The organism is Burkholderia sp. AU27893 (genome assembly GCF_002223205.1).
Lineage (GTDB): Bacteria > Pseudomonadota > Gammaproteobacteria > Burkholderiales > Burkholderiaceae > Burkholderia.
Genome location: NZ_NKFD01000005.1, coordinates 57,504 through 169,438, shown reverse-complemented (window position 1 = coordinate 169,438; position 111,935 = coordinate 57,504). Strand labels below are relative to the sequence as shown.

108 protein-coding genes, 7 pseudogenes and 1 other annotated feature (2 of these 116 cut by a window edge) are annotated in these 111,935 nt (G+C 68.3%); of the genes and pseudogenes, 36 read left to right on the top strand and 79 right to left on the bottom strand.

Annotated features, from left to right (window positions below; translation table 11 throughout):
- The 6 genes from CFB47_RS33070 to CFB47_RS33045 form a co-directional block, all read right to left on the bottom strand.
- A protein-coding gene (locus CFB47_RS33070; protein WP_089463722.1) for an arsenic transporter crosses the window boundary here: on the bottom strand, positions 1–207 show its start. It extends 1,047 nt beyond the left edge of the window; 207 of the gene's 1,254 nt are visible here — the first part of the coding sequence; the start codon lies at positions 205–207; the stop codon falls past the left edge of the window.
- Between the two features lie 37 nt (positions 208–244).
- Positions 245–1,546, bottom strand: a complete 1,302-nt coding sequence (locus tag CFB47_RS33065) for an MFS transporter (RefSeq protein ID WP_089463721.1) — start codon at positions 1,544–1,546, stop codon at positions 245–247.
- Between the two features lie 21 nt (positions 1,547–1,567).
- Positions 1,568–2,116 (bottom strand): hypothetical protein, encoded by a 549-nt coding sequence (locus tag CFB47_RS33060; RefSeq protein ID WP_089463720.1) that lies wholly within the window; start codon positions 2,114–2,116, stop codon positions 1,568–1,570.
- Positions 2,117–2,156: 40 nt separating this feature from the next.
- Positions 2,157–2,729 carry a hypothetical protein gene (locus CFB47_RS33055; protein WP_256946811.1) on the bottom strand — a complete coding sequence of 191 codons (573 nt, stop codon included), beginning with the start codon at positions 2,727–2,729 and terminating at the stop codon, positions 2,157–2,159.
- A gap of 377 nt (positions 2,730–3,106) precedes the next feature.
- Positions 3,107–4,483 (bottom strand): sigma-54 dependent transcriptional regulator, encoded by a 1,377-nt coding sequence (locus CFB47_RS33050; protein WP_089463718.1) that lies wholly within the window; start codon positions 4,481–4,483, stop codon positions 3,107–3,109.
- Positions 4,465–5,955, bottom strand: coding sequence for a PAS domain-containing sensor histidine kinase (locus tag CFB47_RS33045; protein ID WP_089459883.1), 1,491 nt, complete (start codon positions 5,953–5,955; stop codon positions 4,465–4,467). The genes CFB47_RS33050 and CFB47_RS33045 overlap by 19 nt, the downstream gene beginning before the upstream one ends.
- Positions 5,956–6,148: 193 nt before the next feature.
- Here CFB47_RS33045 and CFB47_RS41905 point away from each other — a divergent pair, with 193 nt between their 5' ends.
- The gene (locus CFB47_RS41905; protein WP_256946810.1) at positions 6,149–6,469 is read left to right on the top strand and encodes an alginate lyase family protein; all 321 of its coding nucleotides are present in this window, start codon (positions 6,149–6,151) and stop codon (positions 6,467–6,469) included.
- Here CFB47_RS41905 and CFB47_RS33035 read toward each other — a convergent pair.
- The 15 genes from CFB47_RS33035 to xylA all read right to left on the bottom strand — a co-directional run bounded on the left by CFB47_RS33035 (position 6,457) and on the right by xylA (position 23,159).
- Positions 6,457–7,578 (bottom strand): porin, encoded by a 1,122-nt coding sequence (locus tag CFB47_RS33035; RefSeq protein WP_089463717.1) that lies wholly within the window; start codon positions 7,576–7,578, stop codon positions 6,457–6,459. The two genes, CFB47_RS41905 and CFB47_RS33035, sit on opposite strands and share 13 nt — an antisense overlap.
- Before the next feature lie 124 nt (positions 7,579–7,702).
- Entirely contained in the window at positions 7,703–8,677 is a 975-nt protein-coding gene (gene speB, locus CFB47_RS33030) for an agmatinase (protein ID WP_089463716.1), read from the bottom strand.
- A 45-nt stretch (positions 8,678–8,722) separates the two neighbouring features.
- On the bottom strand, positions 8,723–10,312 hold the full coding sequence (locus tag CFB47_RS33025; RefSeq protein WP_089464269.1) for a gamma-glutamyltransferase family protein: 1,590 nt from the start codon (positions 10,310–10,312) through the stop codon (positions 8,723–8,725).
- A 14-nt stretch (positions 10,313–10,326) separates the two neighbouring features.
- Entirely contained in the window at positions 10,327–11,697 is a 1,371-nt protein-coding gene (locus CFB47_RS33020) for an aspartate aminotransferase family protein (RefSeq protein ID WP_039371201.1), read from the bottom strand.
- 79 nt (positions 11,698–11,776) lie between these two features.
- Complete coding sequence (locus tag CFB47_RS33015) at positions 11,777–12,541, bottom strand: ABC transporter ATP-binding protein (RefSeq protein WP_089463715.1); 765 nt, start codon at positions 12,539–12,541, stop codon at positions 11,777–11,779.
- Positions 12,538–13,278, bottom strand: a complete 741-nt coding sequence (locus tag CFB47_RS33010; protein WP_089463714.1) for an ABC transporter permease — start codon at positions 13,276–13,278, stop codon at positions 12,538–12,540. Before CFB47_RS33010 ends, CFB47_RS33015 begins: the two co-directional genes overlap by 4 nt.
- A complete protein-coding gene (locus tag CFB47_RS33005) occupies positions 13,275–13,973 on the bottom strand; it encodes an ABC transporter permease (RefSeq protein WP_089463713.1) in 699 nt (232 codons plus the stop codon). Before CFB47_RS33005 ends, CFB47_RS33010 begins: the two co-directional genes overlap by 4 nt.
- An 85-nt stretch (positions 13,974–14,058) precedes the next feature.
- Positions 14,059–14,844: an ABC transporter substrate-binding protein gene (locus CFB47_RS33000; protein WP_256946809.1), complete on the bottom strand. Its 786-nt coding sequence runs from the start codon at positions 14,842–14,844 to the stop codon at positions 14,059–14,061.
- Between the two features lie 141 nt (positions 14,845–14,985).
- Positions 14,986–15,663 (bottom strand): GntR family transcriptional regulator, encoded by a 678-nt coding sequence (locus CFB47_RS32995; protein ID WP_089459877.1) that lies wholly within the window; start codon positions 15,661–15,663, stop codon positions 14,986–14,988.
- A 352-nt stretch (positions 15,664–16,015) separates the two neighbouring features.
- Complete coding sequence (locus CFB47_RS32990) at positions 16,016–16,333, bottom strand: hypothetical protein (protein ID WP_089459876.1); 318 nt, start codon at positions 16,331–16,333, stop codon at positions 16,016–16,018.
- A 37-nt stretch (positions 16,334–16,370) separates the two neighbouring features.
- Complete coding sequence (locus CFB47_RS32985) at positions 16,371–17,582, bottom strand: sugar ABC transporter permease (protein WP_089463711.1); 1,212 nt, start codon at positions 17,580–17,582, stop codon at positions 16,371–16,373.
- Positions 17,579–19,138 carry a D-xylose ABC transporter ATP-binding protein gene (gene xylG / locus CFB47_RS32980; protein ID WP_089459874.1) on the bottom strand — a complete coding sequence of 520 codons (1,560 nt, stop codon included), beginning with the start codon at positions 19,136–19,138 and terminating at the stop codon, positions 17,579–17,581. Before xylG ends, CFB47_RS32985 begins: the two co-directional genes overlap by 4 nt.
- 61 nt (positions 19,139–19,199) lie before the next feature.
- On the bottom strand, positions 19,200–20,228 hold the full coding sequence (gene xylF, locus CFB47_RS32975) for a D-xylose ABC transporter substrate-binding protein (protein ID WP_089443869.1): 1,029 nt from the start codon (positions 20,226–20,228) through the stop codon (positions 19,200–19,202).
- 125 nt (positions 20,229–20,353) lie between these two features.
- Positions 20,354–21,832: a xylulokinase gene (gene xylB / locus CFB47_RS32970; protein WP_089463710.1), complete on the bottom strand. Its 1,479-nt coding sequence runs from the start codon at positions 21,830–21,832 to the stop codon at positions 20,354–20,356.
- Between the two features lie 4 nt (positions 21,833–21,836).
- On the bottom strand, positions 21,837–23,159 hold the full coding sequence (gene xylA, locus CFB47_RS32965) for a xylose isomerase (RefSeq protein WP_089443867.1): 1,323 nt from the start codon (positions 23,157–23,159) through the stop codon (positions 21,837–21,839).
- 266 nt (positions 23,160–23,425) lie between these two features.
- Between xylA and CFB47_RS32955 the strand changes: the two genes are divergently transcribed.
- The 3 genes from CFB47_RS32955 to CFB47_RS32945 all read left to right on the top strand — a co-directional run bounded on the left by CFB47_RS32955 (position 23,426) and on the right by CFB47_RS32945 (position 27,969).
- The gene (locus tag CFB47_RS32955) at positions 23,426–24,625 is read left to right on the top strand and encodes a DNA-binding transcriptional regulator (protein ID WP_089463709.1); all 1,200 of its coding nucleotides are present in this window, start codon (positions 23,426–23,428) and stop codon (positions 24,623–24,625) included.
- A 28-nt stretch (positions 24,626–24,653) separates the two neighbouring features.
- Positions 24,654–25,742, top strand: coding sequence for an aldose epimerase family protein (locus tag CFB47_RS32950; RefSeq protein ID WP_089463708.1), 1,089 nt, complete (start codon positions 24,654–24,656; stop codon positions 25,740–25,742).
- 211 nt (positions 25,743–25,953) lie between these two features.
- Positions 25,954–27,969, top strand: a complete 2,016-nt coding sequence (locus tag CFB47_RS32945) for a glycoside hydrolase family 3 N-terminal domain-containing protein (protein WP_089463707.1) — start codon at positions 25,954–25,956, stop codon at positions 27,967–27,969.
- A gap of 140 nt (positions 27,970–28,109) precedes the next feature.
- Here CFB47_RS32945 and CFB47_RS32940 read toward each other — a convergent pair whose 3' ends face one another.
- Positions 28,110–28,712 carry a TetR/AcrR family transcriptional regulator gene (locus tag CFB47_RS32940; protein ID WP_089463706.1) on the bottom strand — a complete coding sequence of 201 codons (603 nt, stop codon included), beginning with the start codon at positions 28,710–28,712 and terminating at the stop codon, positions 28,110–28,112.
- Positions 28,713–29,000: 288 nt separating this feature from the next.
- On the opposite strand from CFB47_RS32940, the gene CFB47_RS32935 reads away from it, so the two are divergent.
- Entirely contained in the window at positions 29,001–29,939 is a 939-nt protein-coding gene (locus CFB47_RS32935; protein WP_143330897.1) for a hypothetical protein, read from the top strand.
- Between the two features lie 117 nt (positions 29,940–30,056).
- Here CFB47_RS32935 and CFB47_RS32930 read toward each other — a convergent pair whose 3' ends face one another.
- The 6 genes from CFB47_RS32930 to CFB47_RS41385 all read right to left on the bottom strand — a co-directional run bounded on the left by CFB47_RS32930 (position 30,057) and on the right by CFB47_RS41385 (position 37,383).
- The gene (locus CFB47_RS32930; RefSeq protein ID WP_089463704.1) at positions 30,057–30,632 is read right to left on the bottom strand and encodes a YbhB/YbcL family Raf kinase inhibitor-like protein; all 576 of its coding nucleotides are present in this window, start codon (positions 30,630–30,632) and stop codon (positions 30,057–30,059) included.
- A gap of 346 nt (positions 30,633–30,978) precedes the next feature.
- Complete coding sequence (locus CFB47_RS32925; RefSeq protein WP_089463703.1) at positions 30,979–31,575, bottom strand: recombinase family protein; 597 nt, start codon at positions 31,573–31,575, stop codon at positions 30,979–30,981.
- Between the two features lie 50 nt (positions 31,576–31,625).
- The gene (locus CFB47_RS32920; protein ID WP_089463702.1) at positions 31,626–32,204 is read right to left on the bottom strand and encodes a hypothetical protein; all 579 of its coding nucleotides are present in this window, start codon (positions 32,202–32,204) and stop codon (positions 31,626–31,628) included.
- A 15-nt stretch (positions 32,205–32,219) separates the two neighbouring features.
- Positions 32,220–36,302 (bottom strand): CheR family methyltransferase, encoded by a 4,083-nt coding sequence (locus CFB47_RS32915; protein WP_089463701.1) that lies wholly within the window; start codon positions 36,300–36,302, stop codon positions 32,220–32,222.
- A gap of 223 nt (positions 36,303–36,525) precedes the next feature.
- On the bottom strand, positions 36,526–37,215 hold the full coding sequence (locus CFB47_RS32910) for a chemotaxis protein CheB (RefSeq protein ID WP_256946808.1): 690 nt from the start codon (positions 37,213–37,215) through the stop codon (positions 36,526–36,528).
- 24 nt (positions 37,216–37,239) lie between these two features.
- A complete protein-coding gene (locus tag CFB47_RS41385) occupies positions 37,240–37,383 on the bottom strand; it encodes a hypothetical protein (RefSeq protein WP_179259032.1) in 144 nt (47 codons plus the stop codon).
- 135 nt (positions 37,384–37,518) lie between these two features.
- On the opposite strand from CFB47_RS41385, the gene CFB47_RS32900 reads away from it, so the two are divergent.
- The 3 genes from CFB47_RS32900 (at position 37,519) to phaP (ending at position 38,845) form a co-directional block, all read left to right on the top strand.
- Positions 37,519–37,908 carry a hypothetical protein gene (locus CFB47_RS32900; RefSeq protein WP_089463699.1) on the top strand — a complete coding sequence of 130 codons (390 nt, stop codon included), beginning with the start codon at positions 37,519–37,521 and terminating at the stop codon, positions 37,906–37,908.
- Between the two features lie 100 nt (positions 37,909–38,008).
- Positions 38,009–38,206, top strand: coding sequence for a hypothetical protein (locus tag CFB47_RS32895; RefSeq protein WP_089463698.1), 198 nt, complete (start codon positions 38,009–38,011; stop codon positions 38,204–38,206).
- A gap of 84 nt (positions 38,207–38,290) precedes the next feature.
- Positions 38,291–38,845, top strand: a complete 555-nt coding sequence (phaP, locus tag CFB47_RS32890; protein WP_089463697.1) for a TIGR01841 family phasin — start codon at positions 38,291–38,293, stop codon at positions 38,843–38,845.
- Positions 38,846–38,899: 54 nt separating this feature from the next.
- Here phaP and CFB47_RS41900 read toward each other — a convergent pair.
- From CFB47_RS41900 to CFB47_RS32880, 3 genes and pseudogenes are all read right to left on the bottom strand, one after another.
- Positions 38,900–39,079 (bottom strand): annotated as a pseudogene (locus CFB47_RS41900) (TolC family protein); the annotation flags it as partial.
- Between the two features lie 5 nt (positions 39,080–39,084).
- Complete coding sequence (locus CFB47_RS32885; RefSeq protein WP_089463696.1) at positions 39,085–39,564, bottom strand: BON domain-containing protein; 480 nt, start codon at positions 39,562–39,564, stop codon at positions 39,085–39,087.
- 237 nt (positions 39,565–39,801) lie between these two features.
- On the bottom strand, positions 39,802–40,185 hold the full coding sequence (locus tag CFB47_RS32880; protein WP_089463695.1) for a DUF305 domain-containing protein: 384 nt from the start codon (positions 40,183–40,185) through the stop codon (positions 39,802–39,804).
- A 164-nt stretch (positions 40,186–40,349) separates the two neighbouring features.
- Between CFB47_RS32880 and CFB47_RS32875 the strand changes: the two genes are divergently transcribed.
- The 5 genes from CFB47_RS32875 (at position 40,350) to CFB47_RS32855 (ending at position 48,152) form a co-directional block, all read left to right on the top strand.
- Positions 40,350–42,176, top strand: coding sequence for a thiamine pyrophosphate-requiring protein (locus CFB47_RS32875; protein ID WP_089463694.1), 1,827 nt, complete (start codon positions 40,350–40,352; stop codon positions 42,174–42,176).
- Positions 42,177–42,462: 286 nt separating this feature from the next.
- Complete coding sequence (locus CFB47_RS32870) at positions 42,463–43,488, top strand: c-type cytochrome (protein WP_089463693.1); 1,026 nt, start codon at positions 42,463–42,465, stop codon at positions 43,486–43,488.
- A gap of 13 nt (positions 43,489–43,501) precedes the next feature.
- Complete coding sequence (gene ctaD / locus CFB47_RS32865; RefSeq protein WP_089464268.1) at positions 43,502–46,135, top strand: cytochrome c oxidase subunit I; 2,634 nt, start codon at positions 43,502–43,504, stop codon at positions 46,133–46,135.
- Complete coding sequence (locus CFB47_RS32860; protein ID WP_089463692.1) at positions 46,132–46,533, top strand: cytochrome C oxidase subunit I; 402 nt, start codon at positions 46,132–46,134, stop codon at positions 46,531–46,533. Before ctaD ends, CFB47_RS32860 begins: the two co-directional genes overlap by 4 nt.
- On the top strand, positions 46,524–48,152 hold the full coding sequence (locus CFB47_RS32855) for a cytochrome c (protein ID WP_089463691.1): 1,629 nt from the start codon (positions 46,524–46,526) through the stop codon (positions 48,150–48,152). Before CFB47_RS32860 ends, CFB47_RS32855 begins: the two co-directional genes overlap by 10 nt.
- Before the next feature lie 159 nt (positions 48,153–48,311).
- On the opposite strand, the gene CFB47_RS32850 is transcribed toward CFB47_RS32855, so the two are convergent.
- Positions 48,312–48,554 (bottom strand): DUF6566 family protein, encoded by a 243-nt coding sequence (locus CFB47_RS32850; RefSeq protein ID WP_089463690.1) that lies wholly within the window; start codon positions 48,552–48,554, stop codon positions 48,312–48,314.
- Between the two features lie 248 nt (positions 48,555–48,802).
- On the opposite strand from CFB47_RS32850, the pseudogene CFB47_RS32845 reads away from it, so the two are divergent.
- The 4 genes and pseudogenes from CFB47_RS32845 to CFB47_RS32830 form a co-directional block, all read left to right on the top strand.
- Positions 48,803–48,976, top strand: a pseudogene (locus tag CFB47_RS32845) (MgtC/SapB family protein); the annotation flags it as partial.
- Positions 48,973–49,314, top strand: coding sequence for a hypothetical protein (locus CFB47_RS32840; protein WP_089463689.1), 342 nt, complete (start codon positions 48,973–48,975; stop codon positions 49,312–49,314). The pseudogene CFB47_RS32845 and the gene CFB47_RS32840, both read left to right, overlap by 4 nt.
- Positions 49,311–51,506: a VTT domain-containing protein gene (locus CFB47_RS32835; RefSeq protein WP_089463688.1), complete on the top strand. Its 2,196-nt coding sequence runs from the start codon at positions 49,311–49,313 to the stop codon at positions 51,504–51,506. Before CFB47_RS32840 ends, CFB47_RS32835 begins: the two co-directional genes overlap by 4 nt.
- Entirely contained in the window at positions 51,497–52,306 is an 810-nt protein-coding gene (locus CFB47_RS32830; RefSeq protein WP_089463687.1) for an endonuclease/exonuclease/phosphatase family protein, read from the top strand. Before CFB47_RS32835 ends, CFB47_RS32830 begins: the two co-directional genes overlap by 10 nt.
- A 184-nt stretch (positions 52,307–52,490) precedes the next feature.
- Here the strand turns inward: CFB47_RS32830 and CFB47_RS32825 are convergent, their stop codons facing one another.
- Positions 52,491–52,736: a hypothetical protein gene (locus CFB47_RS32825; protein ID WP_089463686.1), complete on the bottom strand. Its 246-nt coding sequence runs from the start codon at positions 52,734–52,736 to the stop codon at positions 52,491–52,493.
- A 110-nt stretch (positions 52,737–52,846) separates the two neighbouring features.
- Between CFB47_RS32825 and CFB47_RS32820 the strand changes: the two genes are divergently transcribed.
- A complete protein-coding gene (locus CFB47_RS32820) occupies positions 52,847–54,097 on the top strand; it encodes a phosphatidylserine decarboxylase family protein (protein WP_089464267.1) in 1,251 nt (416 codons plus the stop codon).
- Between the two features lie 135 nt (positions 54,098–54,232).
- Here the strand turns inward: CFB47_RS32820 and CFB47_RS32815 are convergent, their stop codons facing one another.
- The 15 genes from CFB47_RS32815 to CFB47_RS32745 form a co-directional block, all read right to left on the bottom strand.
- Positions 54,233–54,781, bottom strand: coding sequence for a type 1 glutamine amidotransferase domain-containing protein (locus CFB47_RS32815; protein WP_089444024.1), 549 nt, complete (start codon positions 54,779–54,781; stop codon positions 54,233–54,235).
- 273 nt (positions 54,782–55,054) lie between these two features.
- Positions 55,055–55,438 (bottom strand): DUF3022 domain-containing protein, encoded by a 384-nt coding sequence (locus CFB47_RS32810; protein ID WP_089463685.1) that lies wholly within the window; start codon positions 55,436–55,438, stop codon positions 55,055–55,057.
- 69 nt (positions 55,439–55,507) lie between these two features.
- Entirely contained in the window at positions 55,508–55,930 is a 423-nt protein-coding gene (locus tag CFB47_RS32805) for a hypothetical protein (RefSeq protein ID WP_089463684.1), read from the bottom strand.
- A 180-nt stretch (positions 55,931–56,110) separates the two neighbouring features.
- Positions 56,111–58,876 carry a DNA ligase D gene (ligD, locus tag CFB47_RS32800; protein WP_089463683.1) on the bottom strand — a complete coding sequence of 922 codons (2,766 nt, stop codon included), beginning with the start codon at positions 58,874–58,876 and terminating at the stop codon, positions 56,111–56,113.
- Between the two features lie 24 nt (positions 58,877–58,900).
- Positions 58,901–59,914, bottom strand: a complete 1,014-nt coding sequence (locus CFB47_RS32795; protein WP_089463682.1) for a Ku protein — start codon at positions 59,912–59,914, stop codon at positions 58,901–58,903.
- 39 nt (positions 59,915–59,953) lie between these two features.
- Positions 59,954–60,457 (bottom strand): DUF421 domain-containing protein, encoded by a 504-nt coding sequence (locus CFB47_RS32790; protein WP_089443856.1) that lies wholly within the window; start codon positions 60,455–60,457, stop codon positions 59,954–59,956.
- Between the two features lie 12 nt (positions 60,458–60,469).
- Complete coding sequence (gene katE, locus CFB47_RS32785; protein WP_089463681.1) at positions 60,470–62,575, bottom strand: catalase HPII; 2,106 nt, start codon at positions 62,573–62,575, stop codon at positions 60,470–60,472.
- 133 nt (positions 62,576–62,708) lie between these two features.
- On the bottom strand, positions 62,709–63,095 hold the full coding sequence (locus CFB47_RS32780; RefSeq protein WP_089463680.1) for a DUF3022 domain-containing protein: 387 nt from the start codon (positions 63,093–63,095) through the stop codon (positions 62,709–62,711).
- Positions 63,092–63,253 carry a DUF1328 family protein gene (locus CFB47_RS32775; RefSeq protein WP_006767422.1) on the bottom strand — a complete coding sequence of 54 codons (162 nt, stop codon included), beginning with the start codon at positions 63,251–63,253 and terminating at the stop codon, positions 63,092–63,094. The genes CFB47_RS32780 and CFB47_RS32775 overlap by 4 nt, the downstream gene beginning before the upstream one ends.
- 46 nt (positions 63,254–63,299) lie before the next feature.
- Positions 63,300–63,488 (bottom strand): DUF3008 family protein, encoded by a 189-nt coding sequence (locus CFB47_RS32770; protein ID WP_089443853.1) that lies wholly within the window; start codon positions 63,486–63,488, stop codon positions 63,300–63,302.
- Between the two features lie 405 nt (positions 63,489–63,893).
- Positions 63,894–64,403, bottom strand: a complete 510-nt coding sequence (locus CFB47_RS32765) for a DUF892 family protein (RefSeq protein WP_089463679.1) — start codon at positions 64,401–64,403, stop codon at positions 63,894–63,896.
- A gap of 112 nt (positions 64,404–64,515) precedes the next feature.
- Entirely contained in the window at positions 64,516–64,773 is a 258-nt protein-coding gene (locus CFB47_RS32760; RefSeq protein ID WP_089443851.1) for a hypothetical protein, read from the bottom strand.
- A gap of 25 nt (positions 64,774–64,798) precedes the next feature.
- A complete protein-coding gene (locus CFB47_RS32755; RefSeq protein WP_089463678.1) occupies positions 64,799–65,110 on the bottom strand; it encodes a hypothetical protein in 312 nt (103 codons plus the stop codon).
- Complete coding sequence (locus CFB47_RS32750) at positions 65,107–65,334, bottom strand: hypothetical protein (RefSeq protein ID WP_089463677.1); 228 nt, start codon at positions 65,332–65,334, stop codon at positions 65,107–65,109. Before CFB47_RS32750 ends, CFB47_RS32755 begins: the two co-directional genes overlap by 4 nt.
- 184 nt (positions 65,335–65,518) lie before the next feature.
- Positions 65,519–65,824, bottom strand: coding sequence for a hypothetical protein (locus CFB47_RS32745; protein WP_089443848.1), 306 nt, complete (start codon positions 65,822–65,824; stop codon positions 65,519–65,521).
- A gap of 189 nt (positions 65,825–66,013) precedes the next feature.
- On the opposite strand from CFB47_RS32745, the gene CFB47_RS32740 reads away from it, so the two are divergent.
- The 3 genes from CFB47_RS32740 (at position 66,014) to CFB47_RS32730 (ending at position 67,353) form a co-directional block, all read left to right on the top strand.
- Positions 66,014–66,268 carry a hypothetical protein gene (locus CFB47_RS32740; protein ID WP_089443847.1) on the top strand — a complete coding sequence of 85 codons (255 nt, stop codon included), beginning with the start codon at positions 66,014–66,016 and terminating at the stop codon, positions 66,266–66,268.
- A 79-nt stretch (positions 66,269–66,347) separates the two neighbouring features.
- Positions 66,348–66,779 (top strand): CBS domain-containing protein, encoded by a 432-nt coding sequence (locus CFB47_RS32735; protein ID WP_089459853.1) that lies wholly within the window; start codon positions 66,348–66,350, stop codon positions 66,777–66,779.
- A gap of 91 nt (positions 66,780–66,870) precedes the next feature.
- A complete protein-coding gene (locus tag CFB47_RS32730; RefSeq protein WP_089463676.1) occupies positions 66,871–67,353 on the top strand; it encodes a PRC-barrel domain-containing protein in 483 nt (160 codons plus the stop codon).
- Between the two features lie 131 nt (positions 67,354–67,484).
- Here the strand turns inward: CFB47_RS32730 and CFB47_RS32725 are convergent, their stop codons facing one another.
- Entirely contained in the window at positions 67,485–68,378 is an 894-nt protein-coding gene (locus tag CFB47_RS32725; RefSeq protein ID WP_089463675.1) for a LysR family transcriptional regulator, read from the bottom strand.
- 194 nt (positions 68,379–68,572) lie between these two features.
- Between CFB47_RS32725 and CFB47_RS32720 the strand changes: the two genes are divergently transcribed.
- Together CFB47_RS32720 and CFB47_RS32715 are read left to right on the top strand one after the other, a co-directional pair.
- Positions 68,573–68,842: a DUF4148 domain-containing protein gene (locus CFB47_RS32720; RefSeq protein ID WP_089463674.1), complete on the top strand. Its 270-nt coding sequence runs from the start codon at positions 68,573–68,575 to the stop codon at positions 68,840–68,842.
- Positions 68,843–68,881: 39 nt separating this feature from the next.
- Positions 68,882–70,093 carry an MFS transporter gene (locus tag CFB47_RS32715; protein WP_089463673.1) on the top strand — a complete coding sequence of 404 codons (1,212 nt, stop codon included), beginning with the start codon at positions 68,882–68,884 and terminating at the stop codon, positions 70,091–70,093.
- 30 nt (positions 70,094–70,123) lie between these two features.
- On the opposite strand, the gene CFB47_RS32710 is transcribed toward CFB47_RS32715, so the two are convergent.
- Positions 70,124–70,600 (bottom strand): response regulator, encoded by a 477-nt coding sequence (locus CFB47_RS32710; protein WP_089443841.1) that lies wholly within the window; start codon positions 70,598–70,600, stop codon positions 70,124–70,126.
- Between the two features lie 195 nt (positions 70,601–70,795).
- Here CFB47_RS32710 and CFB47_RS32705 point away from each other — a divergent pair, with 195 nt between their 5' ends.
- Together CFB47_RS32705 and CFB47_RS32700 are read left to right on the top strand one after the other, a co-directional pair.
- Complete coding sequence (locus CFB47_RS32705; RefSeq protein WP_089463672.1) at positions 70,796–71,470, top strand: UdgX family uracil-DNA binding protein; 675 nt, start codon at positions 70,796–70,798, stop codon at positions 71,468–71,470.
- The gene (locus CFB47_RS32700) at positions 71,467–72,747 is read left to right on the top strand and encodes an NRAMP family divalent metal transporter (RefSeq protein ID WP_089463671.1); all 1,281 of its coding nucleotides are present in this window, start codon (positions 71,467–71,469) and stop codon (positions 72,745–72,747) included. Before CFB47_RS32705 ends, CFB47_RS32700 begins: the two co-directional genes overlap by 4 nt.
- An 86-nt stretch (positions 72,748–72,833) precedes the next feature.
- On the opposite strand, the gene CFB47_RS32695 is transcribed toward CFB47_RS32700, so the two are convergent.
- The 7 genes from CFB47_RS32695 to CFB47_RS32665 form a co-directional block, all read right to left on the bottom strand.
- Positions 72,834–73,442 carry a DUF892 family protein gene (locus CFB47_RS32695; protein WP_089459846.1) on the bottom strand — a complete coding sequence of 203 codons (609 nt, stop codon included), beginning with the start codon at positions 73,440–73,442 and terminating at the stop codon, positions 72,834–72,836.
- Positions 73,443–73,499: 57 nt separating this feature from the next.
- A complete protein-coding gene (locus tag CFB47_RS32690) occupies positions 73,500–74,105 on the bottom strand; it encodes a DUF4142 domain-containing protein (protein ID WP_089459845.1) in 606 nt (201 codons plus the stop codon).
- 34 nt (positions 74,106–74,139) lie between these two features.
- Entirely contained in the window at positions 74,140–74,997 is an 858-nt protein-coding gene (locus tag CFB47_RS32685; protein WP_089443837.1) for an SDR family oxidoreductase, read from the bottom strand.
- Positions 74,998–75,102: 105 nt separating this feature from the next.
- Positions 75,103–75,672 carry a hypothetical protein gene (locus CFB47_RS32680; protein WP_089459843.1) on the bottom strand — a complete coding sequence of 190 codons (570 nt, stop codon included), beginning with the start codon at positions 75,670–75,672 and terminating at the stop codon, positions 75,103–75,105.
- A gap of 64 nt (positions 75,673–75,736) precedes the next feature.
- Positions 75,737–76,036 (bottom strand): DUF2795 domain-containing protein, encoded by a 300-nt coding sequence (locus CFB47_RS32675; protein ID WP_089459842.1) that lies wholly within the window; start codon positions 76,034–76,036, stop codon positions 75,737–75,739.
- A gap of 26 nt (positions 76,037–76,062) precedes the next feature.
- Entirely contained in the window at positions 76,063–77,091 is a 1,029-nt protein-coding gene (locus tag CFB47_RS32670) for an SDR family oxidoreductase (RefSeq protein WP_089463670.1), read from the bottom strand.
- A gap of 30 nt (positions 77,092–77,121) precedes the next feature.
- The gene (locus tag CFB47_RS32665) at positions 77,122–77,535 is read right to left on the bottom strand and encodes a BON domain-containing protein (protein ID WP_089463669.1); all 414 of its coding nucleotides are present in this window, start codon (positions 77,533–77,535) and stop codon (positions 77,122–77,124) included.
- Positions 77,536–77,788: 253 nt separating this feature from the next.
- Between CFB47_RS32665 and CFB47_RS32660 the strand changes: the two genes are divergently transcribed.
- Complete coding sequence (locus CFB47_RS32660) at positions 77,789–79,108, top strand: glycosyltransferase family 1 protein (RefSeq protein WP_089463668.1); 1,320 nt, start codon at positions 77,789–77,791, stop codon at positions 79,106–79,108.
- Positions 79,108–80,154 carry a UDP-glucuronic acid decarboxylase family protein gene (locus tag CFB47_RS32655; protein WP_089460123.1) on the top strand — a complete coding sequence of 349 codons (1,047 nt, stop codon included), beginning with the start codon at positions 79,108–79,110 and terminating at the stop codon, positions 80,152–80,154. Before CFB47_RS32660 ends, CFB47_RS32655 begins: the two co-directional genes overlap by 1 nt.
- 31 nt (positions 80,155–80,185) lie before the next feature.
- Here CFB47_RS32655 and CFB47_RS32650 read toward each other — a convergent pair whose 3' ends face one another.
- Entirely contained in the window at positions 80,186–82,507 is a 2,322-nt protein-coding gene (locus CFB47_RS32650; protein ID WP_089463667.1) for an ATP-binding protein, read from the bottom strand.
- A 100-nt stretch (positions 82,508–82,607) separates the two neighbouring features.
- Between CFB47_RS32650 and CFB47_RS32645 the strand changes: the two genes are divergently transcribed.
- Both CFB47_RS32645 and CFB47_RS32640 read left to right on the top strand, forming a co-directional pair.
- A complete protein-coding gene (locus CFB47_RS32645) occupies positions 82,608–83,318 on the top strand; it encodes a PIG-L family deacetylase (RefSeq protein WP_089463666.1) in 711 nt (236 codons plus the stop codon).
- Positions 83,297–84,220, top strand: coding sequence for a glycosyltransferase family 2 protein (locus CFB47_RS32640; protein ID WP_089463665.1), 924 nt, complete (start codon positions 83,297–83,299; stop codon positions 84,218–84,220). Before CFB47_RS32645 ends, CFB47_RS32640 begins: the two co-directional genes overlap by 22 nt.
- 14 nt (positions 84,221–84,234) lie before the next feature.
- On the opposite strand, the gene CFB47_RS32635 is transcribed toward CFB47_RS32640, so the two are convergent.
- On the bottom strand, positions 84,235–85,602 hold the full coding sequence (locus tag CFB47_RS32635) for a sigma-54 dependent transcriptional regulator (RefSeq protein ID WP_089443828.1): 1,368 nt from the start codon (positions 85,600–85,602) through the stop codon (positions 84,235–84,237).
- 344 nt (positions 85,603–85,946) lie between these two features.
- Here CFB47_RS32635 and CFB47_RS32630 point away from each other — a divergent pair, with 344 nt between their 5' ends.
- Complete coding sequence (locus tag CFB47_RS32630; RefSeq protein ID WP_089463664.1) at positions 85,947–86,978, top strand: sigma-54-dependent Fis family transcriptional regulator; 1,032 nt, start codon at positions 85,947–85,949, stop codon at positions 86,976–86,978.
- A 22-nt stretch (positions 86,979–87,000) separates the two neighbouring features.
- On the opposite strand, the gene CFB47_RS32625 is transcribed toward CFB47_RS32630, so the two are convergent.
- The 11 genes and pseudogenes from CFB47_RS32625 to CFB47_RS32575 all read right to left on the bottom strand — a co-directional run bounded on the left by CFB47_RS32625 (position 87,001) and on the right by CFB47_RS32575 (position 96,858).
- The gene (locus CFB47_RS32625) at positions 87,001–87,951 is read right to left on the bottom strand and encodes a glycosyltransferase (RefSeq protein ID WP_089463663.1); all 951 of its coding nucleotides are present in this window, start codon (positions 87,949–87,951) and stop codon (positions 87,001–87,003) included.
- The gene (locus tag CFB47_RS32620; protein WP_089463662.1) at positions 87,941–89,026 is read right to left on the bottom strand and encodes a glycosyltransferase family 9 protein; all 1,086 of its coding nucleotides are present in this window, start codon (positions 89,024–89,026) and stop codon (positions 87,941–87,943) included. The genes CFB47_RS32625 and CFB47_RS32620 overlap by 11 nt, the downstream gene beginning before the upstream one ends.
- Positions 89,023–90,020: pseudogene (locus tag CFB47_RS32615) on the bottom strand (glycosyltransferase family 2 protein). The gene CFB47_RS32620 and the pseudogene CFB47_RS32615 overlap by 4 nt, the downstream one beginning before the upstream one ends.
- A complete protein-coding gene (locus CFB47_RS32610; protein WP_089463661.1) occupies positions 90,017–91,762 on the bottom strand; it encodes a carbamoyltransferase C-terminal domain-containing protein in 1,746 nt (581 codons plus the stop codon). Before CFB47_RS32610 ends, CFB47_RS32615 begins: the two are co-directional and overlap by 4 nt.
- Before the next feature lie 3 nt (positions 91,763–91,765).
- Positions 91,766–92,968 carry a glycosyltransferase family 9 protein gene (locus CFB47_RS32605; RefSeq protein ID WP_089463660.1) on the bottom strand — a complete coding sequence of 401 codons (1,203 nt, stop codon included), beginning with the start codon at positions 92,966–92,968 and terminating at the stop codon, positions 91,766–91,768.
- Positions 92,965–93,576 (bottom strand): HAD-IIIA family hydrolase, encoded by a 612-nt coding sequence (locus tag CFB47_RS32600; protein WP_089459830.1) that lies wholly within the window; start codon positions 93,574–93,576, stop codon positions 92,965–92,967. The genes CFB47_RS32605 and CFB47_RS32600 overlap by 4 nt, the downstream gene beginning before the upstream one ends.
- Positions 93,567–94,349, bottom strand: a complete 783-nt coding sequence (locus tag CFB47_RS32595; protein WP_256946807.1) for an SDR family oxidoreductase — start codon at positions 94,347–94,349, stop codon at positions 93,567–93,569. Before CFB47_RS32595 ends, CFB47_RS32600 begins: the two co-directional genes overlap by 10 nt.
- 157 nt (positions 94,350–94,506) lie before the next feature.
- On the bottom strand, positions 94,507–95,022 hold the full coding sequence (locus CFB47_RS32590; protein WP_089463659.1) for a hypothetical protein: 516 nt from the start codon (positions 95,020–95,022) through the stop codon (positions 94,507–94,509).
- Positions 94,976–95,227 (bottom strand): annotated as a pseudogene (locus CFB47_RS40835) (response regulator); the annotation flags it as partial. The gene CFB47_RS32590 and the pseudogene CFB47_RS40835, both read right to left, overlap by 47 nt.
- Positions 95,228–95,424: 197 nt before the next feature.
- Positions 95,425–96,303 (bottom strand): BON domain-containing protein, encoded by an 879-nt coding sequence (locus tag CFB47_RS32580; RefSeq protein WP_089463657.1) that lies wholly within the window; start codon positions 96,301–96,303, stop codon positions 95,425–95,427.
- 186 nt (positions 96,304–96,489) lie between these two features.
- Positions 96,490–96,858, bottom strand: a complete 369-nt coding sequence (locus tag CFB47_RS32575) for a chemotaxis protein (protein ID WP_089464265.1) — start codon at positions 96,856–96,858, stop codon at positions 96,490–96,492.
- A 292-nt stretch (positions 96,859–97,150) separates the two neighbouring features.
- Between CFB47_RS32575 and CFB47_RS32570 the strand changes: the two genes are divergently transcribed.
- Positions 97,151–98,743: an ATP-binding protein gene (locus CFB47_RS32570; RefSeq protein WP_089463656.1), complete on the top strand. Its 1,593-nt coding sequence runs from the start codon at positions 97,151–97,153 to the stop codon at positions 98,741–98,743.
- Between the two features lie 9 nt (positions 98,744–98,752).
- Here the strand turns inward: CFB47_RS32570 and CFB47_RS32565 are convergent, their stop codons facing one another.
- The gene (locus CFB47_RS32565) at positions 98,753–99,076 is read right to left on the bottom strand and encodes a four-helix bundle copper-binding protein (protein ID WP_179243805.1); all 324 of its coding nucleotides are present in this window, start codon (positions 99,074–99,076) and stop codon (positions 98,753–98,755) included.
- A 29-nt stretch (positions 99,077–99,105) separates the two neighbouring features.
- On the bottom strand, positions 99,106–100,311 hold the full coding sequence (locus CFB47_RS32560) for a zinc-dependent alcohol dehydrogenase (protein WP_089463655.1): 1,206 nt from the start codon (positions 100,309–100,311) through the stop codon (positions 99,106–99,108).
- Between the two features lie 191 nt (positions 100,312–100,502).
- On the opposite strand from CFB47_RS32560, the gene CFB47_RS32555 reads away from it, so the two are divergent.
- Positions 100,503–100,697, top strand: a complete 195-nt coding sequence (locus tag CFB47_RS32555; protein ID WP_089463654.1) for a hypothetical protein — start codon at positions 100,503–100,505, stop codon at positions 100,695–100,697.
- Between the two features lie 3 nt (positions 100,698–100,700).
- On the opposite strand, the gene CFB47_RS32550 is transcribed toward CFB47_RS32555, so the two are convergent.
- Positions 100,701–101,108: a RidA family protein gene (locus CFB47_RS32550; RefSeq protein ID WP_089463653.1), complete on the bottom strand. Its 408-nt coding sequence runs from the start codon at positions 101,106–101,108 to the stop codon at positions 100,701–100,703.
- An 87-nt stretch (positions 101,109–101,195) separates the two neighbouring features.
- A complete protein-coding gene (locus tag CFB47_RS32545) occupies positions 101,196–102,065 on the bottom strand; it encodes a LysR family transcriptional regulator (protein WP_089459824.1) in 870 nt (289 codons plus the stop codon).
- A gap of 137 nt (positions 102,066–102,202) precedes the next feature.
- Here CFB47_RS32545 and CFB47_RS32540 point away from each other — a divergent pair.
- The 4 genes and pseudogenes from CFB47_RS32540 to CFB47_RS32525 all read left to right on the top strand — a co-directional run.
- Positions 102,203–102,805 (top strand): annotated as a pseudogene (locus CFB47_RS32540) (SDR family NAD(P)-dependent oxidoreductase); the annotation flags it as partial.
- Between the two features lie 899 nt (positions 102,806–103,704).
- Positions 103,705–104,886 (top strand): annotated as a pseudogene (locus tag CFB47_RS32535) (AAA family ATPase).
- Between the two features lie 217 nt (positions 104,887–105,103).
- Positions 105,104–106,338, top strand: a protein-coding gene (locus CFB47_RS32530; RefSeq protein WP_256946805.1) for an IS3 family transposase whose coding sequence is annotated in 2 segments (ribosomal slippage) — positions 105,104–105,395 and positions 105,395–106,338 — 1,236 coding nt in all. Because the reading frame shifts where the segments join, the coding sequence is not laid out codon by codon here.
- Positions 105,385–105,501 (top strand) — a sequence feature (AL1L pseudoknot). Its footprint overlaps the gene before it by 117 nt.
- Positions 106,319–106,552: pseudogene (locus tag CFB47_RS32525) on the top strand (transposase); the annotation flags it as partial. The gene CFB47_RS32530 and the pseudogene CFB47_RS32525, both read left to right, overlap by 20 nt.
- Positions 106,553–106,574: 22 nt before the next feature.
- On the opposite strand, the gene CFB47_RS40830 reads toward CFB47_RS32525, so the two are convergent.
- The 5 genes from CFB47_RS40830 to CFB47_RS32505 form a co-directional block, all read right to left on the bottom strand.
- Positions 106,575–106,793, bottom strand: a complete 219-nt coding sequence (locus CFB47_RS40830) for a hypothetical protein (RefSeq protein ID WP_143060042.1) — start codon at positions 106,791–106,793, stop codon at positions 106,575–106,577.
- Between the two features lie 9 nt (positions 106,794–106,802).
- Positions 106,803–108,071, bottom strand: a complete 1,269-nt coding sequence (locus CFB47_RS32520; protein WP_089463650.1) for an NHL repeat-containing protein — start codon at positions 108,069–108,071, stop codon at positions 106,803–106,805.
- An 80-nt stretch (positions 108,072–108,151) separates the two neighbouring features.
- Positions 108,152–108,514: a Fis family transcriptional regulator gene (locus CFB47_RS32515; RefSeq protein ID WP_226205926.1), complete on the bottom strand. Its 363-nt coding sequence runs from the start codon at positions 108,512–108,514 to the stop codon at positions 108,152–108,154.
- A gap of 183 nt (positions 108,515–108,697) precedes the next feature.
- Positions 108,698–110,068, bottom strand: coding sequence for a metallopeptidase TldD-related protein (locus CFB47_RS32510; RefSeq protein WP_089463649.1), 1,371 nt, complete (start codon positions 110,066–110,068; stop codon positions 108,698–108,700).
- A 90-nt stretch (positions 110,069–110,158) separates the two neighbouring features.
- On the bottom strand, positions 110,159–111,935 hold the 3' portion of the coding sequence (locus tag CFB47_RS32505) for an aminopeptidase P family protein (RefSeq protein ID WP_089463648.1). It continues 38 nt past the right edge of the window; only the last 1,777 of its 1,815 coding nucleotides appear in the window; its start codon lies off the right edge, out of view; it ends in the stop codon at positions 110,159–110,161.

Below are 111,935 nucleotides of genomic sequence, written 5' to 3'. Positions count from 1 at the left end.
CAGCAGCATCATGCCCGTCAGGAACAGGTACACATCGCCGCCTTTCGCGACGGCATCCAGTGCCTGGGCAGCCGGCAACAGGTTCAACACGACCAGCAGCAGCGCGCCGCTCACGGCCCAGATGGCCTCGGGCCAGCCGAACGGACGCGTGATCACGCCCGCGGTGGCGAGCGCGGAAATCAGCCAGGCAAGCGAAACAGGATTCATGGGCAAGTGGATCGAGGCATGGAAATCGACATCGCCTTTACGACGATGTCGCCGATAGATCGGCGGGCTTGCCGCACACGCGGCCCAGCGAGCGCGCATGACCGAGCCACAGCGCGAGCGAGCCCGTCGACACGGCGCCCAGCACGACGAACGCGGCCGGATAGCCGAAGTGCTGCGCGAGCACGCCGCCCAGCACGGGACTGAGCGCCGCGCCGATGCCCTGCGCGGTCGCGACGGCGCCCTGCCCGGCATTCACGCGGCCGGAGCCATGCAGCAGGTGAACGACGAGCGCGGGCACGACCACGCTTTGCAGGCCGGCGCCGATGCCGTCGAGCACCTGCACCGGCCACACGCCCGCTTCGCTCAGCCACGCCGCGGCGACCAGCCCGCGCACCGGCAGCACGAGGTACGAGAACAGCAGCACCCGCCAGTAACCGTGCGCGCGAATCAGCCGGGGCGCGAGCCACGCCGCCGCGATCATCACGCACTGCGCGATGACGATCGTCTGGGCGGTGAACGCGCTCGCGTTGCTGCGATGCGTGACGACGACGCCCATCCCGTAGAGCGGCAGCATCGCCGCGTTGCCGAGATGAAACAGCGCGAGCGACGCGCCGAGCAGTACCAGCGGCCGGTTGTCGGCGAGCGTGCGCAGGCCGCCGACGCGCGATGGCGGTGCCGATGCCGGTGCCGGTGCCGGTGCCGGTGCCGACGCCGCATCCGACGCATGCGGATGCGCAGCATCCGTTCCCGGTGCGGCACCGGCGGGATCGAGACCCCGTGCGGACGCATGATCGATCGCGTGCCCGGGAATCGCCAGCGCGCTCACGATGGCGAGGACCGTGAACACGCCGACCAGCGCGAACACCGCGTCGAATCCGACATGCCAGCCGAGCCACCCGGCGAGCGCCGCACCGGCGACGTTGCCGGCGTGGTTCGCCATCTGGTTGCGCCCGAACTGCCGGTCGAAACCCTGCCGGCGCACGATGCCGAGCGTCACGCCCGCGGCGGCCGGCGCCAGCACCGCGCCGCTGACCGCCGCCACGACCTGCGACGCCGCCACCGCCGGATAGCCGTGGACGAACCTCATCGCCAGCGACGCCAGCGCCGTCACCGCGGTCGCCACGACGATCAGCGCCCGCTTCGCGCGCACCGTGTCGACGAGCGCGCCGGCCAACGGCGTCGCGGCCATCGCGGCGAGCCCGGCCAGCGTCATGACCGAGCCGATCGCATCGGCGCCCCAGCCGCGCGACAGCAGGATGACGCCGATGAACGGGCCGATGCCGGCCTGCACGTCGGCGAGGAAGAAGTTGAGCGCTTCGAGCGCGCGCGCCGCTCTCATGGCCGTCTCAGCGTCGCACGATCATTCGGCATCCGCATCGACGAGCTCGGCGATCTCGCTCACGTCGAGCGTCGTGCCGTGCGGCGTGACGACGCCGTGCCCCCACGCCTGCACATGGACACCGGGACGCAGATACTCGTGCAGCGCTTCAGCCGCATGCGGCGGCACCCGCAACGCGACGCCGCTCGTCAGCAACGCGCCGTTCAATTCGCCTTTCGGGCCGTGCAGCGCAAACGCGACTTCGCCGCTCGATTCCAGCGGTTGTCGAGCGGGGTGCGTCGGCTTCGCCGGCGCCGCATGCGCGGGCCCGTCGTCGACGATGTCGACGCCGTCGCGGCCGGTCAGTTGCACGGCCGCGATCATCTCGGCGCGACGCGGCTTGACGCCCCGCACGCGGATGCGGTCGCCGACCGCGACACGGCGTACCAGTTCGCGGCCCAGATGCGGCGGCACGTGAACCTGCAGGTCGCCGTTCAGGATCAGGCCGTCGATGTCTCCGTGCGGATTGAGCAGGAACTGTGTGACGCGGCCGCGCGTTTCGGGCAGGCAGGCGGGATCGATCCAATGCATGGCAGGACTCCTTTCGATGGGTTTCGGAATGGCGTCGCGCTCAGCGCGCGACATCGTCATAGAGATTCACGACATGGCCCGGCGCGCCGAACGCCGTCGCCTGCAGCGCTTCGCCGTACGCGTTGCGCGTGCCGTAGCCGACCGCGGCCACGCGCTCGCCGGGGACAAGCAGCGCGCCGAATTGCTGCGCGGCCGGAACGGTCAGCTTGACGATCGCGCCGCTGTCGAGCATCACGCCGTCCGGCTCGCCGCGCGGCGCCCGTGTCACGCGGCGCACGACGCCGGACACGCTCAGGCGGGCGAGGTTGACGCCGCGCAGCATGGGCGGCACCGGCGCGACGGGCGCGGGCGGCTGATCGGACAGCGACGCGCCGGTGCCGTCGTTGCGGACGACGCGGGCACGGATTTCATCGTCGACGCGTCGTTCGCCGGCGACCGTCACGCGGTCGCCCGTCTTCACGAGCGCCGTCAGTTGCGAACCGAGATGCGGCGGCAGGCGGACGAGCGTGCCGTCGGAGAGCACGAAGCCGTCGACGGTGCCTTCCGGGTTGATCGTCAGGCGCGACAGCGTGCCGGACACCAGCGCATGCCGTGCGGTGTCGTTTCCGGGCACGGCAGGCACCAGCGCGCGAGGCCGAGGAGGAGCAGGCGGCGGCATGGCGCCGGCCGGATCTTCCGCGCGCGGTGCGGGCGGCACTTGCGCCACGCTGACCGTTGCGACGGCAACGAGCGCGGCCGCGCAGAGCATGCGAGACGAGCGGCGGACGGCGGCACGGCGCCGCGGCCGCGATCGAACGACAGGCAGGTACGACTTCATGACGGGCTCCGGCGACGGGTTGCGATGCATCGATATCCGCAATACCCGTGCCAACCCGCGACGCCCCGCGTGGCCGTGCGCCGAACGACGACGCGCGCGAAACCTGTCGGATTTCCCGACACGTCGCTTCGCCGGATGTCGGCATTCCCGACAGTCGAAACGGCGAGACTAGCCTAGTCGCCGCGCTCGATCCCGAGATTCGCCATGCGCGCATAGAGCGACTGGCGGCCGATGCCGAGTTGCCTCGCGGCCTCCGCGCGGTTGCCGTTCGCGCGCTCGAGCGCGCGCAGGATCGCCGCGCGCTCGACCGTCGCCAGCGCATCGGGCAGCGGCATGTCGAGCAGGTGCGCCGGCACCGCATCGGCGTGCGGCTCGCGCGCCGGCCCGGCGGCCAGGCCGAGATCGGCCGCGCCAATGGCCGGCCCGGGCGCGAGCGCGGCCGCCCGCTCCATCACGTTGCGCAGTTCCCGCACATTGCCCGGCCAGCGGTGATCGAGCAGCGCGCGCTGGGCGTCGTTCGTCAGATGCAGCGCGCGCGTGCCCGCCGCGCTGCCGAGGAAATGCGCGGCGAGCGGAAGGATGTCGGCCACACGCTCCGCGAGCGGCGGCAGATGCAAAGGAATGACGTTCAGCCGATAGAAGAGGTCTTCGCGGAACGTGCCGTCCGCGACGGCCGCGGCGAGGTCGCGGTGCGTCGCGGCCACGACACGAATGTCGATCGCCGTCGCGCGATCCGCGCCGAGCGGCATCACCTGGCGCTCCTGCAGTGCGCGCAGCAGCTTCGCCTGCATCGCGGCGGGCATGTCGCCGATCTCGTCGAGAAAGAGCGTGCCGCCGTCGGCCTCCACGAGCCGCCCCGCGCGATCGGCATGCGCGCCCGTGAACGCGCCGCGACGATGCCCGAACAACTCGCTTTCGAGCAGGTCGGCCGGGATGGCCGCGCAGTTCACGGCGACGAACGGCCCCGCATGCCGGGCCGACGCCGCATGCAGCACGCGGGCGGCCACCTCCTTGCCCGTGCCCGTCTCGCCGGTCAGGAGCACGGTCGCGTCGCTCATCGCGGCGCGGCCCACTTGCTTCTGCACGTCGCGCATCGCGGCGCTCACGCCCAGCAGTCGCGGTCGGTCCGCCGACGGTTCGCCCGCGAAATCGCTGTCGCCCGGCGCGCGCGCGGGCGGCTGATTCGCCGACACGATGCGTTCGAGCAGTTGCGCGATGTCGCGACGCCCGATCGGCTTCGTCAGGTGATCGAACGCGCCGAGCCGCATCGCTTCGATCGTGTTGTCGCTGGTCGCATGGGCCGTCAGCATGACGACCGGAATCGCGGCCAGCGCGGGATCGTCGCGCAGTTGCGCGAGCACGGCCAATCCGTCCAGATCCGGCAGGCGGAAATCCAGAAAGATGCATTCGACGCCATCGCCGTCGCGCAGCGCGCTGAGCGCGGCGCGGCCGGAGGCGGCCTCGACGGCCCGATGACCGAGATCGGCGAGCGTTTCGGCGAGGCTGTCGCGAAAGGCCGCGTCGTCGTCGACTATGAGGATGTTTGCCATGGAATTTCAATCACGAATGCGGCGCCCCCGTCGAGGCGCGCGTGCCCGCCGTGCGCCGCCGCCACTTCGCGCACGACGGCCAGACCAAGGCCCGTGCCCTCCGCGCGGCCGGTCACGAACGGCTCGAAAATCCGCTCGCGCTGCGCGGCCGGCACGCCGGGGCCGCTGTCCGACACGGTGAGGCACAGCCAGTCGCGCCCGGCGAAGGTGCGCCGCTCGGCGGCGAGCGTGACCGCGCCGCCGTCGCCCGCGTGGTGCAGCGCGTTGAGCAGCAGGTTGTCGAGCGCCCGCCGCATCTGGTCGGGGTCGAAAGCAGGACGATCCGACGGCCATGCCAGCCGTTCGCCCTGCCCCGCGAGCGACAGCGTCAGGTCGATCGCTTGCCGCTGCGCCAGCTCGCGGTGCGCGTCGACGACCTGCGCGAGCCACGCGTCGACGTCGACCCGGGTCGCTTGCGGGCGCACCGGCTGCGTCAGCGCGAGCAGGCTCGACAATTGCGCATCGATGCGCTCGATCTGCGCGAGGATCACGCGCAGCGCGTCCTGCTGCCGCCGGCCATCGCCGGCCAGCGCGTTTTCCGCCTTCAGCCGCATTGCGCCCATCGGATTGCGAATCTCGTGCGCGACCTGCGCGGCCAGCTTGCCCAGCATGCCGAAGCGTTCGGCCTGCGCGAGGCGCGTGCGCAGTTCGTCAGCCTGCTGTTGCAGCCGGTCCGCGCGCCGCGCCCGCTCGTTGAACGCATCGATGACGCGGTCGAGATCCGGCTCGCCGACGTACGGCAGATGATGCTCGCGACCGTCGGGGCCCAGCCCGCTCTCGATCCGCGCGAGATTGCGCTTCCATCGGCGCAGCGCCACGGCCAGCGCCGCCGCGATCGCCAGAATCACGGCGAGGACGGCCGCGAGGCCCGTGGCCAGCAACTCGCCGTGCCGGCCCAGCGGCGGGCGCGCACGCGTCAGCATCCACACGTACAGCCCCGATCCGCCGCGTACCGGGCAGGCCGCCGCGATCACGGCATCCTGCGCGCCTTCGACGACGTTCGCCGTCGCGGCACGCGTCGCGGCCGCGGCGCGCAGCGTGCGGAGGATCAGCGGGGTTTCCGCCTCCGGTACGTCGTGTTTGACGCCACTGCCCTGGTAGGTGGGAAAGGAATACGCGAGAAACCCGTTCGCCGCAGGCGCGGCGCCGGGCATCCAGAACCCGCCTTCCATGTCGGGGGCGCGGGAAAGCACGATGTCGAGGATCGCATGCATCAGCTCCGGGGCGGGCCCGGCGCCCGGCGACGCGGAAGACGCGCTGTAACGCGACGCGACCGCTTCGCAGGCCGACGCGCCGGCGGCCTTCGCGCTGGCGACCTGCTGACTCTCGGCGGAACTCGCGGTGATCCAGACGACCGCGACCAGCGTCGCGCACAGCGCCGCGACGAGTGCCCAGAGCATGACGAGTTGGGTGGAAAACGACGGACGCTTCATCGGATCGGGCTGGCGGCTGAGGACGACAGCATAGCGTATCGCCTGTCGTGCGAAGCCGCCACGATCGTCATGCAGCGTACGGGTGTCTTGCCGGGCCGGCGGCTCCGGCTCGCACCGGAAAGCCGGGCGAAAGCCTCGGGCGCTGCACGGCCTTTGGTCCAGCGTCCTGCCCGGCGCTTCCCGTCGAGCCCCCATGCGCATCGCTTCCGTTCGCACCTTGTTCGCCGTCCTGTTCGCCGTCGGTACACTCGTCGGCACCGTCACCGATAATGCAAGCCTGATCGACCCCGGCTTGCCGCGGGTGCGCGAAGGCATTCGCGACATCCGCCCGGACGGTTCGCTCGAGCGCGAGGTCAAGCGCGGCGATCGCGCACTGCATGACCACACGTTCGCGCTGCCGCCGCGCGTGTTCGCGGCCGAACTCGTTCAGCGAAGGCCGGCTCGGGGCCGACGTGACGGCGGCGTGGCGCGTGCCGCTGCCATGATGCGCGGCGCATTCGATCAGAAGCGGTGACGAATGCCGACGATCGCAAGCTCCTGGGTCGCCTTGCCGCCATCGACGTAGGCGTCCGCAATCACCGCCTGCGCGGGGCCCGCGCCGTTGCTGCCCGATGCGTGCCCGTAGCTCATCGTCGCGTAGAGATCGGTGCGCTTGCTGAGCGCGTAGTCGGCCGCGAGCGTGACCTGCTGGTAGGTGGCCGACGAATCGCCGTGCGATTTCAGGTAGTTGTACCCTGTCTCGAACAGCAGCACGGGCGAAGCCTGCCACGCGACGAACACCGAGCCGTTGTTGTAGCGCTCGGCCGTCCCGAACGTCGAATTGCCGTCGCGCAGGTATTCGGCATAACTGTAGTGGCCGCCCATCGTGAATGCGCCGAGCACGTAGCTCACGCCGGCGCGCGCGATATTCACCGCACTCGCCGTCGCGTAAGCATTGTTGACCGGCGACAGGAAGATCGTATCGGCGCTGCTTGCCCCGCGCGTCGACAGCGCCGCGTTACCGTTGTCCAGATGCGCGTAACCGGCCGCGACGGTCAATGGCCCGGCCGTGTACGACATCGCCGCGTTGTACGCCTGCCCCGAACCGACCGAGCCGGCCACGCCGCCGAACCCGTACATCGCGGCCACCTGCAGGCCGCCCCACGACGGGCTCACCCATTTGACCGCATTGCTGTTGCGGACCGAACCGTCGGCATTGTCGACGTCGCCGGGCGCCGTGAAGTACTCGAGGAAATTGTTGCCCTGCACCGGCAACACCAGATCCTGCAACGTATCCTGCTGACGGCCGGCCGTCACCGTGCCGAATCCGCCCGCCAGCCCGACGAACGCCTTGCGCCCGAACAGCAGGCCGCCGCTCATCTTGCCGCTGTTCACGTTGAAGCCGTTCTGCAGGTTGAACAGCGCGCTCAGGCCGCCGCCGAGATCCTCGGTGCCTTTCAGCCCCCACTGGCTGACGGACATCTGCCCCGACTGCAGCTTGACCTGGTTGCTTGCGCCGCCGGTGTTGTGCGTGTACTGAATCGATTCGTCGATGACGCCGTAAAGCGTGACCGAGCTTTGCGCGAATGCGGTGCCGCACATGCCGGCCGCGCATGCGAGGGTGGTCGATGCGATCCATTTCATTGCCGTGCTCTCCTGTCGTTGCGTGATTGATCCATCCGATTGACGTGCTTCAGACGTCATTCGTCATTTAATTTGGATAACGAATTGATGAAGACGATACGAAGCGCCTGCGCGTCCCGCGGTTCTACCTATGCCGTGCCGCGCGAGCGCGGTGCCTGAACAGGCAGATCAGCTCGCTCGCCACGTGCGCGGCGACGAGCGCGGTCATGTCCGCATGATCGTAGGCGGGTGCGACCTCGACCACGTCCGCGCCGACCAGGTCGACCGACGTGAGCCCGCGGATGATCGACAGCGCCTGCGCGCTCGACAGGCCGCCCGGCACGGGCGTGCCGGTGCCGGGCGCGAACGCCGGATCGAGCCCGTCGACGTCGAAGGTGAAATAAGTCGGCCGCGCGCCGACGATCTCGACGATGCGTGCGATGGTCGCGTTCACGCCGTGCTCATGCACCCAGGCCGCATCGAGCACCGACACGCCCATGAAATCGTCGTTCCACGTCCGGATGCCGACCTGCACCGAGTGGGCGGGATCGATCAGCCCGTCCTTGATCGCCTTGTAGAACATCGACCCGTGATTGAGGCTGTCCGGCCGATCGTCGGGCCAGGTATCGCAGTGCGCATCGAAATGGATCAGCGACAGCGGCCGGCCGTACTTTTCCGCATGGGCCACGAGCAGCGGATAACTGATGTAGTGATCGCCGCCGAGCGTCAGCATCCGGGCACCGGCATCGAGAATCGTGCGCGCATGCGTGACGATCGTCTCCCTGACGGTCGACGGATTGTGCACGTCGAGCCAGCAGTCGCCGTAGTCGATCACTGCATAGTCGTCGAACGGATTGATCCCCCATGGATACGGCAGCAGCACGCCGAGCTGACTGCTCGCCGCACGGATCGCGCGCGGGCCGAGCCGTGCGCCCGGACGGTTGGTCGTCGCGATATCGAGCGGCACACCGGTCACCGCGAGATCGACGCCGGCCAGTTCCTTCGTATACAGGCGCCGCATGAACGACACCACGCCCGCATAGGTGTTCTCCTTCGACGAACCATAGGGCGATTCGCGGCGGATCGCGCCGTCTCCGCGCAGGACAGATTGCTTCTGCATGATGCGTCACCCCTTTTTCGTGTGCCGATAACGCGCACGCCGGTGTCAGATGCCCAGCGCGCAGCCGTCCTTGCGATGGTCGGACGCGCCGATCAGCGTGCCGGCCTCCCAGTCGATCCGGATCGCCTGCGCGCCGCCGATCGCCCAGCTCGGCGCGACGAGGTTGAAGCCGCGACGCGCGAGCGCTTCGCGCGCCGCCGCGGGCATCGTGCATTCGACTTCGACCTGATCGGTGCCCGGCCGCGGAAAGATGCGCGGCAGGTCGATCGCCGTTTGCAGGTCCAGGCCGTAGTCGAGCACCTTCGACAGGAAGTGCGCATGCCCCATCGCCTGATAGTGGCCGCCCATCACGCCGAACGTGATCTGCACCTTGCCGTCGCGGGTCACCATGCCGGGAATGATCGTGTGCATCGGCCTCGCGTGCGGTGCGATCGCGTTCGGGTGGCCTGCTTCGAGCGTGAAGCTCTGGCCGCGGTTGTGCAGCATCACGCCCGTTTGCGCGGACATGATGCCGCTGCCGAACGGATGAAACAGCGAGTTGATGAAGCTCGCGCAGTTGCGATCCTTGTCGACCACGCAGATGTAGACCGTGTCCTTGTGCTCCACCGGCGCCGCGACCGGCGCGCCGATCGCGTGCAGCGCCGCGATGCGCGTACGCAGCGATTCGACGGAGGCCTCCGACAACAGCGTATCGACGTCCATCGGCCGCCGGCGCGGATCCGCCAACAACACGTCGCGCAGCGCATACGCGACGCGCGCGGCATCGATCTCGCGGTGCAGGCGCTCGGCGCCGAGCGGATCGTCGTTCGCATCGAAGCCTTCGAGCAGCTTCAGCATCAGCAGCGCGATGACGCCCTGCCCGTTCGGCGGACACTCGTGCACGTCGTAGCCACGAAAGCGCGCGGTGATCGGCGTCACGTATTCGCCATGGAACGCCGCGAAGTCGTCCATCGTATGCAGGCCGCCCATGCTGCGCAGGCGCGCCACGATGTCCTCCGCGACCCCGCCTTCGTAGAACACGCGCGGGCCCGCTTGCGCGATCGCCTCGAGGGTGCGCGCAAGCAGCGGCTGCCGATGCACGCTGCCTGCCGGTGGTGCGTGGCCGGCGACCAGCATCTGCGCGCGGCTCGTGGCGTCCAGCGACAGCAGTTGCGCCTGATGCGCCCAGTCCGCCGCCGCGCGCGGCGCGACCGCATAGCCGTCGCGCGCGAACCGGATCGCCGGCGCAAGCAATGCGGAAAGCGGCAGCGAGCCGTGGTCGCGCGCGAGCGTTGCCCATGCGTCGACCGCGCCGGGCACCGTGACCGCGTGCGGCGAGTGGCGCTCGATCGACGTGACGCCGAGCGCGCTCAGCCGCTCGACGCTGGCGGCGGCCGGCGCCCAGCCCGACCCGTTGAAGCCGACGATGTCGTCGCCGCCGCCGCGCGAATAGAGCGCGAAGCAGTCGCCGCCGATGCCGGTCGAGCCGGGCTCGACGACGCATTGCACCGCGCACGCGGCAATCGCGGCGTCCATCGCGTTGCCGCCCGCTTCCAGGATCCGGACGGCAGCCAGCGTCGACGCGGGATGCGACGTCGCGGCCATCGCGCCGGTCGACATCACGAGCGAGCGGCCCGGTTGTTCGAAATTCCTCATGGTGCGCTCCCGATTCAGCGTGCGGCCAGCGACCGGCGCCACGCGAGCGTGTCGTCGAGCGCCCGTTTCGACGCATCGAACAACTGGTCGATTTCGTCGTGCGTGATGATCAACGGCGGGCAGAAATTGAACGCATCGCCGAGCGCGCGCGTGATCACGCCATACGCCAGCGCCCGCTCGCCGGCATGGGCGGCCACGCCTTCGGACGGCGGGAACGGCGTTTTCGTCGCCTTGTCGGCGACCAGTTCGACCGCCGCGAGCAACCCGGCCCCGCGCGCCTCGCCCACGAGCGGATGTTCGGCGAGATCGGCCACGCGCTGCTGGAAGTGCGGGATCACGCTGCGCACGTGGTCGAGCACGCCGTCTTCGTCGTAGATGCGCAGCGTCTCGAGCGCGACGGCCGCGCAAACCGGATGGCCGCTGTACGTGAAGCCGTGGCCGAAGGTGCCGATCTTTTCGCTTTCGGCTACGAGAGCGCGATAGATCGCATCGTTGACCATCAGCGCCGAGATCGGCAGGTAGCCGGCCGACAGCTGCTTGGCGACGACGATCATGTCGGGCTGCATGCCGAAGGTTTCCGAGCCGAACATGTTGCCGGTCCGGCCGAACCCGCAGATGACCTCGTCGGCCACGAGCAGGATGTCGTACCGCTTCAGCACGCGCTGGATCTTCTCCATATAGGTGGCCGGCGGGACGATCACGCCGCCCGACGCCATGATCGGCTCGGCAAAGAACGCGGCGATCGTGTCGGGCCCTTCACGCAGGATCAGTTGCTCGAGCGACTCGGCGCAGCGCGTCGCGAACTGCTCCTCCGATTCGCCCGGCAGCGCATGACGATAGTAGTGCGGGCAGTCCGTATGCAGGATGCGATCGATCGGCAGGTCGAAGTCGCGATGGTTGTTCGGCAGGCCGGTCAGGCTCGCGGACGCGATCGTCACGCCGTGGTACGCCCTCGTGCGTGCGATGATCTTTTTCTTCAGCGGCCGCCCGAGCGCGTTGTTGTAATACCAGATCAGCTTCATCGCCGTGTCGTTGGCTTCGGAACCCGAGTTCGCGAAGAACACCTTCGACATCGGCACGGGCGCCATCGCGATCAGTTTCTCGGCCAGCAGGATCGACGGTTCGGACGACTTATGACCGAACGCGTGATAAAACGGCAGCTTGCGCATTTGCCGGTCCGCCGCGTCGGCGAGCCGCGATTCGCTGAACCCCAGCGACGCGCAGAACAGGCCGCTCAGCGCTTCGATATAACGGTTGCCTTCCGTGTCGTACACGTAGACGCCCTCGCCGCGCTCGATCACCATCGGCCCGACATCGCGATGGCGGCTCAGGTTCGTGTACGGATGAAGGACATGATCGATGTCGTTCTGCTTCAGAGTGTGCATGAGTACCTTCCTGGTTTCGTCTCTTCCATGGTCGTGTCTTGCGTGTACGGCACCGGCCCGAACCGGCCGCCGGTCACCGCTACTTGAGCCCGCCGGACAGGAACTTCTGCAACCGTCCGCTTTTCGGCGTCTTCAACAGGTCGCGCGGATGGCCTTCCTCCTCCACGATGCCCTCGTGCAGGAACATCACGTGGTTCGACACTTCGCGCGCGAAGCCCATCTCGTGCGTGACGACGATCATCGTGCGGCCTTCGCGCGCGAGATCGCGCATCACCTTGAGCACGTCGCCGACCAGTTCCGGATCGAGCGCCGACGTCGGTTCGTCGAACAACAGCGCGTCGGGCTCCATCGCGAGCGCGCGGGCGATCGCGACACGCTGCTGCTGGCCGCCGGACAGGTGCGCCGGATACGCATCGGCGAAACGCGTCATGCCCACCTGCTCGAGATAGCGCTCCGCCCGCTCGTGCGCCTCCGCGCGGCCGAGCTTCAGTACGTGCAGCGGCGCCTCGACGACGTTCTGCAGCACCGTCATGTGCGCCCACAGATTGAAATGCTGGAACACCATCGCGAGCCGCGTGCGCATCCGGCGCAACTGGACGGGATCCGAGATCCTGATCCGGCCGCGGCGGTCGACCGACGTCCTGACCTCGCCGCCGCCAAGCGAGACGCGGCCCGACGAAGGCGATTCCAGAAAATTGATGCATCGAAGCAGCGTGCTCTTGCCCGATCCCGACGACCCGATCACGCTGATCACGTCGCCCGGATTGGCGGCCAGCGAGACGCCTTTCAGCACCTCGTTGTCGCCGTAGTGCTTGTGAAGATTTTCGACGGACAGTGCATTCATGTGGCGTGGCTCCGCGATGGGGCGAGCGTGGAAAGCGGCAGCGGCCGCAAGTGAACGAGCAGGCGGCGCTCGGTTGCGCGGATCAGCAGCGCGACGAGCCCGGTCAACGCGAAATAGACGGTGCCGACGGAAATGAACGCCTCGAACGGTGCGTAGTAGTTCGCGTAGAAGTCTCGCGCCGCGCCCGTCAGGTCGATCAGCGTGATCGCGCTGACGAGCGACGTACCGTGCAGCATCAGGATGACTTCGTTGCTGTAGGCGGGCAGGAAGCGGCGCAGCGCCGACGGCAACACGATGCGGCGCCAGGCGGTCGCACGCGACATCCCGTATGCCTGCGCCGCTTCGATTTCGCCGTACGCGGTCGCGCGGATCGCACCGGCCAGGATCTCGACGGTGTACGCACAGGTGTTCGCCGTCAGCGCGATCATCGCGCAGCCGAACGGGTCGCGCAGCAGCAACAGCAGCGGATTGCCGCGCTGCCACGCGTCCTGCACCCACTGGAACTGGCCGAAGCCGTAATAGACGATCATCAGTTGCGCGAGCAGAGGCGTGCCGCGCATGAACCACGTATAGACCGCCACCGGGCCGTGCACGAAACGGTTCGGCGACACGCGCAACACTGCCAGCGGAATCGCGAGCAGCAACCCGAGGGCGAGCGAACCCACGGTCAGCTGCACCGTGACCCACAGCCCGCCGGCGTACGCGCCCAGCAGCGAGATCCATTGTTCATGGCTCATCCGTGCAGCCTCCCCTCGCGCATGCCGCGGTTCAGCCGGACGCGGGCGCGCGCCATGCACGCCGTCGATCCCGACGTCACCAGCAGATACACCGCGCAGGCGGCAAGATAGAACGTCATCGGCGCCTGGGTCGTGCGGCCGGCCTGGTCCGAGATGAACATCACGTCGTGCAGGCCGATCAACGACGCGATCGCCGTGGTCTTGAGCAGCACCAGCCAGTTGTTCAGGGCGGCGGGCAACGCGAGCCGCGCCATCTGCGGCAACAGGATGCGGCGAAACGCGAGCCCGCCCGAGAATCCGTATGCGCGCGCCGCCTCCATCTGGCCGCGCGGCACACCGAGGATCGCGCCACGGAACGTCTCCGTGTAGTACGCGCCGAAGATGAAACCGATCGTCAGCACCGCGGTGGCGAACGCGTCGACGTCGGGCGCATGCAGGCCGAACACGGCCGACAGCCGGTTCAGCACGATCTGGCCGCCGTAGAACACCAGCAGCATCATCACGAACTCCGGCACGCCGCGAATCAGCGTGGTGTACGCGGTGGCGGCCGACACCAGCACGCGCGAGCCCGACAGCTTGGCCATCGCGCCCGCCATGCCGATGCACACGGCGAGCGCGGCGGACAGCACGGCGAGCACGATCGTCATCTGGGCGCCGCGCAACAGGGCCGGCAGGTATTGCTGCAACTCGGACATGACGCTCCTTTCCCGCGCGCTGGCGGTTCGTTCCGGCCGCACCGGCGCATACCCGCACGCCGGCGCGATGCCGATCGGCGGACGATCAGTAGATGTCGAAATCGAAGTACTTCTTCTCGATGGACTGATACACGCCGTTCGCGCGAATGGCCGTGATCGCCTGGTTCAGTTGCTGCCGGAGATCGTCGTCGGTCTTGCGCACCGGAATGCCGTAACCCTCGCCCAGCAGCGTCTTCTGCTCGGGCGTCGTACCGACGATCGGCGTGCCGACGAACTTGAAGTTGGCGCCTTCCGGTTTCGTCAGGAACGCGGAATAGGCGGCGGTCGCGTCCTGCAACGCGGCATCGATGCGGCCCGAGCGCAGATCGAGATAGACCTCGTCCTGGGTCGGGTAGCGCACCAGCTGCACGCCGTTCTGCACCCAGTACGCGCTCGCGTACTTGTCGGCCAGCGTGCCGCGCTGAACGCCGACGCGCTTGCCCTTGAGTTCCGCCGGCGTCGCGTCCTTGATCGGGCTGCTTTTCGCGACGACCAGCCGGCGCGGCGTGTTGTAGTACTTGTCGGTGAATGCGACCTTCTGCTTGCGCTCGGCGGTGATCGCGACCGACGCGACGATCGCGTCGACCTTGTCGGCCATCAGCGCGGGCAGCAAGCCGTCCCAGCCGATCTGCACCAGCGTGCAGTTCGCGTGCATCTGCGCGCACAGCGCATGGATGACGTCGATGTCGAAGCCCACCGGCGTGCCGTCGGGCTGCATCGACGAAAACGGCGGGTACGCGCCCTCATAGCCGATCCGGATGTCCTTCCACTCTTTCGCGTGGGCCTGCGCGGCCGCCAGCAGGACGGCGACGAGCAGCAGGAATCTCATCATGGGTCGCTTCATATCGACACTCCGTAACGTGTTTCGTGGGAAATGACTGCGTAATCGTGTTGCAGGTGTTTCGTCCGACAATTCGTTCGGATCACTGATCGATAGGCACGAGGCGACAGCCATCGCCTCGTGCTGTTTCCGTCAGTGCCCGCCCGTCATCCAGTCGCGCACGGCCGGGACGGTCGCTTCGATGTGCTCGCGCACCGCGGCCTCGAGCGCGGCAGGATCGCCGCCCCGGATCGCGTCGACGAGCCCCATGTGGTCGTCGCGCGACGTCTTCGGCTTGTAGGCCCGCTCGAGCCACAGACGCATGTGCGGTTCCACCACCGTGTGCAGCCCGGCAATCTGCGTGATCAGGCGCTGGCGCCCGCACAGCTGACACAGATACTCGTGAAAGCTGCGATGCGCGGTCACCCACTGCTGGCCGTCCGGTTCGGCGCGCTCCATCACGTCGATCAGGCGCGTCAGTTCGTCGAGATGCCGCGGCGTGATGTTCGGCAGCGCCATGCGCGCCGCCAGCCCTTCGAGTACGCCGCGCATGCCGAACACCACCTCCATCTCGTCGACGTCGAGCCCCCGCACGATCGCGCCGCGATTCGGACGGATCGCGACCAGCCCTTCGCTGGCGAGCCGACGGAACGCTTCCCTCACCGGCATGCGGCTCGTATTGATCTCGGCGGCGATGTCCTCGGGAATCAGGCGATCGCCGGCCTTGTACGTCCCCATCCGGATACGGTAAAGCACGTGTGCGTAGGCCTCTTCCTCGGCCGTGGCGGGAAATTGCGAATGCAGCGGCGGTGTACGTGCGTCCATGTTCATGCAATGACCTCCTTCGCGGAACGTCGGCACCGTCGCGAAGTGCCCGCACACCGATGGCGCGTGGCAGGCTCGCGAACGTCCGTTCGATCTCGAATGAAAGGCTTGTGTAATAGTGGATATTTGTATCTACGGCTGCACTATACGACGCCAGAAATAATGTCGAATATGGGTTAACCCTTGGTATCGGCGAGGCACCGACGCGCCGTCACCCGCCAACAAAAACGCCCAACGCCGGGAATCCGACGTCGGGCGTATCAACCCATTGCAGCGTGCGCCTCGATTCGCCGCGTTGAGCACACGGCATGTGCGGCGCTTTTCGCGCCTGCGGCCGGCGCAGCGGCCGCGTCGCCAGTCAGCGCGCGTCCGCGGGCATGGCAGCGCGCTTCGCCACCCCGTCCCGCTCGATCCGCTCGACGATGCGAGCGAGCCGAATGATGTCGGTCAGCGCGAAATCGGCCGCATCGGGCCGCGGCCGGCCGCACTGGTCGGCCATGCGCATCGCGAACGCGAGCGCTTCGGCACGCTCGCGCAGCAGCGCGCGCAATGCATCCGCGATCACCTGCCGGTCGCGCGGGTCAGCCAGGCGCAGCACGGAACCGTCGTCCGGCATCGCGAACGGCCCGGCCGCCAGCACGGCCACATCCGGCACGCGCATCGTGTTTCGTTCCATGGTCTTCCTCTTTGTCGACTCGCGACCGACCGGCGCCTTACCGTCGGTTGGACCGCGACACCACGTCGATCCACACCGCCAGCACCAGCACGGCGCCCTTGACGATCATCTGCCAGTACGCGTCGACGTCCAGCATCGACATGCCGTTGTCGAGGCTCGCCATCACGAGCGCGCCGATCAGCGCGCCGTAGACGGTGCCCGACCCGCCGCGCATCGACGTGCCGCCGATGAAGCACGCGGCGATCGCATCGAGTTCGCCCATCGTGCCCGCGGACGGCGACCCGGCCGCCAGCCGCGCCGTGTTCACCAGCCCGGCAAACGCGCACATCAGCCCCATCAGCGCGAAGATCGCGAGCTTCACGCGGTCGGTATCGACGCCCGACAGCCGCGTCGCCTCCAGGTTGGAACCGACGGCGTAGATGCGCCGGCCGAACACGGTCTGCGTCGCGATCCACGAGAACACGCCGAGCAGCACGAGCAGCAGCAGCACGGGCACCGGGATACCGCCGTAACGGTCGAGCGTCGCGACGAACGCGAACAGCACCGCGCCCGCGCCGACGATCTTCGCGACGTCCTGCCACCGCGGCGCGACCGCGAGCCGGTAGCGCCGCCGCGTCGCGCGCTGCCGCACCACCAGCAGCAACACGAGCGCGAACAGCAGGATCGCGAGGCCGTCCCCGACCAGGCGCGGCAGATAGCCCTGCCCGATGAACACGAAGCCGTCCGATACCGGCGCGATCGTCGAGCCGCCCGTCACGCCGAGCAGGATCCCGCGAAACGCGAGCATCCCGCCCAGCCCGACGATGAACGACGGCACGCGCCGGTAGGTCGACCACCAGCCGTTGAACAGCCCGATCAGCACGCCGAGCGCGAGCACGGCCGGGATCGTCGCCGCGACCGGCCAGTGACGGTTGACGTCGAGGATCGCCGCGACGCCGCCGAGCAGCCCGAGCAGCGAACCGACCGACAGGTCGATCTCGCCCGCGATGATGACGAACACCATCCCGCACGCGAGCATGCCGGTGATCGACATCTGCCGCAGCAGGTTCGAGACGTTGCGCGGTGTGACGAACGCGCCGTCCGTCAGCACCGAGAAGAACGTCCAGATCACGACGACCGCCAGCAGCAGCGCGAGCAGCTTGTAGCGCGCGAAGATCTGGTGAAGCGGCAGCCGCGCCGGGCGGCCGGCGGAACGCTGCGCGTCGGCATCCGGCGTCGCCGGGGTCGAGGAAGAAAGTTCGGAATTCATGTCGCGCTCATTGCGGTGGGTTCGGTGGACAGCCGCGCGGGCTTCAGCGCGGCGCCGAGTATCTGTTCCTGCGTGAGGCCGTCGTTGACGAAATCGCCGCGCAGCTCGCCTTCGCCGATCACCAGCACGCGATCGGCCAGCCCGAGCACCTCGGGCAGCTCCGACGACACGACGATCAGCGCGACGCCGCGCTTCGCCAGCGCGAAGATCAGCCGGTAGATCTCCACCTTCGCGCCCACGTCGACGCCGCGCGTCGGCTCGTCGAGGATCAGCACCTGCGGCTCGGCCAGCAGCATCTTGGCGAGCACCGCTTTCTGCTGGTTGCCGCCCGACAGGCTCGCGATCGGCAGGAACGGATGCGCGGCGCGCACCGACAGCCGCTGCATCTCGGTGCGGATCGCATCGAGTTCGGCGGCCGCGTCGATCCGCCCGCGCGCCGCGAAGCGCCGCAGCACCGCCAGCGTGATGTTGTGGCCCACGCCGAGCTGCGGCACGATGCCGTGGCGCTTGCGGTCCTCGGGCACCATCGCGATCCCGGCGCGGATCGCGTCGGCCGGCGAACGGATCGACAACACCCGGCCGTTCATCAGCACGGTCGCCGTGCACGCGCCCGGATACGCGCCGAAGATCGCCTGCATCAGCTCGGTGCGGCCCGCGCCCACGAGCCCGGCGACGCCGAGGATCTCGCCGCGCCGCACGCTGAACGACACGTCGTCGACCCGCTTGCGGCGCGCGTTCGTCACGTCGCGACAGGTCACGTTGCGCGCTTCCAGCACGACCTCGCCGATCGCGTGCGGCTCGCGCGGATACAGGTCGCGAATCTCGCGGCCGACCATCATCGCGATGATGCGGTCGGTGGTAAGCGCGTGCATCGGCTCGGTCGCGACATGACGGCCGTCGCGGATCACGGTGACCGTATCGCAAACGGCCGCGACCTCGTCGAGCTTGTGCGAGATGTACACGCACGCGACGCCGCGCCGCTTCAGGTCGCGCACGATGTCGAGCAGGATGCGCGTTTCGGCGGCGCTCAGCGACGACGACGGTTCGTCGAGGATCAGCAGCTTCGCGTCCTTGTTCAACGCCTTCGCGATCTCGATCAGCTGCTGGTGGCCGCCGCCGTAGTTCATCACCGGCTGTGCGACGTTGATCGAGTCGATCCGCAATTCGCGCAGCAATTCCTCGGCGCGCCGGACCATCGCGGCGAAGTGCATGCGCCCGCCCGGCAGCGTGATCTCGTTGCCGAGGAAGATGTTCTCGGCCACCGACAGTTCGGGCACGAGCATCAGCTCCTGGTGGATGATCACGATGCCCGCCCGCTCCGTGTCGCGCACGCCGGATGCGGCGAGCGGCGCGCCTTCCCAGCGGATGTCGCCGTCCCACGTGCCGTGCGGATAGACACCCGACAGCACTTTCATCAGCGTCGACTTGCCCGCGCCGTTCTCGCCGCACAGCCCGACGCATTCGCCGGGCCGCACGGTGAGGTCGATGCCGTCGAGCGCTTTCACGCCGTCGAAGGTCTTGACGATGCCGCGCATCGTCAGCAAGGGTTCCGTCATTCGTTCATTGCCTCGCAGGATGCGCGCGGGCGCGCCGGTAAGCCGCCCGCGCGTCGCGCCGTTACTGGCTCGCCAGCTGCGCCTGGGTATAGAAGCCGTCCTTCACGACGACGTCGACGTTGCGCTTGGTCAGCAGCGTCGGCTGCAGCAGCACGGTGTCGACCTTCTTCCTGCCGTTGTCGTACTGCGCGTTGAACGCGGGCTTCGTGCCCTTCGCGAGATCCACGGCCAGCTTGGCCGCTTCGCTCGCGATCAGCTTGAGCGGCTTGTAGACGGTCATCGTCTGCGTGCCGGCGATCACGCGCTTGACCGCCGCGAGATCCGCGTCCTGCCCGGATACCGGCACCTTGCCGGCCAGATGCTGCGCCGCGAGCGCCTGGATCGCGCCGCCGGCCGTGCCGTCGTTCGACGCGACAATCGCATCGATCTTGTTGTTGTTCGCGGTCAGCGCATCCTCGGTGATGCGCAGCGCGGTCGACGCGCTCCATTCGGGCACCCACTGCTGGCCGACGACCTTGATGTCGCCGCGATCGATCGCGGGCTTCAGCACCTTCAGTTGTCCTTCGCGCAGCATCTTCGCGTTGTTGTCGGTCGGTGCGCCGCCGAGCAGGAAGTAGTTGCCCTTCGGCTTCGCGTCGTAGACGCCTTGCGCCTGCAGCTCGCCGACCTTCTCGTTGTCGAACGAGATGTACGCATCGACGTCCGCGTCGAGGATCAGCCGGTCGTACGACACGACCTTGATGCCGGCCTTCTTCGCTTCGGCGACGACGTTGCCGAGCGTCTTCGAGTTGAACGGCACGATCACGATCACGTCGACGCCGCGCGAGATCAGGTTCTCGATCTGCGAAATCTGCCGCTCCTCGCTCGCGTCGGCCGACTGCACCGACACCTTCGCGCCGAGCTTCGTCGCGGCCGCGACGAAATAGTCGCGATCGCGCGACCAGCGCTCGACGCGCAGGTCGTCGATGCAGAAGCCGATTTCGGGTTTGTCCTTGCTCGCATGCGCGAGCGGTGCGCCCAGCGCGAACAGCGCCAGCGCAGCGGCGCCGGCAAGCGAACTCAATACGGTACGACGCGTCACGGTTTTCATGTCTCCAGACTCCTTGTTATGGAACCACCTCACGAACCGCGGGAGGTCGCCGGAATGCGCCGCCCGCATCGAGTCACTGCAAAGCACGGCATCGTGCGACGCGCATCGCATCAGCGATCCGCCCGTCAAGCACCCGTGGCAAACACCGGTTCGAGCGCACGGTAAAGCGCGCGAAACGTCGGCCGCCGCACGTCGCGATACCACGCGTGGCGCGCCATGTCCGGCTCGCGCACCGCGACGACGGGCGGCTGCGGGCACACGTCGTCGAGCCGCGCATCCGGTTCGAGCGCGAGATGCGCGAGGCGCGCGGCGCCCAGCGCCGGCCCCACTTCGCCGCCCGCGCGCAAGGTCAGCGCGCGGCCGCTCAGGTCGGCGAGCATCTGCGTCCAGTACGCGCTGCGCGAGCCGCCGCCGATCACCGTGATGCTGTCGGGTGCGAGCCCGGCCGCATGCAACGCATCGATGCCGTCAAGCAGCGCGAAGCCGACGCCTTCGAGCGTCGCGTTCGCGAGATCCGCACGCTGCGTGTCGGGCGTGAGCCCATAAAACACGCCCTTCGCATTCACGTCGTTGTGCGGCGTACGCTCGCCGCTCAGGTAAGGCAGGAACCACGGGCGGCTCGCGCGCGCATGCGTTTCGGCATCGTCGAGCAGCGCCGCGACGCCGTCGTAGCCGGCCAGTTGCGCGGTGAAGTCGACGCAGCCTGCCGCGTTCAGCATCACCGACATCAGGTGCCACGTATCCGGCAGCGCGTGACAGAAGCTGTGCACGGCCGATTCGGGATTCGCGCGGAACCCGTCGGACACCGCGAAATAGACGCCCGACGTGCCGAGCGACAGCAGCGCATCGCCGGGCCGCACGATACCGACGCCCACCGCGCCGGCCGCGTTGTCGCCGCCGCCCGCCACCACCGGGATCTCGCGCAGGCCGAGCGCCCGTGCGACGGCCGGCAGCAACGTGCCGGTGACGCGATTGCCTTCGAACACGGCCGGCATCTGCGCGCGCGACAGCCCGCAGGCGGCCAGCAGCGTGTCGTCGTAATCGCGCTTCGCGACGTCGAGCCACAGCGTGCCGGCGGCATCCGACGGATCGGTCGCAAATGCGCCGGTCAGCCGGTAGCGCAGGTAGTCCTTCGGCAGCAGCACGTGGGCGATGCGTGCGAACACGTCGGGTTCGTGACGGCGCACCCACAGCAGCTTCGGCGCGGTGAAACCCGGCATCGCGATGTTGCCGGCCACGGCGCGCAGTGCGGGGGCGAGCCGTTCCAGTTCCGCGCACTCGGCATCCGCGCGTCCGTCGTTCCACAGGATCGCGGGGCGCAACACCTCACCGCGCGCATCGAGCAGCGTCGCGCCATGCATCTGGCCGGTCAGCCCCAATGCGTCGATGTCGCGCGGCTCGATACCCGCCGTGCGCGCATCCGAGACGAGTGCGGCCAGCACGCCGCACGCGGCATCCCACCAGTCGCGCGGGGCCTGCTCGGACCAGCGCGGTTGCGGCCGGCTCACCACGAGCGGGCGGCTCGCACTCGCGCGCACCGCACCGTCGCGGTCGAGCAGCACCGCCTTCACGCCCGACGTGCCGAGATCGAGTCCGATGTACATGGCGTCAGCGCAGCCCGTAGATCGCCTGGTTCACGATGTTCTCGCAGCGCTCCTGCGCGCCGCTCACGTGCTGCGGGTTCACGCCGCGCGCGAGCGCATCGGCCGCGAGCGACTCCAGCGTATAGTCGCCCGCCAGGATCTTGCGGCCGAACGCGTCGTCCCACTGCGCATAGCGTTGCCGGCGCAGCGCGTCGAGGCGGTCGTTCTCGACCAGCACCGCCGCGCGTTCGAGCGCGAGCGCGAGCACGTCGATCGCGCCGACGTGGCCATGGAACAGGTCTTCCGGATCGATGCTCTGGCGGCGCACCTTCGCGTCGAAGTTCATCCCGCCGGTCGTGAAGCCGCCGTGACGCAGGATTTCGTAGAACGCGAGCGTCAGCTCCTCGACGCTGTTCGGGAACTGGTCGGTGTCCCAGCCATTCTGCGGATCGCCGCGGTTCGCGTCGACGCTGCCGAACACGCCGAGCGCGAACGCATTCGCGATCTCGTGATGGAACGAGTGGCCGGCGAGCGTCGCGTGATTCGCCTCGATGTTCACGCGAATTTCGTTCTGCAATCCGTACTGCACGAGAAAGCCGTGTACCGTCGCGACGTCGTAGTCGTACTGGTGCTTGGTCGGCTCCTGCGGCTTCGGCTCGATCAGCAGCGCGCCCTTGAAGCCGATCCGGTGCTTGTGCTCGACGACCATCGACAGGAAGCGGGCAAACTGGTCGCGTTCGCGCTTCAGGTCGGTATTGAGCAGCGTCTCGTACCCTTCCCGCCCGCCCCACAGCACGTAGTTCTCGCCGCCGAGCCGGTGCGTCGCGTCGAGCGCATGGCACACCTGGGTCGCGGCCCACGCGAACACGTCGGGGTTAGGGTTCGTCGCGGCGCCGGCCGCGAAGCGCGGGTGCGAGAACAGGTTCGCCGTGCCCCACAGGAGCCGCACGCCGCTCGCCTGCTGCCGCTCGCCGAGATAGTCGACCATCCGCGCGAAATTCGCCGCATATTCGCGCAGGCTGTCGCCTTCCGGCGCGACGTCGGTGTCATGGAACGTATAGAAAGGCGTTCCGAGCTTCGTGAAGAACTCGAACGCCGCATCGGCCTTCAGCCGCGCCCGCTCGAGCGCGTCGCCCGGCTGCTGCCACGGCCGCTGGAATGCGGCCTGCCCGAAGATGTCGTGGCCCGGCCAGACGAACGTATGCCAATAGCAGACGGCGATCCGCAGATGCTCGGCGAGCGTCTTGCCCAGCACGCGCCGCTCGGGGTCGTAATGGTGGTACGCGAGCGGATTGTCCGACTGCGGGCCTTCGTAGCGAATCGCGGGAATGTGTTCGAAATACGACATGGCGTCTCCGTGCTGGGTCTTGTTGCAGCGCAACGTGCGTCGGGGTGGCGCACTCGGCCGAATTCGGTAGGCTGGATCGTGCCCGCGACCCTGCCGGGCGGCAATTGCGAAATTGCGCAGCACGCTTAATGTTTCTTGCCAGACGCTGCGCGCGGCGCGCGTTCCGCCCTACAATCGCCAAACACCAGACACCGCGCGCCGCCGACCCGGGCGCGCCCCGGAGACAACGGCACCGCGCCCCTCGACGCAGGTGCCCCGAGATCGAGATGACACGCGTCCCTTCCGCCCAGACACCGCATCGCATCGCGCTGCTGTTCAACGCGAACAAGGTCTACGACCGCGAGATCATCAGCGGCATCGGCCAGTACCTGCACACGACGCGCGTCGTGTGGGACCTGTTCCTCGAAGACGACTTCCGCTGCCGGCTCACCGGCATCGAGCGCTTCGACGGCGACGGCATCATCGCGGACTTCGACGACCCGGCCGTCGCCAGCGCGCTCGCGGGCTCGCCGCTGCCGGTCGTCGCGGTCGGCTCGTCGTACGAGGATCCGGCCCAGTATCCCGACGATGTCCCATATATTGCGACGGACAACCCGAAGCTCGTGTCGCTCGCCTATACGCACCTGATCGGAGCAGGGCTCGCGCATTTCGCGATGTACAGCCTGCCGATCGCGCAGGAGAACCGGTGGGCGCAACAGCGCGAGCTCGCGTTCGACCGGCTCGCGCGCGCGGACGGGCTCGATGCGCCGATCTACCGCGGGCTGTCGACGAGCGCATCGGGCTGGAATCACGCGATCGAACAGCTGATCGAATGGCTGCATGCGCTGCCGAAGCCCGTCGGCGTGATCGCCGTGACCGATGCGCGTGCGCGGCACCTGCTGCAGGCCTGCCTGATCGCCGGCATCGCGGTGCCGGAACAGGTCGCGATCATCGGCATCGACAACGATCCGCTCACGCGCACGCTGACGCGCATTCCGCTGTCGTCGGTAATCCAGGGCACCGAGGAAATGGGCCGCACCGCCGCGCACCTGCTGCACCGGATGCTGCGCGGCGCGCGTTTTCCCGGGCAGCGCATTCTCGTGCCGCCGGTCGGCATCAACGTGCTCGAGTCGACCCGCCACCAGCCGCTCGCGAGCCCGCACGTGATGCGCGCGCGGCATTTCATTCGCCAGTACGCGTGCCAGGGGATCAAGACCGAACAGGTTGCCGACTACGTCGGCGTGTCGCGTTCGCTGCTCGAGGAGCACTTCCGGCGCGAACTGCAGCGCACCGTCCACCAGGAAATCCTGCGCCACAAACTCGAAGCCGCGCAGGCGCTGCTCGCCGGCCGGCAGGCGTCGAGCGCAGAAGTCGCGATCCGTTGCGGGTTCACGTCGCTTCAATACATGTACGCGGTGTTCCGGCGCGAACTCGGCTGCACCCCGCGCGAATACCAGGAACGTGCGGCCGCCTCAGCCTCCTGCTGACGGCCGCCGCCCATCTGAGCTCTCCCCCATGCACATCGATACCGATTCTTCCTCCCTGACGCACGGCGCGGCGCGCGTGCATGCCGAGCCGTGGGGCACGCTGCCCGACGGCGAACCCGTTCGACGCTACACGCTGCGCAACGCGCACGGGATGCGCGTGGGCATCAGCGACCTCGGCGCGACCGTCGTGTCGTGGCTCGCGCCCGATCGCACGGGGCGCTTCGCCGATATCGTGCTCGCGCACGACACGCCGGCCGAGTACCTCGAATCCGGCGCCTACCTCGGAGCAACGGTCGGCCGCTGGGCGAACCGGATCGCCGGTGCGCGCTTCGAACTCGACGGTATCGGCTACCCGCTCGACCGCAACGAGAACGGCAACCTGCTGCACGGCGGCGCGAACGGCTTTCATCGCGCGCGCTGGGACGTGATCGACGACTGCGGCGGGCTGACGCTTCGACTCGACTCGCCGGAAGGCGACGGGGGTTTTCCCGGCAACGTGACCGTGCAGGTTCGCTACACGCTCGACGACGACGGCACGCTGACGATCGACTATACGGGGCGCACCGATGCGCCGACGCCGCTGAACCTGACGAATCACAGCTACTTCAACCTGAGCGGGCGCGCGGGCAGCGACGTGCGCGGCCATCTGCTGCAGATCGACGCCGACGCGTTCCTCGAAGTGGACGAGGCGCTGATCCCGACCGGCACGGCCGACGTGACCGGTACCGCGTTCGATTTCCGGCACAGCGCGCCGATCGGCGCGCGCCTCGACTGGCCGAACGCGCAACTGGCCCGCGCGCGCGGCTTCGATCATTGCTTCGTGCTGGGCGACGGCGCGCACGAGGCCCGGCCCGTCGCACGCGTCTATGACCCGGAAAGCGGCCGCGAGCTGATCGTGTCGACCGATCAGCGGGGCCTGCAACTCTATACGGGCAACTATCTCGATGGCCTGCGCGTAAGCGGCGGCACACGTTGCACGCCACACGCGGCGCTGTGCCTGGAGGCGGGCGGCTTTCCGAACCAGGTGAACATGGCCGGTTTGAGCGGCGACGTGATCCTGTATCCGGACGCCGTCTATCGACAGACCACGCGGTATCGGGTGGCCGTTCACGCATAGCGGGCGCGGGCGGACGAGCGGCGAGCCGGCTCCCGAAGCCGATAGACCGCGTTGAAAATCCGCCCGATCGCATCGCCTGACACATCGCGCCCCAGCGGGGCAAAAACTGCACCCGGCGGCAAAACGTCTCCTGAAACAGCTCGGTAAAGTGGCCTGCGGCCATGCGTCATGCATCACGGCCGCGCCAAAAAATCCGATTCGGGAGACAAGCATGCAACGCATCACGAGATCAGCCATTCACCGCTCGGCATGGGCCGCGTCGGGCACCGCGCTCGCCCTGGGGCTGTTTGCCTGCGGCGGCGTCGATTCCTCTTCCACGCCGGTCACGCAGCAGGACTTCGGCTACACGACGTTGAACCTGATCACCAAGGACGGTCTCAAGTTCAAGGACATGGACAAGAGCGGCCAGCTCGAACCGTACGAAGACTGGCGGCTGAGCGCAGAAGTGCGCGCACGCGACCTGGTCGGCCGCCTCACGCTGGCCGAGAAAGCCGGCCTGATGATGCACGGCACCGCACCGGTGCTGAACGACACGACCGGTGCGGGCACCGGCTCCGCTTACGACCTGGCGGCGCTCAAGACGCTCATCAATCAGCGGGGCGTCAATACCTACATCACGCGCATGAGTGCCGATGCGCACACCATGGCCGTCCAGGCCAACCAGATCCAGGCGCTGGCCGAGCAGTCGCGGCTCGGCATCCCGGTGACGATCAGCTCCGACCCGCGCAACCATTTCCAGTACACGCTCGGCGCCAGCGCAGGCAGCAGCGGTTTCTCGCAATGGCCGGAAACGCTCGGCTTCGCCGCGATCGGAGACGCGGCACTCACGCGAAACTTCGGCGATATCGCGCGCCAGGAGTATCGCGCCGTCGGCATCACCGAGGCGCTTTCACCGCAAGCCGATCTCGCGACCGAGCCGCGCTGGGCCCGCATCAACGGCACCTTCGGCGAAGACGCCGATCTCGCCCGCGCGCAGGTCCAGGCCTATATCGAAGGCTTCCAGGGCGGCAGCAACGGCATCCAGGCCAATAGCGTCATCGCCGTCGTCAAGCACTGGGCCGGATACGGCGCGCAGAAACTCGGCTTCGACAGTCACAATTACTACGGCCGCTATGCGACCTATCCGGGCAACAATTTCGCCTATCACCTGAAGCCGTTCGAAGGCGCCTTCGCCGCCAACGTCGGCTCGGTCATGCCGACCTATTCCGAACCGGACATGACGGTGACGGTCGACGGCATCACGCTGGAGCCCGTCGGCGGCGCTTACGACAAGGCGTTGTTGACCGACCTGCTGCGCGGGAAATACGGCTTCAAGGGCGTGATCGTGTCCGACTGGCTGATCGCCGACGACTGCGACGCGAACTGCATCAACGGCGTGTCGTCGGGGGCGCCGTCGTTCGTCGGACTGGGCATGCCCTGGGGGATGGAGGGCGCGACCCGCGTGCAGCGTTTCACGCGGGCGGTCAACGCCGGCATCGACCAGTTCGGCGGAGACGACGATCCGAGCGACCTCATCGACGCCGTCAATCGCGGGCAGTTGTCGGAAGCGCGCTTGTCGGAGTCGGCCTATCGCGTCCTGCTGCAGAAATTCCAGCAAGGCCTGTTCGACCATCCGTATGTCGATGCGGACGCGGCCGGCAAGATCGTCGGAAATGCCGGCTTCCAGGCACAGGCACTCGATGCGCAGCGCCGCTCGATGGTGCTGCTGCAGAACAACGGCAAGCTGCTGCCGATGGCGGCGTCGGGCAAGAATGTCTGGCTGTACGGCATCGATCCCGCCGTCGCACGGCAATACGGTTATCAGGTCGTCGATACGCCGCAAGCCGCGGACGTGGCGATTCTCCGCGTGAGCACGCCCTACCAGACGCTGCACCCGAACTACATGTTCGGCTCGATGCAGCATGAAGGCAGTCTCGCGTTCGTCGACGGCAGTGCGGATTACGAAGCCATCAAGCAGGCCGCGCTCGCGCCGAAGTCGATCGTCTCGGTGTACATGGATCGTCCCGCGATCCTGACCAACGTGCAGGACAAGGCCACCGCGATCCTCGCCAATTTCGGCGTGACCGATGCCGCGCTGTTCGACGTGCTGACCGGCAAAGGTCAACCGCAAGGGAAGCTGCCGTTCGAGTTACCGTCGTCGATGGCGGAAGTCGCGGCGCAGCGGGAAGACATGCCGCACGATACCGCGCATCCGTTGTATCCGTTCGAATTCGGTCTGTCGTATTGATGCGTTGTCGATGCCGGCCCGCCGATCGGGGCCGGCGTCGGCCAGGGCCGCCGATTCGCGCGTTGCCGCTCGCTGGCGGCGACGCGAGCGTGCGCGGCGGCCGACGTTGCATCGAGGCGAAAGACCGGGTTCAGCAACGATCAAGCACGACGGCTACGGGCTTTACGCGTACTTTCCGCTGCGACCCTGGACTCGTTCAGCAACATCTCCGCCGCCTGCCAGGCCCTTGCGGCAGCCTGCGAATCCCCGATCGCACGCGCATCCGCGGTCGCCCCGCTCAGTAACATCACGTACACGCCTGCCAGCTGCCGTGCCCGGCGACGCGGAACGATCTCGGCGAGCAGTTGCTCCATGAGGGCCAGCAAGTCGTCCCGATAGCGCACCGCCACGTCGGTCACCTTCGGGCAGGTCGCACCGAACTCGGCCAGCGCACGCTCGAAAAGGCAGCCGGCGAACGCCGGGCTGCGGAACCACGTGCCGTACCAGTCGAAAATCCCCTTCAGGCGCGCAGCGGCGTGCGGCATGGGGTCGAGCTTCGCGGCGATGCTCTCCATGATGAAGGTGTAGCGCTGTTCCAGCACGGCCTTGATCAGATCGTCCTTGCCGGCGAAGTGATGGTAGAGCGTCATGCGGGCAACGTCCGCTTCGGCGATGATCCGGTCGATGCCGACCGGATGAAAGCCATGGAGGGAAAACAGCTCACCTGCCTTGTCGACCACCTGCTGGCGTTTGCTCGCGCGCATTCATGCATCTCCTGACTACAGGGCGGCATCTTAGCACCGCCGCCCGCGAACAGCGTCACGCAGGCCGACACATGTACGGGGTTTGACGCAGACGGCCCCACGTCGGAAACGGATACCGCAACGACCGTCGCGCGCAGCGGTTTCAGCAAGGCACCCGGCCGCCGCCCATCATGCACCAGCGCTGTGTCTCCCGAGCCTTACGTGGCGACCCTTCATCGCTAGGCATCCGGTTCACACCGTGACGAAGCGAGAAGAACGATGTGACGAATGTATACTAGTCGATCTACTTTGACTAGAATCGCGATCAGCAAGGCCGAGGCAATCGGCGCCCGCACGACGATCGCCGTGTTTCTACTTCTCGATATATTTTCCGGTCCTAATATTTGGGAAATGAACACGTTTCATAAAAGTGCTATTCGGCGGTTAATACACGGCCGCCATGCCGGCGACAGGCGCCTCATGCAACGCCTGCCCATGCGCCCCGCGCCCGCCGTCTGGTGTGCGCTATCCGCCGGCGTCCTGCTGATCGGCCTAAGCGCGTGCAAGCGCGCCCTGCCGCCCGCCAACCCGACGGCGGACCCCGCATCCGCGGTGTCGTTGCCGGCCGCCCATGTGCCGGAAACGACCCCTGCATCGCCGCTGCAAACGCTGCTGGGCGTATTCGGCGCGGCGAAGCCGGCAACCTGGCCGGCGTTCGACAACCTGCCCGGCGTGCACTGGCGCGACGCGAAGCCGCTCGGCAATCCGGACGGCCATTCCGCCGAGACCACGCACTACCGGAGCGGCAGCACGCTGCTCACCGGCTTCGGCGACGTGGATGTGCCGGACGGCAAGGTCGGCGACGAAGCCGGCATCAAAACGGACAACGAAGGCCACGTCGGCGTCGTCCTCAACGGCAACGCGACCACCGTCCTGTCGATCGCGCTGCGCAAGTTCTACCCGAGCGACGACACGCAGGACATCCTGCTGCGCCAGCTCGGCCGCCGCGCCACGGTCAAGCGCATCGCCGGCCGATGCGCGCTCGACTACGGCACCACCGCGCCGAACACGCAAAGCAACGTGTTCTTCCGGGTCACCATCGCCAACGCCGCCGTGCCGGTGTTTGCGGAAACCTACGTCGACGAAGAGGGCGGCAATCAGGGCCCGGGGGCGACGACCTTCGTGTTCTACCGCACCCGGCCGGACCAGCGTATCGCGAGCATGAAGTGCAAGGGCGCCGACGCCTGAGCAGGCGCGCGTGGGCGCCGGGGCATTCGCACGAGACGTGCACGCCGGCGCCTGCCCGGCGCCGCAAAGGCGGCCGAAGCAGCGAGTTTCGGGCCGCGAGCGAACCGGCGCTCACGATCAATTCGACGCTCGGTGGTAAGTCGCGATATATCGTGCCTGTCCAAGGATGTTTCCATGCATCTGATAGGCAACGACCGCCGGACTCGACGTCGGTTTCACGCCGACACGCGGAATGGACAACGCGGATACCGTCACGATATATCGATGAGATTCGCCCTGCGGCGGACATGGCCCACCGTACCGGGATTCGCCAAAATCCGTCAGCGTTTCGAGCGCGCCTACCGGCATGAGCCGCACATCGCCTGATGCCCCTTTCCGAATCGACGTTTCCGAAGGCGGGATATCGACGACCACCCAATGCGTCCAGCCGAGCCCCCCGGTCGGGGCATCGGGATCGTACATTGTGACGACGATGCTTCTGGTACCAGCCGGAACGTGTGCCCACGAGATGCGAGGCGAGACGTTGTCGCCACGACATCCAAATCCGTTGTACACCTGAGCATTCGTGAACTGACCGTCATGATCGAGATCGTCAACCGCTACCGTCAGCGGATCAGCAAAAGCAACGGCGGGCACGGCTGCGCAAAGTACCGTGGCGCAGATACTCGATCGCAGAAAAATACCCAATCTCATGGCGGGATCCCGAGAGAAGTTCGGTGTGATGTTTCGCGCGACCGGATTGACACGCGATATGCCGTGCATGCAACGGTCGTCGACGCGGATTCAAGGCTCGCGCTTCAAACATGAGCCGCACCAAGGACGTGCTCACCCGATTGCCTGTGCGACAGCCTGCGCGACACATCCTAGGTTCATCGTGAATTCGGCAGTAGGCCGGCAGACAACATAAGCATGTTGCGTGAAACAGAACAATCCGCGACCGTATGCCGGACCTTCTCTCGTCGCGCTCCCGGATGATGTCGATAACACGACCATTCAGGATATCTGAATGCTTGATTCACGCGGCGCCACGCGAAATCGATCAACCCGCTTCCGCGGCGCGTGCAAACGATGCGCGGATCCGCATGATGGTCTGACGGGACGTCCCGAACCGGCGTGCGACTTCACTGACCGACACCCCCTTGTCGAGTGCGCGCATCACGCGTTCTCGATCGTGCCGCGCCAGCGAGGTGGGCCGGCCGACGTGCCGCCCGCTGTCTTGCGCGGATTGCACGCCCGCTTTACCGCGTTGGCTCCGGGCCGCGGTCTCCAGCCGGATCACCGCCCGGAGCATCTTGACCGCCTGCGGTTCGGGACGGCCCGCAAGATCGACGTTGCCGATTTCGACGCACTGGACGACGATCTTTTTGCTGCGGCACTGCATCAGGGTCGACAGGGCATCGCGCGCGCTGCAGCCGAGCGCGGCAATCTCCAGTACCACCAGCGAATCGCCAGGGGCGGCGCGCCTCAGGATTGCTGTCAGTTCCGTCCGCTCGGCGGCGGCGACATACGGCGGGACACGGTCGATGGCGACGCGGTTGAGCGCGACGGCGTGGCCGGCCTTGTCGAACGCAATCAGTTCCTGCTCGGGGAACGGGCTGTCGGTCGAGCTGTTGATGTAAAGAAAGGTACGGCTCAAGCGCCCCCCCGATGCATGCCAGGTTGCCGGCGGACGCACCGCCTCCGTGACTACGCCCCGCTATCGCCCATGATCGCGTGCGCGATCATGTCGATCGACACCGGTTTCACGAGAACGGCATCGAACCCGCACCACGCGTAACGCTCCAACGTCGGCGGCACCATGGCGACGATCCGTGTGCGCGGATGCGAATTGACGGTGTTGACGGCCAGCAGGCACGCGTCGTCGGGATCACGCTCGACGTCGACGACAACCGCCGAGGCCGGGCCATGCGAAATCGCTTCTTCCGCACGGTGTGCCGGCACCACGGTCGTGCTGAATCCGCGCAGCCGCAACAACAGCGCAACCGATTCCCCGACATGCGCGTTGCCGCGCAGAATCACGATGCGCCGGCCCACCTGCCGCGACGGCTTGTCGATGACCGATGTACTGCGCAGGACGGCATCGGCGCTCAGCCAGAGCAGACGCGCCTCGCGATAGTCGTCCAGCGCGGATTGCCTGACGGCCTCGTTCGCGAGCGGGTTGGCGAACAGCGAACGGATGCGCGCCTCGGCCATCCCGAGCCGCCGGTCCGCTTCGTCGAACTGCGCCTTTGCATTTCCGTTGCGGTTATCGATCCCGTCCTCCATGTCTCGTTTCGCGTGTCAACCGCGCAGCCGCGCGAAGATCGACATCAGGTCGTCGAGCGACACGGGCTTTTTCAGGTGGGCATCGAAGCCGGCCTGTTCCGCCTGCTTCACGTCGGCATCCTGCGCGTAGCCGCTGAGCGCGATACAGAGCACCGATTTCAGCGCCGGCACTTCGCGCAGCTTTTCGACGAAGGCCAGCCCGCCCATGCCCGGCATGCCGATGTCGGACAGCACGACGTCCGGCACATGGCCGTCGAGCGTCGACAACGCCGCCTCGCCGCTCGTTGCCGTCCGCACGACGGCGCCCTCGCCTTCCAGCAGGAGCTTGAACGTCTCGACCGTATCCGCATCGTCGTCGACCATCAGCACGTGCAGCCCCTGCAGCGACTCGACCGGGCTTCTGCTGGCCGAACGCGCATCGGCGAGCACGCGGTGGGTCGGCAGCGTCACCGTGAACGCCGCACCGAGGCCGGCGCCCTTCGATTCCGCCTGCACGATGCCGCCGTGCAGGTTCACCAGTTCCTTGACCAGCGCCAGGCCGATGCCGAGACCGGGGCGGCGCACCGACGATTCGCGGCTTTGCCGGAACATGTCGAAGATGTGCGGCAACAGCGCGGCCTCGATGCCGTTCCCGGTATCGGCCACGCGCAGCACCGCCTCGGCGTGCTCGTCGACCCGCAGCGACACGTCCACCGACCCGCGGCTGGTGAACTTCAGCGCGTTGCTGATCAGGTTCCAGACGATCTGCTCGATGCGCGTGAGGTCGGCATGAATGATCACGGGCGCGTCGGGAATCGCGACGTTGAGGGTGAGGCCGCGCTGGCTCGCTTCGTCCTGAACGGCATGCGTGACGCGCTTCACGATCTCGCGCATGTCGACGGGCGTGCGCACGACCGACAGCTTGCCGGTTCGCACGCGCGAAATGTCGAGCAGATCGTCGATGATCTGCGCCTGGCCGATGACGGTGCGCCGGATCGTATCGGCGGCACGCGAGATGTTCAGGTTCTGCCGCGATTCCGGCGCGCGCGCGATCAGTTCCGCGCTCGCCGAAATGAGGTTGAGCGGATTCTTGAGTTCGTGCGACACCACGGCCAGGAACTCGTCGCGGCGCCGCACTGCGTCCTGTTCGCCGCTTTCGCGCAGCGGCCCGACCGCGGGGTGGCCGGCCTTGGCCGCCGGCGCGAATTCGCCGAGATCGCGCGCGATCTTCGCAAAGCCGCTGATGCCGGGCTCGTCCAGGCGCGACAGCACGCCGCTCGCGAAGAAGCGGGTGCCGTCCTTGCGCAGATGCCAGCGCTCCTCCTCGGTCCGTCCGTTCAGCCGGGCCTCGCCGAATTCGCGCTGGGCAACCTGATTGGCGCGATCCTCGTCGGTCGACAGGAGGTCGGCGGACTGCCCGATCATTTCGGCCTCGGTATACCCGAAGATCCGCTCCGCGCCGGCATTCCAGCTGGTCACGATGCCGTCGTCGTCGAACGTGATGATCGCGTAGTCCTTGGTGCCTTCGGCCACGATGCGCATCAGTCGCTCGCCTTCGCGCAGCCGGTCTTCCGCCCGCCGGCGATCGGTGACGTCGATGAAGGACAGCACCGCGCCGTCGATGCGGTCTTCGGTCGTGCGATACGGCACGAAGCGCGCGAGATACCAGCGTCCGTCGTTGCTGCGCAGTTCGCGCTCGATCAGGCGGAGCGAATCGAATGCCTCGGCCGCGTCGTCGGAGAGCTTGTCGTATTCGAGCCGGTGCGTGATGTCCAGCAGCGAGCGGCCGATATCCGAAGGAATGATGCTGAAGACGTCCGTCGCCCGCGAGGTGTAGCGCTTGATGCAGATATTGCGGTCGACGAAGATCGTGCCGATGTCGTTCGCCGCGATCAGGTTCTGCAGGTCGTCGTTGATCTTGCCCGTTTCCTCGACCTTCGACTTGAGCTCCGCGTTGACGGTGGTCAGCTCCTCATTGATCGACTGCAGTTCTTCCTTGCTGGTCTCGAGCTCTTCCGTCGCCGACCGCAGTTCCTCGTTGATGGCCTGCAACTCCTCGTTGGAGGCCTTCAACTCTTCCGTCGACGTTTCCGATTGCTCGATGGTCGACTGAAGCTGCTCCTTCGTGCGCTGCAGCTCGCGCTCGAGCTGGCTGATGATCGGATCCTTCTGCACGTCGGCCGTCGCGGTCTCGGCACTGCTCATGCTGTCTTCGACTTCATCGAACAGCACCAGCACGAAATCCGCGTTGGCCTCCGGGTCGTGCACGGGCCGCGCGGTCATATTGACGAAATACGAACGCGCGTCGCGCTCGACTCGCACCCGCCGTGCCTCGACGCTGCGATTCGTGTGCAGCGCCTGATAGATCGCCGTGCGCAGCTCGAGACGCAGTTCGGGACGCACCACGGCAATGATGTTGTGCGAGGGTTCGCCGCCCGAATAGCGCAGGAAGCGCCCGGCCCGGTCGGACAGGTGCACGATTTCGGAATCGCGGCTGACGAGCACGCTCGGCGGCGCATGCTGCTCGACCAGGCGCTGGTGCAGGTCGCCGAACGAGAAGCGGCGGCGGCCCGGCGGCTGGATGGTCGTCACGACCGGCCGGGTGCTCATCATGCCGGAAATGGCGACCGGCACCGGGGTGTCGCCGCGCACCGCCATGTTCGCGCGGTAGATGCGGTTGCGCTTGTCGACGACCGAGAACATGGAACTCACGCTGTCGGCCGATTCGGAGCTGCCGAGAAACAGCACGCCGCCCGGACGCAGCGCGAAATGGAACATCTTCAGTATCTCGATCTGCGCTTCCCGATCCAGATAGATCAGCAGATTGCGGCAACAGATCAGGTCGAGCCGCGAGAACGGCGGGTCGCTCAGCACGTTGTGATGCGCGAACAGCATGTGCTCGCGCAGTTCCTTCTTCACGCGGTAGTGCGCGGCATCTTTCGCGAAGAACTGGCGCACGCGGCTCGGCGTCACGTCGGCGAGAATCGAATCGGGGTACAAGCCGGTGCGCGCAAAGGAGATGGCCCGTTCGTCGATGTCGGTCGCGAAGACCTGGAACGACACGCCCTCGGCCGATTTCAGCGACCGCTCCTGCAGCAGCATGGCGAGCGAATAAGCCTCTTCGCCGGTGGCGCAGCCGACCGACCACACGCGAATGCGATCCTGCTCGCCGCGCCCTTCGAAGAAGCGGGGCAGGACGTCGCGATCCAGTACGTCGAACGCCTCCTTGTCGCGGAAGAAATTCGTGACGCTGATCAGCATGTCCTGCAGAAGCGCCTGGGTTTCCTCGGGATGCAGATGGAGAAAATCGCGGTAGGCCTGGAGATCGGTGATGCCGTTGACCTGCAGGCGGCGCTCGATCCGCCGCAGCACGGTCGCCCGCTTGTAATGCCGGAAATCATGCGCGGTGCGCGTGCGCAGGATGATCATGATCTCGCGCAACGCGCGCTCGGCGGCCTCGTTGATCAGCTCTTCCTGGCGCTCCTCGTTTTCGTTGACGGGCAGATGGATTTCCTTCGCGGTCACCCACAGATCCATCAGCCGTTGCGGCATCTCCGCGGCGGTGGTCACGAAGTCGACCATGCCGGTCGCGATGGCGCTGCGCGGCATGCTGTCGTATTCTGCTTCCGCCGGCTCCTGGGCGAACGTGATGCCGCCCATTTCCTTGACCCTCGACAAGCCGACGGAGCCGTCCGAACCTGCACCGGACAGCACGATGCCGATCGCGCGTTCGCGGTGGGCTTCGGCGAGGGTCCGGAAAAAGAGATCGATGGCGGCGCGGCGGCCCCCCTCTTCCGGCCGATGCGGGGCGACGCGCAGATAATCGTCGACCATCGTCAGTTCGAGGGAGGGCGCGATCAGGTAGACGTGATCGGGCTCGATCGGCGTGGGGCTCGTGACTTCCATGACGGGCATGCCGGTGGCCTTCTGCAGCAAGCTGGCCAGATTGCTTTCATGATCCGGCGCCAGGTGCATGACCACGACGAACGCCATCGACGTGCGTGTCGGCAGGGCTTCGAAGAACTCCAGGAGGGCGCTCAACCCGCCTGCCGACGCGCCGATTCCGACTACAGGGTGATTGGCCTGGCTCGGGAGAGTCTGCCCACGTCTTTTCGACATCGCTGCGTGTCCAGTTGAAAGAATAATGGTGTGCGCGGCCAACGGCGGGCAGGCGCACGACCCGCTTGCGCCAAGATACGCGTGGATCGCTATTATCCCTCCACCCGCATTGACTGCAAGAACTTTGCCGTGTCGGCGAACCTGCGCTGCCCGGCCCGGCATCGACCGCGCAACGGGCCCGAATTCGTCAGACGCCACCGTGTATCGCCACATTCCGTTCCGATCAGCGTGAAGGGCCCGGTATGCGGCTCAACGGGCCGAGCGCCGCGCACTCGGCAATCCACGTGCGCTGCTCGCCGGCGACCTGCTCGACGGCACGTTGGCGGGCGATCTCGTTGTTCGTCGAGTCGCTCAGCGGGCTCGTCGTCAGTTCGATCAGCCGGTGTGCAAGCCCGTGGAGCGACAACACGAAATCCGCATAAGGCACGGCATGCAGCGGCATGTCGGACGCGAACGCTTCGTCGGGATCCTGGACGATCGTGGTGCCCCCGCACGACTGGATCGCATCGAGGCCGGCGGCGCCGTCGTCCAGCAGGCCGGTCAGGATCACCCCGATGGCGCGCGGCCCCATTTCGATCGCGACGCTGCGAAACAGCGGATCGATCGCCGGTCGCGCAAAATTCTGCTTGGCCCCGCGCATGAGGCGCAGCACCGCGCCTTCGACGATCAGATGGCGATCCGGCGGCGCCACGTAGATTCTGCCTGGCAGGTAGGTCTCGCCGTCCCTTGCATGCACTGCATGAAGCGGGCCCGCTGAACTCAGCAGCGACGGCAGGAAACTGTCATGCGCCCCGACGTGCAGGACGATCGCGATCGTCGCCTGCAAGTCGCGCGGAAGTCGCGAAACGAGGGCACGAAGCGTATCGACGCCACCCGACGACGTACCGATTGCGATGAAGTCCCGATGAGTCAATGTGCCTCCGACATTCCCGCTGCTTCAAGTGTAGACCCCCATCGCACGCGCATTCTTCATTTCTTTGAAAACGTATTCACCGCGCGCCCGGTCGGCCCGGAAGAACAGGGCACGCAATTCTTGTTCCGCACGTCCCATGCCGGCAATTTCAGGCTGCATTCCGCTCATCTCAACGGTTTCGCCTGTCTGTCCGTAACGCGTGATATACGGACATTTTTCCCCGATGTACTTTCTCCTCGTCCCTGACATAAGCTTGGTTACCGTCGTTTCCCCACCCAGGTTCATTACTTCACAGGTGAAGGAATGGTCGTCCAGAGACTTTCATTTCGCGCCGTCGCGGGCAAGCTGCAAGTCATCACGGTATGGCGATGCCTGTGGCGCAGCGGCGTACGTGTATGCCGCTGGAACATACATGTCGACCAGCGCTCGGGCGTCGAATCGATGACGGTGGATATCGTCGGACCGGATTCGCTGCTGGCCGACGACGTCATGGTGATGCTCGGCGATTCATCCTTGCAATTGACTGTCACGCTGTTTCCTATGGCCGTGGTGCCGAATTCGGCCGTCATGCAAGGACGCAGCAAGGAACGGTTGCGCGACGCAGCGAATTCGGTCGCCACCGCTCGCCCGCATCCGAAGCTGACGCTGGTCAGGGATATCACCCGCCGCGTCGCACGCACCGAACGAGACTGATTGCTTTCGGCGCGCCAGCCGCGTCCGTCAGGCAATACCGTCCCACCCCATTCAAAACGAAGCTGTAAAGATTGCCTGCCCGGCAATCCAGGAGACAAACATGCTGAGCCCTCACGAAATCGCAGCGCTCATGCTGGTCAAGGCTTCACCCGACCAGATCGACATGAGCAGCGAGGAACTCGATGCGCTGCGCGCGCAGCAGCTCGTGGAACTCGAGACCCTGGCTTCCGGTGCGCATCGCCCGCGCATGACGCACAACGGCGAAACGCTGCTTCGCATCGTGACGCAAACGTATTGAAGGGCGCCCTGACGGTGCAGCGACGCATGTGCCGACGCGGCGATCGAACCGAGGCGGCCATTTCCATTCAGGAGAGCGTAGATCATGAATACCCGGGAGCTGGTTTCGAGCGCGCAACGCGCCCATTTCGACTTCGCATTCGGTCTGGCCGGCGCGTTACTCGATGAAGCCGGAAAACTGGCCGAACTCAATGCCCGATTTACACGGTCGGCCCTGAAGGACGCGTGGGCAGCTACGGCAATCGCGATCGACAAACCGCAGGACTGGACATCCGCCCCGCGCGCGTTCACCGAGCCGCTGGCCGAGAGGCTCCAGTCCTACAGCCGCGAGTGGCTCGACATCGTGTCGTCCGGCCACGCCGACGTGATCAAGGTCGCCCAGGCCGGCAGCGATCAATACGTGCACCGGATCCAGGCGTTCGTCGACGATGCGGCGAAGTTCGCGCCGTCCGGCTCCGGGGCCACCGCCGCGGCCTGGAACTCCGCGATCGTCGCCGCGAACACGCTGTACCAGACCGTCGGCAGCACGGGCCAGCAAGCCGTCGAAGTCGCGCGCAGCAACTTCGACGTCGCCGCGCTGGCCGCGTCGAAGCAGGCAAAACGGGCGGTCGATCAGGAACAGCAGGCCGCCAAACGATAGCGGCCGATGCGGGCGGCGGAACCGGTTGCCGCAGGCGGATCGAATCGACGGCGCGCGCCATCCGCCGCCCAGCGCCTTGACCAACGCGACGAGATCGGTCGTCGTCTGCAGCGCGCCCTGCTCCGCCTGTTGCCGCCCCTCCGACCATTGCCGCTCGGCGTCGAGCACGTCGAGAAACGGCGACAATCCGTTGCGATAGCGGTCGCGCGCGAGGTCGAGCGCGGCCGCGGCGGCGTGCGTCAGCTCGAATGGCCGTCGGTCGGTGCCGTGTACTCGCTGCGCGTGCCCAGCGCGTCCTCCACGCCGTGTACGCCATGCAGCGCGGCCACGCCGTCGACGACCGTCTGCCGTTCGGATGCTTCGATCTGGCCGGTGAGGGTCACGCGCCCGCCCTCGACCCGCACGTCGACATCGCGCGGGCGAGCGACGAGCCGGCCCAGCGCCGAACGCACGCGCTCGGCGACCTGCACGTCGCTCGCATCGCCCGCGAGCCAGTCCGCCCGCAGGCCGGCGATCGCGCCGCGCGCCTGGTCGGCCGCCCGCTTCGCCTGCGTGCTCGCATAGTCCGCCACTTCGCGTCGGCGTGCGGCAGCCGTGTCACGGATGCGTGCGCGCCGCCGCCGGCCCGACGCCGGATCGAGGAAGTACATGGCGGCCGCGCCGCAGGCAGCGGCCACCGCAAGATTCAACAACGGGTTCGAAGGAATTCTGCAGGTCATGGAAGCACCGTAGGCAATACCCGGAACGACCGGGCTTCGTCATCATGTGCAGCACGCTCCGTTCCCCGGGCGAAGGTCACGTACATGCGACCGCCATGCAACCCGGCAACCGAAACGACAACCGTTTGAAAAATCATCGAGGCCCGCATCGCGTGCCCGTCCTTCCATCGCGATTCGGGCAGTCGGAGTGGGTCGGCGGTTTCGCGCACGACAACCGAACGCAGACCCGGCCTTCGGTCACGGCGTCTTGCCGTGCTCCTTCTGCCAGCGTTCCATCAGTGCGATCTCGTCGCGCTGCGCGGCGACGATCCGGCTCGCGAGCTGCCGCAGCGTCGGGTCTTTCCCGTACTTCAGCTCGACCTGCGCCATGTCGATCGCCCCCTGGTGATGCGGCGCCATGTGCGCGACGAAATCGCGGTCGGCGTCGCCGGTGTAAGGCGCGGCTTCCATCGCGTCCATCATCTTGCTGTCGGCACGCTTGTACGCCTGCGTGGGCGAGTCGGGCACGCTGACCGCATCGGCGGGGCGCAACTGCCCTGCGGCGGGCAACGCCGACGCACCGGCGGTCAGCACCATCCAGAGGGCGCTTCGGTACAGGGTCGTGCGGATGAATGCAGGCATGTGACAGGTCCTCGAAAAAAGATTGAGCGGTGCGCGTGCGGCCTTCCCCCATTCGCCCGCGTGCCGCCGCCTGCCGGGTGCAACGCCCGTACCAGCCCGGATGCGCGGCATGCGCCTTGCGCGACGGCCTCGCATCGGCTCTTACCGAACCAGGGAGAAACGGCATGACGACAGTGGCGGATTTCATCGTCGAGCGGCTGTACGACTGGGGCGTGCGTCGCATCTACGGCTACCCGGGCGACGGCATCAACGGCTTTTTCGGCGCGCTGAACCGTGCCGACGGCAAGATCGAATTCATCCAGGCGCGGCACGAGGAGATGGCGGCCTTCATGGCGTCCGCGCATGCAAAATTTACAGGCGAGCTCGGCGTGTGCGTCGCGACCTCCGGCCCCGGCGCGTCGCATCTCGTGACGGGCCTGTACGACGCCCGGCTCGACCACATGCCCGTGCTCGCGATCGTCGGCCAGCAGGCGCGCGCGGCGCTCGGCGGCCACTATCAGCAGGAGGTCGATCTCACCGCGCTGTTCAAGGACGTCGCGGGCGCGTTCGTGCAGCTCGCGACGGTGCCGGGCCAGGTGCGCCACCTGGTCGATCGCGCGGTGCGCACCGCGCTCGGCGCGCGCACGGTCACGGCGCTCGTGCTGCCGAACGACCTGCAGGAACTCGACTACGCACCGCCGAAGCGCGCGCACGGCACCGTGCATTCGGGCATCGGCTACACGGCGCCGAAGGTCGTGCCGTACGCCGACGATCTGCAGCGTGCGGCCGACGTGCTGAATGCGGGCAGGAAGGTCGCGCTGCTGGTCGGCGCGGGAGCGCTGCACGCGACCGACGAAGTGATCGCGGTGGCCGACCGGCTCGGCGCGGGCGCCGCGAAGGCGCTGCTCGGCAAGGCCGCGCTGCCGGACGACCTGCCGTGGGTCACCGGCTCGATCGGGCTGCTCGGCACGAAGCCGAGTTATGAGCTGATGAACGCGTGCGACACGCTGCTCGTCGTCGGCTCCGGCTTCCCGTATTCCGAATTCCTGCCGAAGGAAGGCCACGCGCGCGGCGTGCAGATCGACCTGAAGGCCGACATGCTGAGCCTGCGTTACCCGATGGAAGTCAATCTCGTCGGCGACAGCGCCGAGACGCTGCGCGCGTTGCTGCCGTTGCTCGAGGCACGCAGCGACACCGGCTGGCGCGACCGGATCGCGACCTGGAACACGGCATGGCACGACACGCTCGCCGCGCGGGCGGCCGCGAAGGCCACCGCCGGGCGCGGCGTGAATCCGCAGCGCGCGTTCACCGAGCTGTCGCCGCGCCTGCCCGACGACGTGATCCTGACGAGCGATTCGGGCTCCTGCGCAAACTGGTATGCGCGCGACCTGATGATACGGCGCGGGATGATGGCGTCGCTGTCGGGCGGGCTCGCGTCGATGGGCGCCGCGGTGCCCTACGCGATCGCCGCGAAGTTCGCGCATCCGGTGCGGCCGGTGATCGCGATGGTCGGCGACGGCGCGATGCAGATGAACAACATGGCCGAGCTGATCACGGTCGCGAAATACTGGCGGCAGTGGGCCGATCCGCGCTGGATCTGCATGGTGCTGAACAACGAGGACCTGAACCAGGTCACGTGGGAACAGCGCGTGATGGAAGGCGACCCGAAGTTCGTCGCGTCGCAGCAGATTCCGAACGTGCCGTACTACCGCTTCGCGACGCTGGTCGGCCTGCAGGGCATCTACGTCGACGATCCGGAACAGCTCGGCGCCGCCTGGGACGAAGCGCTGGCGGCCGATCGCCCGGTCGTGCTCGAAGTGAAGTGCGACCCCGAGGTGCCGCCGCTGCCGCCGCACGTGACGCTGCAGCAGGCGAAGCATTTCGCCGAGACGCTCGTGAAAGGCGATCCGCGCGAGGGCAGCGTGATCGTCGAGACCGCGCGGCAGGTGCTGTCCGCCGTGCTGCCGGGCAACGGCGAATCGGGCGGCAAGCGCGGGAAAGGCGAATCGTAAGGAGGAAGCGCGACGGGCCGACGCGACGCGGCACGGCGCGCGAGCCGATGTCGACGTCGTCCCGCCCGCGCGAGCGTAAACGGAAAATTCCCGCGGATGCGCCACGCATCGGCTGCCCGGTCGATCGACGTAACGCAGGCGGGCAGCCGAATTACAACGGGGCTGTAACGCACACGACATTGCGCGTGCAACGCCCGAGCCATCCGCGGATTCGCCCGCCGCGCACGGGAATTGCTCCGGTGCCGGTTGCCGTCGACGCGAGTCGTCGCCCTTCGCAGGAGCCGTGTTGCCCGTCCCGCCGCCATCGACCGCGCGCCGCGCCGCGCGCCTCGCCGAATTCGCGTGCGTTGCCGCGCCGGCCGCCGCGTGCGCGGCCGGCGAACCGCTGCCGCTCGCGTACGTCGCGCACGCGGGCGGACCGGCCGCGCAGCCCGTGTTCGTGCTCGGCTGGGCGCTGCTCGCGCTGTGCACGGCGGTGAGCCTCGTGATCGCGGCGCTGCTGCTGGCCGCGTTGTTCCATCGCCGCACGCGCACCGGCGGCCGGCGCGACGGCGTCCTGTTCGTGGCAGCCGGCAGCGCGGTGTCGATCGTGCTACTGTTCGGCGCGCTCGTCTACATGCTGCGCGTGCTCGGCGCGGTTGCGATGCCGCCGCGCCCGCCCGCGCTGACGATCGTCGTCACCGCGCACGACTGGTGGTGGGCCGCGCGCTATCCGGATCCGGCAAACGGCGCCGGTTTCGTCACCGCGAACGAGCTGCACATCCCGGTGGGCGAGCCCGTGGCGATCGAGCTGAAGAGCGCGGACGTGATCCATGCATTCTGGGTGCCGCAGCTCGCGGGCAAGACGCAGACGATTCCCGGCCAGACCAACCAGCAATGGCTACAGGCCGACCGGCCGGGACGCTATCGCGGCCAGTGCTCGCAATACTGCGGCGCGCAGCATGCGCACATGGCCCTCGAGGTCGTGGCCGAGCCGCCCGCTGCGTTCCGTGCGTGGCTCGCCGCGCAACGCCAGCCGGCCCCCGCACCGGGCGCCGATGCGGCGCGGCGCGGCCAGCGCGTGTTCGCGTCGCGCTGCGCGGGTTGCCACGCGGTGCTCGGCACCGATGCGGCGGGCGACGCGGGCCCCGACCTCACGCACGTCGCGTCGCGCCGGCTGCTCGCGGCCGGCACGCTCGACAACACGCCCGACAACCTGCGCCGCTGGGTCGCGCAGGCACAACAGATCAAGCCCGACACGCTGATGCCGTCGATCGCGCTCGCACCGCGCGACGCCGACGATCTCGCTGCGTATCTCGCGACCCTGCACTGAACGGAGGATGCCGATGGCCATCGCCCGCGACCTGCCTGCCCCCGCCCGAGTGCCGGATCTCGGCGATGCGCCGCCCGGCTCCGCGCACGAGCGCGCGCTCGCCGCGCTGTGGGAATCGGCGCCCGGCTGGCGCGGCTGGCTCGGCACGGTCGACCACAAGCGCATCGGGCTGCGCTACATCGTCACCGCATTCGCGTTCCTGCTGCTCGGCGGCGTCGAGGCGCTCGTGATGCGCATCCAGCTCGCGCGGCCGAACGCGACGCTGCTGACGCCCGCGCAATACGACGCGCTGTTCACGATGCACGGCGTCACGATGATCTTCCTGTACGCGCTGCCCGTGCTGTCCGGCTTCGCGAACTACCTGTGGCCGCTGATGCTCGGCTCGCGCGACATGGCGTTCCCGCGGCTGAATGCGTTCTCGTACTGGGCGTTCCTGTTCGCCGGGCTGTTCCTGTACGCGAGCTTTCCGCTCGGCGCGGTGCCCGACGGCGGCTGGTTCAACTACGTGCCGCTCACGTCGCTCGACTACAGCGCCGGCGCGAACATCGACATCTACGCGCTCGGGATGATCCTGCTCGGCATCTCGACGACCGGCGGCGCCGCGAACTTCGTCGTCACGCTGCTGCGCATGCGCGCGCACGGGATGTCGATCGACCGGCTGCCGATCATCGTGTGGGGCACGCTGACGGCGTCGGTCGCGAACCTCGTCGCGGTGCCGTCGGTCAGCCTCGCGTTCCTGCTGCTGTGGCTCGACCGCAATGCGGGCACGCATTTCTTCGACGTCGCGCACGACGGCCGGCCGCTGCTGTGGCAGCACCTGTTCTGGATGTTCGCGCACCCGTGGGTCTACGTGGTGGTGCTACCCGCGATGGGCATCGTGTCCGACGCGTTGCCGGCGTTCTGCCGGCGGCCGCTCGTCGCGTACGAGGCGGTCGCGGTCTCGACCGTCGCGACGATGCTGATCGGTTTCGAGGTGTGGGTTCACCACATGTTCGCGACCGGCATCGCGCCGCTCGCGCTCGCGTTCTTCGGCGCGGCGAGCATGCTGATCTCGATCCCGAGCGCGGTCGCGGTGTTCGCGTGGATCGCGACGATCTGGACCGGCCGCCCGGTATTCCGCACGCCGTTCCTGTATTTCGCGGGCTTCGTGCTGATGTTCGTGATCGGCGGCGTATCGGGCGTGATGACGGCCGCCGTGCCGCTCGACTGGCAGCTCACCGACACGTACTTCGTCGTCGCGCACCTGCACTACGTGCTGCTCGGCATCAACGTGTTCCCGGTGCTCGGCGGGATCACGTACTGGTTCCCGAAGTTCACCGGGCGGATGATGAACGAACGGTTCGGCCGCTGGACCTTCTGGGTCGTCCTGACCGGCTTCAACGTCGGCTTCTTCCCGATGCACGTGTCGGGGCTGCTCGGGATGCCGCGCCGCATCTACACCTATCCGCCCGGGATGGGCTGGGACACGTCGAACCTGCTGACGACGATCGGCTCGTTCATCTTCGGCATCGGCATCGTGATGTTCGTCGTCAATGCCCTCGTGAGCGCGCGGCGCGGCGCGCGTGCCGGCGCCAATCCGTGGCGTGCGGCCGGCCTCGAATGGTCGGTCGCGTCGCCTGCGCCCGTCTACAACTTCGCGGTGCTGCCGCTCGTCGCGTCGCGGCATCCGCTGTGGGAAACGCGCGACGATGCGCGCCGCACCAGCGTGCGCGTCGGCTACCGGCTCGCCGACGGGCGCGAGGCGCTCGCCGTGACGCCGCTCGCGGCCACGCCGGACGCGATCCTGAAGATGCCCGACGACACGTGCCTGCCGTTCGTGCTCGCGCTGCTCGCGACGGCCGTGTTCGCGGCGATGCTGGTGCGCTCGCCCGCGCTCGTCGGCGCGGCCGTGGCCGGCTGCGCGATCGCCACCGCCGCGTGGCTGTGGCCGCGGCGCACGCTGTGGCAGCGCGACGAGCCGCCCCGTCGCGAACCGGCGCCGGCCCCGCCCGCCGCTGTGAGCCGCCCCGACGAACCGCTGCCGGCCCCGGTGCCGCACGACGCGCCGGCCGCCTGCCTCGCACCGCTGCCGGTCGGCAGTTGCGGCGAGCGCGCAGGCGGCTGGTGGGGCGTGATCACGCTCGTCGTGACCGAAGCCGGGCTGTTCGGCTATCTGCTGTTCGCGTACTTCTACCTGCAGTCGCAATCGGCCGCATCGTGGCCGCCCGAAGGCATGCCGAAGATCGGGCTCGCGGCCGTCAACACGGTCGTGCTGCTGTCGAGCAGCGGGTTCGTGTGGCTCGCCGAGCGCGCCGTGCGGGCCGGCCGGCGGCCGCGCGCGGTGGCCGCGCTCGCCGTCGCGCTGGCGCTCGGCACCGCGTTCGCGTTCGTGCAGCTGCACGAGTGGCGCGACCATCCCTATGGCCCGACCGCGCACCTGTATGGCAGCCTCTACTTCACGATCACCGGGTTCCACCTCGCGCACGTCGTCGCCGGGCTCGCGATCCTCGCGCTGCTGGCCGGGTGGACTGCCGCCGGTTTCTTCGGCCGCGAGCGGCGGGTCGCGCTGACGGTCGGCGCGCTCTACTGGCACTTCGTCGACGTCGTGTGGCTGTTCATCTTCACCGCGCTGTACGTGTCGCCGTACTGGCTCAGGAGGCCGGGATGAACGGCGCGCGACGCACGTCGACCCCGCTGCTCGCGATCGCGGCCGCCCTCGTCGGTGCGCCGGCGCTGTGGTTCGCGCAGATGCTCGTCTCCGAGACGCTCGCGTCGACCGCATGCTATCCGCTCGGCGTCGCGCAAGCGGTGCCGCACTGGGCGCACGTGGGCGTGTGGCTCGCGCTGATCGCCGCGTGCGCGTTCGCATTGGCCGCCGCCTTCGCGACCTGGCTCGCGCGCGCCTGGCGGCATCGGCACGATACCGATGCATCCGGCGCGACGCGCGACGACAGTACGCGTTTCCTCGCGCGCTGCGGGATGCTCGCCGCGCTCGGCTTCGTGATCGGCCTCGTGTTCACGGGGATCGTCACGGCTTTCGTGGGGCCTTGCAGCCCATGGCACTGATCCTGAACCTGATCGTCGACCCGCTCCGGTTCGCGCGGCTCGGTACGCTTGGCCGTCGCGCCGGCGTCGCGCTCGGTGCGCTCGGTGCGCTCGGGGCGCTCGCGGCGCTCGCCGTGTGCGGCGCGCTCGCGGGCTGCAGCCCGCAGGACGACACCGCGCGCACCGACGATGCGACGGAACCCGCGTCGTCGGCTTCCGTGCCGACGGAGGAGCCCGACACCGGCTGGCGATACATCCGGATTCGCGCATCGGCCGCAGACGCTGCAGACGCCGCTGCGCCCGCTGCGTCGATGTCCGCGCGTGCTAACCAGGACCCATGGCTCGCGCAACCGGGCGCCACGGCAGCATCCGCACCGCCCGCGACGCCCCCGGATGCCGCGACCCGCCGCCCGATCGTCAAGGCCGCCGCCGCGGACACCGACGCCGCGACGCTCGTGCGTGGCCGCTACCTCGCGCGCGCCGGCGACTGCGCGGCCTGCCACGACGCGGCCGACCATACGCCGTACGCAGGCGGCCAGCCGGTGAACTCGCCGTTCGGGCCGATCTATGCGCCGAACATCACGCCGGACCCGACCCACGGGATCGGCCGCTACACGCTGCAGCAATTCGACGACGCGTTGCGGCGCGGCGTGCGCGCGGACGGCAGCCGGCTCTATCCGGCGATGCCGTACCCGTCGTTCGCGCGGCTGAGCGCCGACGACGTGCGCGCGCTGTATGCGTATTTCATGCGCGGTGTCGCGCCGTCCGCGAACGCGGTGCGTGCCACCCGCCTGCCGTTCCCGTTCAACCAGCGCTGGGCGCTCGCGCTGTGGCGCGTCGTATTCGCGCGCGGCGAGCGGTTCGAGCCGCAGCCGTCGCGCTCGACGGAATGGAATCGCGGCGCGTATCTCGTGCAGGGGCTCGGCCACTGCGGCGCGTGCCATACGCCGCGCGGCCCCGGCTTCAACGAGCGCGGCTACGACGAACGCAGCGCGGCGTTCCTCACCGGCGGCATCAACGACCACTGGTTCGCACCGAACCTGACGGGCGCGGCGGCGGACGGCCTCGGCCGCTGGTCGGCCGACGACATCGCCACGTTCCTGCGCAGCGGCCATGCGGCACGCGGCGCGGTGTTCGGCGCGATGGCGCCCGTCGTCGACGAGAGCACCGCATGGCTCACCGACGCCGATCGCCACGCGATCGCGGTCTACCTGAAATCGCTGCCGGCGCGGCCCACCGCCGCGACGAACCCGCTCGGCGTCGGCACCGCGCGGCTGACCGCGGCCGGCCCGCGCCCGGAAGGCGGCCAGCAGGCGCCGGGGGCCGGCGTGTATGCGGGATTCTGTGCGCGCTGCCACGGTGCGGACGGCCAAGGCGTGCGCGATCGCGGGCCGCCGCTCGCCGACAATCCGGTCGTGCTCGCGACCGATCCGACCAGCACGATCCGCATCGTCGTCGAAGGGGCACGGCCGGCGCCGGGCAAGGACGACCCGTTGACGCGAATGCCGGCCATGCGCGGCACGCTGACCAGCCACGAAATCGCGACGGTGGTCAGCTATGTGCGCGGCGGCTGGGGCAATCGTGCCGCCCCGGTGTCAGAGCAGGACGTCAGGCGGTTGCGGGAAGCCATCCAGCGATGAGCGGTCGGGCGGTTCGACGTCGATGTCGTATCGCGGCAGGTAGGGCCGCGCGTCGCGATCGGGGTCGTGGCGGTCGATATGAAGGGTACGCGGATCGCTTATCGGACTCCTCGCTGGCGCGAGACGGCTTGCGTTGACGGTGGGCTGGCGTCATGCCCGTCACTGGCCGTCCAGGCGCCGGTCGATCAGGTCGCGGCCACGCTCGATGCCGCCGCGCAGCGCCTCGAGTTCGGTCGACCACGCGCGACCGGCCGGCGCCGGCACGGTCAACTCGATGCGTGCGCCGTCCACATACACCTGCACCTCGTCACGCCACGCGCCGCGTTCGTCGCGCCGTGCCCAGACGAGAATCTCGTGACCGCGATACGGATTGCGAACCTGCGCGTCCTGTTGATGCCCCACGATGGTCTCCTGTCCTTATCTGCGATGTCGATGCAAAAAATGCACGCCGCCTGTCGCGGGTTGCGCCCCCCGCCCTCTGCGCATGCGCCGTTCCCGGCCGGCACGCGGCTTGCGTGCCTGATGCGCGTCGCATCGCCGCCGGGCACGGCTCGTACCCATCGGAAGGAGGACACGTCATGATCGGCCATCTCGAACTGCCCGGGCGCCTGCTGCTGGCGGCGTTGCCCGGCAGCGTGATCTGGCTCGAGCGCGTGAAGCGGTTCATCGTCCAGCAATCGGACGACGATCCCGACACCGACGACATTTCGGTGTCCTTCTCTTGCACGAGCGGCCCGGAGTGCGACGCCATCTGCGAGACGCCGAGAAACATCGCCTGCGTCCGCACCTGTCAACCCGAACCTTCGTCAAGGAGCTTCGCGTGACCCAGACCCATTTGCCGGGTTATCTCGTGACGCGCCGGCTTGCCACCCGCATGCGGCCGGGCGCGCGGCTCACCGCCGGCCAACCGGTCGACACGCTGCATGCGTGGCGCGTGTGTCGTCACGCCGAATGCGGGTGCCTCGCGCGAATTCGCATCGCACACGCAGCGACGACGCTTGCGCAAGGAATCGACCACGTCGCCGTCATGCGCGGCGGTGGCGACCACCCCGGCAAACGCGCACGACTCGATGTGCATTCGCTCGGGCTGCGGGCACCGTGCGCGCGCCGCGATACGCTGCTGCCGCACCTCGACGGCAACCGGGAGGTCAGTACCCGATGACCGTGGCGGAACGCACGACACGCGCCGACGCGACGACCGTCGACGCCACGCACGCGAGCGACATCCCGCGGCACGGCCTGCTCGAACGCGGCCGCAACTGCGACACGATCCGCGCCGCGAGCCGCTTCACGATGCTCGTCGACGGCGATGCGTATTTCTCGACGCTGCGCGCCGCGCTGCTGCGCGCACGCCATACGGTGTTCATCGTCGGCTGGGACGTCGACAGCCGGATGCGGCTCGCGCCCGGCGGCCCCGACGACACGCTCCCCGACACGCTCGCGGCATTCCTGCACGCGCTGGCCGCGCGGCGGCACAACCTGCGCATCTATGTGCTCGCGTGGGATTTCGCGATGATCTACGCGCTGGAGCGCGACTGGCCGCCGGTGTATCGGGCCGGCTGGCGCGCCCATCGCGGCATCGTGTTCCGGCTCGACGGCACGCATCCGCGCGGCGCGTCGCATCACCAGAAGCTGGTCGTGATCGACGACCGGCTCGCGTTCGTCGGCGGCCTCGACCTGACGCGCGCGCGCTGGGACACACCGGCGCACGCGGCCGGCGATCCGCGCCGCCACGACGAAGACGGCGCGCCGTACGCGCCGTTTCACGACGTGCAGGCGATGTTCGACGGCGACGCGGCGGCCGCGATCGGCGAGCAGGCGCGGGCGCGCTGGCGGCAGGCGTGCGGCCGCCCGATCGCGATCCGCGCGCAACGCCACCTCGAGCGGCCGGACGACGATCCGTGGCCGCCCGACGCCCGCGTCGACGTGCGCGACGTGCGGCTCGGCATCGCGTACACGGCGCCGCGCCACGACGGCCGCGAGCCGGTGCGGCAGGTGTGCGCGCTCGTCGCGGACACGATCGGTGCGGCGCGCCGGCACCTGTATGTCGAAAACCAGTATTTCACCGCGGCGGTCGTGCGCGAAACGTTGTCCGCCCGCCTCGCCGACGCGCACGGGCCCGACGTGACCGTCGTCGCGCCGCGCGTGCAGAGCGGCTGGCTGCAGGAAGCGACGATGGGCGTGCTGCGCGCGCGGCTGCACGCGGCGCTCGTGTCGGCGGACCCCTTCGGCCGCTACCGTCTGCTGTATCCGCACGTCGACGGGCTCGGCGACGCATGCGTGAACGTCCACAGCAAGCTCGCGATCGCCGATGACGAATGCGTCGTGATCGGCAGTGCGAACCTCAACAACCGTTCGATGCTGCTCGACACCGAATGCTGCGTTGCGCTCGTGGCGGCCGGCGATGCGCGCATCCGCGCCGCGATCGCCGCGCTGCGCGACCGGCTGCTGGCCGAACATCTCGACACGACGCCCGCGGCCGTGGCCGATGCATTCGCGCGCGGCGAGCGGCCGAACACCGCGCTCGACCGGCTGCGCGCGAAGCCGGGCCGCACGCTGCGCACGCTCGACCCGGCCGTCGCGCCGCAACTCGACGCGCTCGTGCCGGTGAGCGCGCGGCTCGACCCCGAGCAGCCGATCGAACCCGACCGGTTCGTCCGCGAATTCGTGCCGCACGACCGCCATCGCCCGCTGACCGCGCGGTTTCTCGTCCTCGGCATGGCCGTGCTGCTGGTCGCCGCGCTCGCGCTCGCCTGGCGCTTCACGCCGCTCGGCGAACGGGTGAACATCGCGTCGCTCGCGCATGCACTGGCCACGCTCGCGCAACGGCCCGCCGCGCCTGCGCTGCTGCTGGCCGGCTACGTGGTCGCGGCCACCTTCGCGGTGCCGATCACGCTGCTGATCACCGCGACGGGGCTCGTGTTCGGCGCGTGGCCGGGCGTGGCCTACGCGGCCGCCGGCACGATGGCGGCTGCGGCCGCGAACTACGGGATCGGCCGCTGGCTCGGCCGGGATGCGGTGCGCCGGCTCGCCGGCGCACGCGCGAACCGGCTCAGCGAGCACATCGGCCGGCGCGGCGTGCTCGCGATGGCCGTACTGCGGCTGTTGCCGATCGCGCCGTTTACCGTCGTGAACCTCGTCGCCGGCGCGTCGCATATCGGCCTGCGCGACTACCTGGTCGGCACCGCGATCGGCATGCTGCCCGGCCTCGTGCTGACCGTCACGTTCGCGCACCAGCTGACAGCCGCGCTGAACCATCCCCGGCCCGGCGCATTCGCGTGGCTCGCGGCGATCGGCATCGCACTGGTCGGCCTCTCTGTGCTGCTCGTCAGGGTGCTGCGACGATGGCGCTGAGCACGCATGCGGCGCCGCCGCCGCACATCCTCGCCGCCGACGACGCGCCGGCCGCCGCGCCGGGCGGACGCGACTGGCGGATCGCGACGTACAACATCCGCGGCGGCTACGGCGCGTGGCCGGCGCGCGCGGCCGACCGGATCGCGGCCGTGATCGACGAACTCGACGCGGACGTGATCGCGCTGCAGGAAGTCCCGCTCGGCGGCACGCGCGCGCCCGACGTGCTCGCGCACCTGCGCGACGCGACCGGCATGCATGCGGTGGCCGGCCCGACGATCGACACGCCGGAGCGCCGCTACGGCAACGCGGTGCTGTCGCGCTGCCCGATCCGCGCGGCACGCACGCTCGACCTGTCGTTTCACGCGCGCGAACCGCGCGGGGCGCTCGACGCCGACATCGATTGCGGCGCGCTCACGCTGCGGGTGGTCGCGACCCACCTCGGGTTGTCGGCAAGCGAGCGCAGCGCGCAGGTGCAGCGGCTGCTCGCGGCCTTCGACACGGGGGCGATGCCGGTGATCCTGCTCGGCGACATCAACGAATGGTTCGTGCGCGGCCGCGCGCTGCAGGCGCTCGTCACGCGGTTCCGGCGCGCGCCGGCGCCGCGCACGTTCCCGACCGTCTACCCGGTGTTCTCGCTGGACCGGATCTGGATTCATCCGGGCGAATGGCTGGTCGATGTGGTCGTACACCGCAGTGTGCGCGCGCGGCATGCGTCGGATCACTACCCGCTCGTCGCGCGGATGCGGCTGCCGGGTGACGCGGAAAGGGACGCCACGCTGCTCACGCCCGATGCGCGGTGAACGGTTTCGATACCGCAGGGCGCGCGCATGCGAACCGGCAAACTCGCCGGAACGGATGACGCGTCATGACGCACACGGATGCCGTCTGCCGTGCGCCGGGTGCCGATGACAACCCCCGATGCACTTCACGTGCCGTCGCACCCGTCCGCGCCCTCACATCGCACGGACGGGCCGCGCTTGCGCATCACGACCACTCTTCCGGCGGCAACGCCCCGCCGTCGTCCTCCCACAACGGCTGGCCCGTCTCGCCGCCGCTGCCCGCGATCACCGTCCCGCGCTTCGTTTCCTGCTTCCGGGTCGGCCGCGTGCCACGCGACGTCGCCCTTGTGTGACGCGTCCGCGTGGGCGCCACGGTGTGCTGCGCATCACCGCGCCCGTCGCTCGTCGATTCGGTCTTGGTTTTCCGCCGTCCAGTTGAAGCCATGCTCATGGTTTTCTCCGGTACGAATGAAACAACAGCCGATCCGCAAGATCGATGCCCCGACCGGGCAGGCGGATTGCTCCTTGCATCGGTTCCTGATCATCGCCCCGGAGACCACGATGCCGACCGACCTCAACCCGCCGCCGCCCGAGCGCCATCGGCTCGGCGAATGGATGGCCCGCGAAGAAGCGCACATGGCCGCGTTCCGGGAAAAAATCGCGGCAGAGGCCCGCGCGCATGCCGGCGAGCGGCTGCGCACGCCGGCCATGCAGGAACTCGCGCGGCTGTTCGACGACCACGCGGTGCTGCGCATGACGCTGGTCCGCGCGATCGAGGAGGCGGTCGAATCGGGCCGCCGGCTCGGCTATACGTCGATCGACGGGTTGATGACCGTCCTGGATCACCTGATGACCTACACGCCGCCGTTCAGCGACGCGAGCCTGATCGTGTGCCCGATCAATGCCTTTCTCGACTGGCCGATGTGCATGCCGTCGGGCCATGCGCTGTTTCGCGACGCCGCCGTCAACGCGCATCTGCAGAACGTGCTGAACGTATGGTGCGGCTTCCTGGGCGGCCCGCATTCGCGCGCGCATCTCGACACGTCGGCGCCCGACGGCTGGTTCTGCGACGCCGCGAGCAAGCGCATCGGGCTATCGCAGTTCCAGTATCGCGACGACCAGCCGCACGGCGGCTTCACGTCATGGAACGACTTCTTCACGCGGCGCTTTCGCGACGGCGCGCGCCCGGTCGCGGCGCCCGACGATCCGCACGTGATCGTCAGCGCGTGCGAGGCCGCGCCGTACCACGTCGAATCGAACGTGAAGCTGCGCGACCGGTTCTGGATCAAGGCGCAGCCGTATTCGCTGCGCGACATCTTCACGCCGGCCCGGCTGTCGCTCGCCGAGCGCTTCGTCGGCGGCGACCTGTACCAGGCGTATCTCAGCGCGTACAACTACCATCGCTGGCACGCACCGGTGCGCGGGGTCGTCACGCATGCGTACCGGGTCCATGGCACCTACTACTCGATCGTCGAGGCGGAAGGCGCCGACCCGGCCGGGCTGAACGACTCCCAGGGGTACATCACGGCGGTCGCGACGCGCGCCGTGGTCGCGATCGCCTGCGACGATCCCGGCATCGGCACCGTGGCCGCCGTGTTCGTCGGCATGGGCGACGTGTCGTCCTGCGTGATCGACGTCGTGCCGGGCCAGCGCGTCGACAAGGGCGACGAGATCGGCTACTTCCAGTTCGGCGGATCGACCTGTTGCCTGCTGTTCGAAGCCGGTGTGATCGACCGGTTCCTGCATGCGCCGCCGTTCGAGCACGGCACCGCCGTCGTGAACGTCAACTCGCCGGTCGCGATCGCACGGTGAGTCGCACGTGCGTCGGGCTCGCAGGCTCGACGCACGCCGGCTCGCGGTGCAATGTTTTCAACGGTTTGTAATGGCGCGGAACGTGGCCGGTGCGTCGGTCAGCGTGACACGACGCATGGCGCGGCCGCTACGGGCTCACGCCGCCCGAGGCGCCAGGGAATCGATCAGCGCGCCGTTGAAGGCCGGGAGGTCGTCCGGCTTGCGGCTGGTGATGAACGGGCCGTCGCGTACGACCTCCTGGTCGACCCACTTGCCGCCCGCATGACGGATGTCGTCCTGCAGGCTCGGCCAGCTCGTCATCGTGCGGCCTTCCACGAGGCCGGCGGACACGAGCAGCCAGCCGCCATGGCAGATCGCCGCGATCGGCTTGCCGGCCCCGACGGCCGCCGTCACGAACTCGCGCGCGGCCGGCACCATCCGGATCGCGTCGCCGTTCACCACGCCGCCGGGCAGCACGACCGCGTCGTAATCGCCCTCGCGCGCGTCGTCGAACGTGCGGTCGACCTTCACGCGCGCACCCTTGTCGACGTGCCTGAAGCCCTGGATTTCGCCCGGCTTCTGCGAAATCACGTCGACCTGTGCGCCTTCGGCCGCAAGCGCACGCTGCGGTTCGACGAGTTCGGCTTCCTCGAAGCCGTCGACCGCGAGAATCGCCACCTTGCAATGAACCAGTCTTCCGCTCATGAAGCCCTCCTTCAGTGACGCGGCACACGTCGTGCCGCGCCAGTCTCGCAGCAAGCGGCGTGCCGTTTCCGCTCACGCGGCGCGCCGGCCATTCGGGAACGATTACGCGCCGGGCAGACGGCTGATCGCGTTCGGCAAGCACCCGACGGAGATCGGGACGGCGCAGGGCATCGAGGATGCGCGCCCGGCACGCGAATTTCCCGCATGCAACGCCAGATGCCGTTCGCGCGGCGACCGCCGCCCGCGACCCGGGAGACGGCGTCGCTCACCCCGCTACTGCAGGCGACTCGCCGTGTCGAGCATCGCGTCGGTCACTTCGATCGTGAGCGTCAGGCTCTCATCGGTATCGGGCAATCGATCGAGCATCGCCTGCACCGTGTCGTGCAAAATTGCATGCACGCGCATCCGCGTGCCGTCGTCGAGCGACGCATACCGCTCCATCGTGTCGCTGTCGAGCGCCAGTTCGACCGCATGCCGGGCGAATTCCGGCGGCGCATCGGCCGTCAGCGCCCAGGTCGAGTGGAACTTGATCCTGCCCGTCGCGACGTCGACATGGACCGTCGTATCGAGATCGTCCGCCTCGATCGCATGGCCGTCGCTCTCGTCGATGTCGTCGTTCTCGTCATTCTCCAGCCGGTTCCGGGAATTGAATTGCATGATGCCCTCCTGTGTCGTGGCGGCGTGCCCGTCCCGGGAAACCTCGCCGCCCTCGTCGGCTCGGTGCCGTCAGTAGCCGCTGGAACCCGCGCTGCCCGCCCCGCCGGCACCGCCGCCGCCCGTGCCCGTCGACCCGGGCGAGCTGCCGTTGCCGGCGCCGGTGCCCGTGCCGTTGCCAGTCCCGGCGCCGCTGCCGCCCGCGCCCGCGCCGTTCGGGCCGCCGCCCGGCTTCACATGGCCGGCCGAGCCGCTGTGCGAACGCGTGCCTTGTGTCGCACCGTGCTGCTGCGTGCGCGCGGGCGGGGGCGGCGCGGTCGTGTTGCCGTTGGTGCCCGGCGTCGACATGTCCATCGACGGATTCGGCGCACCGGTGCCCTCGTCCGGGCGCTGCGAGTTCTGCGCCCATGCGGCAGGCGCGGCCGCGATGATCGCAACAGCCGCGCACGCCAGCACGCGCGGCGCGACACACTTCGATTCGAATACCGATTTCATGAAGTTTTCTCCCTGATAGACATCACGTGAAGGAAATTCCTGCCCCTTCCTTTCAGCAAGGCCCATGCCGCGGTCATCACGCATGCGGGCCGTCGTGTCGACCTCCGTGATCGCACGCGGGATCTGCGCAGCGCCGCCGAAAAACGGGCGCCACCGTCTGCCGCGTCGCCGTTGACGCATTCACGTATCGGCGCCCAGCCGCGCGCGCATCGCCGCGGTGATGCGCTGCCGCGTGTGCGCATAGCCTTCCCACGGATCGCGTTTCAACGCATCGAGGCGTTCGCGCAGCGTGTCGATCGTCCATTGCGCCCCGCCCGTCGTGTCGGGCACCTCGTCCCAGTCGAGCGGCACCGATACGCCCATGCCGGGCCGCGCGCGCACCGAATACGCGGCGATCGTGCTCGCGCCACGGCCGTTGCGCAGGTAGTCGACGAAGATCTTGCCGCGCCGGTGGCGCGGCCCCATCGTCGCCGTGAAACGGTCGGGCAGCGCGCCCGCAACGTGCTGCGCCACCGCGCGCGAGAAATCCTTCACGTCGTCCCAGCCCGCATGCCGCGTGAGCGGCACGACGACGTGCAGCCCCTTGCCGCCGCTCGTTTTGCAGAACGAGACGAGCCCCAACTCGTCGAGCAGCCCGCGCACGAGCTGCGCGGCGTCGATCATCGCGCGCCACGGCAGCGCCGGATCGGGATCGAGGTCGAACACGATGCGGTCCGGCCGCTCGATGTTCGACGCGTGCGCGTTCCACGTGTGCAGCTCGACCGTGCCCATCTGCGCGGCGCCGAGCAGCGCATCGACGCTGTCGATCGACAGCAGCGGCCCGTGGCCGGGATCGAGCCCTTCGTGCTGCGTGACGTACGGGATCTCGCGGCGCTCGGCATGCTTCTGGAAGAACAGTTCGCCGGCGATGTCGCCCGGGGCGCGCACGAGCGACACGGGCCGGCCCTTCAGGTCCGGCAGCAGCCATGGCGCGACCCATTGCCAGTAGTGCGCGAGGTCGATCTTGCGCGTGCCGCTGTGCGGATCGAGCACCCGATCGGGATGCGTGATGCGCACGCGGCCGACCTGATCGGCGGCGGCCGCGCGCGGCGTGTCGCCGGCAGATGCGGACGCTCGCGCGCCGCGCGTGCGGCCGTGCGCCGGATCGGGTTGCGGTGCACGCGAGGATGCGTTGCGCGCCGCGCGGGATTCGTTCATCGTCGCCTCCGTGTTGGTTGGCCGCGGCACTTCGCGGACGATCTGCCGTGCCGGCTTGTCTTCGCGCAGCGCGATGAACGCCGCCTGCCGCACGATGCCGTCGCTCGTCCATTCCGCGAATTCGCATTCGGCGACGAGCGTCGGCTCGACCCAGTGGACGCGCGTGCGGGACCGTTCGCGCGGCGGCGGGTCGAACGGCGTCGTGCCGCGTTCGTGCTCGCGCAGCGTCGCCGCGAGCCGGTCGAGCAGACGCGTGTCGAAGCCGGTGCCGACCCGGCCGACATAGCGCAACGGCGGTTTGCCGCGTGGTGGCTTGCCACCCGCGGCCGGTTCGTACACGCCGAGCAGCAGCGCGCCGAAGCCGTGCCGTCTGCCCGACGGCTCGGTATAGCCGCCGATCACGAACTCCTGGCGCCGCCGGCATTTCAGCTTGATCCACGCGGACGAGCGGCCGCCGCGATAGCGTGAATCCGCGCGCTTGCCGATCAGCCCTTCGAGCCCCGTGTCGCACGCGCTCGCGATCAGCGACGCGACGTCGTCGCCGAGATCGGGCGAGTAGCGCAGCCGCGCGGGATCGCTGCCGGCGAGCAACGGTTCGAGCAGCGCGCGTCGCGCGGTGAGCGGCGCATCGCGCAGGTCGTATCCGTCGAGAAACGGCAGGTCGAATACGAACAGCGTCACCGCGTCCGAACGGCCCGCACCGAGCGCGTTCTGCAGCGCCTGGAAATCGGGCAGCCCATGCTCGCCCAGGACGACGGCCTCGCCGTCGAGCCACGCGTTGTCGACCTCGAGCGCCGCGAGCGCGTCGCGCTGCATGCGCAGCTTCGCGGTCCAGTCGCGGCCTTCGCGCGTCATCAGCGTGACGTGCCGACGCGCACCGCGGCCCGCGATCCGGGCCAGGATCCGGTAGCCGTCGAATTTCACTTCGTAGCGCCAGTCGTCGTGCGCGGGCGGGGCATCGACGAGCGTCGCGAGTTGCGGCGTCACGCGCTCGGGCAATGCCGCGCGCACCGCGCCTTCCACCTGCGACGGATCGATCGCCGTCGTGCGCGCCCCGCCGTCATGCGGCGGATGGGCAGGCGCCTTGCGCGCCGCCTGTGTCCGGCCGTCATGCACGCTGCCCGGCTGCTGCGCGACGACATCGAAGCTGGCCGCATCGCGCGCGTCGTCGTCGCGTTCCTTGATCAGCAGCCATTGCTCCTGGCGCCCCTGCTGCCGCCCGCTGCGCACCAGCGCCCAGCCGCCGTGCAGCTTCGTGCCGTCGAGCCGGAACGTCAGCTTGCCCGCGCGGTAGCCTTCGCGTGCCCGGGCGATGCCGCCGTCGGGCGTCCACGTGCCCTCGTCCCACACGGTGACCGAGCCCGCGCCGTAATGGCCGGCCGGGATCTCGCCTTCGAACGACGCATATTCGAGCGGATGATCCTCGACGTGCACGGCCAGCCGTTTCACCGACGGGTCGACGCTCGGCCCTTTCGGCACCGCCCATGACTTCAGCGTGCCGTCGAGTTCGAGACGGAAATCGTAGTGCAGCCGCCGAGCGTGATGCTCCTGGATCACGAAGCGCAGCGGCCGGGCCGTGCGCGCGGACGGTCGCGTTTTATGTGCGTCGTGCGCCTTGTGCGGCCCATGCGCCTTCTGCACGCTCGCGTCCGCATCCGCGCGCACGCGCCGCCGTCCATGCGCCCCCTCGGGTTCCGGCGTCGCATCGAAGCGGCGCTTGCGGCGATAGGGTTCGAGCTTGCCGGCCATCGCGTCACCCTCCTTCCCGCATCGTCACGCGGCGTGCTTGCGGCGCACGGCGGTCTTCTTCACCGCGTGCGTGCCGGTCGCGCCGTGCTTCGCGGCCGCGCGCTTCGCCGCTGCATTCGCCGGCTTCTTCGCCGCGCCCTTCGCGGATGTCTTCGCTGCCGGCTTGCGCCGCGCGCCCGTCGACGGCGACGGCGAAGACGCACGGTCTTCCTCGTCGTCGTCCGCGCGCGCGGCACGCGCACCGCCGCCGCCCTTCAGGCTGCGCTTGAGCAGCTCGGTGAGATCGACCACGTTGCTCGCCGTGCGCGCCGTCTGCGCGGGGCGATCCTCGATTTCCTCGATGCGGCCCGCGCGCACCTTGCGCTCGACCAGCTCGAGGATGTCGTCGCGGAACGTGTCGTGATACTCGTCGGGCGTCCAGGAGCCCGACATGTCGTCGATCAGCTTCTTCGCCATCGCGAGTTCGCGCGCACTGACGCCGGCGCGCTTCGCGTCGTCGGCCGGCACAGACAGTTCGTCGAGCGGCCGCAGTTCCTCCTGCCAGCGCAGCGTATCGAGCGCGAGCAGCGGCCCGACCGGAATCAGCGCGCCGAGATGCTGGCGGTCGCGCATCACGACGTGCGCGATGCCGATCTTGCCGCTGTCCTTCAGCGCGTCGCGCAGCAGCGCATAGACCTTCTCGCCCTTGCGGTCCGGCACGAGGTAGTACGGCGTGTCGAGATACAGGAACGACACGGCGCCCGCATCGACGAACGTGACGATGTCGACGGTCTGCGTCGACTCGGGGTTCGCCGCGCGGATCTCGTCGTCGGTCAGCACGACATAGCGCTCCTTCTCGTACTCGTAGCCGCGCACGATGTCCTCGCGCGTGACTTCCTTGCCGGTGCGCTTGTTGACCTGCCGATAGCCGACCGGGTCCATCGAGCGCTTGTCGAGCAGCCGGAACGACGGCTTCACGGTGCGCGTGGCCGGGAACAGCTGCACGGGCACGTGAACGAGCCCGAAGCTGATCGCGCCTTTCCAGATCATGCGTGTCATCGATGTCCTCCTTGCGGCGTCCGTCGCCGCACGCAACCGTCAGGGCTTTCGGGAACGGCTGCGCCGCACGATGCTGACGTGGCCGTTGCGCTCCAGGATCGCCGCGTCGACGTCCGACAGGTCGTCCGCGCCGAGCGCCTGACGCACGCTCTCATGGACGTCCGTCGGCGTGATCAGCGCCGCGCGCATCTGCGCGTCGTCGAAGCGGCCGTTGCGATACACCTCGCGCTCCGCGCCGACCAGCAGCCGTTCGAGCCGGCGCGAGCGCAAGCAGGCCAGGCCGATCACGCGATGCAGCAGCGCGATCGCGAGCGACGCGGCCACCGTCGCGACGAACGGCGACGCACCGACCACCGCGCGGCTCAGGATCGCGCCGAGCAGGATGCCGACCACGTAGTCGAACGGCGAACGCTGGCCGAACGCGCGCCGCCCGGCGATGCGGATCAGCACCAGCGCGATCGCGAACACGACGATCGAGCGCAGCACCATCTGCCCGGGGCCGAGCATCCGGCCCTGTCCGAACAGTGCGACGACGACGTCCATGATCGCGTGGCGCTAGGCCGGCAACTCGGCGGCCTGCTGCTCGCGTGCCCAGACGCGATGGCGGCCGAGGTGGTCGGACAGGTCGTTCAGGACTGCATCGAGATCGACGGCCTGCCCGACGCAGACGCCTTCGGCCGGGTCCGGCAGGTGCGCGGCGCTCAGCAACTGCCGCCCCGACCCGACGGCCGCGATCGGCTTCAGGTGCTTGAACGCTTCGCGCACGAAATGCCGCGCGTCGGCGCTGTGCGCGAGGTCGCGGCCGTCGCCGTCGCCGCCGCACACGAACACCGCGTCGAACATCACCGACGGCATGCCGGCCAGCGTCGCCTGCGGCACGATGCTGCCGATCGGCGCCAGCGTCGGCGCGACGATTGTCGGCACCGCGTGCGCGGCCTGCAGCGCATCGCGCACCTGCTGGACGAGCGCCTCGCTCGTGCCGGCGGTCGCGATCAGCGCGATCTTGCGCGACCGGATGCCCGGCTTCGAGCGGCCGATCAGGCTCAGCGCGGGCGAACGCTGCGCGACCGCCGGCGTCGCGCCCCCGAGCGGCGCGGGCAGCCCGAGCCGCTCGGCCACCTGCGCGGCCAGCCCCGCGTCGAAGCGGGCGATGATGTCGTTGACCACCCGCTCGCGAATGTGCGGCTGCGTCACCTTGCCGAGTTCGAAGCAGTACGCGTCGCGGATATGCCGCTGCTCGATCTCGGTCATGCTTTGGTAGAACAGCGCGGGCTGCGAGAAATGATCGGCGAACGTCTCGCTGCGCACGCGCACCTTGTCGCCCTCGAGCGGCTCGTGCACGGTCTCGAAGCCGCCGCCGGCCGGCGCGGGCGGCGTCTCGCGCGGCCAGCCGCCGCTCGTCGAATTCGGTTCGTACGACGCCTGCCCGACGTTGATCGTCTGCCGGTGCATCGCATCGCGCTGGTTGTTCGCGAACGGGCACACCGGCCGGTTGATCGGGATCTCGTGGAAGTTCGGGCCGCCGAGCCGGCTCAATTGCGTATCGGTGTACGAGAACAGGCGCCCCTGCAGCAGCGGATCGTTCGTGAAGTCGATGCCGGGCACCACGTGCCCCGGATGAAACGCGACCTGCTCGGTTTCCGCGAAGAAGTTGTCGGGATTGCGGTTCAACGTCATCCGGCCGATGGGGCGCACCGGCACGAGTTCTTCCGGCACCAGCTTGGTCGGGTCGAGCAGGTCGAAGTCGAACTTGTCGGCATCGGCCGGATCGATCATCTGCACGCCGAGTTCGAACTCCGGATAGTCGCCGCGCTCGATCGCCATCCACAGGTCGCGCCGGTTGAAGTCCGGGTCATGGCCGGCAATGCGCTGCGCCTCGTCCCACAGCAGCGAATACGCGCCGCTCACGGGCCGCCAGTGGAACTTCACGAAACGCTCGGCGCCGGCCGCGTTCACGAAGCGGAACGTGTGCACGCCGAAGCCGTCCATCGCACGGTAGCTCGCGGGCAGCGCGCGGTCGGACATCAGCCACAGCACCGTGTGGGTGGTTTCCGGCACCAGCGACACGAAATCCCAGAACGTGTCGTGCGCGGACGCGCCGGTCGGCATCTCGTTCGGCGCCTCGGGCTTCACCGCATGCACGAAGTCGGGAAACTTGATCGCATCCTGGATGAAGAACACCGGCATGTTGTTGCCGACGAGGTCGTAGTTGCCCTCTTCGGTATAAAACTTCACCGCGAAGCCCCGCACGTCGCGCACGGTGTCGGCCGAGCCGCGCGGCCCCTGTACCGTCGAGAACCGCACGTACACCGGCGTTTCGGCGGCCGGGTCCTGCAGGAACGCGGCCTTCGTGTAGTCGGCCATCGGCTCGTACACGCGGAACACGCCGTGCGCGGCCGAGCCGCGCGCGTGCACCACCCGCTCCGGGATGCGCTCGTGATCGAAATGCGTGATCTTCTCGCGCATGATGAAGTCTTCGAGCAGCGACGGGCCGCGCGGGCCGCCGCGCAACGTGTTCTGGTTGTCGGCGATCCGCACGCCCTGGTTGGTGCGCAGCGCCTCGTGGTCGGGCCGCGAACGGTGCTCGTCGAGCTGGCGCGATTTCGCGCTGTCCTGCGGCTGGGCGGGCGGCGTCTTGCCGGTTGAGGGGGAATGGGTCATCGAACAGGTCCTCGTGGCATTCGGAAGGGGATCCGCCACGCGCGCACCGCGTTGCCGCGGCGCGCACGGGCGGACAGCAGGAAAACCGGCGCGGCCGGGCGCAACCGCACCCACCGGCCGGCGGTGGCTTCATTCAGGGGGCGCGCAATGCCGCGTCGAGTTCGGCGCGCGTCACGTCGAGCGCGACGTCGCACTCGATCGCCGCGTCCTCGACGCGCGGCTTGCGCGCGTCCACCGCACGCCGCGCGCTGTCGCACACATGGGTGCGCACAGGCAGCCGGTCGGCCGCGTCGAGCGACGCATAGCGGGCGATCACGTCGGGATCGAACCGCAGGTCGACCGCGCACCGCCAGTCGCGCGCGCTTGCGTCGGCCGGCACACGCACCCACGACACCTGGATCGTCAGCCGCCCGGACGCATCGTCCGCGTGCACGACGACGGTCGATTCCGACGGAAAACCGTTCGCGAGCGCATGCTCGAGTTCCGCGATGCGCTGCGACCGGTCGGGCGTGACGCTCATCGTCGGACGACGCCCAGCAGCAGCGTGACCAGGAAGATCACCACGAAGATGTAGAACAGGATCTTGGCGATCTCCGCCGCGCCGGCTGCGATGCCGCCGAAGCCGAACACGGCCGCGATGATCGCGATGATGAAGAAGATGATGGCGTATCGAAGCATGGAACCCTCCTGGATGACAGCGGTCACCGGTACGTATCGGCGTCGATCAGGCGTCGTGCTTGTGTTTCGGTTTGCCGTGGGTCGGCGTGGAGGCCATTTTCTCGAGCTCCTTTTCGCTCATCGATTTGGCCATCGACTTCGACGGGGCCTTGAGGTCCTTCATTTTCGTCTCGCCGCGCTTGGCCGACAGGGCGGCCCCGGCGGCGCGTTGCTGCGCCTGCGATTTGGCTGGCATGGTCGTGCTCCTCTCGTGGGTGCGTGCCTCGCGGCAAGCGGTGGCGCGCACGGGGTTGAACGGGGTGGCATGCGGTCGAATCGCCCGGCCGTCACGCCGCGTCGCGGCACGGCGGGCCGGCTCGCGAAATCGTCATCGCCTGGCGATCCTTCGTCACGGTGCCCTGCGCAAGAACGATGCCTCGGCCGCGTGGCCGCGGCGAATCCGCCTCGAAAGCCGCCCGGCGGGTCGATTTGCGGTTCACCGTCTGCCTGCCTCATGCATTGAACGTGCCAGCGCGTCGAAGCGCGTCCGTTCCGGGTTCGGGCTGCGTGTCGCCGCAAACGGGAACGGATTATTTACAAGCCGGCGGCAAGTTTTGGACATGCATTCCGTAAGCCGCGAAGCATGCAGGATCGTCAACCGTCAGCGCTTCGCATCGATGCGATCGACGGCCGAACGATCGAGAAAGGCGGTCGTGAGTGCCGGCAGGTGGCGCAGCAGCCACGCGGCCAGGCTGCGCTCCTGTTGCAGGATCCGTTCGCAGCACGCGTGGATCTCCGCTTCGCCGGCCGCCTGCGCGGCCGCGGCGAGCGCCGTATACGCGGCGATCTCGACGTGCGCGAACGCATAACCGGCCAACGCCCCCTTCACCACTTCGTCGACGGCCAGCATGCCGCTCGCGATCCGGCCGTACGCGGCAATGCGCGCGGCCAGGTCCTTGATCGCGGACGGCGTCGTCCCGAGCCGCATCAGGCACGCTTCGACGAGCGCCTGATGGCCGATCGTGTCGTCGAGATGCCGGCACAAGCGATCCTGCAATTGCGGATAGTGATCGAGCCGTTTCAGTTGCGCGGCGAGCAGCATCTCGGCCTGCCGCTCCATCGCATACGCATCGCGCAGCCAGTCTTCCAGGTGTTCGCGCGGATTCGCCATCGGTTTCCTCCGTCCGCATCGCGGCGCGGCGTGCCGTGCACCGCCATCGACGGCGCGTTGCTCGGCGCGCGCGATTCCGCGCACGGACCGTGAGTGATGTCCCGGCGCCCGGTCAGTACTGCATCAGCGGCGGCGTGCCCGGCAGCGGCCGGTCGCCCTGTGCACCGTTCGAGCCGGTCGACGGCCCGTCGGCCGCTTCGCCGCCGGCCGCGCCCTGCGGCATCGTCGTGGTCGACTGTGCGCCACGGCTGTCCGGTGGCGCACCACGGGCGCCGTAAGGGCCATTCGCCGGTTGCGTGCATGCGCCCAGCGCACACACGGCGGCGCACGCAACGACGCCCATGCGTATCGTCTTCTGGATCGGGTTCATCGCAATCCTCCCTGTGCCCGGCGTCTCATAGCCGGTTGAAATGGAAATCGCCGGCGTACGCGGTCGGGGCGCGACGCGCCATCATCGCGTCGAATTCCACCGCCACGCGCGTGAGCGCACGGCGCTGCGCATCGATGCCGGCCTGCTCGAGCGCGGCGAACGCGTCGGCATCGAACGCCACGGTCAGCGACGCCGGATGACCGTCGACGCGAAAACCGATATGCAACGCGCCGAGCGGCTTTTCCTCGATATGGAACGGCATCGCGCGCGCCTCGAAATGGCGGCCGAGCGTTTCGGCGATGTCGCGCAACACGCCGGGCTGCACGCGGACGCTCATGGCGATGCCTCGGTGCGCGTTCGCGATACCACGCCCATCGGCGGCGTATGCGCGGGCGGCTCGCGCTCCGGCGGGGCATGCCCCGGCGGGTCGCCCTCGGGTTGCCGGTACGGCTCGGGCAGGTCGGGGGGCACGTCGTCGGGATCGGGCGGTTCAGGATCCGGCCCGATGTCGGGTAGCGGCGGTTCGGGCCGCTGCAACCACTGCGCTGTGTCAGGTGTCATCGGCACTCCTTCCTTGCGGGGTCGGCGGGTCGGTCGCCAGCGCGACCTTCGCCTGCCCAGGGTGCGCAAACCGCATGCCGTCGTTCTCGTCATCAGCCACTCCGCCGCGACGCGCACGCGGGTGCCGCGAACGGCCTGCCGTGCCTTCGCTACACCGTCCGCTGCAAATCTTGCAAGGGCGCGGCTACGCGTCGAAAGCGGCCATCACGAGCCACAGCTCGCGGCCGTCATCGCGCACCTGTGCGGCGAGCGCATACGAATCGGACGGCTCGCACGCGCGCTGCAGCGCGAACCGCGCCGGCTCGGTCGAGCCGAACGTCTCGCCGCCGAGCGGCCTCACGTCGGCCTTGCCTTCGAACATCCGGCGCTCGGGCCGGTAAATCAGCGGTTCGTGCTTCCATTCGTTGAAATGGCTCTTCAACGAATCGAATCCGCCGCCGCATACGTTGACCTCGTAGCGCACGCCCGGTCGTCGTTTCGGAATCGTCATCGTGCCTCCCGCTCGATGTAGATGTAGACACGGCCGGCACCGGTTGCGCCATCCGCCTGCGTCATCGTCATCGCACTCGCGGCAAGTGGCGTGCCGCGTGCGTCCGGCGCATCGCGGCGCATCCCGGCGCAGACCGGGCACGGCCGTTGCGGAGGAAACACGCCATCGGCATCGACACGGAGGCTTGCGATGAAGGATTCGACCCGGACCGGCCACGACGCGCCGGCACACGAACGCCAACCTGATCCGTCGCCGCCGCTCAAGCACCGCGACCGCGCGCGGACGGGCCATTCGGAACGTCATATCGACAAGCAGCTCGAGGACACGTTTCCGGCGAGCGACCCGCCCGCGACCGGCGGCGTCACGCGCATCGAGCCGGACACGCCGCCCGGCACGCACGACGCCGGGCCGTGGCAGGACAAGCGCGAACGCGGCGACGCATGAGCGCGCACGGCACGCGGCTTGCTGATTTTGTGCGGCCCATTTCGATCCATTGCACTACCGAACTCGAGAGGAGAAATTCATGCATCGCGTCAACGAAATCATGTCGCAGGACGTCGTGCACATCGCACCGACCGACTCGATCCGCCATGCCGCGCAACTGATGGAGCGCTACGACATCGGCGCGCTGCCGGTGTGCGACAACAACCGGCTGATCGGGATGGTGACGGACCGGGATCTCGCGGTGCGCGCGATTTCGGCCGGCAAGCCGCCGGAGACGCGCATTCACGAAGTCGCATCGGGCCCGATCGAATGGTGTTTCGACGACGATTCGCTGGACGAGATCCAGCATTACATGGCGGACGCGCAACTGCGCCGCCTGCCGGTCGTCGATCACGACAAGCGGCTGGTCGGCATGCTGTCGCTCGCGGACATCGCGACCCGCATGGCCGGCCCCGAGCGGGACGATCTCGCGAACACGCTCGAAGGCGTGTCGCAACCGAAGCAGACGTGACGGAGCGCCCCCCGCCCCGTCCCGACCCACCCGCGCGACCCGCAGGGCCCGCCCCGGGCACCGTCGCGCCCCATGCAGCCTGGAGGAAACCATGCAGACTTCCGATCAAGGTCAAACCCGCATCATCGGCAAGGGTGCCGCGACGGCGGCCGGCCCTGGCCCCGACGTGATGGCGGCCGATACGCTGGAAGGCGACAAGGTCTATACGACCGACGGCGACGACGTCGGCAAGATCAAGGACATCATGCTCGACGTGCGCTCGGGCCGCGTCGCCTACGCGGTACTGTCGAGCGGCGGCATCCTCGGCATCGGCGACAAGCTGCACGCGATCCCGTGGAGCGCGCTCACGCTCGACACCGAGCGCAAATGCTTCCTGCTGTCGGTGTCGTCCGAGCGGATCCGCAACGCACCGGGGTTCGACAAGGACCACTGGCCGGCGATGGCCGATCCGCAATGGGCCGCGCCGCTGCACGAGTTCTACGGCAGCACGCCGTACTGGAGCGCCGGCGACGAACTCGGGCTGACCGACCCGACCGAGGAACTGAACGATCCGCGCTCACGCGACCGCCTCTGATCGCGCCTTCGCGCTGCGCCGGTGAACCGGCGTCGCCGCGTCGAACGCCCCGCCCGTGCGGGGCGTTTTTCTTGCCGGCCGTCGCGACGACGGCCCGGACATGACAGGCGACAGGTGACAGGCGAGCCGCGCTACGCGCGATGCCGCAGCGCGTCGATCACGACGGTGAACGCGCGCGACGCCGGGCGGCGGCTCGGATAGTACGCGTGGTAGCCGGGAAAGACCGGGCACCAGTCCGGCATCACGATCCGCAGGTTGCCGTTGCGGACATGCTCGAGCACGATGTCCTCGGTGACGAACGCGATGCCGAAGCCGTCGAGCGCCGCCTGCACCATGTGCGGCTGCGTGTTGCAGGTGATCCGGCCGTTCACGCGCGCCAGCACGTCGTTCCTGCCCTTCTTCAGCTCCCACGCATAGATGCCCTTCGCGGTGGCGAGCCGCAACGTGACGCAATCGTGCTCGAGCAGGTCCTGCGGCTTTTTCGGCGGCTTGCGGCCGTCGAGATAGGCCGGCGACGCGACCATCGCCATCCGGACATCCGGGCTGATCCGCACGGCGATCATGTCCTTCGCCACCTGGTCGCCGTAGCGCACGCCGATGTCGTAGCGCTCCTCGACGATGTTCGACAGCCCGTATTCGACCGACAGCTCGATGCGGATATCCGGGTAGTCGGGCAGGACCTGCCTGAGTTTCGGCCAGATGATCGTATCGATCGGATGCTCGGTGGCGGTGATGCGCACCACGCCGGCCGGCTTGTCCCGGAAATCCGACAGCGCGGCCAGTTGCGCGGTGATCTCGTCGATGCGCGGCGCCACCGCCTGGAACAGCGCCTCGCCCGCGTCGGTCGTCGATACGCTGCGCGTCGTGCGCGTCAGCAGCCGCACGCCGACCCGCGCCTCGAGATCGCGAATGGTATGGCTCAGCGCCGACTGCGACACGCCGAGCCGCGTCGCCGCACGCGTGAAGCTGCGCTCGCGGGCCACCGCGAGAAACACGAGCAGGTCGTTCAGGTTTTCGCGCGCCATGTCGAAACGCTCCGGTCGGGACGGACGCCCATCGTAGCACCGCGGGCGGCGATTCATCAGTCTGGCTCATGAGTCCAAGCGCGCGCGGCTACTTAATCGATCCACGACGAATCACTAGACTGCGAAGCCATCGACCCGATGCATCGCGGCAGCGCCCGGATGCTCGGACTACCCGCCTCCCGGAGCCCCACCTCATGACTACCCGCTTTCTCACTGCCGTTACCGCCATCGTCGCGCTGGTCGCGTCCGGCTCGCCGTTCGCGCAATCCGCACCGGGCCTGACGCGCGAGCAGGTCCGCCAGGACATGCAGCGCTACGCGGCCGCCGGCTTCAATCCGGCGCGCATGAACCCGCGCAGCTGGGTCGACGACGCCCAGGCCGCCGCGGCCCGGGTGCAGGCCGGGCGCGCCGACGACGCGCGCACGCAACTCGCCGTGCACGGCGCCTCGACGCGTTGCGACTGAGCGCGCGCCCCCTTCTTTTTTTCCGATCCGGTTTCCGACATGCCATCCGTCTCCACCCCCGATCGCGGCACCGCACCCGACGGTGCGGCCGCATGGGGCGCCGTCCTCGCGATGTCGCTCGGCGCGTTCGCGCTGGTCGCCTCCGAGTTCATGCCGGTCAGCCTGCTCACGCCGATTGCAGGCGACCTGCACGTCAGCGAAGGCCAGGCCGGCCAGGCCATCTCCGTGTCGGGCGCGTTCGCGCTGGTCACGAGCCTGTTCATCGCGTCGCTCGCCGGCCGGCGCGATCGCAAGCCGCTGCTGCTGGTGCTGACCCTGCTGACGATCGTGTCCGGCACGCTCGTCGCGTTCGCGCCGAACTACGCGGCGTTCATCGCCGGTCGCGCGCTGATCGGCGTAGCGATCGGCGGCTTCTGGTCGATGTCGGCCGCCACCGCGATGCGCCTCGTGCCGGCGCCGCACGTGCCGCGCGCGCTGGCGATCGTGAATGGCGGCAATGCGCTGGCAACCGTCGTCGCGGCCCCGCTCGGCAGCTTTCTGGGCGGAATCGTCGGGTGGCGCTGGGCGTTCTTCTGCGTCGTGCCGGTCGCCGCGATCGCATTCGGCTGGAAGCTCGTCAGCCTGCCGTCGATGCAGTCCGCGCCGCGCGGCGCGTCGGCCAACGCGCTCAGGCTGCTGGCCCGGCCGCCGGTCGCGCTCGGCATGGCGGCGGTCAGCGTGTTCTTCATGGGCCAGTTCACGCTGTTCACCTACCTGCGTCCGTTCCTCGAAACCGTCACGCACGCGGGCACCGTCACGCTGTCGCTGCTCCTGCTCGTGATCGGCGTCGCGGGCTTCATGGGCACGGTCCTGATCGGCGGCGTGCTGGAACGCGGGCTCTACCGGACACTCGTGGCCACGCCGGCACTGATGGCCGCGATTGCGGCGGCGCTGCTGGTGTTCGGCGGCTCCACGGCGGCCACCGCCTGCCTGCTCGGCGCGTGGGGGCTGCTCGGCACTGCGGCGCCGGTCGGCTGGTGGACGTGGCTCGCCCGCACGCTGCCGCACGATGCGGAAGCCGGCGGCGGGCTGATGGTGGCGGTCGTGCAACTCGCGATCGGGCTCGGCGCGACGATCGGCGGCCTGCTGTTCGACCTGCACGGCTACCGCGCGACCTTCGCGATGAGCGCGGCACTGCTCGCGTTCGCCGCCGGGCTGGCCGTCGTCGCGGGCCGATCCGCCCGGCGCGCCGCCACGCGCACCGGTGGTTGACGCCTGCGCCACGCCGCCCCGGCGGCTTTTTTACAAGCGCCGTGTAACCGCCCCGTCCGGCGCCGCGCGGCCGCTCGCCGCGTCCAGATAGCCCAGCAGCCGGTGCGGCGTCAGCGGCTTCGCGCAGTGCGCGTCGAACCCGGCTTGCTTCGCCGCCTCGCAATCGCGTCGCGACGCGAGCCCGCTGCACGCGACGAGCAGCATGTCGCCGGTGTGCGGATCGTTGCGCAGCCGCGCCGCCAGCTGCAGCCCGTCGAGGCCCGGCATCGCGATATCGAGCACGACCGCGAACGGCTGCCAGTCGCGCGCGATCGCGCAGACGGCGAACGGGTCGACGGCAATGCGGCATTCGAAGCCGCGCGCCTCGAGCAGCAGGCGCAGCGCATCGGCCGCGTCGCGATAGTCGTCGACGATCAGCACGCGACGCGGGCGCCGCGGCACGCTGTCGGGGGCGCGCCACAGCAGCACGTCGTCCGCGGCCGGATCGTCGCCGGGATCGGGAAGCATCGCGTTTCTCCTGTCGTTGATCCCGCCTCCACGCAAACCACGCGCCCGTCCCGGCGGATGCGGAACGGCGGTTGCTGCATCGGTACGAATCGTCGTACCGGAGCCCCTCATGCGCGTGACGCTGCGCTTTCGTTTCCGTTCCACCCCGCCGGCGTGGGCCACCTGCCGCGCCGCGGGCCGCACGGACATTGCCACATGACGCGCCAGACGCCGCCCGCCGCCGACGATGCCGACGATGCCCCGGCGACACTCGGCGCGTGCCGCCGCTGCGCGCTGTGGGAGCATGCGACCCAGCCGGTGCCCGGGGCCGGCCCCGTGGACGCGACGATCATGCTGGTCGGCGAGCAGCCGGGCGACCAGGAGGACCGCAAGGGATTGCCGTTCGTCGGCGCGGCCGGGCGCATGCTGGACCGCGCACTCGACGAAGCCGGGATCGAGCGCGCGCACTGCTACCTGACGAACGCGGTCAAGCACTTCAAATGGGAGCCGCGCGGCAAGCGGCGGCTGCATAAAACGCCCGCGCAACGCGAGGTGGCCGCGTGCCGCTACTGGCTCGAACGCGAGCTCGATGCGGTACGGCCGCGCGTCATCGTCGCGCTCGGCGGCACCGCGCTGCGTGCGCTGCTGCAAGACAACGATGCGACGCTGGAGGCCGCGCGCACACCGGTTCGCACGGCGCAAGGCCTGCTCGTCGTCGCCACCTATCACCCGTCGTACGTGCTGCGCACGCGCGGCGCCGATTCGCGCGAGCACGCGTACCGGACGCTCGTCGACGCGTTGCGCACCGCCTCGCGCCTGGCCGGCGCACCCAATCGCGACGGCGACCCCGATCGCGACAGCGGGCACGGCGCACGGGGAGGCACCCGGTGAGCGCGCCCGGCGACGACGTGCAGCCGGCCGCGGGCGCCGCGCCGCGCAACCCGACACCGTGGTACCGGCGGCTCGGCCCGGGCCTGCTCGCGGGGGCGTCCGATGCCGATCCGAGCAACATCGCCGTCTACGCGCAGGCCGGCAGCCAGTTCCGCTTCAACATGCTGTGGATCATCGTCGTCACGCTGCCGATGATGGTGGCCGTGCAGCTCGCGTCCGCGTTCATCGGGCGCCGCAACCGCGCGGGCCTCGTCGCGGGCATTCGCGAGCACTACTCCGACCGGCTCGCCAAGGCGCTGATCGTGATGGTCGCGATCGTCAACGTCGTCAACGTCGGCGCCGATCTCGCGGCGATGGGAGACGCGACCGCGCTCGTGATCGGCGGTCACAGCTACTGGTATGCCCCGGTCTACGGGGTCGCGTCGCTCGCGCTGCAGGTCATGCTGTCGTACGAACGCTATGCGCGCTGGCTGAAATGGATGACGCTCGGGCTGGTCGCCTACGTGCTCGAACTCGGCTTCGTGCAGATCGACTGGCACGCCGTACTGCACGCGATCGTGTTGCCCCGGATCGAATTCACGCATGCGTATGCCACCACGACGGTGGCCGTGCTCGGCACGACGCTGAGCCCGTACCTGTTCGTGTGGCAGGCCGCGCTCGAAGTCGAGGAAACGGCATCCACGGAGCACGACACGCGCAGCGAGACCGAGCGGCGCGTCACGTTCGACACGTGGTTCGGCATGGTCGTCACGAACGCGGTGTCGTTCTGCATCATGGTGATCGGCGCCGCCGTGTTCTTCGAGCACGGCCGGCACGACATCGGCAGCACCGCGCAAGCCGCCGAAGCGCTGCGACCGATCGCCGGCGAAGCCGCGTTTCTCGTGTTCGCGTTCGGCATCGTCGGCTGCGGGCTGCTCGCGATTCCCGCGTTCGCGGGCAGCGCCGCGTACGGCTGCGCGGAAGCGTGGCAGTTCCGCGAAGGGCTGAACGAGCCGGTGCGGCGGGCCCCCACGTTCTATGCGGTGCTGGCCCTGTGCGTGTTCGTCGGCATCGCGATGTGCGTGAGTCCGATCGACCCGATCAAGGCGCTGTACTGGAGCGCGGTGCTCAACGGCGTCGCGGCGGTACCGATGCTCGTGATGGTGATGCTGCTGTCGCAGCGGCGCGAGGCGGCCGGGCAACCCGGCAGCGGCATCGTGTCGAAAACCTTCGGCTGGCTTGCCGTCGTGCTGATGGCGGCGTCGGTCGTGACGATGGTCGTCGACCTGCTGACCTGAGCCGCTCATCGACCGTTCGTGGCGCACGCCACTTTCGTCGCGCCGGGCCGGGCTGACGGCCTCCCGCCAGGCCCGGCCCGCCCCACTTACATCATCTTGCCGCGCGACTTTTCGGCACGCGCCGCGTCCGCCGCCGATTCGACCTTCTTCACTTCTTCCGGCGGCGGCAGCACCGCCTTGAAGCCCATCGACTGGATCCACATCTCGCGCGCCCAGCCCCGCGTGTGATACAGGTGATGATCCTCGTCGGCCTCGACCTCGTCGTGCGCGTCCTTCAGCGTCTTCGCGGCATCGCCCGACAGCTGGTCGGCCGCATAGCCGATCAGCTCCCAGTTCAGGTGATCCTTGGTCTCGGCGAGCACCACGCACTCGGCCGCGACGACCTGCGCGACCGCCGGGTCGGCCTGCTTCCGCGCCTGCTCGATCGTATGCACGAGCGCCTTGCCGATGGCCGCCACCGCGCTGCGGCCGGGCGTCTGCGCGTCGGGATCCATGCCGAGCGTGTCGAACACCTTGCGCAGCACCTCCTGGTGATGCAGCGTCTCGCGGTGGTACTTCTCCCATTCCTTGTGCAGATCCTCGTCGGTCGCGCATTGCAGCGCGGCTTCGTAGATCTTCGCGCCGCCAAGCTCGGTTTCGTATGCCTGGCAGAGCAATTCGCGGATGCCTTCATGCTTCGGTTGCCGATGGGCCATGACTGACTCTCCAAAAAGACGGGCCGCACCCGCGGCCCGGGGTTGAACGGGCGCGCGTCAGTGCGCGCCCACCTTGCGTTCGAGCGCCTGCGCCATGCTCAGGTGATGCCGCAGCGTAGGCAGCGTGGTGCTCGCGAACTCCCTTAATTGCGGATCCCGCCCGTTGCGCGCTTCGCCTTCGAACAGCGCGACGGCCTTGCGGTGCGCATCCGGGCCGACCGCGGCGACATACGCAGCGTCGAAATCGCGACCGTGCTTGCCGCGCAGCGCCTCGACGTCGGGGTCCTGGATCTGCTCGACCTGCGGCTTCATGCCCTGGCGCGCGGCAATCTCGTTCAGGCGTGCATTCGCCTTGCCGTGATCGGCCACCATGCGCTGCGCGAACGCCCGCACGTCCGGCGACTGCGCCTGCCGCAGCGCGAGCTGGCTCGCCTGCACCTCGGCCTTGCCGGCAATGGCGGCCTTGTCGACGAATTCCGCGTCGCCGCCTTGCGGCGCTTTCGCGATCATCGCGTCGCCCGCGCCCGACGACGGGTTGATCACGCCGCCCGGCACCTGCGAATTCGATGCGGGCGGCTCGCTCGGCATCTGCGCGCGGGCGAGGCCGCCGGCGGCGAGCAGGGCCGCGGCGAACGCCGCGCTCGTCCAGTGGGATCGTTTCATGGGCTTCCTCCTTGCATTTGGCGAGAGACGGCGGTCAGCCGCCGACGATCGAGCCGCCGTTCGGGTGCAGCGTCTGCCCGGTCATGTAGCTCGCGCCTTCCGACGCGAGCAGCACGTAGCAGCCGATCAGTTCGTCCGGCTGCCCCGGCCGCTTGAGCGGCACGTTCGCGCCGAACTTCGCGACCTGCTCGGCCGTGAACGTCGATGGAATCAGCGGCGTCCAGATCGGCCCGGGCGCGACCGCGTTAACGCGGATGTCGCGTTCGGCCAGCTCCGCCGACAGCGACCGCGTGAACGCGACGATCGCGCCCTTGGTCGCCGAGTAGTCGGGCAGCGTCGGATTGCCGTGATACGCGGTCACCGACGCGGTGTTGACGATGCGTCCGCCGTGCTTCATGTGCGGCAGCGCCGCCTGCGTGCAGAAGAACATCCCGTACACGTTCGTGCGGAACGTGCGTTCGAGCTGTTCCTCGGTCACGTCCTCGACGCCCGGGCGCGGATGCTGTTCGCCCGCGTTGTTCACGAGCACGTCGAGCCGCCCGAGCCGCTCGACCGTGCGCGCCACTGCATCGTGCGCCTGCCGGCGATCGCCGACGTCGCACATGATTGCCTCGCAACGCCGGCCGGCCTGCTCGATCAACTGCTTCGTCTGCGCGGCGTCGTCGGATTCCTTCAGGTAGACGATCGCGACGTCGGCCCCTTCCTTCGCGAAGCCGATTGCAACCGCGCGGCCGATCCCGCTGTCGCCGCCCGTCACGAGCGCGACCTTGCCGGCGAGCTTGCCGCTGCCGACGTAGTCGGCCGCCGAGTCGCGCGGCTGCGGATGCATGTCGCGCTCGGTGCCCGGCTGGTGGTCCTGCTTCTGAGGCGGCGGAGTCTGTGCGGTAGTCATGGGTGCGTTCCTCCCTGAACGGTGTCGTCAATCGCTCGCAAGCGGCGTGCCGCACCGGGCAACGCCATCGTTGCGCGCGCAACGCTACGAGCGGGCGTAAAAAATTCAGCGTGAATGGTCGCTCGATGCAGGCTCGCCGGGCCGGCGTACCGGATCGAAGTCGCGCCATTCGCCGTCCTGCCAGTCGCCCTCGACACGCTCGATCGACGACGCCCCGGTCGCGCGCAACACGTCTTCCGCGGTATTGGCGGTGTCGGGCGCCACGCGCACCGCGAGGATCACGCCGGCTTCGCTCCGCGCGAGCGTGCCCTTGCCCTCGGCCTGCTCGCCGCGCATGCGGCCCAGCGCGCCGCCGAAGGCGCCGAGATACGCGCCGGCCAGCGCGGCGGCGGCCGGCACGAACCAGTAGCGCACGCCGATCGCATAGACGAGGAGCCCCACGACGATGCCGATCAGCACCCCGCGGATCGCGCCGATCATCGCGCCGCGCCCGCCGGGCTTCGCCGCCGTATCGGCATAGACGTCGCCGCCGATCGGAAAGCGCGCATGCTGTCCGGCGGGATTCAGGAAGAAGATCGATACGTCGTCCGAACCGAACGCGCGCTCGTAAAGGTGGCGCGCCCCACCTTCCGCTTCGTCGAACGTCGTGAAGCGGCCTGCGACGATCATCGCCATGGTCGTGCTCCTCGTGACGGGGGTGGCGCCGCGTGCAGCCGCACACGGCGCGACGGGGCGGCGCTCACATCAGCCGCCCGAGTTCCTTCGACACCGACGCCGGCGTGCCGTATTCGCGATCGGGAATGCGGCGGAGCATGTCGATCACGCCGGGGTCCGCATGCGAGCGTTCCGCACACTCGACGACGGCCGCCTTGCTGGCCGGATAGTCCATGCCCTTCAACGCCTTCTGCACGTCGATCGGGCTCGGCGCCTTGCCGTGGCCGCCCTGATGGCCGCCCTTGTCGTGGTCCTGCTGCGTGCGCTCGCCTTCGTGCGCGCGCGAGTGGCTGTATTCGTGGCCCGTATGCTGTCGGGATGTCATGAATCTCTCCTTGGGGATGAACGAAATCACGTCGACGCGCGGCGCGCACGCGCCAGCGCGGCGACCACCAGCGCCGCCGCACCGAGGGCGAGCGCCCCCGCCACCTTCGGCCGCTGAACCACCGTGTTGTAGGCGCACCCGCGCAGCACGGGCCCGTCCATGCCTGCGCGCTCGTGCAGCGCATGGCGCGGCTCGTACAGCGCGTTGTCGTCGCGCGGGCGGGCCGGGCGATCCGTACGCTGGCTGCGCCAGAACAGCCGCGCCGCGACGCGATCGAACAGGCGCGGCGCGTGATACGCGCTCGCCGACGTGAACTTCGCCGCGCCGCCCACGAACAGCGTGCGGCGCGGATGCGCGGCCGCGAACAGGATCGCGTCGGCCACCAGTTCCGGGTCGTAGATCGGCGGCGGCAGCTTCGCCTCGACGTTCATGTAGTTTTTCGCGTGCATCACGAACATCGTGTCGATCGCGGCCGGCTTGATCAACGTCACGGACACCGGCAGGTGGTCCCCCTCCATCTCGAGCCGCAGCGAATCGGTAAAGCCCTTCACCGCATGCTTGGAGGCCACATACGCGCTCTGCAACGGCACCGGCGCGTCGGACGCCTCGCTGCCCATGTTGATGATCGCGCCGCCGTGAAAGTCGTTCTTGCGCCGGAAGTGATCGGCCGCCACGAGCGAGCCGTGCACGACGCCCCAGTAGTTGGTGTCGAACAGCTTGCGCTGGTCGTCGAGCGGCACGGCGGAAGCCGGGCCGAAGATCGATACGCCGGCATTGTTGATCCACGTATCGAAGCCGCCGTAGGTCTCGACCGCCTTGGCGGCCGCGCGCTGCAGATCCTCGAGATTGCCTACGTCGCCCGCGACCGCCACCGCGAGATCGCCATGCTGGCGCAGCTCCTCGCACAGCGTATTGAGCGCGGCTTCGTTCCGCGCGAACAGCACCAGCTTCGCGCCGCGGCGCGCGGCCTTGCGCGCGGTGACGAGACCGATGCCGCTCGTCGCGCCGGTGATCACGATCGTCTGCTCGCCGACCGGTTTGAGCATGCAGTTCATGGCTGGACTCCTTGTGCGGCGCGGCCGCGGTCACTTGGCCCGGATCGTCAACTGATCGCGCACGTCTTGCACGCCGTCGACCTGCTTCACGACGCCGACGGCCTGCGTACGCTGCTGCTCGTCGGGCACGCTGCCGGTGAGCGTCACGATGCCGCGTCGCGTCTTCACGTGGATGTCGCCGGACGACAGCCCGCTCGTCCCGACCAGTTCGGCCTTCGCCTTGGTCGTGATCGTGGCGTCGCGAATTTTCGTGCCGGTCGTCATATGCGACGACGACGTCGTCGACGTCGACGTTGACGCGGCACTGTCGTCGCCGGCGGCGAACGCATTCGGCGCGATCACCGCGCACGTCGTGGTGGCGACGATCGCGATCGCCATGCCGGCGCGCATCGCGTTGCGACGACGGATCCTCAAGGAACGGACTTGCAGCGGGAATGCCTTCATCGTGACCTCCTTTCGTCGAGCCGGGATAGCCGGCGGGTGAGCGGGACAGCGCAAGTCGCGTGCCTCGGTGCCGGTGCGGTGCCGGTGCGGCGCCGCCGCGGGTTCGCCCGATCAGACGCCCTTTCATCCAACCCGTTGTAATTTTTTCGGTATCCCGACGGGGGGCTTCGCGGGCAATGCACCGGGTACGCCGCTTGCCGAACCCCCGGCAACGGCGGCCCATCCCCGCGGCCCCGATACCGGGAGCAACACCATGCAAAGAATCGCGTTGATCAGTGAGCACGCATCGCCGCTGGGGGTGATCGGCGGCGTCGATGCCGGCGGGCAGAACATCTACGTCGCGAACGTCGCGAAGCAACTGGCCGAGCGCGGCCTCGACGTCGACGTCTATACGCGTTGCGACAATCCGCACCTGCCGGAAGTCGTGCCGATCGGCCCGCACATGCGCGTGATCCACGTACCGGCCGGGCCACCGACCGACGTGCCCAAGGAGCGGCTGCTGCCGTACATGGTCGCGTTTGCGGACAGCATGGTCGCGCGCATGCGACGGGAGCCCGACCCGGTCGACGTGATGCATGCGAACTTCTTCATGTCGGGCGACGCGGCATTGCGCGTGAAGCGGCAGCTCGGCATCCCGCTCGTCACGACCTTCCATGCGCTCGGCCGCGTGCGCCGGCTGCATCAGGGCAACGCCGACGGCTTCCCCGATGCGCGCTTCGCGATCGAGGACACGCTCGCGCGCCGTTCGGACCGCGTGATCGCCGAATGCCCGCAGGACGCGCTCGACCTGACGACGCACTATCGCGCCGACGCCGCGCGCATCGAGATCGTGCCGTGCGGCTTCGACGTGCGGGAACTCAGGCCGACGCCGCGCATCGACGCGCGCGCGCAGCTCGGCTGGCCGCAGGATGCGTTCGTCGTGCTGCAGCTCGGCCGCCTCGTGCCGCGCAAAGGCATCGACACGGTGATCGACGCGCTGGCCCGCATGCCGCGCGACCCGCGCCGGCCGACCCACCTTTATATCGTCGGCGGCAGCCAGGCCACGCCCGACCCGGCCCGCGACCCGGAACTCGCCCGCCTCGCGGGGCTCGCGCACGACCTGGGGATCGCCAACCGCGTGACCTTCGTCGGCCGGCGCGACCGCGACACGCTGCACCTGTACTACAGCGCGGCCGACGTGTTCGTCACGACCCCGTGGTACGAGCCGTTCGGCATCACGCCGGTCGAGGCCATGGCCTGCGCGACGCCGGTGATCGGCAGCCGCGTCGGCGGCATCCGCACGACGGTGGAAGACGGCAAGACCGGCTATCTCGTGCCGCCGCGCGATCCCGCCGCACTGGCCGCGCGCCTCGTCGAGCTGCGCGCGCAACCCGAACTGTGCGCGGCGCTGGGCCGCGCCGGCTACCTGCGCGCGCACCGGTTCTATACCTGGCAAGGCGTGGCCGACCGGCTCGTCGACATCTATCGCGACGTCGCCCGAGCGCGCAGCGCCGGCGCGTCGGCCGGCACCGGTCACCGCACGCCCGTGTCGATCACATCGGGCGCGCTCGCCCATCGCAAGGAGAACGCATGATGAAGGGCCATGATCGCAAACGCGTGCTCGTCGCCGGCGGCGCCGGCTTCCTCGGCTCGCATCTGTGCGAACGCCTCGTGACGGACGGCCACGACGTGCTGTGCGTCGACAATTTCTACACCGGCGCGAAGGACAACATCGCGCATCTGCTCGACGCGCCGACCTTCGAGCTGATGCGGCACGACGTGACGTTTCCGCTCTATGTCGAGGTCGACGAGATCTACAACCTCGCGTGCCCCGCATCGCCCGTCCACTACCAGCGCGACCCCGTCCAGACGACCAAGACGAGCGTGCACGGCGCGATCAACCTGCTCGGCCTCGCGAAGCGCGTGAAGGCGCGCATCCTGCAGGCGTCCACGAGCGAGGTGTATGGCGACCCCGACGTTCATCCGCAGCACGAGCAATACTGCGGGCGCGTGAACCCGGTCGGCCTGCGCGCCTGCTACGACGAAGGCAAGCGCTGCGCGGAAACGCTGTTCATGGACTATCACCGCCAGTACGGCGTCGACGTGCGGATCGCGCGCATCTTCAACACGTACGGCCCGCGCATGCATCCGGCCGACGGCCGCGTCGTGTCGAACTTCATCACGCAGGCGCTCGCGGACGCACCGCTGACCGTCTACGGCGACGGCAAGCAGACGCGCTCGTTCTGTTACGTGGACGACATGGTCGATGCGCTGATCCGGCTGATGAATGAGCCGGGCGACGCGAGCGAGCCGGTCAATCTCGGCAGCGATGCCGAAATCGCGATGCTCGACATCGCGCGCGAAGTCGTGCGGATCGTCGGCGCGACGGTCGCGATCGAGTTCCGGCCGCTGCCGTCCGACGATCCGCGCCAGCGGCGGCCGAACCTCGAAGCCGCGCAGCGGCGCCTCGACTGGCGCGCGACCACGCCGCTCGCCACCGGGCTCGCGCGTACCGTGCGGTACTTCATTCACCGGCAGGCCGCGCATCACCCGCCCGGCGATCTCGTACGCAGCACGCAGATCGCGTCGCACCTGCTTGCGCAGGCCGATATGCCGCGCCGCCCGGCACCGGCGCAGTGACGACGCCGGCGCGCCCGGCGCGCGCCGGCCGTCAGTCGTCGCGCTTCGTCACGAGCATGATCTTCTGCGCCAGTTCGCGCACGTCGACCGGCTTGCACAGATAGCCGTCGAAGCCGGCCTCGAGGGCGCGGCGCTCATCCGCCAGCCCCGCGTGCGCGGTGACGGCGAGCACGCGCAGGTTTCGCGTGTCGCCGTTGCCGTCGCCGTCGACATTGCCGGCCCCGCGCCTCAGCGCGTCGAGCAGCCAGAAGCCGTCTCCGTCCGGCATCGCGAGATCGGACAGCACGACGGTGGGCTGCAGGCCGGCAGCCATCGCGAGCGCTTCGCGGCCCGACGACGCGACCGTCACGGCCGCGCCGAACGTCGTCAGCGCGGCCGTCAGGCTCGCGCGCGTCGTCGCATCGTCGTCGACGATCAGGATCCGCTGCGTGGCGAGCCCGAGCGGCGCCTGACGATCGGCCGCCTGCGCGAGCCCCCACGCCATCGCGCCGGCCGGCTGCCAGCCGGCCGGCAGCCTCACCGTGAACGTCGCGCCGAGATTGCGGCCCGCGCTTTCGGCCGTCACGGTGCCGCCGTGCAGCTCCGCGATATGCCGCACGATCGACAGCCCCAGGCCGAGCCCGCGCCGCGACGACGCGGGCGAATCGTCCGCGCGACGGAACATGTCGAAGACGTACGGCACGAACTCGGGCGCGACCCCCTGCCCCGTATCGGCCACGGTCAACACCGCGTGCGTGCCGTTGCGCACCAGCCCGACATGCACGCTGCCGCCGCCCGGCGTGAACTTCAGCGCGTTCGACACGAGGTTCGACAGCATCTGCCGCAACCGTTCGGCGTCGCCGGACACGATGAACGTGCTGGACCCGCAAGCGAATTCGAGCATGACGCCGGCCGACGACGCGGCCGTCTGGAACGTGCCGACCGAGTCGGAGAACAGCCGCGCGAGGTCGACCGGCGCCGCATCGAGCCGCAGCTTGCCGGTCGCGAGCGACGACGCGTCGAGAATGTCGCCGACCATCCGCGTGAGCGAGCGCGCGCTGCGGTCGATCGCATCGATCGCCTGACGCTGCAGCGCGTGGTCGACCGAGTTGCGCAATACCTCCACCCAACCGTAGATCACGTTCAGCGGCGTGCGCAGTTCGTGCGACACCGTGGCCAGCAACTCGTCCTTCAAGCGGTTCGACGTATCGGCCTGGTCGCGCGCATCGCGCGCCCCCTGCAACGACCGCGTCGCACGCAAATCATTCCGGCGCCGCGCCCCGGTCTCGTGCAGCGTCAACGACAGCGCGAGGGTCGCGCGCGCATCGCCGTGCAGCGGGCGCGCCGACACGGTCGCGCGAAACCGCCGGCCGTCGCGCCGGACGCACAGCAGTTCAATGGGCCCGAGCGCGTCGCTCAGGCCGTCGAACGATTCGGCGAGCGGGCTGCGCCGCAGCCAGCGCATCGCGACCAGGGTATCGAGCAAACGGCCGCGTGCGTCGTCTTCGTCGTAGCCGAAAATCCGCTGCGCGGCCGGGTTCCAGCTGACGATGCGGCCGTCGCCGTCGACACCGACGATCGCGTCGGGCGATGCGTCGACGACCGCTTGCTGAAGACGCGACGCATCGACTCGCGCGCGGTCCGCGCTGGCGTCGCGCACGATCATCACCGCGCCGTCGATGTTGCCGTGCAGGTCGCCGAGCGGCGACGCCACCTCGACGACCGGTACCGGATCGCCGCCCCCCACCGCCTGCAGCCAGTGCCGGTCGGAGGTCGCATGGGCGCCGCCGAGCGCGCGTTCGAGCGGGGTCGTCGGCACGCGGCGGCCCGCGTGGTCGACGATCCGCAGCACGTCTCGCGCGGGCCGCCCCGTCGCGTCTTCCGGTCGGCAGCCGACGAGCGCGGCCGCGGCCGCGTTGACGTAGGTGAGCCGCCCGTTCGCATCGGCCGCGATCACACCGTGCGGCAGCGCCTGCAACACGGCTTCGAGCTGCTGCCGCGCGGCCGCCTCGCGCCGGCGCGCACGATCGTTCGTGAGCCGCGTGTGGCGCAGCATCGCCGCGAGCGCGCACACCAGCACGCCGACCAGCATGAACGTGCCGAGCTGGACGAGCCGAGCGGGCAGCGGCTGCGTATAGGCCGCGGGATCCGACAGGAACAACGTCCACACGAGCATGCCGCTGGCCACGGTCGACACGACGCCGAACAGGAACGACGTCGCCCATGCGGCGGCCGCGAGCAGCGGGTAGTACAGCACGAACGGCAGGTTCACGCCGCCGAAGCGGATCGCGAGCGCCTGCAGCACGGTCGCGATCGCGACCAGCATCACGGCCATCACGTAATTGCCGGCGCGCGGATGGGTCGTTTCAATCATCGGACGCCTTCCTGTCGCGCGTGCCCGGGCGCCCCCGGCCAACGACGGCCGGGCACGCTGCCTGCTCGCCCGGCTGGCCATCCACCAGGGAGATCATCTCGTGACGCATGCCCCGACACGCTGGCTCGTTGTCTCGCCGCACCTGGACGACGCCGTCTTCAGTTGCGGGCGACTGCTTGCGGCAGCGCCCGGTTCGATCGTCGTCACCGTGTTCGCCGGCATTCCGCCGCGCGATGCGCCGGCGCCGCCGTGGGATCGCCGCGCAGGCTTCCAGCGCGCCGACGAAGCCGTACGCGCGCGCCGCGACGAAGACCGGCGCGCGCTCGCACGGCTCGACGCGCGGCCGGTCTGGCTCGACTTTCTCGACGATCAATACGGCACGCCCGCCGCATCTGCCGCGATTGCCGCGCGCGTGGCACGGGAGATCGACGCCCACGCCGGGTTCGGCGTCCTCGCGCCGGCCGGCCTGTTCCACCGCGATCATCTGCAAGTGCAGCAGGCCGCGTTGTCGCTGCTGGATCGCGCCCGCGCATCGCACGATGCGGCGCGCGTGTGGCGCTTCTACGAGGACGTACCGTACCGCCGGATCGCGGGGCTGATGGCCCGGCGCGTGAGCGGCTGGCGCGAGCGCGGCTGGATCGCCCATCCGGCAAGCGCCCCGGCCGGCGACCGCACGGAAGCCATCGCCGCGAAAGCCGACGCGGTCGCCGCGTATGCAAGCCAGATTGCGTTGTTCGATCCTCATATGCGCGCCGATCTCAAGGAACCCGAAACATACTGGCGGCTCGAATGCGACGTCACGTTCGCGTAACCCCCGCGCGCCACGTTGCGCCGCCGCCCGAAGCGCGCGTGACCGCCATCGTGCTGACGTTCAGACGACCGGCCGAACTCGCGCACACGCTGGCCCGGCTCACGTCGCTGCCCGACCGGCCCGCCATCGTCGTCGTCGACAATGCGGCGCAACCCGAGACCGCCGCGCTGATCCGCCACCGCTTTCCGCACGTCGTCCTCGTGCAGGCACCCGACAATCTCGGCGCGGCCGGCCGCAATCTCGGCGTGGCCGTCGCCCGCACGCGCCACGTCGCGTTCTGCGACGACGACACCTGGTGGGCGCCCGGTTCGATGGAGCAAGCGGCGGACCTGCTCGACGCGTATCCGCACGTCGCGGCCGTCACCGCGCGCGTGCTCGTCGGCGCTGACCAGCGCGAAGACCCGACCTGCCGCCTGATGGCCGACAGCCCACTCGATGCGCCCGTCACGCTGCCCGGCCGCCCGATCCTCGGCTTGCTGGCCGGCGCGACGGCGTTCCGGCGCGACGCGTTCATGCAGGCAGGCGGCTACCATCCGCGCTACTTTCTCGGCGGCGAGGAAGCGCTGCTCGCGCTCGACCTGTACCGCGCCGGTGGGTGGCTCGTCTATGCGTCGCGCCTCACGGTCCATCATCACCCGTCGACGCATCGCGACTCGCTCACGCGCAGCCGCGTCACGACCCGCAACGCGGTATGGACCGCGTGGCTCAGGTGGCCGGCCCCGGCCGCGCTGCGGCACACCGTGCGGCTGCTGCCGCGCCTGTGGCGCGAGCGCATGCTCGCGCGCACGTTCGCGGGGCTGGCGTGGACCCTGCGCGAGCGCCGTACGATCCCGCCGCACGTGGAACGCCTGCGCCGCCAGCTCGAGCGCGATGCGCGTCGGGATGCGTGCAACGGAGCATGAGCGCGGCGGCACCATCACGAATCCGGTTTTCCCGCATCGTCATCCAGTTGCGCGAGCCGGTTGTAGATCGTCTTCAGGCTGACGTCGAGCACCTCGGCCGCCTGCGCCTTCACGCCCCCGCATTGCGCGATCGTGCCGAGGATCAGCTTGCGGTCGACTTCCTCGAGCGGCGTGCCGAACGGCACGGTGACGCGATCGTCATGCGAATCGACCATGCTCGACAGTTCGTCCATGATCGGCGGCGGCAGCGTATCGATCAGGTCCGTATCGCTGAAGATGCTCGCGCGCTGCACGAAGTTGCGCAGCTCGCGCACGTTGCCGGGCCATGCGTAAGTCTTCAGCGCGTCGCGCGCGGCGGCCGAGAAACGCAATGAACGGCCGCTTTCCTCGTTGTAGCGCTGCAGGAATGCATCGGCGAGCATCGGGATGTCGTCGCCGCGCTCGCGCAGCGACGGCAGCGGGATCGGGAACACGTTGATCCGGTGGAACAGGTCGGGCCGCAGCTTGCCGTCGGCCATCGCGGCCTCCGGGTCGCGGTTGGTCGCCGCGACGATGCGCACGTCCACGTCGATCTCGCGCGTCGAGCCGAGCCGCGTGAGGCGCCCCGTCTCGAGCACGCGCAGCAGCTTGACCTGCGACTCGAGCGGCATCTCGGTGATCTCGTCGAGAAACAGCGTGCCGCCGTCCGCCCGTTCGAAGAAGCCCTTGTGCTGGCGCTCCGCGCCCGTGAAGCTGCCGCGGTCGTGGCCGAACATCTCGCTTTCGACGAGGTTCGCGGCGATCGCGCCGCAGTTCACCGCGAGGAACGGGCCGCGGCGGCGCAAGCTCAGGTCGTGCACCGTCTGCGCGGCCAGCTCCTTGCCGGTGCCCGATTCGCCCGTCAGCAGCACCGATGCCTCGGTGCGCGCGACCCGGCCGATCGCGTCGTAGACGGCCTGCATCGCGGGCGAGCTGCCGAGCATGCGGCCGAAGCGGCCGAGGCGCTGCAGTTCGGAGCGCAGTTCGGCGATCTCTTCATGCAGCGCGGTAGTGCGCGGCACGCGCGCGAAGATGCTGTTCAGCCGCTGCATGTTCAGCGGCTTCACCAGGTAGTCGGTCGCGCCGCGCCGCAGTGCGTCGATCGCGGTTTCGAGGCTCGCGTGGCCGGTGGTCAGCACCATTTCGCAATGCGAGCGCTTCGGCAACGCATCGAACAGGTCCATCCCGTTGCCGTCCGGCAGCACGAGATCGCACAGCACGAGATCGGGCGTATGCGTCGACACGAGCGTGCGCGCTTCCTCGAGCGTCGCGGCCGTATCGCAAGCGAGTTGCTGGGTGCGGGCGAGCGTCGCAAGCATGGTGCGCGTATCGGCATCGTCTTCGACGATCAGAACATAGGGCATCGAGGCTCCTCGTGAAGCGGCCCGACCCTGCATGGCCGGAACCGCGACGGACGCGCAGCGCACCGTCCCCGCCTCGTTTCGCGGCGGCACGCGCCGCGCTGCGCATGACTGGATGGGCGAGCGCTCCTGCCCGGGATGCAACGCTTAGCAGTATAGAAGAACGGTGTCGTGCATTCTCCGCCTATCGAATAAATCTATCCGGCCGCGCGGCACGCATTGCAGATTCAATGTCTCACCGCCGGTATAACAGGTATTCTCGGTATAGGAAAACGGTGACGCATGCCACGTCATTTTTTCACCTGGTCTCGACGCATTCGGTCAAACTTCCCACTCGATATCACACCATGTCGAAATCCGTCGACGACGGCATGCGGCTTTTCGGCCGCTCGCGTACGATCCAGACCCTGTTGCTGAAGGTGTCGCGTGTAGCCGTCACGCGCGTCGGCGTGCTGATCGTCGGCGAAAGCGGCGCGGGCAAGGACATCGTCGCGCGGCTCCTGCACGACATGAGCCCACGCCGCCGCGGGCCGTTCGTTCCCGTCAATTGCGGCGCGATTCCGCACGACATCGCGGAATCGCATCTGTTCGGTCACGAGAAAGGCAGTTTCACCGGCGCCGTCGCGCAGCATGTCGGCATGTTCGAGGCCGCGCGCGGCGGCACGCTGTTTCTCGACGAGATCGCCGAAATGCCGGCCGAGCTGCAGGTCAAGCTGCTGCGCACGCTCGAGTCGAACACGATCGTGCGGGTCGGCGGCCACGAATCGATCCCGCTCGACGTGCGGATCGTCGCCGCCACCCATCACGACCCGGTCGAGGCGGTGCGCAGCGGGCGGCTGCGCGAGGACCTGTTCTACCGGATCGCGACGGTCGCGCTGCACGTGCCCGCGCTCCGGCAGCGCGAGGACGACGTCGACGAGATCGCGCTGCAGATCGTCGAGCGGCTGAATGCGCGGCACCGCACGCGAAAGCGGCTGTCCATGCAGGCGATGAAGGCGTTGCGCACCTATACGTGGCCCGGCAACGTGCGCGAGCTGCGCAATACGCTCGAGCGCGCGTTCATCCTCGCCGACGAGCAGATCGAACTGCAGTTGCCGCGCCGCGCGCCGCCCCGCGACGAAACTCGTCACAACGCGATTACGCTGCATATCGGCACGACGCTCGCGCACACGCAGCAGCGCTTCATCGTCGCGTCGCTGCGGCATTTCAACGGCGACAAGCCGCGCACCGCGAAAGCGCTCGGCATCAGCCTGAAGACGCTGTACAACCGGCTCGCGCTCCTGCCCGAACATGAACGGGAGGCGTTTCGCGGAACCGGCACGTCGAACGTACCGACCCCGTCGAACGTGCCGAACCCGCCCGACGCACCGACGCCCTGAGCCCGCGCGGCACGCGTGCGGCTCAGGTCGCGACGTCGTGCAACGCCGCGTCCCAGTCGCGCACGAACCGCTCGATGCCGAAGCGCTCGCATGCGTCGCGTCGCGCGGCGGCGCCCCACTCGCGTGCGAGATCGGGATCGCGGATCAGCATGCGCATCGCATCGATCAGCACGGCCGGCCGCGTATCGGCCATGCCGTTGCGGCCGCTCCGGATGAGCAGCGCCATCTCGGTCGTCGCGAGCGCGACGATCGGCATCCCGATCATCATCGCCTCGATCACCGCGAGCCCGAGGCTCGTATAGCGGATCGGATTGAAGAAGAACCGGTAGTGCGACAGGAAGTGCGGCAGTGCCGGGTTCGGCACCTCGCCGATCCCGCCCAGCTCGGCCGAACCCATCCCGACCAGTTCCAGCGGCACGCTGTGACGCGCGGCCTCGAACAGGTCGGCGCCCAGCCGACGCCCGCGGCGCGCGAGGTTGTTCACGACCGTCACGCCTTTCGGCAACGTCCCGTGATACGCGACGTTGTCCGGCATCAGCACGCCATGCTCGATCACGCGTGTCGGCGTCACGCCGTTGTCCCACATCAGCGCATTGAACGGCGTCACGTGCACCAGCAGGACGTTCGGATCCTGCACCGGATGCAGCGTATCGGTCGGATGCCCGCGCGGCGGATCGTGCTCGACGAACAGGGTCGGCAACGCACGCTGGTCATCGCTCAGCAGCATCAGGCGGTCGTGCTCGTAATGCTTCTGGTGCTGGTACAGCACGCAGTCGAATGCGGTGTCGCGAACGCACTCCGCCGGCACCTCGTGCACGTTGTCGCCCCATGGCAGGTGCCCGACGCGGCCCGCATAGCCGGGCGGATCGTGCGGCTTCGTCACGAGGAAAAAATCGTGCGGCGCCTGCGACAGGTAATACAGGTAGTTGCCATGCACGTGCCAGGTCAGCACGCGCAGCCGCTTACGTGACATGACGCCTCTCCTCCGCCAGCAGTTCGCCCGCCCGCTCGACCACGTCGCCGACACCGATCGCCATCGCGCATTCGTGCCCATACGGGCACGTGTCGAACATGCACGGCCGGCACGCCGGATAGTTCGCGAGGACGCGATGACGCGCGCCGTCGAGCGGCGCCCAGCGGGCCGTGTCGCTGCCGCACGCGACGACCACGCTCGGTGTGCCGAGCGCCGCCGCGACGTGCGACACGCCCGTGTCGTTGCACAACACCAGCCGTGCGCGTCCGATCAGCGCGGCAAGCGCGCCGAGCGGCGTGCGGCCGCACAGGTTCACGCAGGGCCGCGCAAGGTGCTCGGCGAACGCACCGGCCAGCGCCAGTTCCGCACGCGTGCCGGTCAACACGATCTGCCAGCCGTCGTCGGCGAGCTGCCGTGCGGCGAGCGCGAAGCGCTCGACCGGCCAGCGCCGCGACGCCATCCGCGCGCCGGGATGCACGATCACGTAGCGCCCCGGATCGAGCGCATGCTCGTCGCACAGCACGTGCCACAACGCGTAATCCAGCCCGCCGAGCGGGAATTCGAGGTAGTCGCCCCATTCCGCATAGCCGAGCGCGCGCATCAGCGCCAGGTATCGCGTGACTTCCGGCTCGTCGTCCCGCCACACGAGCGTGCGGTCGAGCCGGGTCGCGCCACCGTCGGCCGGCACGAAGCCGGCCGTGCGCGTGGCCCCGAGCGACGCGACGATCGCGTTGGTGTGCGTGCCGCTGCCGTGCAGCTGGATCGCGAGGTCAAAATCCCGTGCGCGGCACTCGGCGATGAACGCTTCACGGGCGGCTGCGTCGGGCACCGGTTGTTCGCCGAGCCCCGGCGCACCGGGAAACGCGATGAAGCCGTCGAGGTAGTCCGAGAAGCGCGACGCAAACTCGCGCGCCCACGGCAGCCCGATCAGCGTGATCCGCGCGTCGGGTTCTCCGCGCCGCAGCGCGCGCAACGCGGGCACCGCGCACAGCATGTCGCCGAGCTGCAGCGCACGGAACACCGCGATGCGCGTCGGCCGCCGCACGCGCTCGAAATCGGCAGGTTCGGTCGTCATAGGAACAGGACCCGGAAATGAAGCGCGCCGCGCATGCGCCAGTACAGCGACACGGGCGGAATCGCGATGGACGTGACGATCATCTCGGCCACGTGCGACGGCGTGAGCTGCGTGCCGCGCAGGCGCTTCACGCAGAACGCCGCGGTAATCACGGCCCACACCACCGCGCATGCCGCGCCCGGCGCCGGCCACCCGGCCGCGAAGCACACGATCGCGCCGAGCGCGGCGAGCACCGCCGCGTAGTAATGCCACGGCGGCACCGGCCGGATATGGCGGCGGTAGGTCGCACGGTGCTTCTTGTACAGCAGCGCGTCGAAATAGACCTTCGACTGCTGGCCGATGCTCGCGCCCCAGCGCGCCGGGCGCACCGGATGCACGATGCACGCCGCGTCGGCGTCGACGATCGGCCCCGCATGTTCGCGCAACGCGAACATCAGGTCCGCGTCCTCGCGCCAGGCGCGGGTAAAGCGTTCGTCGAAGCCGCCGACCCGCTCGAGCGCTCCGCGCCGCACGAAACAGTTCGCGGTCGCGAATTCCGCATGCGCGAGGCCGGCCGCGTCGCGTTCGTAGTCGGTCGGCTGCGGCCGCAACGGCACGTCGATGCGGCCCGCGGCGGCGGACGCGGACGGTTCGGCCAGCAACGCGGCCGTGCCGTGGCGCAGCCACGCCGGATCGGGAATCGTGTCGTCGTCGGTGAACGCGATCAACGCGCCGCACGCGCTGCGCCAGCCGACGTTGCGCGCGCCGGCCGGCCCCTGCGTGGCGGGCGCGGTCATGTAGCGGATCGCCGGCACGTCGGTCACGCGCGCACGGCACCGCTCGACGACGGGCCGCGCGCTGCCGGCGGCGTCGTCGTCGACCACATCTCGTAGGTCGTCGGGTCGAACACCTGCACGCACAGTGCGTCGAGGCAGCGTTCGAGCAGGTCGGGCCGCCGGTAGGTCGGCACGACGACCGACACGACCGGCGGCCGTTGCGTGTCGCGCGCGTTCATCTCGGTTTCTCCAGCAGGAACGAACCGATCACGAGTGCGTCGAGCGGCGACGTCCAGAAGCATTCGAGCGCGTCGCGCGGCGAGCAGACGATCGGCTCGCCCCGTGTATTGAACGACGTGTTGACGAGCACCGGTACGCCGGTGAGCGCGTCGAACTCGGTCAGCAACGCGTGCAGCAGCGGATGCTGGGCCTCGTCGACGGTCTGCACGCGCGCGGTGCCGTCGATATGGCGCACGGCCGGAATGGTCGCTTCGGCGCCGGGCGCGACGTCGTACACGAACAGCATGAACGGCGCGCGCAGCGGCGTGCGCCGTCCGCCGCGAAACCAGTGATGCGCCTTGCTTTCGAGCACGACCGGCGCGACCGGCCGAAAGTCCTCGCGATCCTTGATCTGGTTGAGCTTGCGCTGCATGTCCGGGTCGGTCGGCGACGCGAGGATCGAGCGTGCGCCGAGCGCGCGCGGGCCGAACTCCATGCGCCCCTGGAACCAGCCGATCACGCGGTTCGCCGCGAGCAGCGCGGCCGTTTGCGCGGCGACGTCGGCCAGCCGCCGGTACGGCAGCTGGGCGTCCTTCAGGAACGCCTCGATCGCATCGTCGCCATACGACGGCCCGAGATACGCATGATCCATCCGCCATGCGCCGCGCTCGCCGCGCATCCGGAAGTCGGTCCACAACGCCGCGCCGAGCGCGGTGCCGGCGTCACCGGCGGCGGGCTGCACCCACACGTCGTCGAACGGGCCGCGATCGCGGATCTTCGCATTCATCACGCAGTTCAGCGCGACGCCGCCGGCCATCGCGAGCTGCCGCTCGCCGGTGCCGGCGGCCAGCCAGTCGACCGCCTGCAATGCCGTTTCTTCCAGCACGAGCTGCAACGCGTGCGCGATGTCGCAGTGATGCGGCTCGATCGGGCCGCCGCGTTCGCGCGGCGGGCCGAACAGCGCGACGAGATCGCCGTCGACGATGGCGTAGCGTCCGTCGCCGTCGTAGCGCACCAGCTGGCGCATCGCGTCGGCGAACACCGGCTTGCCGTACGACGCGAGCGCCATCACCTTGTACTCGTCGGACGAATGCAGGAAGCCGAGGTAGCGCGTCACGCGTTCGTACAGCAACCCGAGCGAATGCGGCAGGTTCACCTGGCCGAGCCGCCGGTACGACCGGCCGTCGAACGCGCCGTAGCTGGTCGTCGCACGCTCGCCGCGCCCGTCCATCGTCATCACCGCGCAGCGCTCGAAAGGCGCCGCGAGAAACGCGCTCGCCTCGTGCGCGAGATGGTGCTCGACGAAATGCCAGCGGAACGGCCCGTCGTGCGTGACCCCGCGAAAGCGCCGCTGCAGGTGGTGCGGCGCACCGCCCGCGAGCTGGCGCGGCGCGTTCACGATCGACGACAGGAACAGCGGATGCCAGGGCGACGCCCCGCCGTTGCGCGGCGCGTGCGCCGACGGCGAAAGCGGCAAGGTCAGCGACGGCTCGGCCGTGTCGCGGTCGAGTTCGAACCACGGGTCGTACGAATACGCGACATGGTCGACGTCCGCGAGCGCGATGCCCGCCTCCGCGAGACAGTAGTCGATCGCATGGTAGGGCAGCTCCCAGGTCGAGAACGGTACCGGGCGCTTCGCGTGCTTCACGTGCGTGAAGCGCTCGTCCTCGGCGGCCGCGATCACGACGCCGTCGCGCACGAGGCACGCGGCACTGTCGTGAAAGGCGGCGTTGATGCCGAGCGTATGGATCGGTTCGGGCATGCGTCAGCTCCTCGAGATGGCGGGCGAGAACGGAATCACGTTCGACGGGCTCGCGTCGACCGGTCCGTCACCCTGCATGGCGGACCGCACGGCCGCCCGCCGCGCATGGCGCATCCGACCGCGCAGCAGCGCGTGCACGGCGGCGACCGCATCGTCGACGCTCACCTCGCGCAGGCACTGATGGCCGGGTTGATCGCACACGCTGCGGTAGCAGTTGCGGCACGGCACGTCGACGTTCAGCACCCGATGCGGCACCCGCCACGGCGTGTGCTGCGGATTGGTCAGCGCATAGAGATCGACCACCGGCGTGCCGAGCGCGGCCGCGAGATGCACCGGGCCGGAATTGTTCGACAACAGCAGGTCGGCCGTCTCGATCAGCGCGCCGAGTTCGCCGAGCGACAGCACGCCCGCCAACGGCACCGCGCGCGAGCCCGCGCGGGCGCATACCGTGTCGACCAGCGCGCGCTCGCTCTCGCTACCCGTCACCGCGATCCCGTCGAACAGCGGCGCGACGCTCGCGGCCACCTCGCCGAAGCGCTCGGCCGGCCAGCGGCGCGACGCCGCGCTCGCGCCCGGATGAACGACGAGCCAGCGCGCCGACGGCGCGCCCGGCCGGCGCGGGCCGCCGATGCGCTGCAACGTGGCCCGCAACCGCGCACCGACCGCACGCCGCGCCGCGTCGCCGGGCTCGAACGCCATCCGCCAGTTCGACGTCGTGGCGCCGATCGCGCGCACGAGCGCGAGCTGCCGCGCCACCTCGTGCCGCACGTGCGACTCCGGTTCGCTTTCCGGCACGCGGTCGGTCAACAGTTCGTACGGGTTCTCGCGGCAATGCGCGAGCCGCAGCGGAATGCCCGCCAGCCAGCACATCATCGCGGCGGGCAGCGGGTTCTGGCTGTAAACGGTAAAGACCACGGCCGCATCGAAACGGCCGGCCAGCAGCCGATCGATCATGTCGAGATCGGCGACCGGATTGCCGCGCACGTCGGGGTGCTTGACCCACGGCGCATCGTAGGTCCACACGTCGTCGACCATCGGCAGGTGCGTCGCCAGCGCGGCGCCCGTGCGCGACGTCAGCAGCGTGAGCCGGCGCCCCTCGCCGCTTTCCTGCAGCGCGCGCAACGCGGGCGTCGTCATCAGCACGTCGCCGACGCTGTCGAGCCGCACGCACAGGATGCGTCGTGCGCGACGCCACGCGGCGTTCATCGCCGGCCCCAGGTGCCGTGCCGCCGCACGGCTTCGCGCGCGACGATGTCGGCCGCGCGGTCGACACGATCGACGACGTGGTGCGGCGTACGCGCGGCGCCGGTGCGCCATTCGGTCTCGTGCCCGCAGTCGACGAGGATCGTGCGGCAACGCGCGGCGCGCCCGGCCTCGACGTCGTCGAGGATGTCGCCGATCATCCAGCTCCATTCGGGGACTGCGCCCAGCGTGGCCAGCGCGCGACGCAACATGCCGGGGCGCGGCTTGCGGCAGACGCAGTCAATCGTATAAGCGGGCACGCTGCCGCGCGGGTGATGCGGGCAGTAAAAAAAATCCGCCAGTGTCGCGCCGTTTGCTTCGAACAGTTCGGCGAGACACCGGCGGACCGCGCCAAGCTCGTTTTCGGTAAAGCGGCCGAGCGCGACGCCCGGCTGGTTCGAGACGACCACGATCGGCATGCCGGTCGCGCCGAGCGTGCGCAGCGCGCGCGCCGCGCCCGGTGCGAGGCGCATCCGCGCCGGATCGACGTTGTAGGGCACGTCGTCGAGCAACGTGCCGTCCTTGTCGATCAGCACGGCCCCGGGCAGCCCCCTTTCGCGCGTCAAGGCCATGACGTCTCCTTCATCGGCAGCACCATCACTTCCGGCACCACGGTGCCGGGCGGCTGCATCAGCACGAAACGCACGGCGGCCGCGACGTTCTCGGCCGGCTGCAGCGTGTCCGCGTCGATGTCCGGGAAGCGGTCGAGCAGGAACGGCGTGCGCATCCCGCCCGCGACGATCGCCGACACGCTCACGCCGGCCGGCCGCAGTTCGGCATGCAGCGCATGCGACAGGCCGAGCAGCCCCCACTTCGTCGCGTGATAGGCGGACGCATTCGGCCACGCGCGCTTCGACGCGGTCGACGCGATGTTGACGATGTGCCCGGTGCCGCGCGCCTTCATCATCGGCACGGCGGCGTGGCACATCAGGTAAGGGCCGAGCAGGTTCGTCATCAGCACCTGCCGCCACGCGTCGACGCTCACGTCGTCGATCGGCGCGGTCACGTCGATCGCCGCGTTGTTGACGATCACGTCGAGATCGCCGAGCGCTTCCCGCGCGTCGTGCACGACCTGCAGCACCGACGCCTCGTCGCGCACGTCGAGCGGCCGGCCGACCGCCTGCCCGCCGTGCCGTTCGAGCCGCTGCGCGACGGCGGCCGCGCGGTCGCCGTCGAGATCGGCGACGATCACGTGCGCGCCGTGCCGCGCCAGGTCTTCGCAAATGGCCTCGCCGAGCCCGCGGCCGCCGCCGGTCACCAGCGCGACGCGGCCGGCGAGCGGCGTTTGGGCGGAATCGTGTTGGACGTCGTTCACCTGCACCTCCTTGCGAACGTCCGGACGCATCCGGACTGGCTGGGTGACGCTTGTCGCGACAAACGTCGATGCAGGAGATACAGCGAGAACCGTGCCGACCGGCCGGCGCCCGTGCCGCGTCGCGCGCCGGCACGCCATCGCTGGCTTTTTTATAAGCTGCTGTAAAAACCGCCCCGCACGGCCGCGCTCAGATCGCCAGCGCGTCCGGCGTCGCCTGCGCACGGCGCTTCGCGAGCGCACGCAGGCAGTGCGCGATGCAGCCGGCGAATGCCTCGTCGAACCACGGCTGCGCGCCCGACACGCCGACCACGATCCCGCCGAGCGCGACGCCGCCCCACAGGTTCGTATCGCCCGCGCGCAGCCGGTACGGCTCGAGCGCCTGCACGACGTGGCCGTCGCGGCCCGTTTCCCACGACAGCCGCGCCTTCGCGCGCGCATACGCCCGGTAGTCGGCATCCCAGTCCTTCGGGTCGGGCAACGAGAACTCGTACAGGATCGCGTCCTCGAACGGCGCGTCGTGCGGCCCGAGCGCGGGATCCATGATCACGATGTGCAGGCAGCCGCTGTCGCCGACGAAGTCGCTCTGCAGCGCGGCCGACAGGCTCGGCAGCAGCAGTTCGACCGCGGCGACCGCGGTCGGGCGGTCGACGAACGCGCTACCGGCGCGGCGGCCGGTCAGCGCTTCGGGTGACGGGTGGGGCATGGGTTTCTCCAGAGGAAAATGCGAGTGCGCGCAACGGCGCGATCGGGTCGGCCGTTGCCGCGGGGTGGGTCAGGTGTAAGCGTGGAAACCGGCCTCGAGCGGCGCGCGTGCGGTCGCGGTCGCGCGCGTGCGCGTGGCCGGACAGCGCCCGGCTCTCGGGCAGCGCGCGGCCCTCTCGATCGTGCGCGGTGTCGATCTGGCGAACGACGCGCCGCTGGCAACGCGTCCGCCGGCGCGCAAACACGGCCGTGCATCTCGCATCGATCGCGAACGTGACGAAGCCGCCGCCGTACTTGCCGGTGACGATCACGATCACGAGCACTGCCCGGGCAGCGTATGGTCGGTTCCCGTCGTCACGCGTGCGCGAGGCGATTCGGAGCGCGCCGGTTCGTGCACGAGCGCTCAGTGATGCGGTTTGCGCTCGCGGTCGCGCTCGACGGTGCCCGGCTCGGGATCGAGCACGGTAGGCTGCGTCGGCGTCACGGTCCGCTGGTCGGGATGCAGCACCATCCGCGAATCGTGCTCGTCGTCGTCACGACGCACCCGCACGCGATTCTCGACGTCGCGCACGCCCATGCAGCGGTCGGCGAGATCCTCGATGCCGTGCTTCATCCATCGCGCCGGCACCGTGCCGTCCAGTTCGACGCGGCCGTCCTGCACCTGCACCGTGACGTCGCTCACGTCGATCTCGAGGGCATGCGCGAGCCGCTCGCACACATCTTCGCGGATCCGCTCGTCCGATCGCGTATAGCCTTTCGGCCCGCGACGATGGCGCAGCGCGTCGCGTTCGGCGTCGCTGCCGAACCGCGACAAGTCGGGGGCGTCGCCGCCATAGCGTGGATCGTCGCGCGGATCGCCATAGGCTCGGTCGCGGTCGTACCCGCCCATCCGGTGATGCCCGCGAAACTCCGGGGGAACGCCGCGATACGGGCTTTCCCGCCAGTCGCGGCCCTGCGCGTGATAGTCGCGTTCGCCGTAGCCGGGATCGGGTTCGCGCGCCGGCCGGCGCGGGAAGTCGCCCTGCCAGCCCGCATCGGCCCCGCCGCGCCGCTGGCCGACCGGCCGCGCCGCGCGTTCGCTCCATTCGCTGCCCCAGTCTTCCGGACCGACGTCCTCGCTCGCGAAGCGGCGGTACGCCGGCTCGTCGCCCGCGTCGGGCCATCGCGACGGATCGTCCGGGCTGCCGCGCTCGCCGGCGCCTCGGGATGCGCGTTCGTGGCGCTCCTGCCAGTCGGGCGGCCCGCCGCGTCCGCCGTGCCGTCCGGGATATCGTCGTTGCATCGTGCCCCTCCTTGATCGCGCCTGCGCCGCGCACGGCCCCATGCCGTGTCACGGCGCGCGTCGGTCAGGTCGAATGCAAGTCGCGTGCCGAGGTCGTGGCCGATGGGAGACCGACGCGCATCGCAACGGCATTCCGCTGCAGGGCACCTTATCTGCAATGCGATTGCAGTTTTTGCGTGCCGGGCGTCACGGCGTGCCGTCATCGCCCGCGTGGTCCCCGTCATCCGGTGGCGTCGTGCCGCCGGGCTCGCTCAGCCGCTCGGTGCGGTCCGGCTTGATGTCCATGCTTTCATCGAGGGTCGAATCGCCGTCCGCCGACGCGCGCTCACCGGTGCCCGCACGGTCCGTATCGCTGTCGAGCGACGCATCGCCGCGTTCGAGCGCGTGATCGTCGAGCGGCGAATCGACGTCGAACGGATGACGCCGCGCGCCAGCCGTGTCGCTGCCGCTGTCTGACGAATCGCTCGGGCCCAGTGCGCGGCCGTCGCGGCCGCGGCTGGCATTGTCGTCGTCCGGTTCGGCCGGTTCGTTGTCGGGGTTCAGCGTGCTGTTCATGGCGTTCTCCTTGCAAGGCTCGCGGCCGCGGGCAGCCCCGGCACGGCCGGCGGAATGCACGCGCATGCAATCGGCATGCCGCGCCGCACACCGGAACCGCTCACGTGCGGCCGGAACGGCGATCGGCACGACCGATGCGCACCCATTGATCAGCCGAATTGAGTTCCCTTATGCTTCCGAGGTGCCAATCCCCTAAGCTTTCGGGGTGCCAATCCGATTCGTACCGCCGCCGCCGGCCCGGCCGACGGCGGCCGGGCGGCGCTCGCCCGCCCGTCTTCGACAAGCCGCTCCGATGATGAAAGACGACATCAATCCTCGCTCGCCTCCGCCGCCGCTCGGGCAATCCGACGCGCGCGACCTGTTGCACCGCTTCGCCGAGTTCCGGTTCCAGACGGTCGTCGAGTCGATCACCGACTACGCGGTGTTCATGCTCGACCCGGACGGCAACGTCGCGACCTGGAACGCTGGGGCCGCGCGCATCAAGGGCTATCGCGCCGCGGAGATCGTCGGCCACCACTTCTCGCGCTTCTATCCGCCCGACGCGATCGCGGCCGGCCGGCCGTCGCTCGGGCTCGCCGAAGCGGCCGCCAACGGTCACTTCGAGGACGAAGGCTGGCGCGTGCGCAAGGACGGCTCGCAGTTCTGGGCGAGCGTGACGATCACGCCCGTGCACGATCACTCGAACCAGCTCTGCGGCTTCATCAAGATCACGCGCGACATGACCGAGCGCAAGCGCCTCGAGGAGCTCGAAGCGTCGACGCACCGGCTCAGCGTGTTCATCGCGATGCTCGCGCACGAGCTGCGCAACCATCTCGCGCCGTTGCGCCATTCGGTCGGCGTGCTGCAGAGCCTGACCGACCCGGCGCCCGCGCTCGCGCAGTGCCGCGACGCCGTGCATCGTCAGGTCACGCAACTGACGCGGCTCGTCGACGACCTGCTCGACGTCGGGCGCATCACCGCCGGCAAGCTCGAGCTGGAAGACCGGCCGATTACCGTGCGCGACATCGTGTGCCGCGGCGTCGAAAGCATCCAGCCGAAGCTGGCCGCGCGCGGGCAGCACATCCACGTCGATCTGCCCCCCGAGGCCGTGCCGCTGCACGGCGACGATGCGCGGCTCGTCCAGGTGCTGCACAACCTGCTCGACAATGCGTCGAAGTTCTCGCCGCTCGGCGGACGCATCGACGTCGGCGCCGCGATCGAGGGGCCGGTCGTCGCGATCCGCGTGACCGATCGCGGCGTCGGCATCGCGCGCGACGCGCTCGAAACCATCTTCGACCTGTTCGAGCAGGAAAGCGGGGCGGGCCGGCGGCCGGCCGAAGGGTTCGGGCTGGGGCTCGCCATCTGCCGGACGTTCGTCGAACTGCACGGCGGGCGCATCTCGGCCGAAAGTGCCGGGCCCGGTCACGGTGCGACGTTTACGGTGCGGCTGCCGATCGACCGCATGGCGCGCGCGACCCGCGTCGAGGTGCGCGGGCCGATCACGTCCGTGCAGACGGACACGACGCCGCTCCGCATCGTCATCGTCGACGACAATCGCGATTCGGCCGACACGCTCGCCGTGCTGCTGCAGGTGAAAGGGCACGCGCCGCGCGTCGCCTACAACGCGCACGACGCCCTGGCGCTCGCCCGCGACTACGCTCCGCAGTTGATGATCCTCGACCTCACGATGCCCGAGGTCGACGGCTTCACGCTCCTGCACGAGCTGCGCGCGATCGACGCGCTGCGCGACACGACCTGCGTCGCGCTGTCGGGACATGCCAGCGCGGCGGACCTGCAGCGCACCGCACGCGCAGGCTTCGACGAGCATCTGGTGAAGCCCGTCGAAATAGCCGTGCTCGACGCACTGCTGCAGCGCGTCGAGCACCGGGTTCGCCGCACACCGTGACCGCCGGGCTCAAGCCACCGCGCGACACATCGCCGCGCATGCTTCACACGCGAGCGCGCAGCGGCGGCAATGATCGTGGGCATGCCGCAGGCACTCGGCCGCACACAAGTCGCAGGCCTGCGCGCACAGCGCGCAGACACTCGGCGTGAGCACACTGCGGCGCGCCATCGCGCCCGACGCGAAGCGGCACAGCTGCGCGCATTCGATGTCGAGCGCGATGCAGTCGGCCAGCGCCTGCGCGTCGCGTTCGGTGAGGCACGCGGCCGTACACGCATCGCACGCGTGTGCGCACGCGTCGCAGGCGGCCATGCAGTTGTCGTATGGAGCGTTCATCGCCGTCCTCCCGGTTTCGGTTGACATCGTCATGGCGTCAGCTTCACCTTCATCCAGCCCGGCTCGCGCGTGTCGAACGCGCGGTAGGCATCGATCGCATTCGTCAGCGGCTCGCAACGCGTGAGCACCGACAGCGGGTCGAATGCGCCGCTGCGCACGAGCTCGACGAGCGGCGGCGTCACCGTGCGGTGATTGCAGTTGCCCATCTTGATCGTCAGGTTGCGGTTCATCGCATCGCCGACCGGAAACACGCGCGCCGCCGGCGGGTACACGCCGATCACCGCCACCGTGCCGGCTTTCGCGACCGCGCGCACCGCCCATTGCAGCACCTGCGACGGCCCGTCGCCCGGCACCCAGTTGCGGCCATCCGGCTTGCGGTGCGGCGCGATCGCATCGACTTCCGCATCGAATGCACGCGCCGCGTCGCGATCGGCCGCGGCCGGCCCGTGCGTCGCGCGCATCGCGTCGACGCCCACCGCGTCGATCACGCGATCGACGCCGATTCCGCCCGTCAGCCGCAGCACCGTCTCAACGGGATCGTCCTCCGCGAAATCGACGATCTCCGCGCCTTGCGCGCACGCCATCTCGAGGCGCGACGCCACGCGGTCGATGGCGATCACGCGTCCGGCGCCCATCAGCTTCGCGCTCGCGATCGCGAACTGGCCGACCGGCCCCGCGCCGAACACGGCGACCGTATCGCCCGCACTCACTTCCGCGAGCTGCGCGCCGAAATAGCCGGTGGGGAAAATGTCCGACATCAGGATCGCGCGATCGTCGTCGATCGCATCCGGCAGCCGAATCAGGCTCGCATGCGCAAGCGGCGTGCGCGCGTATTCGGCCTGCAGCCCGTCGAACGCACCGGTGTCGGCCGGCCCGCCGAAGAACGCGGTACCCGCGCGTGGGCCGCCCGGGTTCGCGACGTCGCATTGCGCGGTGTAGCCCGCGCGGCAGTACGCGCAACTGCCGCATGCGATCGTCGACGGAATCAGCACACGGTCGCCGCGCCGCAGGTTGCGCACGTCGCGCCCGACCGCCTCGACGATGCCGACCCCCTCGTGGCCGAGGATCGTGCCCGGCTTCATCCCGCCGAGGGTGCCGCGCACCATGTGCAGGTCGGTGCCGCAAATCGCGCTGGCCGTCAGGCGCACGATCGCGTCGGTCGCGTCGGTGACTTCGGGATCGGGCACCGTGTCGATGCGAATGTCGCCGATACCGTGGAATACGACTGCTTTCATGTCAGGCCCTCCTTGTTCGAACGTTCTCGGAACTGCCGAGAAAACAATCGAGCAAGGAATGAGCCCTGATGCGTATCACCTGAAATCCTCTCCGCGGTGCGGAGAGCATTCATCGGTCACGAACCACGGATTCGACATCGTCGCGCGGATTCGATGCCGGGATCCGACCGGGACAATTCATCGAGAAGGACATGATCGCCATGCCGCTGGGCGGCGGGCAACGCGAACGCGCGGCGGCCGTGCCCGGTTACATCGAAAGACACGGCGCGCCCGGCCACCCCGACGAGTTCGTCCGGCACCGCCGTATCGGCTGGCGGCTGTCGCCAGCGCGGGCGCCCTACCGCTGGGAATTCGTGGAAAACGGCCGCCCTTCAGCTATTGGCTGACGCTCACACCGCAGCGTCATCTCGCTTGACCGCCACGCACTTGATCTCGACCAGCAAGCCGGGATGCGCGAGTTCGGTCACGCCGATCGAAGTCCACGCGCATGTGCCGCGTGGGAAAACCCGATTCTTCACCTCGCGAAATACGGGCATATGCGTGCCCATCTGCACGTGGTATGTCGTCATATCGACGACATCTTCAAAAGTGCACCCAGCCGCTTCCAGAACCACGCGCAAATTTTCCCAGCATGCCAGGAATTGCGCTTCGGGATCGGCGATGACTTCGAGGTCAACGGTACGCCCGACCTGTCCGGCGCAAAAAACAATGGACCCAACCTTCACGGCCGGTACATAACCGGCGCGCTCCACGATACGTTGCATCGTCGGCGGGATGATCAATTCAGGGATGGTCACGTGTCTTACCCGTTAAGGATTGAAGCGGTCATTCACCGCGGCGCGGATGATGACCGTATCTGGCCGAGAGCACCCACGAAGTTCAATTCAGCGCGCGGCAATCGGTGATTCGGTCAGCATCGTATCGGCGATATCGAGCATCGCGCGCAAGCGATCCATATGCCGAAGGTCATGGTGGTAACCCACCCAGATGTCTCGGGATGGAGGCGGTTCCGGCGTTTCGATGCGCCGCACTGCCGGTATCGCGTCGCCCAGCGGTCGCGGCAGCACCGCCATGCCCATGCCTGCCGCGCACATCCGGCCCTGAACGGCTCGGCTCGTGCTGGTGAACACGCGCCGCGACCGCGGGAACCTCTCGAGCAGCCAGGCGACGTCGGGGAAGTGAGACTGCGCCGTATTCATCACGATCAATCCCACTGAGGCAGGATCGCGCCGCAACGCACGTGCGGTTTCCGCCGTGCCGTAAAGACCGTACGGAACGCTCATCATGCGGCGCTGGACAATGTCCGGTTCGGTGAAAGGAACGATCCGGAAGGCCAGGTCGGCCTCGCGACGCGACAGGCTCAGCAATCGGTAGCTCGCGATCACTTCCGGCACCACGGCCGGATGACGGCGCACCAGTTCCGCGAGAACCGGCGCGAGAACGTAGCCGGCGAACCACTCTGCGCACGATATCCGCAAGATGCCTTCGAGACGGTCGTGATGACCGGCCAGACGCCGCTCCATGGCCAGCGCGGCGTTTTCCATGGCTTCGGCGAGGCTCAGCACGGTATCGCCGGCGTCGGTGAGCACCAGCCCATCCGCGGTCCTGCGGAACAGCGCCTGCCCGGATTCATCCTCCAGCGCCTTGATCCGGCGGCCGATCGTTGGATGGCTCACGCCCAGGCTTCGGGCTGCCGCACCGAAAGATCCGCCCCGCTTGACCGCCAGAAACACCCGGACATCACTCCATTCCATGCGATGAACCTTCGTTCAAAAATGTACATTCAATATACAAGAACGACCATTCACAAACAATTGTGTGGGCCTCACGATGGTGACTTGCATCAATCGAACCGCCCCGCTCGGGGCCAACCTCTGCGGAGTGTGAAGACATGAACAAGTTGAAGGGCAAGGTCGCGATCGTGACGGGGGCATCGAAAGGCATCGGCGCAGGCATCGCGCGCCAGCTTGCGGCCGACGGCGCACAGGTCGTCGTCAGCTACGCATCCAGCGCGAGCGGTGCCGAACAGGTCGTCGGGGACATTCAGGCCGCCGGCGGGAAGGCATTGGCGGTGCGCGCCGACGTGACGAACAAGGCGGAGGTCGACGCACTCGTCAACGCAGCCATCGACCATTTCGGGCGGTTGGACATCGTGGTGAACAACGCCGGCGTCTACCAGTTCGCCAGGATCGAGGAAACGACCGAGGCGCGCTACCGCGAGCAATTCGACATCAACGTTCTCGGTCCGCTGCTGGTCGCCGGCGCCGCCGCGCCGCACCTCGGCAACGGCGGCAGCATCGTCAACATCGGCTCCAACGTCACGCGCGTCCTTCCGGCCGAGAGTGCCATCTATAGCGGTACGAAAGGCGCAATCGACGCCATCACCGGGGTGCTCGCGCGGGAGCTCGGCCCGCGCGGCATCCGGGTCAATGCCGTGAACCCCGGCTTGGTCGAAACCGAGGGCACCCATGCCGCCGGAGTCATCGGTTCGGACTGACGGCGATGTAGACAACATGACAGTGGCGAGCGAACTTATCAAAAGACATGATCTCCAGGATCTGAACTTCATTCTGCGGGCAATTCCATCTGGTACAGGAGTCGAAACGCTCGACCTTCGATTTATATGCCGCCCTTCGTCAGGGCGTGGCTCCCTTGGCGCCCATTCCTGGGTGGCAGTCGCGGCCACGCCGCTTTTCCCTCCCGGCACGCTATCAGTCATCGTGTCTACGCCATCCTCTCGGTCATTGAAGAATCGCAAAACATTTGACCGGTGCACATCGGTCGAATGACCGACCCGACGTGCAAGGGATTTCCGATTCGTGAGGGCCGCCGTTCGATGCCTCCGCGCAGGCAAAAAGTTATAACCGTCTTGCTGTAAGTGGCGTCGAGGCAGATTCCTGAATGGTCTGGCGTGCGGCATCGCCCTCGATGCTTACGCCGATTGGATGATTCACTACACCGTGGCACATCGCCTTGCCAAGGGGCTTCCGATTTAGCGCGGATGCAAGCGGTTTCTCGTCAGCACATCAACGATCTATATTTTCTATTTAAACAACCATGCCTATATATAAAATATATAAAAAAGAGACGGTAATCAATCCTTCGCTCGTTCGTCTTTAGTGTCATACGAATCCTTTGTTCCGTATGCGGGTCGGGGAAGCGCTGGCCGTCACCAGCCGTGAAACTTCCCCTCACATCAGCGAAGAGCAACCGACGATCTGCGATAGAGAAATAATTTAGAGACCTCGAGATCGATTTGTTTTGCAAGCGCACCTGTGACCGAAGACGCCTCAACTCGCTCAGGCCTGCACGCGACACGCCGTCAATTTCAAATGCGTTCGAGGCGTCATGCCCCATCCCGCATTCGACCCAAACCGGATACTGCACTCGACCATGCTGGAGACCCTGGCAATCAACAACTACCGCTCGATCAAGGAACTCGTCATCCCGTTGTCGAGGCTCAACTTGATCACTGGAGCGAATGGCAGCGGCAAATCGAATCTTTATCGTGCATTGCGGTTGCTCGCCAGCACAGCGCAGGATGGAATCGTGGCGCCGTTGGCCTCCGAGGGCGGCTTGCAGTCGGTCGTATGGGCAGGGCCGGAGGACCGCTCGGGGGCCATGCGACGTGGTGAGATCCCGCTGCAAAGACCGGCCAAAGGAACGCCCGCGCCGCGCCTGAAGCTGGGCTTCGGCGGCAAGACATTCGGCTACGCGGTGTCCATGGGTCTTGCCCAGGAATCATCCGAATCGCCTTCGGCGTTCAAGCTGGACCCCGAATTCAAGCGCGAAGCGATTTGGAGTGGTGCATTCCTTCGGTCTTCGAACATGCTGATTGATCGGGACGGTAATGTCGTGCGCCGCCGGTCGGACGACGGTTGGGATACCGTAACACACAGCTTGCCCCGTTACGAGAGCCTCTTCTCGCAAATCGGCAACGATCGGAGCAGTCCGGAGGTATTCGAAGTCAGGGAAGTGATGCGCCGCTGGCGCTTCTACGATCATTTTCGAATTGATGTCGATGCGCCGGCACGGCGGTCGCATGTGGGAACCCGTACTCCCGTTCTCCATCATGACGGGCGCGATCTCGCTGCGGCGTGGCAGACGATTCTCGAAGTCGGTGATCATCAGGCGCTCGACGATGCAGTGTCCGATGCCTTTCCCGGCGCGCATGTCGAAATTGAAACGGAGCGGGACGGATTGTTTTCGCTCGTGTTTCGACAGGACGGCCTGTTCCGCCCGCTCAAGGCTGCCGAGCTTTCCGATGGCACGCTGCGATATCTGCTGTTGTGTGCAGCCTTGCTGACTGCGCGGCCGCCCGAGTTGATGGTCCTCAATGAACCCGAGGCGAGCCTTCATCCCGATCTCATTCCCGCGCTGGGCCGACTCATTCGGTAGGCGGCGACGTATTCTCAAATCTGGGTCGTTTCCCATTCGACACGGCTGGCGTCAGCGCTTGAAGAGGACACGGAGTTCAGCCAGATCACCCTGGAAAAGGCATTCTCTGAGACGACGGTTCTCGGGCAGCACAAGCTCGACCGACCCGTATGGCGATGGCCGGATTCGGGCAAGTAACAGACACCCGTCGATGCGCTCGTCGGTCGGATCTGTTGCACCGATTCGGATGTTGGCCAAACTGAACCGCGCCGGTGATCTGCTTTAGAAAACATCACGGGAAGTCCATCGTTTCATGAAACCGGCGCGACTTTCAAGGCGGGCGTGCTGAGCGAAAACCTCCTGTCTGAACCGCCCCGGATTTTGTGGAGGCTCCAACTCTTGAGAGAATGGAGCCATGAACAAGAAGCCAAGTAAGTTTTCCCCGGAAGTCCGAGAGCGCGCGTTGCGCCTGGAACGCGAGCAGCGTAGCGAACATCCGTCGATGTGGGCGGCGATCGGATCGATTGCGCCGATGATCGGCTGCACACCGCAGACGCTGCACGAGTGGGTCAAGCGTGACCAGGTCGACCACGGTGAGCGCGATGGCGTGACCACAGACGAGCTCGAGCGCCTCAAGGCCTTGGAGCGCGAAGTCAAGGAGTTGCGTCGTGCCAACGAGATTCTCAAGGTCGCGAGTGCGTTTTTCGCCCAGGCGGAGCTCGACCGCCGTTTCAAGTCCTGAAGGCATTCATCGATCAGCATCGCGACCCCTTCGGGGTCGAGCCGATCTGCAAGGTCTTGCGGATTGCCCCGTCGGGTTACCGACGCCATGCCGCGCAGCTTCGTGATCCGTCGCGGCGCTCTGTTCGCGCAATCCGCAATGAACGTCTGCGGCCGGATATCAAGCGTGTGTGGCAGGCCAACATGCAAGTCTACGGTGCGGATAAAGTCTGGAAGCAGATGAACCGGGAGCGTATCGCGGTGGCGCGCTGCACGGTCGAACGGTTGATGAAGCAACTGGGTTTGCGCGGCGTGATGCGAGGCAAGCGTGTTCGCACGACTGTTCCTGATGCCATAGCCCTGCGCCCGCTGGATCGGGTCAATCGCCAGTTCAAGGCGGCACGGCCGAACCCGCTCTGGGTTTCGGCTTTCACCTACGTTTCGACGTGGCAGGGCTGGCTGTATATGGCTTTCGTGATCGATGTGTTCGCTCGCCGTATCGTCGGCTGGCGCATCAGCAGTTCGATGACCACGGACTTCGTCCTGGATGCACTTGAACAGGCGCTTTACGCGCGGCGCCCGGGCGACGACGGAACCTTGATACACGATTCGGATAGAGGGTCCCAATACGTCAGCATTCGCTACAGCGAACGGCTGGCCGAAGCGGGCATCGAACCGTCGGTCGGCAGCCGGGGCGACAGCTATGACAACGCCCTGGCTGAAACGATCAACGGCCTGTACAAGGCTGAACTGATTCATCGCCGCACCTGGAAAACGCGAGAATCCGTTGAACTGGCAACGCTGCAGTGGGTGGCTTGGTTCAATCGTCATCGGTTGATGGAACCCCTCGGCTATATCCCGCCCGCCGAAGCTGAGGCAAACGACTATCGGCAACTTGAAACAGCTACCACTGAACCCGCATCAACTTAAACCAACCAGCCTCCATGATTCCCGGGGCGGTTCAGATGAGTTCAAGATCGAAGCAGTCCAGCAAGTCACCGAGCGTGGTCATTCGGTTGCAGATGTGGCCCAGCGTTTGGGCATTACGACGCACAGCCTATATGCCTGGCGAGCGAAGTTCGATAAGCCAGATGTCGTGCGGCAGGTGGAACTAGACCGGAGTGCCGAGGCGCGGCGATTGAAGGACGTTGTGTATAACGACATGCCTATAATAACCCTTTTGGCTTGAGGGTTGGGTGATCGATATAAATTTGCGCCAGTATGTCGTACAAGCCACTCATGACATTACCAATCATCAGCTTGTATTTCTTAGCATCATCATCCGAGCAGTTATCAACAACAAGAAATACTGATTCATTCAACGATGCCCCCATCGAAAGCATCAACTCGTTTATCTTTCTGGCAGTTTCAAGATCGGCAATCATTGTTCACCCCTAGCAATCAACCCCATACAAAAATCCTTTCTCATCCATACAGCTTGTCATGCAATTCCAAAACGCAAATCCATAATCCGGAGTCGGCAAAGCTGTTTCGCTGCATTGAGCTATGCAGCTTTGCTTGACCTGCTGGCAATCAATCTGGAATGAATTAAATCTCTTGGAATTGATTTTGGCGCGCCCCCTTCCAAGATTAACCGAGTAGATTATATTTTCATCAGATTCAGTAATATAGGCAATCCCAGATGAATTAATCGCAATACCCATGGGATGATTGAACGAAGCATTCGCTCCGAGACCATCTGTCGAGCCTGACTGCCCAGACTCGGTAAGCGTCGTCACAAGACCTGCTGCCGTAATCCTGCGGATCAGGTTGCTTTCCGTGTCCGCTACATACAGTATATCGGCTGCGTCGGCGGCGATACCCATGGGATGATTGAACGACGCATTCCGCCCGAGGCCATCGGCTGAGCCTGTGTGCCCAGATCCGACAAGCGTCGTCACAAGACCTGCTGCCGTAATCTTGCGGATCAGGCTGTTTTCCGTGTCCGCCACGTAAATTGAACCCGCTCCGTCGACGACGATACCCATGGGATGGTTGAATAACGCATTCCCACTGAGACCATCGGTCGAACCTCTTTGCCCGGATCCGGCAAGAGTCGTCACAAGACCTGTTGCAGTAATCTTGCGGATCAGGTTGTTTTCCGTGTCCGCTACGTAGAGTGAACCGGCTCCATCGACAGCGATTCCCGTCGGATGATTGAACGACGCATTCCCCCCAAGACCATCGGTCGAACCTGATTGCCCAGATCCTGCAAGCGTTGTCACGAGACCTGCTGGAGAAATCTTCCGAATCTTATTGCTGGCTGTGTCCGCAACGTACAGAGCACCTCCTGCATCGACGGCGACACCGGATGGATGGTCAAAGGTCGCCCCCATACCCGCACCATCGGTCGAACCGGGTTGCCCTGATCCGGCGACCGTCGTTACAACGCCACTCGCCGCAACCTTCCGGATTTTATTGTTGCCGGCATCGGCGACGTAGAGACTTCCCATTGTATCGACGGCCAAATTGACCGGGCTATTAAATGACGCCGCGACTCCAGAACTGTCAACCGAACCATATTGTTTAGATCCCGCAAATACAGTAGCTGCCTTATTTGAAGTCGACAATGTGGAATTTTCAGCTGCCGGACCATCTCCATTGCAACCAACCAAAAACAAAGAACATAAAATAGCAAAAAGCCAATGATTTATATTTGCCATCGCGAGATCCCCAATATAAATTTATTTCTTATTGAAAATGTCTTCTGCATGGTCAACTTCCAAAAGACGGCCGTGCAGTGTCACGCCCGGCTACAGGCCGACTCCAGTCGATTCGCGACGGCCTCGATCGCGCTCACGGGAGCGCGAGCCAGTTGGTCATCATGGCTCGTCACCAGCTCGGCGAATAACCGATAGCTGTCCTCATCGAACTGGATCTCACCATCCCGCCCAGCCTGAAGCGCATTCCATGCAGCGGCCTCGTACTCATGGAACCCCCGCGTTTCCGCTGCGCCATACCCCAACGATCGCAGCATCTCGGCAGCCAGTGCCACCCTTGTCAGCAATTGCAGCGACGTCAACGTCCCGACGCCCGCCTTCAGTGCTTCGAGTTGCAGATGATATTCGAGCGCCAGACTATCCCTGACATGCCGGGGAAGCGGCATGCAATCGATCTTTCGAGCGCGTTTCCTCAGACTGGATTGGCGAGCTCGGCTATGGAAATCACGCATCGATCACCGTCCAGGAAATTGCCGGACGAAGGCTCCCCCTTCCACGCAGCTCGGAAAGGCCATTCGGCAATCGTCCATGCAACGCCCTGCGAGCCGCCGCGATCTCGACGAAACCGCTCATCGTCCGGCCACGGTCATTTCTTCGATCAACACCGAGCCTGACTTCAACGCGCCAGCCGTGAACGTATCGCTTCCCACCGCAACGATGTTCCTGAACATCTGCTGCAGCGTGCTGGCGACCGTAATGCCTTCCACCGAGTACTGGATCTTGCCGTTCTCGACCCAGAACCCGGCAGCGCCTCGCGAATAGTCTCCGGTCACCAAATTGATGCCTTGTCCGATCATCGACGTGAGCAGCAGCCCCGTCCCGAGTCGCTCGAGCATGCCGTCGAGATCGTCGCCCGGCAGGGTTGCCGTGCTGCGCAACGACAGACCGTGCGGGCCGTGCGCGTTGCCGGTCGTTTGCATGCCGAGCTTTCTTGCCGCGTAAGACGACAAGAAGTAGCCTTCGATCACACCGTCATGTACCACGCGACGCTTCCGCGTTCTCACGCCCTCGCCATCGAACGGCGCACTGCCCATCGCGGCGGGTACATGCGGATCCTCGTCGATACGGATGTGCGGCGCGAAGATCTCCTTCCCGAGACTGTCGACCAGGAAAGACGCTTTCGCGAACAGCGCGCTGCCGCTGGCCGCCTGGACGAAATTCATCAGCAATCCCGCCGCCAACCGCGCCTCCACCAGAACGGGCACCTTTCTGGTCTCGAAGGGGCGCGGCTGCAGACGCGCGATGGCGCGCTCGGCTGCGTAACGACCCACGAATTCGGGCGACGCCAGATCCTGGGGCCGCCGCTGCGACGTGTGCCAGGATTCCACCTGCATATGGCTGCCGCTTCCCGCCAGCGGTCTGCAAGAGATCGCGTGATTCGACGACGCGTAGCCGCCCTGAAACCCGTTCGACGCGGCGAGTACGAAGTGCGCGTTCATCGTGTCGACGCTCGCGCCTTCCGAATTCTGGATCTGCGGGCTGACCGAAAACGCCGCATCCTCGGCGCGGCGCGCGATTTCCAGCGCTCCGTCGATCGACAGCGGCCACGGGTGGTAGAGGTCGAGATCCCGCGGCGCATGTTCGAGCTGGTCGTCGTCGGCAAGCCCGGTTGCCGCATCCTCGGCCGTGGCGCGGGCAATATGGTAGGCAGCGGCGACCGCATCTTTCAGGGCAGCCGGGGATAAATCGGACGTGGTCGCCGTACCCTGCCTGTTGCCGACATAGACGATGACGCTGGCGCCCTTGCTATGCTTGTGTTCGATGGTATTGGTCGCGCCACGCCGGACCGATACGGAAAAGCCGCTGCCTTCCGTGATCCTCGTCATCGCACTGGTCGCACCGATGGCCTTCGCGTGCGCCAGGATGTCAGCCGCATATTGGTTGAATTCGTCTTGCGTATGCAGAAATTCATTCGATTGCATGTTCAGGTTGGCTTCCATGTTCCACTGTCTCGTATTGATTGCGACGCGTCGTCACACGTCACCGTCGGTGACGTGACGCTCCCTCTTGTGTTGAACCGGCTGGCTTCGTCAGACAGGCTGCGTGCGCGCGTCCAGCCACGCCTTCGCGTCGCCGCTCACGTGTCCGCCGACGCACTCGCGCACCGTCGCGTGATACGCGTTCAGCCACGCGCGCTCTTCGTCATGCAGCAGGTCGATCAGCACGCAGCGCGTGTCGATCGGGCACAGCGTCAGCGTCTCGAATGCGAGGAATTCGCCGAATTCCGTCTGCTCGCTCTCGCGGTTCACGACCAGGTTCTCGATCCGGATGCCCCATTTGCCGGGCCGGTACACGCCCGGCTCGATCGACGTGATCATCCCTTCCTCCATCGCCGTATGCGGCTCGGCCGCCGCGGAGTGCGAGATGACCTGCGGCCCCTCATGCACGTTCAGGAAATAGCCGACGCCGTGACCCGTACCATGACCGTAGTCGAGCCCGGCCGCCCACATCGGCGCTCGCGCGATCGCATCGAGCATCGGCGAGCGGATCCCGCGCGGAAAACGGGCACGCGACAGCGCAATCATCGACTTCAGCACGATCGTGAAATCGCGGCGCTGCAGGTAGCTGATCGTGCCGACGGGCACGACGCGCGTGATATCGGTCGTGCCGGTCGTGTACTGGCCGCCCGAATCGACGAGCAGCAAGCCGTCGCCGGCGATCGTCGCGTGCGACTCGGGCGTCGCGCGGTAGTGCGGCATCGCGCCGTTCGCATTGAAGCCGGCGATCGTCGCGAAACTCGGCGATACGTAGCCGGGGCGCCGTGCACGTGCGGCCGTGAGCTGCTCGTCGATCGTCAGCTCGGTGATCGTCTCGCGGTTCACCGCCTGCTCGAACCATGCGAAGAATTCGGCGAGCGCGGCGCCGTCGTGTTCCATCGTCACGCGCACGTGCTCGATCTCGGCGGCCGACTTGCGCGACTTCGCCAAGGTCGACGGGTTCACGGCCTCGATCAGCTTCACGCCGGCCGGCACCGCCTCGAGCGTGCCGACCGTCATGCGGCGCGGGTCGATCAGCAGCATCACGCCGTCGGGCAGTGCAGCGAGCGCGGCGCGCGCGGCATCGTACGGGCGAACCTCGACGCCGTCCTGTGCGAGCGCCGTGGCCAGTGCCGGCGCGATCTTGCCGTCGGCGACGAACAACGTCGCGCGATCGCTGCCGATCATCGCGTGCGCGACGAACACGGGGTTGAAGTCGACGTCGGTGCCGCGCAAGTTGAACAGCCACGCAAGATCGTCGAGCGTCGACACGAAATGCCATTGCGCGCCCTGTGTGCGCATCGCGCGACGCACCTCGGCGAGCTTGCTCGCGCGGCTCGTGTCGGCCTGCGGCGCGACGTGCTCGAATACCGCGTCGTCGGGCAGCCCTGGACGATCGGGCCAGATCGCATCGAGCAGGTCGAGATCGGTGCGCAGCGCGATGCCGCGCGCGTTCAACGCCCCCGCCAGCGCGCGGGCCGCCGCGACCCCGAGCACGGCGCCGTCGACGCCGACCGTCGCACCGGCCGCCACGTTCTGCGCGAGCCACTCGACATGCGGCGCGCTTTGCTGACCGCCCGTCATCTTCATCAGCTGTACACCGGTGCCGGCCAGTTCGGCCTCGGCCTGCACCCAGTAGCGGCTGTCGACCCACAGGCCCGCGAAATCCGCGGTGACGACGAGCGTGCCGACCGAGCCCGTGAAGCCGGACAGCCAGCGGTGCGCCTGCCAGCGTTCGGGCAGGTACTCGGACAGGTGAGGGTCGGCGGACGGCACGAGATACGCGGCAGTACCCTCGCGGATCATCGCGCCGCGCAGTCGCGCAATGCGA

What these genes read in the sequence shown, in the direction of transcription:
- CFB47_RS33065 (WP_089463721.1), bottom strand. Translation starts at nt 1,546, where the DNA reads ATGAGAGCGGCGCGCGCGCTCGAAGCGCTCAACTTCTTCCTCGCCGAC.
- CFB47_RS33060 (WP_089463720.1), bottom strand. Translation starts at nt 2,116, where the DNA reads ATGCATTGGATCGATCCCGCCTGCCTGCCCGAAACGCGCGGCCGCGTC.
- CFB47_RS33050 (WP_089463718.1), bottom strand. Translation starts at nt 4,483, where the DNA reads ATGGCAAACATCCTCATAGTCGACGACGACGCGGCCTTTCGCGACAGC.
- CFB47_RS33045 (WP_089459883.1), bottom strand. Translation starts at nt 5,955, where the DNA reads ATGAAGCGTCCGTCGTTTTCCACCCAACTCGTCATGCTCTGGGCACTC.
- CFB47_RS41905 (WP_256946810.1), top strand. Translation starts at nt 6,149, where the DNA reads ATGCGCATCGCTTCCGTTCGCACCTTGTTCGCCGTCCTGTTCGCCGTC.
- CFB47_RS33035 (WP_089463717.1), bottom strand. Translation starts at nt 7,578, where the DNA reads ATGAAATGGATCGCATCGACCACCCTCGCATGCGCGGCCGGCATGTGC.
- speB (WP_089463716.1), bottom strand. Translation starts at nt 8,677, where the DNA reads ATGCAGAAGCAATCTGTCCTGCGCGGAGACGGCGCGATCCGCCGCGAA.
- CFB47_RS33025 (WP_089464269.1), bottom strand. Translation starts at nt 10,312, where the DNA reads ATGAGGAATTTCGAACAACCGGGCCGCTCGCTCGTGATGTCGACCGGC.
- CFB47_RS33020 (WP_039371201.1), bottom strand. Translation starts at nt 11,697, where the DNA reads ATGCACACTCTGAAGCAGAACGACATCGATCATGTCCTTCATCCGTAC.
- CFB47_RS33015 (WP_089463715.1), bottom strand. Translation starts at nt 12,541, where the DNA reads ATGAATGCACTGTCCGTCGAAAATCTTCACAAGCACTACGGCGACAAC.
- CFB47_RS33010 (WP_089463714.1), bottom strand. Translation starts at nt 13,278, where the DNA reads ATGAGCCATGAACAATGGATCTCGCTGCTGGGCGCGTACGCCGGCGGG.
- CFB47_RS33005 (WP_089463713.1), bottom strand. Translation starts at nt 13,973, where the DNA reads ATGTCCGAGTTGCAGCAATACCTGCCGGCCCTGTTGCGCGGCGCCCAG.
- CFB47_RS33000 (WP_256946809.1), bottom strand. Translation starts at nt 14,844, where the DNA reads ATGATGAGATTCCTGCTGCTCGTCGCCGTCCTGCTGGCGGCCGCGCAG.
- CFB47_RS32995 (WP_089459877.1), bottom strand. Translation starts at nt 15,663, where the DNA reads ATGAACATGGACGCACGTACACCGCCGCTGCATTCGCAATTTCCCGCC.
- CFB47_RS32990 (WP_089459876.1), bottom strand. Translation starts at nt 16,333, where the DNA reads ATGGAACGAAACACGATGCGCGTGCCGGATGTGGCCGTGCTGGCGGCC.
- CFB47_RS32985 (WP_089463711.1), bottom strand. Translation starts at nt 17,582, where the DNA reads ATGAATTCCGAACTTTCTTCCTCGACCCCGGCGACGCCGGATGCCGAC.
- xylG (WP_089459874.1), bottom strand. Translation starts at nt 19,138, where the DNA reads ATGACGGAACCCTTGCTGACGATGCGCGGCATCGTCAAGACCTTCGAC.
- xylF (WP_089443869.1), bottom strand. Translation starts at nt 20,228, where the DNA reads ATGAAAACCGTGACGCGTCGTACCGTATTGAGTTCGCTTGCCGGCGCC.
- xylB (WP_089463710.1), bottom strand. Translation starts at nt 21,832, where the DNA reads ATGTACATCGGACTCGATCTCGGCACGTCGGGCGTGAAGGCGGTGCTG.
- xylA (WP_089443867.1), bottom strand. Translation starts at nt 23,159, where the DNA reads ATGTCGTATTTCGAACACATTCCCGCGATTCGCTACGAAGGCCCGCAG.
- CFB47_RS32955 (WP_089463709.1), top strand. Translation starts at nt 23,426, where the DNA reads ATGACACGCGTCCCTTCCGCCCAGACACCGCATCGCATCGCGCTGCTG.
- CFB47_RS32950 (WP_089463708.1), top strand. Translation starts at nt 24,654, where the DNA reads ATGCACATCGATACCGATTCTTCCTCCCTGACGCACGGCGCGGCGCGC.
- CFB47_RS32945 (WP_089463707.1), top strand. Translation starts at nt 25,954, where the DNA reads ATGCAACGCATCACGAGATCAGCCATTCACCGCTCGGCATGGGCCGCG.
- CFB47_RS32940 (WP_089463706.1), bottom strand. Translation starts at nt 28,712, where the DNA reads ATGCGCGCGAGCAAACGCCAGCAGGTGGTCGACAAGGCAGGTGAGCTG.
- CFB47_RS32930 (WP_089463704.1), bottom strand. Translation starts at nt 30,632, where the DNA reads ATGAGATTGGGTATTTTTCTGCGATCGAGTATCTGCGCCACGGTACTT.
- CFB47_RS32920 (WP_089463702.1), bottom strand. Translation starts at nt 32,204, where the DNA reads ATGGAGGACGGGATCGATAACCGCAACGGAAATGCAAAGGCGCAGTTC.
- CFB47_RS32915 (WP_089463701.1), bottom strand. Translation starts at nt 36,302, where the DNA reads ATGTCGAAAAGACGTGGGCAGACTCTCCCGAGCCAGGCCAATCACCCT.
- CFB47_RS41385 (WP_179259032.1), bottom strand. Translation starts at nt 37,383, where the DNA reads ATGAGCGGAATGCAGCCTGAAATTGCCGGCATGGGACGTGCGGAACAA.
- CFB47_RS32900 (WP_089463699.1), top strand. Translation starts at nt 37,519, where the DNA reads ATGGTCGTCCAGAGACTTTCATTTCGCGCCGTCGCGGGCAAGCTGCAA.
- CFB47_RS32895 (WP_089463698.1), top strand. Translation starts at nt 38,009, where the DNA reads ATGCTGAGCCCTCACGAAATCGCAGCGCTCATGCTGGTCAAGGCTTCA.
- phaP (WP_089463697.1), top strand. Translation starts at nt 38,291, where the DNA reads ATGAATACCCGGGAGCTGGTTTCGAGCGCGCAACGCGCCCATTTCGAC.
- CFB47_RS32885 (WP_089463696.1), bottom strand. Translation starts at nt 39,564, where the DNA reads ATGACCTGCAGAATTCCTTCGAACCCGTTGTTGAATCTTGCGGTGGCC.
- CFB47_RS32880 (WP_089463695.1), bottom strand. Translation starts at nt 40,185, where the DNA reads ATGCCTGCATTCATCCGCACGACCCTGTACCGAAGCGCCCTCTGGATG.
- CFB47_RS32875 (WP_089463694.1), top strand. Translation starts at nt 40,350, where the DNA reads ATGACGACAGTGGCGGATTTCATCGTCGAGCGGCTGTACGACTGGGGC.
- ctaD (WP_089464268.1), top strand. Translation starts at nt 43,502, where the DNA reads ATGGCCATCGCCCGCGACCTGCCTGCCCCCGCCCGAGTGCCGGATCTC.
- CFB47_RS32860 (WP_089463692.1), top strand. Translation starts at nt 46,132, where the DNA reads ATGAACGGCGCGCGACGCACGTCGACCCCGCTGCTCGCGATCGCGGCC.
- CFB47_RS32855 (WP_089463691.1), top strand. Translation starts at nt 46,524, where the DNA reads ATGGCACTGATCCTGAACCTGATCGTCGACCCGCTCCGGTTCGCGCGG.
- CFB47_RS32835 (WP_089463688.1), top strand. Translation starts at nt 49,311, where the DNA reads ATGACCGTGGCGGAACGCACGACACGCGCCGACGCGACGACCGTCGAC.
- CFB47_RS32830 (WP_089463687.1), top strand. Translation starts at nt 51,497, where the DNA reads ATGGCGCTGAGCACGCATGCGGCGCCGCCGCCGCACATCCTCGCCGCC.
- CFB47_RS32825 (WP_089463686.1), bottom strand. Translation starts at nt 52,736, where the DNA reads ATGAGCATGGCTTCAACTGGACGGCGGAAAACCAAGACCGAATCGACG.
- CFB47_RS32820 (WP_089464267.1), top strand. Translation starts at nt 52,847, where the DNA reads ATGCCGACCGACCTCAACCCGCCGCCGCCCGAGCGCCATCGGCTCGGC.
- CFB47_RS32815 (WP_089444024.1), bottom strand. Translation starts at nt 54,781, where the DNA reads ATGAGCGGAAGACTGGTTCATTGCAAGGTGGCGATTCTCGCGGTCGAC.
- CFB47_RS32810 (WP_089463685.1), bottom strand. Translation starts at nt 55,438, where the DNA reads ATGCAATTCAATTCCCGGAACCGGCTGGAGAATGACGAGAACGACGAC.
- CFB47_RS32805 (WP_089463684.1), bottom strand. Translation starts at nt 55,930, where the DNA reads ATGAAATCGGTATTCGAATCGAAGTGTGTCGCGCCGCGCGTGCTGGCG.
- ligD (WP_089463683.1), bottom strand. Translation starts at nt 58,876, where the DNA reads ATGGCCGGCAAGCTCGAACCCTATCGCCGCAAGCGCCGCTTCGATGCG.
- CFB47_RS32795 (WP_089463682.1), bottom strand. Translation starts at nt 59,914, where the DNA reads ATGACACGCATGATCTGGAAAGGCGCGATCAGCTTCGGGCTCGTTCAC.
- CFB47_RS32790 (WP_089443856.1), bottom strand. Translation starts at nt 60,457, where the DNA reads ATGGACGTCGTCGTCGCACTGTTCGGACAGGGCCGGATGCTCGGCCCC.
- katE (WP_089463681.1), bottom strand. Translation starts at nt 62,575, where the DNA reads ATGACCCATTCCCCCTCAACCGGCAAGACGCCGCCCGCCCAGCCGCAG.
- CFB47_RS32780 (WP_089463680.1), bottom strand. Translation starts at nt 63,095, where the DNA reads ATGAGCGTCACGCCCGACCGGTCGCAGCGCATCGCGGAACTCGAGCAT.
- CFB47_RS32775 (WP_006767422.1), bottom strand. Translation starts at nt 63,253, where the DNA reads ATGCTTCGATACGCCATCATCTTCTTCATCATCGCGATCATCGCGGCC.
- CFB47_RS32770 (WP_089443853.1), bottom strand. Translation starts at nt 63,488, where the DNA reads ATGCCAGCCAAATCGCAGGCGCAGCAACGCGCCGCCGGGGCCGCCCTG.
- CFB47_RS32765 (WP_089463679.1), bottom strand. Translation starts at nt 64,403, where the DNA reads ATGGCGAATCCGCGCGAACACCTGGAAGACTGGCTGCGCGATGCGTAT.
- CFB47_RS32760 (WP_089443851.1), bottom strand. Translation starts at nt 64,773, where the DNA reads ATGAACCCGATCCAGAAGACGATACGCATGGGCGTCGTTGCGTGCGCC.
- CFB47_RS32755 (WP_089463678.1), bottom strand. Translation starts at nt 65,110, where the DNA reads ATGAGCGTCCGCGTGCAGCCCGGCGTGTTGCGCGACATCGCCGAAACG.
- CFB47_RS32750 (WP_089463677.1), bottom strand. Translation starts at nt 65,334, where the DNA reads ATGACACCTGACACAGCGCAGTGGTTGCAGCGGCCCGAACCGCCGCTA.
- CFB47_RS32745 (WP_089443848.1), bottom strand. Translation starts at nt 65,824, where the DNA reads ATGACGATTCCGAAACGACGACCGGGCGTGCGCTACGAGGTCAACGTA.
- CFB47_RS32740 (WP_089443847.1), top strand. Translation starts at nt 66,014, where the DNA reads ATGAAGGATTCGACCCGGACCGGCCACGACGCGCCGGCACACGAACGC.
- CFB47_RS32735 (WP_089459853.1), top strand. Translation starts at nt 66,348, where the DNA reads ATGCATCGCGTCAACGAAATCATGTCGCAGGACGTCGTGCACATCGCA.
- CFB47_RS32730 (WP_089463676.1), top strand. Translation starts at nt 66,871, where the DNA reads ATGCAGACTTCCGATCAAGGTCAAACCCGCATCATCGGCAAGGGTGCC.
- CFB47_RS32725 (WP_089463675.1), bottom strand. Translation starts at nt 68,378, where the DNA reads ATGGCGCGCGAAAACCTGAACGACCTGCTCGTGTTTCTCGCGGTGGCC.
- CFB47_RS32720 (WP_089463674.1), top strand. Translation starts at nt 68,573, where the DNA reads ATGACTACCCGCTTTCTCACTGCCGTTACCGCCATCGTCGCGCTGGTC.
- CFB47_RS32715 (WP_089463673.1), top strand. Translation starts at nt 68,882, where the DNA reads ATGCCATCCGTCTCCACCCCCGATCGCGGCACCGCACCCGACGGTGCG.
- CFB47_RS32710 (WP_089443841.1), bottom strand. Translation starts at nt 70,600, where the DNA reads ATGCTTCCCGATCCCGGCGACGATCCGGCCGCGGACGACGTGCTGCTG.
- CFB47_RS32705 (WP_089463672.1), top strand. Translation starts at nt 70,796, where the DNA reads ATGACGCGCCAGACGCCGCCCGCCGCCGACGATGCCGACGATGCCCCG.
- CFB47_RS32695 (WP_089459846.1), bottom strand. Translation starts at nt 73,442, where the DNA reads ATGGCCCATCGGCAACCGAAGCATGAAGGCATCCGCGAATTGCTCTGC.
- CFB47_RS32690 (WP_089459845.1), bottom strand. Translation starts at nt 74,105, where the DNA reads ATGAAACGATCCCACTGGACGAGCGCGGCGTTCGCCGCGGCCCTGCTC.
- CFB47_RS32685 (WP_089443837.1), bottom strand. Translation starts at nt 74,997, where the DNA reads ATGACTACCGCACAGACTCCGCCGCCTCAGAAGCAGGACCACCAGCCG.
- CFB47_RS32680 (WP_089459843.1), bottom strand. Translation starts at nt 75,672, where the DNA reads ATGGCGATGATCGTCGCAGGCCGCTTCACGACGTTCGACGAAGCGGAA.
- CFB47_RS32675 (WP_089459842.1), bottom strand. Translation starts at nt 76,036, where the DNA reads ATGACATCCCGACAGCATACGGGCCACGAATACAGCCACTCGCGCGCG.
- CFB47_RS32670 (WP_089463670.1), bottom strand. Translation starts at nt 77,091, where the DNA reads ATGAACTGCATGCTCAAACCGGTCGGCGAGCAGACGATCGTGATCACC.
- CFB47_RS32665 (WP_089463669.1), bottom strand. Translation starts at nt 77,535, where the DNA reads ATGAAGGCATTCCCGCTGCAAGTCCGTTCCTTGAGGATCCGTCGTCGC.
- CFB47_RS32660 (WP_089463668.1), top strand. Translation starts at nt 77,789, where the DNA reads ATGCAAAGAATCGCGTTGATCAGTGAGCACGCATCGCCGCTGGGGGTG.
- CFB47_RS32655 (WP_089460123.1), top strand. Translation starts at nt 79,108, where the DNA reads ATGAAGGGCCATGATCGCAAACGCGTGCTCGTCGCCGGCGGCGCCGGC.
- CFB47_RS32650 (WP_089463667.1), bottom strand. Translation starts at nt 82,507, where the DNA reads ATGATTGAAACGACCCATCCGCGCGCCGGCAATTACGTGATGGCCGTG.
- CFB47_RS32640 (WP_089463665.1), top strand. Translation starts at nt 83,297, where the DNA reads ATGCGACGTCACGTTCGCGTAACCCCCGCGCGCCACGTTGCGCCGCCG.
- CFB47_RS32635 (WP_089443828.1), bottom strand. Translation starts at nt 85,602, where the DNA reads ATGCCCTATGTTCTGATCGTCGAAGACGATGCCGATACGCGCACCATG.
- CFB47_RS32630 (WP_089463664.1), top strand. Translation starts at nt 85,947, where the DNA reads ATGTCGAAATCCGTCGACGACGGCATGCGGCTTTTCGGCCGCTCGCGT.
- CFB47_RS32625 (WP_089463663.1), bottom strand. Translation starts at nt 87,951, where the DNA reads ATGTCACGTAAGCGGCTGCGCGTGCTGACCTGGCACGTGCATGGCAAC.
- CFB47_RS32620 (WP_089463662.1), bottom strand. Translation starts at nt 89,026, where the DNA reads ATGACGACCGAACCTGCCGATTTCGAGCGCGTGCGGCGGCCGACGCGC.
- CFB47_RS32610 (WP_089463661.1), bottom strand. Translation starts at nt 91,762, where the DNA reads ATGCCCGAACCGATCCATACGCTCGGCATCAACGCCGCCTTTCACGAC.
- CFB47_RS32605 (WP_089463660.1), bottom strand. Translation starts at nt 92,968, where the DNA reads ATGAACGCCGCGTGGCGTCGCGCACGACGCATCCTGTGCGTGCGGCTC.
- CFB47_RS32600 (WP_089459830.1), bottom strand. Translation starts at nt 93,576, where the DNA reads ATGGCCTTGACGCGCGAAAGGGGGCTGCCCGGGGCCGTGCTGATCGAC.
- CFB47_RS32595 (WP_256946807.1), bottom strand. Translation starts at nt 94,349, where the DNA reads ATGCGTCCGGACGTTCGCAAGGAGGTGCAGGTGAACGACGTCCAACAC.
- CFB47_RS32590 (WP_089463659.1), bottom strand. Translation starts at nt 95,022, where the DNA reads ATGCCCCACCCGTCACCCGAAGCGCTGACCGGCCGCCGCGCCGGTAGC.
- CFB47_RS32580 (WP_089463657.1), bottom strand. Translation starts at nt 96,303, where the DNA reads ATGCAACGACGATATCCCGGACGGCACGGCGGACGCGGCGGGCCGCCC.
- CFB47_RS32575 (WP_089464265.1), bottom strand. Translation starts at nt 96,858, where the DNA reads ATGAACAGCACGCTGAACCCCGACAACGAACCGGCCGAACCGGACGAC.
- CFB47_RS32570 (WP_089463656.1), top strand. Translation starts at nt 97,151, where the DNA reads ATGATGAAAGACGACATCAATCCTCGCTCGCCTCCGCCGCCGCTCGGG.
- CFB47_RS32565 (WP_179243805.1), bottom strand. Translation starts at nt 99,076, where the DNA reads ATGAACGCTCCATACGACAACTGCATGGCCGCCTGCGACGCGTGCGCA.
- CFB47_RS32560 (WP_089463655.1), bottom strand. Translation starts at nt 100,311, where the DNA reads ATGAAAGCAGTCGTATTCCACGGTATCGGCGACATTCGCATCGACACG.
- CFB47_RS32555 (WP_089463654.1), top strand. Translation starts at nt 100,503, where the DNA reads ATGATCGCCATGCCGCTGGGCGGCGGGCAACGCGAACGCGCGGCGGCC.
- CFB47_RS32545 (WP_089459824.1), bottom strand. Translation starts at nt 102,065, where the DNA reads ATGGAATGGAGTGATGTCCGGGTGTTTCTGGCGGTCAAGCGGGGCGGA.
- CFB47_RS40830 (WP_143060042.1), bottom strand. Translation starts at nt 106,793, where the DNA reads ATGATTGCCGATCTTGAAACTGCCAGAAAGATAAACGAGTTGATGCTT.
- CFB47_RS32520 (WP_089463650.1), bottom strand. Translation starts at nt 108,071, where the DNA reads ATGGCAAATATAAATCATTGGCTTTTTGCTATTTTATGTTCTTTGTTT.
- CFB47_RS32515 (WP_226205926.1), bottom strand. Translation starts at nt 108,514, where the DNA reads ATGCCGCTTCCCCGGCATGTCAGGGATAGTCTGGCGCTCGAATATCAT.
- CFB47_RS32510 (WP_089463649.1), bottom strand. Translation starts at nt 110,068, where the DNA reads ATGGAAGCCAACCTGAACATGCAATCGAATGAATTTCTGCATACGCAA.